Annotated in this window: 105 protein-coding genes and 1 pseudogene (1 of these 106 running past the window's edge); 57 read left to right on the top strand and 49 right to left on the bottom strand. The window is 63.6% G+C overall.

Going from position 1 to position 115,343, the window contains the following annotated elements:
• The 6 genes from CDV46_RS18920 to CDV46_RS18945 all read right to left on the bottom strand — a co-directional run.
• Positions 1-450 (bottom strand): electron transfer flavoprotein subunit beta/FixA family protein (locus CDV46_RS18920; protein WP_140413423.1); only part of this gene is annotated, 450 nt, incomplete at its 3' end.
• A gap of 75 nt (positions 451-525) precedes the next feature.
• Complete coding sequence (locus CDV46_RS18925) at positions 526-1,755, bottom strand: MFS transporter (RefSeq protein WP_058379683.1); 1,230 nt, start codon at positions 1,753-1,755, stop codon at positions 526-528.
• An 82-nt stretch (positions 1,756-1,837) separates the two neighbouring features.
• Positions 1,838-2,728: an amidohydrolase family protein gene (locus CDV46_RS18930; RefSeq protein ID WP_087724223.1), complete on the bottom strand. Its 891-nt coding sequence runs from the start codon at positions 2,726-2,728 to the stop codon at positions 1,838-1,840.
• A 145-nt stretch (positions 2,729-2,873) separates the two neighbouring features.
• Positions 2,874-4,295: an FAD-binding oxidoreductase gene (locus CDV46_RS18935; protein ID WP_087724225.1), complete on the bottom strand. Its 1,422-nt coding sequence runs from the start codon at positions 4,293-4,295 to the stop codon at positions 2,874-2,876.
• 80 nt (positions 4,296-4,375) lie between these two features.
• Positions 4,376-5,110 carry a FadR/GntR family transcriptional regulator gene (locus CDV46_RS18940; protein ID WP_087688464.1) on the bottom strand — a complete coding sequence of 245 codons (735 nt, stop codon included), beginning with the start codon at positions 5,108-5,110 and terminating at the stop codon, positions 4,376-4,378.
• A gap of 185 nt (positions 5,111-5,295) precedes the next feature.
• Entirely contained in the window at positions 5,296-5,595 is a 300-nt protein-coding gene (locus CDV46_RS18945) for an antibiotic biosynthesis monooxygenase family protein (RefSeq protein ID WP_058379687.1), read from the bottom strand.
• 419 nt (positions 5,596-6,014) lie between these two features.
• Between CDV46_RS18945 and CDV46_RS18950 the strand changes: the two genes are divergently transcribed.
• The gene (locus CDV46_RS18950) at positions 6,015-7,217 is read left to right on the top strand and encodes an ammonium transporter (protein ID WP_087688465.1); all 1,203 of its coding nucleotides are present in this window, start codon (positions 6,015-6,017) and stop codon (positions 7,215-7,217) included.
• Between the two features lie 110 nt (positions 7,218-7,327).
• Here the strand turns inward: CDV46_RS18950 and CDV46_RS18955 are convergent, their stop codons facing one another.
• The 4 genes from CDV46_RS18955 to CDV46_RS18970 all read right to left on the bottom strand — a co-directional run bounded on the left by CDV46_RS18955 (position 7,328) and on the right by CDV46_RS18970 (position 13,415).
• Positions 7,328-9,238: a GmrSD restriction endonuclease domain-containing protein gene (locus CDV46_RS18955; protein ID WP_087724228.1), complete on the bottom strand. Its 1,911-nt coding sequence runs from the start codon at positions 9,236-9,238 to the stop codon at positions 7,328-7,330.
• A 358-nt stretch (positions 9,239-9,596) separates the two neighbouring features.
• Positions 9,597-10,691: a M14 family metallopeptidase gene (locus CDV46_RS18960; protein ID WP_087724230.1), complete on the bottom strand. Its 1,095-nt coding sequence runs from the start codon at positions 10,689-10,691 to the stop codon at positions 9,597-9,599.
• A gap of 6 nt (positions 10,692-10,697) precedes the next feature.
• The gene (locus CDV46_RS18965; protein ID WP_058379691.1) at positions 10,698-11,888 is read right to left on the bottom strand and encodes a M20 aminoacylase family protein; all 1,191 of its coding nucleotides are present in this window, start codon (positions 11,886-11,888) and stop codon (positions 10,698-10,700) included.
• A gap of 183 nt (positions 11,889-12,071) precedes the next feature.
• Complete coding sequence (locus CDV46_RS18970; RefSeq protein ID WP_087688468.1) at positions 12,072-13,415, bottom strand: MFS transporter; 1,344 nt, start codon at positions 13,413-13,415, stop codon at positions 12,072-12,074.
• Positions 13,416-13,604: 189 nt separating this feature from the next.
• On the opposite strand from CDV46_RS18970, the gene CDV46_RS18975 reads away from it, so the two are divergent.
• On the top strand, positions 13,605-14,477 hold the full coding sequence (locus CDV46_RS18975) for a LysR family transcriptional regulator (protein WP_087688469.1): 873 nt from the start codon (positions 13,605-13,607) through the stop codon (positions 14,475-14,477).
• Between the two features lie 43 nt (positions 14,478-14,520).
• Here the strand turns inward: CDV46_RS18975 and CDV46_RS18980 are convergent, their stop codons facing one another.
• The 4 genes from CDV46_RS18980 to CDV46_RS18995 all read right to left on the bottom strand — a co-directional run bounded on the left by CDV46_RS18980 (position 14,521) and on the right by CDV46_RS18995 (position 16,913).
• Positions 14,521-14,883 carry a nuclear transport factor 2 family protein gene (locus tag CDV46_RS18980; RefSeq protein WP_087724232.1) on the bottom strand — a complete coding sequence of 121 codons (363 nt, stop codon included), beginning with the start codon at positions 14,881-14,883 and terminating at the stop codon, positions 14,521-14,523.
• Between the two features lie 79 nt (positions 14,884-14,962).
• Positions 14,963-15,562 carry an NAD(P)H:quinone oxidoreductase gene (wrbA, locus tag CDV46_RS18985; protein WP_087688470.1) on the bottom strand — a complete coding sequence of 200 codons (600 nt, stop codon included), beginning with the start codon at positions 15,560-15,562 and terminating at the stop codon, positions 14,963-14,965.
• Between the two features lie 69 nt (positions 15,563-15,631).
• On the bottom strand, positions 15,632-16,054 hold the full coding sequence (locus tag CDV46_RS18990; RefSeq protein ID WP_087688471.1) for a DoxX family protein: 423 nt from the start codon (positions 16,052-16,054) through the stop codon (positions 15,632-15,634).
• Positions 16,055-16,127: 73 nt separating this feature from the next.
• Positions 16,128-16,913 (bottom strand): pirin family protein, encoded by a 786-nt coding sequence (locus CDV46_RS18995; RefSeq protein WP_087724234.1) that lies wholly within the window; start codon positions 16,911-16,913, stop codon positions 16,128-16,130.
• A gap of 185 nt (positions 16,914-17,098) precedes the next feature.
• Between CDV46_RS18995 and CDV46_RS19000 the strand changes: the two genes are divergently transcribed.
• Positions 17,099-18,007, top strand: a complete 909-nt coding sequence (locus CDV46_RS19000; RefSeq protein ID WP_087724236.1) for a LysR substrate-binding domain-containing protein — start codon at positions 17,099-17,101, stop codon at positions 18,005-18,007.
• Positions 18,008-18,048: 41 nt separating this feature from the next.
• Here the strand turns inward: CDV46_RS19000 and CDV46_RS19005 are convergent, their stop codons facing one another.
• A complete protein-coding gene (locus CDV46_RS19005) occupies positions 18,049-19,704 on the bottom strand; it encodes a hypothetical protein (protein ID WP_140413424.1) in 1,656 nt (551 codons plus the stop codon).
• A 417-nt stretch (positions 19,705-20,121) separates the two neighbouring features.
• Here CDV46_RS19005 and CDV46_RS19010 point away from each other — a divergent pair, with 417 nt between their 5' ends.
• Positions 20,122-21,084, top strand: a complete 963-nt coding sequence (locus CDV46_RS19010) for a flagellar brake protein (RefSeq protein ID WP_176399120.1) — start codon at positions 20,122-20,124, stop codon at positions 21,082-21,084.
• On the top strand, positions 21,084-21,869 hold the full coding sequence (locus CDV46_RS19015) for an IclR family transcriptional regulator (RefSeq protein ID WP_087724242.1): 786 nt from the start codon (positions 21,084-21,086) through the stop codon (positions 21,867-21,869). Before CDV46_RS19010 ends, CDV46_RS19015 begins: the two co-directional genes overlap by 1 nt.
• Positions 21,870-21,994: 125 nt before the next feature.
• Here CDV46_RS19015 and dmpG read toward each other — a convergent pair whose 3' ends face one another.
• Complete coding sequence (dmpG, locus tag CDV46_RS19020; protein ID WP_058379699.1) at positions 21,995-23,014, bottom strand: 4-hydroxy-2-oxovalerate aldolase; 1,020 nt, start codon at positions 23,012-23,014, stop codon at positions 21,995-21,997.
• Positions 23,015-23,046: 32 nt separating this feature from the next.
• Positions 23,047-23,991: an acetaldehyde dehydrogenase (acetylating) gene (locus CDV46_RS19025; protein ID WP_058379700.1), complete on the bottom strand. Its 945-nt coding sequence runs from the start codon at positions 23,989-23,991 to the stop codon at positions 23,047-23,049.
• Positions 23,992-24,670: 679 nt separating this feature from the next.
• Between CDV46_RS19025 and pagP the strand changes: the two genes are divergently transcribed.
• Positions 24,671-25,369: a lipid IV(A) palmitoyltransferase PagP gene (gene pagP / locus CDV46_RS19030; protein ID WP_087688477.1), complete on the top strand. Its 699-nt coding sequence runs from the start codon at positions 24,671-24,673 to the stop codon at positions 25,367-25,369.
• Here the strand turns inward: pagP and CDV46_RS19035 are convergent.
• Positions 25,345-26,550: a sugar MFS transporter gene (locus tag CDV46_RS19035; protein ID WP_249277568.1), complete on the bottom strand. Its 1,206-nt coding sequence runs from the start codon at positions 26,548-26,550 to the stop codon at positions 25,345-25,347. The genes pagP and CDV46_RS19035 overlap by 25 nt on opposite strands.
• A 387-nt stretch (positions 26,551-26,937) precedes the next feature.
• On the opposite strand from CDV46_RS19035, the gene CDV46_RS19040 reads away from it, so the two are divergent.
• The 10 genes from CDV46_RS19040 (at position 26,938) to CDV46_RS19085 (ending at position 34,874) form a co-directional block, all read left to right on the top strand.
• Positions 26,938-28,023 carry a hypothetical protein gene (locus tag CDV46_RS19040; protein WP_087724244.1) on the top strand — a complete coding sequence of 362 codons (1,086 nt, stop codon included), beginning with the start codon at positions 26,938-26,940 and terminating at the stop codon, positions 28,021-28,023.
• A 303-nt stretch (positions 28,024-28,326) separates the two neighbouring features.
• Positions 28,327-28,791 carry an HU family DNA-binding protein gene (locus CDV46_RS19045; RefSeq protein WP_087688480.1) on the top strand — a complete coding sequence of 155 codons (465 nt, stop codon included), beginning with the start codon at positions 28,327-28,329 and terminating at the stop codon, positions 28,789-28,791.
• Between the two features lie 211 nt (positions 28,792-29,002).
• Positions 29,003-29,680 carry an amino acid ABC transporter permease gene (locus CDV46_RS19050; RefSeq protein ID WP_058379704.1) on the top strand — a complete coding sequence of 226 codons (678 nt, stop codon included), beginning with the start codon at positions 29,003-29,005 and terminating at the stop codon, positions 29,678-29,680.
• 21 nt (positions 29,681-29,701) lie between these two features.
• Complete coding sequence (locus tag CDV46_RS19055; protein ID WP_087688481.1) at positions 29,702-30,355, top strand: amino acid ABC transporter permease; 654 nt, start codon at positions 29,702-29,704, stop codon at positions 30,353-30,355.
• An 81-nt stretch (positions 30,356-30,436) separates the two neighbouring features.
• On the top strand, positions 30,437-31,363 hold the full coding sequence (locus tag CDV46_RS19060) for a transporter substrate-binding domain-containing protein (RefSeq protein WP_441339342.1): 927 nt from the start codon (positions 30,437-30,439) through the stop codon (positions 31,361-31,363).
• The gene (locus CDV46_RS19065) at positions 31,360-32,166 is read left to right on the top strand and encodes an amino acid ABC transporter ATP-binding protein (RefSeq protein WP_441339343.1); all 807 of its coding nucleotides are present in this window, start codon (positions 31,360-31,362) and stop codon (positions 32,164-32,166) included. Before CDV46_RS19060 ends, CDV46_RS19065 begins: the two co-directional genes overlap by 4 nt.
• 271 nt (positions 32,167-32,437) lie before the next feature.
• A complete protein-coding gene (locus CDV46_RS19070) occupies positions 32,438-33,073 on the top strand; it encodes a PadR family transcriptional regulator (protein ID WP_254916120.1) in 636 nt (211 codons plus the stop codon).
• Complete coding sequence (locus CDV46_RS19075; protein ID WP_087724248.1) at positions 33,073-33,912, top strand: siderophore-interacting protein; 840 nt, start codon at positions 33,073-33,075, stop codon at positions 33,910-33,912. Before CDV46_RS19070 ends, CDV46_RS19075 begins: the two co-directional genes overlap by 1 nt.
• Before the next feature lie 71 nt (positions 33,913-33,983).
• Positions 33,984-34,334: a cupin domain-containing protein gene (locus tag CDV46_RS19080; protein WP_087724250.1), complete on the top strand. Its 351-nt coding sequence runs from the start codon at positions 33,984-33,986 to the stop codon at positions 34,332-34,334.
• 192 nt (positions 34,335-34,526) lie between these two features.
• Positions 34,527-34,874 (top strand): hypothetical protein, encoded by a 348-nt coding sequence (locus tag CDV46_RS19085; protein ID WP_087688485.1) that lies wholly within the window; start codon positions 34,527-34,529, stop codon positions 34,872-34,874.
• A 130-nt stretch (positions 34,875-35,004) separates the two neighbouring features.
• Here CDV46_RS19085 and CDV46_RS19090 read toward each other — a convergent pair whose 3' ends face one another.
• A complete protein-coding gene (locus CDV46_RS19090; RefSeq protein WP_087688762.1) occupies positions 35,005-35,760 on the bottom strand; it encodes an SDR family oxidoreductase in 756 nt (251 codons plus the stop codon).
• A 31-nt stretch (positions 35,761-35,791) separates the two neighbouring features.
• On the opposite strand from CDV46_RS19090, the gene CDV46_RS26895 reads away from it, so the two are divergent.
• From CDV46_RS26895 to dxs, 9 genes and pseudogenes are all read left to right on the top strand, one after another.
• Positions 35,792-36,019 (top strand): hypothetical protein, encoded by a 228-nt coding sequence (locus CDV46_RS26895; RefSeq protein ID WP_140413425.1) that lies wholly within the window; start codon positions 35,792-35,794, stop codon positions 36,017-36,019.
• Between the two features lie 162 nt (positions 36,020-36,181).
• A pseudogene (locus tag CDV46_RS27720) lies at positions 36,182-36,883 on the top strand (CDP-alcohol phosphatidyltransferase family protein); the annotation flags it as partial.
• A 27-nt stretch (positions 36,884-36,910) separates the two neighbouring features.
• Positions 36,911-37,726, top strand: coding sequence for a HalD/BesD family halogenase (locus tag CDV46_RS19100; RefSeq protein WP_087724608.1), 816 nt, complete (start codon positions 36,911-36,913; stop codon positions 37,724-37,726).
• Entirely contained in the window at positions 37,727-38,749 is a 1,023-nt protein-coding gene (locus CDV46_RS19105; protein WP_087688486.1) for a flippase-like domain-containing protein, read from the top strand.
• 15 nt (positions 38,750-38,764) lie between these two features.
• Positions 38,765-39,529, top strand: coding sequence for a phosphocholine cytidylyltransferase family protein (locus tag CDV46_RS19110; protein WP_058379711.1), 765 nt, complete (start codon positions 38,765-38,767; stop codon positions 39,527-39,529).
• On the top strand, positions 39,526-41,223 hold the full coding sequence (gene aepX, locus CDV46_RS19115; protein WP_058379712.1) for a phosphoenolpyruvate mutase: 1,698 nt from the start codon (positions 39,526-39,528) through the stop codon (positions 41,221-41,223). Before CDV46_RS19110 ends, aepX begins: the two co-directional genes overlap by 4 nt.
• On the top strand, positions 41,216-42,394 hold the full coding sequence (gene aepY, locus CDV46_RS19120) for a phosphonopyruvate decarboxylase (protein ID WP_087724252.1): 1,179 nt from the start codon (positions 41,216-41,218) through the stop codon (positions 42,392-42,394). The genes aepX and aepY overlap by 8 nt, the downstream gene beginning before the upstream one ends.
• Positions 42,395-42,434: 40 nt before the next feature.
• Positions 42,435-43,508: a 2-aminoethylphosphonate aminotransferase gene (locus tag CDV46_RS19125; protein WP_058379714.1), complete on the top strand. Its 1,074-nt coding sequence runs from the start codon at positions 42,435-42,437 to the stop codon at positions 43,506-43,508.
• A gap of 22 nt (positions 43,509-43,530) precedes the next feature.
• Entirely contained in the window at positions 43,531-45,447 is a 1,917-nt protein-coding gene (dxs, locus tag CDV46_RS19130) for a 1-deoxy-D-xylulose-5-phosphate synthase (RefSeq protein WP_087724254.1), read from the top strand.
• Between the two features lie 91 nt (positions 45,448-45,538).
• Here the strand turns inward: dxs and CDV46_RS19135 are convergent, their stop codons facing one another.
• Complete coding sequence (locus tag CDV46_RS19135) at positions 45,539-48,166, bottom strand: MMPL family transporter (RefSeq protein WP_087724257.1); 2,628 nt, start codon at positions 48,164-48,166, stop codon at positions 45,539-45,541.
• Between the two features lie 281 nt (positions 48,167-48,447).
• Here CDV46_RS19135 and CDV46_RS19140 point away from each other — a divergent pair, with 281 nt between their 5' ends.
• The 5 genes from CDV46_RS19140 to CDV46_RS19160 all read left to right on the top strand — a co-directional run bounded on the left by CDV46_RS19140 (position 48,448) and on the right by CDV46_RS19160 (position 53,731).
• Positions 48,448-49,095, top strand: coding sequence for an MlaC/ttg2D family ABC transporter substrate-binding protein (locus CDV46_RS19140; RefSeq protein ID WP_087688490.1), 648 nt, complete (start codon positions 48,448-48,450; stop codon positions 49,093-49,095).
• Between the two features lie 336 nt (positions 49,096-49,431).
• Positions 49,432-50,391: a 4-hydroxy-3-methylbut-2-enyl diphosphate reductase gene (ispH, locus tag CDV46_RS19145; RefSeq protein ID WP_058379718.1), complete on the top strand. Its 960-nt coding sequence runs from the start codon at positions 49,432-49,434 to the stop codon at positions 50,389-50,391.
• Positions 50,392-50,414: 23 nt separating this feature from the next.
• Positions 50,415-51,536, top strand: a complete 1,122-nt coding sequence (gene hpnH, locus CDV46_RS19150) for an adenosyl-hopene transferase HpnH (RefSeq protein WP_087724259.1) — start codon at positions 50,415-50,417, stop codon at positions 51,534-51,536.
• Positions 51,537-52,532: a hopanoid-associated sugar epimerase gene (hpnA, locus tag CDV46_RS19155; RefSeq protein ID WP_087724261.1), complete on the top strand. Its 996-nt coding sequence runs from the start codon at positions 51,537-51,539 to the stop codon at positions 52,530-52,532.
• On the top strand, positions 52,529-53,731 hold the full coding sequence (locus CDV46_RS19160; RefSeq protein ID WP_087724263.1) for a glycosyltransferase: 1,203 nt from the start codon (positions 52,529-52,531) through the stop codon (positions 53,729-53,731). Before hpnA ends, CDV46_RS19160 begins: the two co-directional genes overlap by 4 nt.
• An 82-nt stretch (positions 53,732-53,813) precedes the next feature.
• On the opposite strand, the gene CDV46_RS19165 is transcribed toward CDV46_RS19160, so the two are convergent.
• The 4 genes from CDV46_RS19165 to hpnD form a co-directional block, all read right to left on the bottom strand.
• A complete protein-coding gene (locus tag CDV46_RS19165) occupies positions 53,814-54,506 on the bottom strand; it encodes a phosphorylase (protein ID WP_254916121.1) in 693 nt (230 codons plus the stop codon).
• Positions 54,507-54,624: 118 nt separating this feature from the next.
• Complete coding sequence (shc, locus tag CDV46_RS19170) at positions 54,625-56,607, bottom strand: squalene--hopene cyclase (RefSeq protein WP_087724610.1); 1,983 nt, start codon at positions 56,605-56,607, stop codon at positions 54,625-54,627.
• 136 nt (positions 56,608-56,743) lie between these two features.
• Positions 56,744-57,997, bottom strand: a complete 1,254-nt coding sequence (gene hpnE, locus CDV46_RS19175) for a hydroxysqualene dehydroxylase HpnE (protein WP_087724267.1) — start codon at positions 57,995-57,997, stop codon at positions 56,744-56,746.
• Positions 57,997-58,845, bottom strand: coding sequence for a presqualene diphosphate synthase HpnD (gene hpnD, locus CDV46_RS19180; RefSeq protein ID WP_087688496.1), 849 nt, complete (start codon positions 58,843-58,845; stop codon positions 57,997-57,999). The genes hpnE and hpnD overlap by 1 nt, the downstream gene beginning before the upstream one ends.
• 336 nt (positions 58,846-59,181) lie before the next feature.
• Here hpnD and hpnC point away from each other — a divergent pair, with 336 nt between their 5' ends.
• The 3 genes from hpnC (at position 59,182) to CDV46_RS19195 (ending at position 62,515) form a co-directional block, all read left to right on the top strand.
• Positions 59,182-60,048, top strand: a complete 867-nt coding sequence (gene hpnC / locus CDV46_RS19185) for a squalene synthase HpnC (RefSeq protein WP_087724269.1) — start codon at positions 59,182-59,184, stop codon at positions 60,046-60,048.
• Between the two features lie 163 nt (positions 60,049-60,211).
• Positions 60,212-61,240, top strand: a complete 1,029-nt coding sequence (locus CDV46_RS19190; protein ID WP_254916122.1) for a DMT family transporter — start codon at positions 60,212-60,214, stop codon at positions 61,238-61,240.
• A gap of 81 nt (positions 61,241-61,321) precedes the next feature.
• Positions 61,322-62,515, top strand: coding sequence for an NAD(P)H-dependent flavin oxidoreductase (locus CDV46_RS19195; RefSeq protein ID WP_087724273.1), 1,194 nt, complete (start codon positions 61,322-61,324; stop codon positions 62,513-62,515).
• On the opposite strand, the gene CDV46_RS19200 is transcribed toward CDV46_RS19195, so the two are convergent.
• The 8 genes from CDV46_RS19200 to CDV46_RS19235 all read right to left on the bottom strand — a co-directional run bounded on the left by CDV46_RS19200 (position 62,434) and on the right by CDV46_RS19235 (position 70,662).
• Entirely contained in the window at positions 62,434-63,132 is a 699-nt protein-coding gene (locus tag CDV46_RS19200) for a hypothetical protein (protein WP_140413426.1), read from the bottom strand. The genes CDV46_RS19195 and CDV46_RS19200 overlap by 82 nt on opposite strands.
• A gap of 121 nt (positions 63,133-63,253) precedes the next feature.
• On the bottom strand, positions 63,254-64,219 hold the full coding sequence (locus CDV46_RS19205) for a LysR substrate-binding domain-containing protein (RefSeq protein ID WP_087724278.1): 966 nt from the start codon (positions 64,217-64,219) through the stop codon (positions 63,254-63,256).
• Between the two features lie 2 nt (positions 64,220-64,221).
• Positions 64,222-64,602, bottom strand: a complete 381-nt coding sequence (gene cyoD / locus CDV46_RS19210) for a cytochrome o ubiquinol oxidase subunit IV (protein ID WP_087724281.1) — start codon at positions 64,600-64,602, stop codon at positions 64,222-64,224.
• On the bottom strand, positions 64,599-65,240 hold the full coding sequence (cyoC, locus tag CDV46_RS19215; protein ID WP_058379730.1) for a cytochrome o ubiquinol oxidase subunit III: 642 nt from the start codon (positions 65,238-65,240) through the stop codon (positions 64,599-64,601). Before cyoC ends, cyoD begins: the two co-directional genes overlap by 4 nt.
• A complete protein-coding gene (gene cyoB, locus CDV46_RS19220) occupies positions 65,240-67,246 on the bottom strand; it encodes a cytochrome o ubiquinol oxidase subunit I (protein ID WP_087688501.1) in 2,007 nt (668 codons plus the stop codon). The genes cyoC and cyoB overlap by 1 nt, the downstream gene beginning before the upstream one ends.
• 3 nt (positions 67,247-67,249) lie before the next feature.
• Entirely contained in the window at positions 67,250-68,179 is a 930-nt protein-coding gene (gene cyoA, locus CDV46_RS19225) for a ubiquinol oxidase subunit II (RefSeq protein ID WP_249277569.1), read from the bottom strand.
• A gap of 269 nt (positions 68,180-68,448) precedes the next feature.
• Positions 68,449-69,015: a hypothetical protein gene (locus CDV46_RS19230; RefSeq protein WP_254916123.1), complete on the bottom strand. Its 567-nt coding sequence runs from the start codon at positions 69,013-69,015 to the stop codon at positions 68,449-68,451.
• A gap of 1,014 nt (positions 69,016-70,029) precedes the next feature.
• Complete coding sequence (locus tag CDV46_RS19235) at positions 70,030-70,662, bottom strand: hypothetical protein (RefSeq protein ID WP_087724287.1); 633 nt, start codon at positions 70,660-70,662, stop codon at positions 70,030-70,032.
• A gap of 365 nt (positions 70,663-71,027) precedes the next feature.
• Between CDV46_RS19235 and CDV46_RS19240 the strand changes: the two genes are divergently transcribed.
• Together CDV46_RS19240 and CDV46_RS19245 are read left to right on the top strand one after the other, a co-directional pair.
• Complete coding sequence (locus CDV46_RS19240; RefSeq protein ID WP_087688504.1) at positions 71,028-71,630, top strand: response regulator transcription factor; 603 nt, start codon at positions 71,028-71,030, stop codon at positions 71,628-71,630.
• 57 nt (positions 71,631-71,687) lie between these two features.
• Positions 71,688-73,274 carry a sensor histidine kinase gene (locus tag CDV46_RS19245; RefSeq protein ID WP_087724290.1) on the top strand — a complete coding sequence of 529 codons (1,587 nt, stop codon included), beginning with the start codon at positions 71,688-71,690 and terminating at the stop codon, positions 73,272-73,274.
• Positions 73,275-73,302: 28 nt separating this feature from the next.
• On the opposite strand, the gene CDV46_RS19250 is transcribed toward CDV46_RS19245, so the two are convergent.
• The 3 genes from CDV46_RS19250 to macA are packed head-to-tail and all read right to left on the bottom strand — an operon-like array spanning position 73,303 to position 78,097.
• The gene (locus CDV46_RS19250) at positions 73,303-74,745 is read right to left on the bottom strand and encodes an efflux transporter outer membrane subunit (RefSeq protein WP_087724292.1); all 1,443 of its coding nucleotides are present in this window, start codon (positions 74,743-74,745) and stop codon (positions 73,303-73,305) included.
• Between the two features lie 38 nt (positions 74,746-74,783).
• Positions 74,784-76,835 carry a MacB family efflux pump subunit gene (locus tag CDV46_RS19255; RefSeq protein ID WP_087724294.1) on the bottom strand — a complete coding sequence of 684 codons (2,052 nt, stop codon included), beginning with the start codon at positions 76,833-76,835 and terminating at the stop codon, positions 74,784-74,786.
• Positions 76,836-76,894: 59 nt separating this feature from the next.
• Complete coding sequence (gene macA, locus CDV46_RS19260) at positions 76,895-78,097, bottom strand: macrolide transporter subunit MacA (RefSeq protein ID WP_087724297.1); 1,203 nt, start codon at positions 78,095-78,097, stop codon at positions 76,895-76,897.
• Between the two features lie 406 nt (positions 78,098-78,503).
• Here macA and CDV46_RS19265 point away from each other — a divergent pair, with 406 nt between their 5' ends.
• Entirely contained in the window at positions 78,504-79,139 is a 636-nt protein-coding gene (locus tag CDV46_RS19265; protein ID WP_087688508.1) for a trimeric intracellular cation channel family protein, read from the top strand.
• A 105-nt stretch (positions 79,140-79,244) separates the two neighbouring features.
• Here CDV46_RS19265 and CDV46_RS19270 read toward each other — a convergent pair whose 3' ends face one another.
• Positions 79,245-80,570, bottom strand: coding sequence for a citrate synthase (locus tag CDV46_RS19270; RefSeq protein ID WP_254916124.1), 1,326 nt, complete (start codon positions 80,568-80,570; stop codon positions 79,245-79,247).
• Positions 80,571-80,796: 226 nt separating this feature from the next.
• Here CDV46_RS19270 and CDV46_RS19275 point away from each other — a divergent pair, with 226 nt between their 5' ends.
• The 3 genes from CDV46_RS19275 (at position 80,797) to CDV46_RS19285 (ending at position 84,036) form a co-directional block, all read left to right on the top strand.
• A complete protein-coding gene (locus tag CDV46_RS19275) occupies positions 80,797-82,161 on the top strand; it encodes an MFS transporter (protein WP_087724299.1) in 1,365 nt (454 codons plus the stop codon).
• 71 nt (positions 82,162-82,232) lie between these two features.
• Positions 82,233-83,222 carry a 4,5-dihydroxyphthalate decarboxylase gene (locus CDV46_RS19280; RefSeq protein WP_087724301.1) on the top strand — a complete coding sequence of 330 codons (990 nt, stop codon included), beginning with the start codon at positions 82,233-82,235 and terminating at the stop codon, positions 83,220-83,222.
• A 49-nt stretch (positions 83,223-83,271) separates the two neighbouring features.
• Positions 83,272-84,036, top strand: a complete 765-nt coding sequence (locus tag CDV46_RS19285) for a class II aldolase/adducin family protein (protein ID WP_369597117.1) — start codon at positions 83,272-83,274, stop codon at positions 84,034-84,036.
• A gap of 22 nt (positions 84,037-84,058) precedes the next feature.
• Here the strand turns inward: CDV46_RS19285 and CDV46_RS19290 are convergent, their stop codons facing one another.
• The 3 genes from CDV46_RS19290 to CDV46_RS19300 form a co-directional block, all read right to left on the bottom strand.
• Positions 84,059-84,616 carry a TetR/AcrR family transcriptional regulator gene (locus tag CDV46_RS19290; protein ID WP_087724303.1) on the bottom strand — a complete coding sequence of 186 codons (558 nt, stop codon included), beginning with the start codon at positions 84,614-84,616 and terminating at the stop codon, positions 84,059-84,061.
• Positions 84,617-84,685: 69 nt separating this feature from the next.
• Positions 84,686-85,363 carry an HAD family hydrolase gene (locus CDV46_RS19295; protein WP_087724305.1) on the bottom strand — a complete coding sequence of 226 codons (678 nt, stop codon included), beginning with the start codon at positions 85,361-85,363 and terminating at the stop codon, positions 84,686-84,688.
• Between the two features lie 59 nt (positions 85,364-85,422).
• Positions 85,423-85,725, bottom strand: a complete 303-nt coding sequence (locus tag CDV46_RS19300; RefSeq protein ID WP_254916125.1) for a winged helix-turn-helix transcriptional regulator — start codon at positions 85,723-85,725, stop codon at positions 85,423-85,425.
• Between the two features lie 117 nt (positions 85,726-85,842).
• Between CDV46_RS19300 and CDV46_RS19305 the strand changes: the two genes are divergently transcribed.
• Entirely contained in the window at positions 85,843-86,607 is a 765-nt protein-coding gene (locus CDV46_RS19305; protein ID WP_087724307.1) for a sulfite exporter TauE/SafE family protein, read from the top strand.
• Between the two features lie 52 nt (positions 86,608-86,659).
• Here CDV46_RS19305 and CDV46_RS19310 read toward each other — a convergent pair whose 3' ends face one another.
• On the bottom strand, positions 86,660-87,823 hold the full coding sequence (locus CDV46_RS19310) for an enolase C-terminal domain-like protein (RefSeq protein ID WP_087724309.1): 1,164 nt from the start codon (positions 87,821-87,823) through the stop codon (positions 86,660-86,662).
• Here CDV46_RS19310 and CDV46_RS19315 point away from each other — a divergent pair.
• The 6 genes from CDV46_RS19315 to CDV46_RS19340 are packed head-to-tail and all read left to right on the top strand — an operon-like array spanning position 87,822 to position 92,693.
• The gene (locus CDV46_RS19315) at positions 87,822-88,820 is read left to right on the top strand and encodes a helix-turn-helix domain-containing protein (RefSeq protein ID WP_176399122.1); all 999 of its coding nucleotides are present in this window, start codon (positions 87,822-87,824) and stop codon (positions 88,818-88,820) included. The genes CDV46_RS19310 and CDV46_RS19315 overlap by 2 nt on opposite strands.
• A complete protein-coding gene (locus CDV46_RS19320) occupies positions 88,817-89,281 on the top strand; it encodes a Dabb family protein (RefSeq protein ID WP_087724313.1) in 465 nt (154 codons plus the stop codon). Before CDV46_RS19315 ends, CDV46_RS19320 begins: the two co-directional genes overlap by 4 nt.
• Before the next feature lie 30 nt (positions 89,282-89,311).
• A complete protein-coding gene (locus tag CDV46_RS19325; RefSeq protein WP_254916126.1) occupies positions 89,312-90,298 on the top strand; it encodes an ABC transporter substrate-binding protein in 987 nt (328 codons plus the stop codon).
• Positions 90,295-91,182 (top strand): ABC transporter ATP-binding protein, encoded by an 888-nt coding sequence (locus CDV46_RS19330; protein ID WP_369597118.1) that lies wholly within the window; start codon positions 90,295-90,297, stop codon positions 91,180-91,182. Before CDV46_RS19325 ends, CDV46_RS19330 begins: the two co-directional genes overlap by 4 nt.
• On the top strand, positions 91,179-91,931 hold the full coding sequence (locus CDV46_RS19335; RefSeq protein ID WP_087724319.1) for an ABC transporter permease: 753 nt from the start codon (positions 91,179-91,181) through the stop codon (positions 91,929-91,931). The genes CDV46_RS19330 and CDV46_RS19335 overlap by 4 nt, the downstream gene beginning before the upstream one ends.
• Positions 91,932-91,946: 15 nt before the next feature.
• Positions 91,947-92,693, top strand: coding sequence for an ABC transporter permease (locus CDV46_RS19340; protein ID WP_087724321.1), 747 nt, complete (start codon positions 91,947-91,949; stop codon positions 92,691-92,693).
• Between the two features lie 10 nt (positions 92,694-92,703).
• On the opposite strand, the gene CDV46_RS19345 is transcribed toward CDV46_RS19340, so the two are convergent.
• The 7 genes from CDV46_RS19345 to CDV46_RS19375 all read right to left on the bottom strand — a co-directional run bounded on the left by CDV46_RS19345 (position 92,704) and on the right by CDV46_RS19375 (position 100,289).
• Positions 92,704-93,648 carry an NAD(P)H-dependent flavin oxidoreductase gene (locus tag CDV46_RS19345; protein WP_087724323.1) on the bottom strand — a complete coding sequence of 315 codons (945 nt, stop codon included), beginning with the start codon at positions 93,646-93,648 and terminating at the stop codon, positions 92,704-92,706.
• A 104-nt stretch (positions 93,649-93,752) separates the two neighbouring features.
• Complete coding sequence (locus CDV46_RS19350) at positions 93,753-94,307, bottom strand: MarR family winged helix-turn-helix transcriptional regulator (RefSeq protein WP_087724325.1); 555 nt, start codon at positions 94,305-94,307, stop codon at positions 93,753-93,755.
• Between the two features lie 78 nt (positions 94,308-94,385).
• Entirely contained in the window at positions 94,386-95,777 is a 1,392-nt protein-coding gene (locus tag CDV46_RS19355) for an MFS transporter (RefSeq protein ID WP_087724327.1), read from the bottom strand.
• Positions 95,778-95,825: 48 nt separating this feature from the next.
• Complete coding sequence (locus CDV46_RS19360) at positions 95,826-97,505, bottom strand: AMP-binding protein (protein ID WP_087724329.1); 1,680 nt, start codon at positions 97,503-97,505, stop codon at positions 95,826-95,828.
• On the bottom strand, positions 97,498-98,283 hold the full coding sequence (locus tag CDV46_RS19365) for an enoyl-CoA hydratase/isomerase family protein (RefSeq protein WP_087724331.1): 786 nt from the start codon (positions 98,281-98,283) through the stop codon (positions 97,498-97,500). The genes CDV46_RS19360 and CDV46_RS19365 overlap by 8 nt, the downstream gene beginning before the upstream one ends.
• A gap of 51 nt (positions 98,284-98,334) precedes the next feature.
• Positions 98,335-99,528 carry a CaiB/BaiF CoA transferase family protein gene (locus tag CDV46_RS19370; protein WP_249277543.1) on the bottom strand — a complete coding sequence of 398 codons (1,194 nt, stop codon included), beginning with the start codon at positions 99,526-99,528 and terminating at the stop codon, positions 98,335-98,337.
• Positions 99,525-100,289 (bottom strand): enoyl-CoA hydratase/isomerase family protein, encoded by a 765-nt coding sequence (locus tag CDV46_RS19375; protein ID WP_087724333.1) that lies wholly within the window; start codon positions 100,287-100,289, stop codon positions 99,525-99,527. The genes CDV46_RS19370 and CDV46_RS19375 overlap by 4 nt, the downstream gene beginning before the upstream one ends.
• A gap of 248 nt (positions 100,290-100,537) precedes the next feature.
• Between CDV46_RS19375 and CDV46_RS19380 the strand changes: the two genes are divergently transcribed.
• From CDV46_RS19380 to CDV46_RS19390, 3 genes are all read left to right on the top strand, one after another.
• Positions 100,538-101,476, top strand: a complete 939-nt coding sequence (locus CDV46_RS19380; protein WP_087724335.1) for a hydroxymethylglutaryl-CoA lyase — start codon at positions 100,538-100,540, stop codon at positions 101,474-101,476.
• Positions 101,473-101,880 carry a PaaI family thioesterase gene (locus CDV46_RS19385; RefSeq protein WP_087724337.1) on the top strand — a complete coding sequence of 136 codons (408 nt, stop codon included), beginning with the start codon at positions 101,473-101,475 and terminating at the stop codon, positions 101,878-101,880. The genes CDV46_RS19380 and CDV46_RS19385 overlap by 4 nt, the downstream gene beginning before the upstream one ends.
• 62 nt (positions 101,881-101,942) lie before the next feature.
• Positions 101,943-102,995, top strand: coding sequence for a porin (locus CDV46_RS19390; RefSeq protein ID WP_087688526.1), 1,053 nt, complete (start codon positions 101,943-101,945; stop codon positions 102,993-102,995).
• Between the two features lie 25 nt (positions 102,996-103,020).
• Here CDV46_RS19390 and CDV46_RS19395 read toward each other — a convergent pair whose 3' ends face one another.
• Entirely contained in the window at positions 103,021-104,304 is a 1,284-nt protein-coding gene (locus CDV46_RS19395; protein WP_254916127.1) for a Zn-dependent hydrolase, read from the bottom strand.
• A 20-nt stretch (positions 104,305-104,324) separates the two neighbouring features.
• Entirely contained in the window at positions 104,325-105,680 is a 1,356-nt protein-coding gene (locus tag CDV46_RS19400; RefSeq protein WP_087724339.1) for a dihydroorotase, read from the bottom strand.
• Positions 105,681-105,792: 112 nt separating this feature from the next.
• Between CDV46_RS19400 and CDV46_RS19405 the strand changes: the two genes are divergently transcribed.
• From CDV46_RS19405 to CDV46_RS19440, 8 genes are all read left to right on the top strand, one after another.
• The gene (locus CDV46_RS19405) at positions 105,793-106,737 is read left to right on the top strand and encodes a LysR family transcriptional regulator (RefSeq protein WP_087724341.1); all 945 of its coding nucleotides are present in this window, start codon (positions 105,793-105,795) and stop codon (positions 106,735-106,737) included.
• A gap of 133 nt (positions 106,738-106,870) precedes the next feature.
• Positions 106,871-107,962, top strand: a complete 1,092-nt coding sequence (locus tag CDV46_RS19410; RefSeq protein WP_087724343.1) for a DUF917 domain-containing protein — start codon at positions 106,871-106,873, stop codon at positions 107,960-107,962.
• 10 nt (positions 107,963-107,972) lie between these two features.
• Positions 107,973-109,631 carry a urocanate hydratase gene (locus CDV46_RS19415; RefSeq protein WP_087724345.1) on the top strand — a complete coding sequence of 553 codons (1,659 nt, stop codon included), beginning with the start codon at positions 107,973-107,975 and terminating at the stop codon, positions 109,629-109,631.
• Between the two features lie 122 nt (positions 109,632-109,753).
• Complete coding sequence (locus CDV46_RS19420; RefSeq protein WP_087724347.1) at positions 109,754-110,797, top strand: porin; 1,044 nt, start codon at positions 109,754-109,756, stop codon at positions 110,795-110,797.
• 1 nt (position 110,798) lies between these two features.
• Positions 110,799-112,247, top strand: a complete 1,449-nt coding sequence (locus CDV46_RS19425; protein WP_087724349.1) for a UbiD family decarboxylase — start codon at positions 110,799-110,801, stop codon at positions 112,245-112,247.
• A 132-nt stretch (positions 112,248-112,379) separates the two neighbouring features.
• Positions 112,380-113,708, top strand: a complete 1,329-nt coding sequence (locus tag CDV46_RS19430; protein WP_087688533.1) for an MFS transporter — start codon at positions 112,380-112,382, stop codon at positions 113,706-113,708.
• Positions 113,709-113,828: 120 nt separating this feature from the next.
• Entirely contained in the window at positions 113,829-115,001 is a 1,173-nt protein-coding gene (locus tag CDV46_RS19435) for a CaiB/BaiF CoA transferase family protein (RefSeq protein WP_254916128.1), read from the top strand.
• Between the two features lie 46 nt (positions 115,002-115,047).
• A protein-coding gene (locus CDV46_RS19440; RefSeq protein WP_087724352.1) for an acyl-CoA dehydrogenase family protein crosses the window boundary here: on the top strand, positions 115,048-115,343 show its beginning. It continues 910 nt past the right edge of the window; the window shows 296 of its 1,206 coding nt (coding positions 1-296); it begins with the start codon at positions 115,048-115,050; its stop codon lies beyond the right edge, outside the window.

A 115,343-nucleotide genomic window follows, 5' to 3' on the forward strand; every position in this document is an offset into this window, starting at 1 on the left:
ATCCGCGACCGTCACCTTCGAAGCGAACGTCGCCTGCGGCAGCTTCGCGAGTGCTGCGAGCATCTGACCGGTTTGGTTCGAGTCGTCGTCGATGGCCTGCTTGCCCAGGATCACCAGTTGCGGCTGCTCCTTGTCGAGCACGGCCTTAAGCAACTTGGCCACGGCCAGCGGTTGCAGCTCTTCATCCGATTCGATCAGGATCGCACGATCCGCACCGATGGCCAGCGCCGTGCGCAGCGTCTCTTGCGATTGCGCCACACCCGCGGACACCGCAATCACTTCCGTCGCCACGCCCGCTTCCTTCAGACGCACCGCCTCTTCCACCGCGATTTCGTCGAACGGATTCATCGACATCTTCACGTTCGCAATGTCGACGCCACTGCCGTCGCTCTTCACGCGAACCTTTACGTTGTAATCCACTACCCGTTTGACCGGAACCAGAACCTTCATGCGGACTCCCTTGATTCAGAAAAACCGGGCGGCAGGCTGCTCATGCAGCCCCTGCCGCCCGCTAAAAATACGAACTTACTCGATCTCGCGCCCTTTCGTCTCGGGCAGCAAGAACGCCGTGACCAACACGACGAAATAAGCACCGCCGGCAAACATGCCGATGGCCGTGCCCAGACCGCTCGTCTTGGCCAGATAGCCGACCAGACTCGGGAACAGCGCACCGATGCCGCGCCCGAAGTTATACGCAAAGCCTTGCCCATTCGCACGCACTGCCGACGGGAACAACTCCGTCAGATACGCGCCCATGCCGCTGAAAATACCCGAGGCGGCGAACCCCAGCGGGAAGCCCAGAATCAGCATCTGATCGTTGCTCAACTGGAATTGCGTGTAGGCATAAATGCTCGCCCCAGAGAGTACCGCGAAGATCAGCAGGTTTGCACGGCGGCCCAGCTTGTCGGTCAGATACGCGCCGGTGATGTAGCCGATGAACGAGCCCAGAATGATCACCAGCAGATAGCCGCCCGTGCCGATCACCGACAGGTGACGCTCGGTCTTCAGGAACGTCGGCAGCCACGTCGTCACGGCGTAGTAACCGCCCTGCACGCCCGTGCACAGCAATGCCGAGAGCAACGTCGTCTTGATCAGTGCCGGCGAGAAGATCGCCCATGCCGACGTGCGGTTGGCCGAGGCGGCCTCACGCTTGCGGGTGCGCTCGAACAGTTCCGGCTCGGGCACGTTCTTGCGGATAAACAGCACGAACAGTGCCGGAATCACACCGATCCAGAACAGCGCACGCCACGCGTATTCTTCCGGCAGGTACGAGAACGACAACGTGTAGCACAGCGCCGCCACGGCCCAACCGATGGCCCAGCCGCTTTGCACCGTACCGACGGCGCGGCCGCGATACTCGGTGCGCACGATTTCGCCCATCAGCACCGAGCCCACGGCCCACTCGCCGCCGAAGCCCAGGCCTTGCAGCGCGCGCAGCACGAAAATCTGTTCAAAGTTCTGGGCGAACCCGATCAGCACCGTACACACGGAGAACCACAGAATCGTGGCCTGCAAGATGCGCACACGGCCATAGCGGTCGGCGAGCACGCCGGCCAGCCAGCCGCCGATCGCCGAGAACAACAGCGTCACGGTCGCCAGCATGCCGGCCTGTCCCTTGTCGATGCCGAACACGGTAATCAACGTGGTGATCACAAACGTGAACACCATGAAGTCGAGCGCATCGAGCGCCCAACCGCCGAAGGCGGCGATAAACGTGCGCCGCTCGGTCTTGTTCATCTGACGATACCAATCCATCCCTGTCTCCCCATTCATCCTTGGTGATGCAAGGGCGCCCAATGCGCCCGGATACTACTTCCGCTACGATCTGTTGTTGAATTCAGCCCTTCGCCGGAAAGCCGTACAGGCGCGCCGGGTTGTCGACGAGAATGCGGCGGCGCGTGTCGGCGTCGGGTGCCCACTGCGGCAGCAGGTTGCGCAGCGTGCCGGTGTTCGGCATACGCGTGAGCGACACGTGCGGCCAGTCGCTGCCCCACACCATGCGATCGGGCGCGTCGGCAATGAGCGTCTGCGCGAACGGCGTCACGTCGTCGAACGACGGGAAACGCTCGCTGATCCGGTACGCGCCGGACAACTTCACCCAATAGCCGTGATCGCGCACCAGCGAGCGCAACGCCGTGAAGCCCGGCGAGTCGAGCCCTTGTGCCACCGGCGTGTGGCCCATGTGATCGACGATGCCCGGCACGGGCAGCTTCGTCATGCGCGGCATGAGTTCGGGCAAGGTCTTTACGTCCATCAGGAACTGCATGTGCCAGCCCAGATCCTTGATGCGATGTGCGAGCGTTTCCATCGCCGTGAAACCGATGCCGCCGCCAAACAGCACGTTGATCCGCAGACCGCGCACGCCGGCCGCGTGCATCGCTTCGAGTTCCGCATCGGTCACCTCGGGTGCCACCACGGCGATGCCGCGCAGGCGGTCGGGGTGACGCTTCAACGTTTCGAGCATGTAGCGATTGTCGGTGCCGTAGACGCTGATCTGCACCAGCACGCCGTAGGTCATGCCAGTGGCGTCGAGCATCGCCAGATACTTGTCTTCAGGCGCGGGCGGCGGCGTGTAGCTGCGCTCGGCCACCATCGGATAGGCGTCGCCGGCGGCAACCACGTGAGCATGCGTATCGACGGCACCGAACGGCACGTCGAACGTCGGCGGATCGATCTCCGGCAGCGGGCCAAGGCACAACGGTGCCCCGGCAGCGGAAGTTACAGTCATGACGACTCCTCAAAGGGCGCGAGGCGTCAGGCTGGACGTCGGGCTCACGCCGGGAAAAATTCGGATGAAACACTGATGAACTACAGGCGAATCACGGTTGAAGCACATCAGGCACCGGCACCGCCGATGCCTGTGAACAGCCGCCTCACTGCACCTTGAGCAACTTGCCCGGGTTCATGATGCCGGCCGGGTCGAACACGGCCTTGATCTCGCGCATGAGGCGCAGTTCGAGCGGCGACTTGTACTTCGCGAAGTAGTCGCGCTTGAGCTGGCCGATGCCGTGCTCCGCGCTGATGCTGCCGCCGTAGCGCGCCACTTCGTCGAGCACTTCGGCGGTGATCGCCTCGCCGTGCTTCGCCATGAAGTCGGCCGCCTCACCCGCCGGGCGCGAGAGGTTGTAGTGCAGGTTGCCGTCGCCAAAGTGCCCGAAGATGAACGGACGCACCTGCGGGCACACGCGGCGCACGCGCGCCTCGGCGCTCGCCATGAATTCGGGAATGGCCTCGATGGGCAGCGATACGTCGTGCTTCAAGTGCGGGCCGTCGGCGCGTTGCGCTTCGGAAATTTCTTCGCGCAGCTTCCACATCTCTTCGACCTGACCGAGCGTGGACGACACCACCGCGTCGGCACACAGATCGCGCTCGATGGCGGTCTCGATCACGCGTTCAAGCAGCGCGGCGAGCGCCTGCTCGTCGGCCGTGTCGGCCAGTTCTACCAGCACGTAGCCCGGGTGGCGCTCTCCGAACGGGGCGCGCACGCCCGGCACGTGGGCCATGACGAGGTCGACGCATTCACCGGTGAAAAATTCGAACGCCTGCATACGCGAGCCGCACTCGGTGAACAGCAGTTCATAGAGTTCGAGCGCCTGACGTGGCGACGTGACGGCAGCGATCACCACCTGACGCACGGGCGTCGGCGCAAACAGCCGCAACGCGGCGGCCGTGATGATGCCGAGCGTGCCTTCCGAGCCGATCAGCAATTGCTTGAGGTCGTAACCGGTGTTGTCTTTGCGCAAGGTGCGCAAGCCGTGCAGGATCTCGCCATTGGGCAGCACGGCTTCGATGCCGAGTACCAGCTCGCGCGTCATGCCGTAGCGCACCACGTTCACGCCACCGGCGTTGGTGGCGAGATTGCCGCCAAGCTGACACGAGCCTTCTGCCGCGAGACTCAGCGGAAACAGACGATTGACGTCGCTCGCCACGCGTTGCAGGTCCTGAAGAATGCAACCAGCTTCGGCCACCATCGTGTTGGCAATGGTGTCGAGGCTGCGCACGGTGTTCATGCGATCGAGGCTCAGCACCACGTTCTGCGCCGCGCTGTCGGGCGTCGCGCCACCACATAAACCCGTGTTGCCCCCGCGCGGCACGACCGGCGTTGCCGTCTGCTGGCACAGGGCGAGCACTTTCGAGACGTCCTGCGTCGAGCGCGGACGCACCACGGCCTGCGCGCTGCCACGGTACATGCCGCGCCAGTCGGCCAGCCATGGGGCGATGTCGTCGGGAGCGGTGAGCACGCTGTCGGCACCGATAGCGTCGATGAGGCGTTGGGCGAAGGCAGTGATTGTCATGGGATCACGCGTCGGAAGTTAGGGGGCGAGAAGTTGGGGTATTCGATGTCGGGCGACGATTGCGAGGCGGGGCACCGGCCCTACGACAGAACCGAGGGCGCAATAGCCCCGGTGATGATGTCGCGTCCGGGCAGGGTCAGACCAAGGCGCGCCGACGCGCGCAACAAGTGCGAGAGCGATGCGGCGCGCGCCAGCAGCGGGTCACGTGCCTTGATGGCGTTGAACACGGCGACGTGCTCCTGATGCACCTGCGCCGCCAGCCCTTCGTGGCGCAGCGTATTCGTACGCGCGGCCTGCACCACTTGCCGGATCTGGAGATTCAGATACTGCAAAAGGTCGGCGTAGTAGCGGTTATGCGTAGCGCGCGCGATGGCAGCGTGAAACGCGGTGTCGTACTCGACGCCGTTTTCCGCGTGATAGAGATTGGTTTCGAGCTTTCCGAGAATCTCGCCCAGCAGGCGGATGTCCTCTTCGGTATGACGCACCGCTGCAAGCGCTGCTGCCGTGCTTTCGAGATCGAGGCGCAGTTCATACACGCTCGCGAGGTCGGCCGCGTCTTGCCCGACCGGTACCTGAAAGCCACTGGACGGCGTGCGCGCGCGTACGGTGACGCCCGCGCCCTGACGACTGTCGATCAGCCCTTGTGCGCGCAAACGTTCCGTGACTTCGCGGATCACCGCCTGACTCACACCATAGGTTTCGGAGAGCTGCTTGCCGGTCGGCAACTTGGTGCCGACGGGATAGATCCCCTGCCGGATCGCGTCATGCAGTTGCTGCGAGACCTGTTCGGTCAGGGTTTTGGGCTTGGTTGTCATCCTCTCACGTCATCTCATGCTTTTCTGGTTTGCATGTTATATGAAAACTTTTGAGGGATTACACCGCGTTAACCCTTGGTTTTGTCTTGGTGGTCCCTGCTATCTCACACCATGAAAAAACTTGGGCGGTGCCGGTCGTGTTGACCGGGCACCGCCCTTTGTTCTGCCGTCTGCCTGAAGCCGGCTTAGAAGCCGATCAGCGCTTCCGTCACGTGGCTAACGTTCGGCGGCGCGGCGAAGCAATCGCTCACGAGGGCACGCCACTGGGCGAAGGCTTCCGAGTTACGGAAGTCGACGGTGTGGTTTTCCAGCGTTTCCCAAGTGACGACGAGGCTGTAATGCGTCGGCTGCTCGATCTGCTTGAGCAGGCGCATGCCGTGGCAGCCTTTCGACCCCTTGAACAGCGGCGCGGCTTTGGCGACGCCTTGCTCGAATGCCGCTTCCGTGCCGGGTTTGACTTCGATCTGGGCGATTTCAAAGATCATGGGTTTTCCTCAGTGGTTGGCTCGTGTGTGACTGGATGTTTTGATGTGGTCACGCGGTTGCAGCGCACGCGGAACGATACGCGATAGACGGCACGTCCCGCTGCGAGAACGCTCGATTCTATACCGCGCCCTGCGGCCACGCATCGCGCGAGCCATCGCGTATCGCTTACAGAGTTTTATCGACGGCATTTCCGGCGCCGCTCATGACGCCACCGACGCCGCCGCCGATGCCGTCGTTCACCCCCTCGATGCACCGGCGTCGCTCACGATCGCCATCGCCGCACCACGAACGTGCCGAGATTTGCCCCTCAGGCATTTCCATCCAGCAAAACATTCATACAAATCAGTGACCTGAAAATTCTGGCATCGGTCTTGCTCATCCTCTTTCTTCTTCCCGTCTGCACCAAAAGAGCACATTCATGCCCAATACCAATACACCCGGCGACGTGCTGTTCCTGTTACTCGGCGCGATCCTGGTGCTTGCCATGCACGCCGGCTTTGCCTTTCTCGAGCTCGGCACGGTTCGCAAGAAGAATCAGGTCAATGCGCTGGTCAAGATCCTGACCGACTTTGCCGTCTCGGGGCTGGCCTACTTCTTCATCGGTTACCCGCTCGCTTATGGCGTGGACTTCTGGTCGAGCGCCACCGTGCTGTCCGAGCACAACGGCTATGCGCTCATCCGGTTCTTCTTCCTGCTGACGTTTGCCGCGGCGATTCCGGCCATCGTGTCGGGCGGGATCGCCGAGCGGGCGAAGTTTCATCCGCAGTCGGTGGCGACGTTCTTCCTCGTGGGTTTGATCTATCCGTTCTTCGAGGGCATCGCGTGGAACGGCCATTTCGGCATTCAGGACTGGCTGACGCGCACGGTCGGCGCACCGTTCCACGACTTTGCGGGGTCGGTGGTCGTGCACGCGGTAGGGGGCTGGATCGGACTGGCGGCCGTGCTGCATCTGGGCGCGCGCCGAGGACGCTACAACGGGCAGGGTCAGGTCGCGGCGCACCCGCCGTCATCGATTCCGTTTCTGGCGCTCGGCGCGTGGATTCTCATCGTCGGCTGGTTCGGCTTCAACGTGATGAGCGCGCAGCGTGTGGGCGGCATCTCGGGGCTAGTGGCCGTGAATTCGCTGATGGCGATGGTCGGTGGCACGCTGATCGCGATGTGGGTCGGCAAGGACGACCCGGGCTTTATTCACAACGGCCCGTTGGCGGGTCTCGTTGCGGTTTGTGCAGGCTCGGACGTGATGCATCCGCTGGGCGCGCTGGTGGTAGGTGCTGTCGCCGGTGGGCTGTTTGTGTGGCTGTTCACGGTGACGCAGAACCGCCTGCGTATCGACGACGTGCTTGGCGTGTGGCCGTTGCACGGCGTCTGCGGAATCTGGGGCGGACTGGCAGCCGGCATCTTTGGCCAGACGGCACTCGGCGGGCTGGGTGGCGTGAGCTTTATCGCGCAGGTCGCGGGGACGGTATCGGGCGTAGTGATCGCCTTCGTCGGCGGCTATGTCGTCTATGGCGTGCTGAAACGCACTGTGGGGCTACGACTCGACGATGAGCAGGAATACTACGGTGCGGACTTGTCGATCCACAAGATTACGGCGACGCCGGAGCGGGAGACGAACTGGTAGGAGTGCATACGAGACTCAATGGCGCCGTTGACCTCACGAATCAACCACTCGCCGGAGACAATCGAAAGCGGGTGCCTTCCGGCAACCCGCATCCACGTCGACTCTAGACTTCAGGCAACCGCGATAGTCAAATCGGCTTCGTCACTTGCATTTTCCGATTCGTAGTCCTCGCCTTCCTCGTAAGCGTCTCCCATGTAAGCCCCTTTGCCCATAGCTTCCTCAATCAGAGCCAGTAACTGTGTTTGCCGGTCGGACATGAACGCTTCGAACGAGTCACTGCGCAGGAATTCCGGATTAATAAGGTGGGAGCGCAGATGTTCGTCCAGTCGTGCTTGGGAAATTGATGGACTAGTCGTGTTTCCAGCCTCAAGTTTGGCAAGATACTGGGATGGGGCGACTCCACCAATGATGCGATTCGTGCGATACGACAACGGCGTCTTGTTAATAATCGAATCGAAAACGGCCGGTTTGATACCTTGGGACTTGCACCAATCCTGAGGAAAGATGTGGTGAATGTCGACATTTTCCCCGAAGAACACGATGTGGTCGAACTGTTGACCAGAACGGAAGTCCTGCGCCCCCTTCTTCATCAACAATGCGTTGACCCCCTTGTATGCGGCGGACAATCGCATGCGCATCGTCTTTAGCCGGTCCGCGCGAAATGTAGTCTCGCTGATCGTTGTCGGCTCTGGCCCGCCATCGAGCCAAGCCGGAACTTCCAAGAAGTCACGCGAGAAACGCGAGTCGACTGCTGAGCCATACAATTCACCGAACACACCGTTCCAGTACCACTGAACGAGCTTTGCTCGAATCGTGTCATGCTCCCAAGCACTTCCGATATCCGCCAAGATGGCCGCAAGCGGGACAATCTGCGATTGGTACGGAAGATCGAACAAGCGATAAATATGCAGCATGTGCAGAAACTTTGCTGCATGAACGAATCCGGTCTCAACTTGCGCTTCATACTTTTTGTATGCAGCGAGCGGCAGGCTCAAGAGTGCCTGACGATTCCCACTGACTGCCGGGAGGTCCTTTCCGGACTTCCCCGCCCGCTCAGCCTCTCTTCGCTTCTCGCGCGTGTGAAATAGCGAAATGGCTTGCAGAAAATCCGTGTTAGTCACGTTGGCGATGATGCCTGAGGTGGCCCCCGCAGGACGAAGAGTCTCAGCGAAGCGACTTTGCCTTCCCTTCTCCTTATCCTTGCCAAACCAATCTTTGCGCAGTTCATGTCCATCGGCCGCATACATGGCGGTGACAAGCTCAAACGCATCAAGTGGCTTACCTCCTGTATTCACTTTCTCAAAGACAACGCAAACGGCCTCCTTCGAGGTCGACCTGTCGAGCGCAATGACTGGGACGCGATATTGCTTAAAATTGTCCAGGATCGCCTGCTTGAATGCCCGGAACAGCGCCTTCTTGGCATCCGCGTTTGCGTCGTTCTTCCAATAGTCGTCGAAACCATCCTGCCATGTATCCCAGTCAAAAACTTTCGACACTGGATACATGAGAGTCTCGTATTCTCGATGCGGCGTCGCAAGATCTAGGACCTCGGAACGTCCAAAGTCTTTGCGAATCACCCGGTCTTCCGGAACACCGACGATGGCGTCCTCGCGATCGCATGACGGGTCCATCGCTTTAGCGATGTCAATGTAGAACCAACGCTTAACCTTCTTGTTCTTTGGCGTCACCGTTTCCACAACTTTATCGCGCAGTGTCACTTGATAGAGCGAAGTCATGCGCTGCTGGCCATCAAGCAACAAAGAGCGTGGTCGAGCCGCCTTTGCTTCATCGGGGGCGCCTTCAACCGGCCGTGGTTTGAACTCAATGTCGCCACCGGTTTCGAGCGTCATCAGCGCTCCGACAGGGAATGCACGCGAGATTGAGGCAATCAGACTCTTGATACGCTCTTCGTCCCAGACCCAACTCCTTTGAAAATCAGGAAGTTGTATGGCGCCGTCGTGGCAGTCGTCGAGAAGTTCTCGGAGGAATATCGGGTTAGTTTGAAATGCGGACCTGGCCATGGTCGATGTGTTTTCCGTTGTTATGAACACTTGCGGTTCACGGAGTGTACATAGCGACGAATACTTTGGACAACTGCAAATGTTGCTTACTAGACTTATATTTCAAAAACGTTTGTTACTTGGCCAATTGTATCGGACCATTTATTTTCCAACGCATTGAAAATTCACAAAAAATTCGACCTCATTAACAATAGAAATCAAGAACCGGAATTTCAATCGCTTGTATGCGTTTTTATCAGCGCTCAAAAAACACGAAATGTATCAAGAGCCGGATTGACTATTTTTGGCATAATTTCCTTCAACGAAACACTGCGCCGAACACAGACGAAATCGGTGTTGAGCCCAGCGCCTCGATATCTCAACCAGCCTCCCCCCGCCCCAACCCCAGCACCGCCTGAAGAATCGCAACCCGCGCCTGACCGAGAATCTGGCCTTGCCATCCGGCGTCGTCGAAGCAGAACGCCGCGCGCACCTGATCGCGGATCTTTGCCGCCTGTTCTGACGGTGTTTCCGGGTTTCGGCGCAGCCACGCGTCGGCGCGCAGCATATGCAGCATGTCGATGAGCGGCACCGTGCCGTACTCGATGGCCATCGCCGTGATTTGTGCATCCGGGCGAGCGAAGCGCAGCGTGTCGAGCAACGGGCCGCCGACGTTCGACGCCACCGTCGTGCCATCCACCGGACTCGCCACATCGGCGCCCCACCAACGGCGCGCCCGCTGCAACTCCGCCGCATCCAACCGCCCCACGCTGATCTTCTCGCCATGCCCCGGCGGACCGAGCCCGGTATGGAAGTCGATCCAGCCGATGGCATCGCAACCCTTCGCATGCGTGTCGATCAGCGTGCGCATCAGACGAGTGCTCCATACCGGTCCGCGCCCGCCGTAGAACAGCCCGTCGGCAAAGCTGTACTGCCCGATCGTCAGCGCGCGCTGATACGCCGGTTCGCCATGCGTCGCGATGTAGTCGGCAATCGCCGCCGCATTCAAATCCGACGGCGGCCAGATCGGTGGCACGAGCAACGCATGCAAGTCGGCGTAGGCATCGTTGACCGGCAGCGGTTGCGTGAAATCGATGCTGTTGCGGTTCAGATCGACGTTGTCTTCATTCGTGCGCGACAACCACGAAAAGCCATACGGATTGATCGCGTGCACCACGAGAATCGCCACATCGGCCGCTGCCAGACGCGCCTGCAATCCCGTATCGCCCAGCAGGGCAATCTGCGCCGCACTGCCGCAGAAACCTTCGACGCCATGCGTGCCGGACGTCAGGATCAACAAGCGCCGGGCATCCGATGAACCGAGCCGCACAACATCGGTGGCCAACGCTTCGCCTTCGCGCCCGATGATGCCCTGAATCACGTGGCTCTCGACATCGACACCCGCAGCGCGCGCAGCCGCGGCAAACCGCTTGCGCGCCTGCGAATAGCTCACGGAAAAAAGTCCGGTCGTCATGGCGCGTCAGGCCACCAAGAACGCTTCGGCCAGCCGCACCCAATAGGTAGAGCCCAGCGTCAGCACGTCGTCGTTGAAGTCATAGCTCGTGTTGTGCAACATGCACGGCCCGAGCCCGTGGCCATGCGCGCGGTGATCGCCCAGCCCGTTGCCGATGTACGCATAGCAGCCCGGGCGCTCCAGCAGGAAGAACGAAAAATCTTCCGCGCCCATGGTCGGGTCGATCGGGCTCACCACGTGATCGCGGCCGACGATCTCCTGCATCACATTCACGGCGAACTGCGTCTCGGCGGCCGTGTTGACCGTCGGCGGGTAGTTGCGGACGAACGAGAACTCGACCGTGCAGCCATACGCCGCCGCCGTCGCTTCGCAGAACTCGCGCATGCGCGTTTCCACCAGATCGAGCACTTCGAGCGAGAACGTGCGCACGGTGCCGGCCAACGTGGCCGTGTTCGGAATCACGTTGATCGCCTCGCCCGCCTGCATCTGCGTGATGGACAGCACGGCGGCATCGATCGGGCGCTTGTTGCGCGTCATGATGCTTTGCAGCCCCGTGCCGATCTGCATGGCCGTCAGCACCGGGTCGATACCGTCGTGTGGCATCGCGGCGTGCGCACCCGTGCCCTTCACAACAATTCGGAATTCGTTGCTCGACGCCTGCGTCGCCCCCACGCGCGCCCCAAAACTACCGGCGGCAAGCCCCGGCCAGTTGTGCAGCGCAAACACGGCATCGACCGGGAATTTCTCGAACAATCCATCCTTGAGCATGGCCTTGGCGCCGCCACCACCCTCTTCTGCCGGCTGGAAGATGAACACGATGGTGCCGTCGAACGTGCGGTGCGCCGCGAGATGCTGGGCCGCGCCCAACAACATGGCCGTGTGGCCGTCGTGACCGCAGGCGTGCATCTTGCCGGCGTATTGCGAGGCGTGCTCGAAGGTGTTCAGTTCCTGAATCGGCAACGCATCCATGTCGGCGCGCAGCCCGATGGTCTTCGTGCCGGTGCCGTTGCGCAGCACACCGACGACACCAGTCTTGCCCAGACCGCGCGTGACCTCGATGCCCCACGATTCGAGCAGGCGCGCGACGATGTCGGCCGTGCGTTCCTCTTCGTAGCGCAGTTCCGGATGTGCGTGGATATCGCGGCGAATCGCCTGAAGCTCTGCCGTACGTTCGGCAATTTCGGGAATGATGGACATGGGAGTGGACTCTGATTGGACGTTATCGGATGGCCCCAATGCAGCGGCGACTACCCCCGGCTCAGGGGCAGTAATGCCTGTTGTGCATTACGGGGTAATGGGGCCGGTTACGGGAATTCGTCAGGCAAGACACGCGCGGGAATCATGGAGGAGCCAGACGCCCGCGCGATGGTGAGTGAGGGGTTACGCCAGCGGCTGACGCGAGCGGTCTTTGAGCATCAGAATCGTGATGAGGCCCACTGCCGCGCCGAACAAGCCGTAGTACACGACGGCGAGCTTGTCGCCCGTCCAGCCGATCAGCAGCGTGGCGATCGCCCCGGCAAAACCGCCGAAGATCATCACCGCGAAGTTGTAGCCGATGGCCATCGACGTGGCACGCACGCGCGACGGGAACAACTCGCACACGAACGCGCAATACGACCCTTGGAACAAGCCGAGCGAGAGCATCAGGCAGCACTGCACGAAGATCAGCATCGGCAGCGTCGGCGTATGGCTCACCGCGAGGAACAGCGGATACGCGATGATCAGGCTGATGAGCGCCGAGGCCACCATCGGCTTCTTGCGACCGATCGAGTCCGAGATACGGCCCGAGGCGAAGGTGCCGATGATGTACGCCACGGCGGCACACAACGACGCGATGACGCTGCTCTTGAACGGAATGCCCAGCGACTTCGTGGCGTAGCTCGGCATGTAGTAATAGAAGATGTACGTGCCGATGGTGCCGTACACGGTGAGACCGAAACCGGCCAGCACCTGACGCCAGTGCTGCGTGATCGATTCGATAAACGGCGAGCGCTCCGGCGCCGCGCGCTTGGCCGCATCCTTGAACACCGGCGACTCGTCGAGGCGCGAGCGCACATACAAGCCGACCGGCACGATCAGCAGGCCGAGCACGAACGGGATACGCCAGCCGAACGAATCGATCTGCTCCGGCGTCAACGCCTGCGTAATACCCACCGAAACAATGGCGCCGAGCAGCATGCTGCATGCCTGCGCAATCATCTGGAAGCTGCCGTACACGCCGCGTCGCTCGACCGGGGCATGCTCGACCAAAAAGGCCGTGGCACTGCCCACTTCGCCGCCCGCCGAGAAGCCTTGCAGGAAGCGGCCGATCAACATCAGGATGGGCGCGGCCATGCCGATCTGCGCGTAGGTCGGCGCAAACGCGATGACGGCCACACCGAGTGCCATGACCGAAATGGTCAGCAACAAGGCGGCTTTACGGCCGTGCTTGTCGGCGTAGTTGCCGAGCACGATGCCGCCGAGCGGGCGCGTGAGAAAGCCCACGCCGAAGGTGGTCCATGCCGCGAGCAAGGCGGCGGTCGGGTTGTCGCTGGGGAAGAACTGGCGGGCGATGTTCGCCGCGAAGAAGGTGAAGACCGTGAAATCGAACCATTCGAGCGCGTTGCCGATGGTGGATACCGCGATGATGCGGGCATCAATACGTTTGCCCGATCGCTCAGGCACTGCCGGGTTGGCAGCGTTAGCCGAATTCGAGGCGCTGTCGCGCCCAACCGAAACTTCCATGGTGATGCTCCTGTCTCGAAGTTTTACCGTGGCAAGCCGACTGCACTCGCATCGACCCATTCTGCTTGTGCCAAAAAACCAATAAAAGCTAGAATTTGTGATCCGTCATCGCAACTTTTTTGTTGAATTGAAAGACGCCGACGGCCCCCACAACCCAGCAAAATCAGGCAGAACCTGCGAGGCACCCCCGTGAGCAACCTGCGATTCATGCGCACTTTTACGGCAGTTGCGCGCTACGGCTCGTTTGCATCAGCCGCCGAGCATCTGGCGATGACGCAATCGGCCGTGAGCATGCAGATGCGTGCGCTGGAAGAAGAATTCGATCACGCGCTGTTCGACCGGGTGGGCCGGTCGGTGGCGCTCAATGCCATGGGCCGCGCGTTGCTGCCGCACGCCAAGCAGCTGCTGGCGCAATACCAGACGATGCAGATGCTGGCGTCGGGGATTGAAACCCCGGCCGGGACAGTCAGCATCGGCACGGTCGAGTCAGCCGTCAGCGCGTTGGCCGCCGCCGTCTCGCAGATCAAGGATGCGCAACCGCATCTCGACGTTCTGATCCAGACGGCGCGATCGATCGAGTTGACCGCGCAGCTCGATGCGGGCGATATCGATTGCGCCGTGCTCGTCGAGCCCCCGGGGCGCCGGCCGGCAGGCGTGCGCTGGACACCGCTGTACAAGGAGTCGCTGGTGCTGCTGACACCAGCAGACATGAAGCCCGCACCGGCGGCACGGCTACTGTCGACGGAGCGCTTTCTGCGCTTCGACAAAACGCAACGCACCGGCGCACTGATCGATCGCGCGGTGCGACGTCAACGCGTCAAGGTCAATGAGTATCTGGAACTGAGTTCGATCGAAGGCATCGTCGCGCTGGTGCGCCAAGGGCTGGGCGTCGCCGTGGTGCCCATGCTGCGCAACGCCACGTGGGCCCATGAGGAAACGCTGCGCATCATCGCGTTGCCGGGCGTGACCGAGCAGCGCAGCATCGGCCTGCTGGAGCGCGTGCGTCACGACAAGATCGGCATTACGACCGCCATCGCGCAGCAGGTCATGGCGCAGGGGTGACGGTGTCTTCAACACTCCATCTGTTTCGTGTGTTGTCGCACCATCAAGGCAGCGGATCGAAGAAGAGATAGATGACGGCGATCCGGCCGTCCCGCGCCAGAACGACATCCGTCCCGGCGTATTCGGGGGCATAACCGGGGCGCCCGGAGACCCAGCGAATTCGCCCGCCGTCACCTGATACATCGGGCAACGCAATCGGCTGGTACTTGAATTCAGGATGCGTGGCCTTGATGGCACCGGCAATCCGGTCGAGTTGGTCACGCCCGCGATAGACGCCCATGTTCGGGTCGTAAAACACGCAATCGTCCGTGTAGAACGCGTCGATGAGCGCGCGCCGGCGCACCGGGTCGTTCTCGCCAAACATATCGAGATTGCGTTGCAGCAGCGTCGGAATATCGTGGGTCATGATCTTGCTCCCATAAATCTCGGTTCAAGCGGACGTGGCGCACGTCTTTGCTTCGTTCATGCGTGCGCCACGGCGCCGGTCAGTCGAACAACTTGCTCGCCGTCCGGGCAATCAACTCACCCTGATGTCGCGCACCGGCAAGTTCGATGGCGCTCGGCTGACGTTGCCCTTGTCCGCCGGCAATGGTCGTCGCACCGTACGGCGCGCCGCCCACGACTTCGTCCAACGTCATTTGCCCCTGATGGCTGTACGGCAAGCCGACGATGGTCATGCCGAAGTGCAGCAGATTGGTGATGATCGAGAACAATGTCGTCTCCTGACCACCATGCTGCGTCGCGCTGGAGGTGAAAGCGCCGCCGACCTTGCCATTCAAAGCACCGCGCATCCACAGACCACCCGCCTGATCGAGAAATGCCGCCATCTGCGAGGAAATGCGGCCGAAGCGGGTCGGCGTGCCGACCACGATGGCGTCGTAATCGGCGAGTTCGGCGACCGTCGCTACCGGCGCCTGCTGGTCGAGCTTGAAGTAAGCCGCCTTGGCGGCCTCTTCCGGCACGGTTTCCGGTACGCGCTTGATGTCGACCACGGCGCCCGTCGAGCGGGCACCTTCTGCGATCGCATCGGCGAGCGCCTCGATGTGCCCATACGACGAGTAATACAGAACGAGAACCTTAGCCATTTGAAACACTCCTGATTGAGTCGGGGGACTTGCTCAACTACGTGGTCGGATTTGGATCGGCGCGCAAACTCACGACGCGCTCGGCACCGAGCCACGCAACGCGGCGGCCTTGGCACGTGCATCGAGACTGTAGGCACCCGCACCGAAATAGGTGATCTGGAGCAAACCGCCGGCCATCATCACGTTCTTCAGGAAGTGGATCATCTGGTTCTGATCGCCGAAGTTGTGATGGAAAAACACCGCAGTCGCGAGCGAAAAGAGCGCCAGCACCAGCGACACCGGACGGGCACGGAAGCCCGTAATCAGCAGCAGGCCGCCGCCCGCTTCAACGAGCACCGCGACGAGATACGCAAGCGAAGGCGCCGGCAGACCGACCGCGCCGATGTATCCGACCGTGGCGGCGTGCGCGCCGAGCTTGCCCAGCCCGCTCATGAGAAACGGTGCGCCGAGCAGAATGCGGCCCAGCAAAGGAAGAAATTTGTAGTTGTTCATCGCAAAAAGTCCTGAGAAATCGAAAAGAGAGAAGAAAGAGAAAAACCAAGAGGTGGAGTGAAAAAGTCGAGGCTCAACCGGTCTCCACCATGACCAGTTCAGCGTCTTCGAAAGCGGTGATCTCGGCCGTTGAGACGTCCGTCATTGCCACGCCGTCCAGCGGCCCCATGGGCTCGCCGTTGATCGCGATGCGACCGGCTGCGACCACGAGATAGGCGCTGCGCGACGGCCCAAGCGTGTGCCGGACCGTTTCGCCTGCCGCGAGTGTTGTCCCAAGCAACCGCGCATCGGCGCGTATGGGCAGCGCGCCCTCGTCGCTCGCGTAGTAGCCGCTGGCAAGGACCGTGAAGCGCCCTTTGCCGTCAGCGCTCGATGGCGCGTCGGAACCGTCGGAACCGTCGGCGCCATTGGCACGATTGAAACCATTCGCACCGCTGGAAATCACCTTGGCTTTGGGGAACGCCCGCGTGTCCCAGTGCGGTTTGCCGCCGTCCGCACGTGGCTTCAACCAGATCTGGAAGAGCTTCAGCGGCACGTCACCCTTATTGAACTCGGCGTGACGAATGCCCGTGCCCGCGCTCATCACCTGAACGTCGCCCGCACGGATCGTGCCTTCCGAACCCAGCGTGTCGCGGTGTCCGAGCACTCCCTGCCGGACGTAAGTGATGATTTCCACGTCGCGGTGCCCGTGAAACGGAAAACCGCCGTCCACCGCAATTTCGTCGTCGTTCCAGACGATCAGCGGACCGAGCGCCTGGTGCGCCGGGTTGCCTGCCGGGCTGACCTGAAAGTGATACTTCGCCCGCAGCCAACCGTGGTCGACGCTGTCGAGCATTTCCGCACGCCGATGCGCAAGCATGGCTATCTCCTTGATTCACGCGCCTGAACCACTCCCGGATGTCTACGGGGGCTCTGGCAATGGAGAGAATGCTATTCGCGCAAAGATGACCTGCATATCTCCCATATTGAAAAGCATCGTTGCTTCCTGTAGAACGATACGGACGCAGGTAATCGCATGTGGACGCTAATGGAGCCTTCGCCCCAATGGACCCGATCTCTGATCTCAATGACCTCAGGCTCTTTGCCGAGGTGGTCGAGCACGGCAGCTTCACCGCCGCCGCCCGCCATCTCGGTCTGCAAACGTCGAAGCTGAGCCGGCGGGTGCGCGCGCTGGAAGAAGAGCTGGGTGTGCGCCTGCTCAATCGCACGAGCCGAAGTCTGTCGCTTACGGAAACCGGGCGTCAGTTTCATCAGCACTGCCTCGCGCTCGTCGCGGAGTCGCGCGCAGCCAAAGACCTGATCGATCAGACCCGCAGCCAGCCCCAAGGCACGGTGCGAATCAGTTGTCCGCTGGGCTTATTGCGTTCCGGCATCACCGGAATCATCTCGCGGTACGTGCAGGAGAATCCGCAGGTTCAGGTGCTGCTCGATGCCACCAACCGTCGCGTGGACGTCATTGAAGAGGGTCTGGATTTCGCCATTCGCGTCAGACTCCCGCCGCTGGACGACACCGACCTCGCGGTGCGTCAGTTGGGGCTGTCTGCTCTGGTGCTCGTCGCCAGCCCAGCGTTGGCAAAGCAATATGCCGCGCCCACCTCGCTCGACGCATTGAAGGATTGGCCAACGCTCTCGATGGCCAGCAAGAACGAGCGCCATACGTGGCAGTTGCTCGATGCCGAGGGTCAGGTCGCCGCCCTCATCCATCGGCCCCGGCTGGCGACGGACGATCTCGACAGCCTGCGCATGGCGGCCATGAACGGCGTCGGCGTGGCGCTGCTGCCTGCCGAGTTCGTGAAAGAAGACTTGCTCGCCGGGCACTTGCGCCGGCTGTTGCCGAATCTGTCGACGGCACCGGGGCTCGTGCATGCGATCTTTCCGACGCGACGTGGCATGGTGCCGGCGGTACGCCACCTGCTCGATGCGCTCGTGGCCGGATTTGAACCACCCGTGTGATCGTGTGATGACGCACACGACGCGGCGCCTGCCGAACGGGCTCACAGGCGCGTTTCGTGGGCAGCCATGTCGTCGATATCGATGCACACGGTTGCTACCGAACCCGGTGTCGATCGGCCACCAGGCGTGCGGGCGCCAGACGCCGGTGAGTTGCCGTCCTTCGCGCCTGGAGCACTTGCCATCAACCACTCAGGCAACATCGCGCCGTAGTGCTGATACGCCAGCAACACCCGATACGCGGCGCGCACTGACGTTGCGCCGCTCCATTGCCACCCGTCGTCGCGCCAGCGTTTGCCCCACGAACTCTCCGCCGGTTGCAGACTCAGGAACGACATGTTGCCCGTGATCGATGGGTGGCTCGGCACACCGAAGCGCTCGCAGGCCTGCGCGATCGCGTTCACCGTCAGAGGATCGGGATGATCCAGAAGAAAGCGGCACAAGCCCGTGTCCGAGGCGATTTTCGCAAGCAACGCCGTGTCGCAATGAATCGACAGCTTCATGACGCGCGCCACATGCCGCATCACCATCGCCAATTCGGCCTCCGGCACGCGCCGTACCGCGTCACCGAGCACCTGCCACCGATTGCCCAACTTGCGAGCGTCGTGGGCAAACGCCACCTTGCGTGCCCACGTGCCGGCGAGACTCGTCACCGCCCGGCAACTGTCGAGCACAAGCCCCGCCACGCGCAGCACGCCCCGGTCGCTATCGAGACCGCGCGCTTCAGGCCCCAGCCACGACGACACCCAAAGGATCAGCCGCGCCGGAGGCACCGCCGAATTCGCCAGCGTGAACAGGGTCGCCACGTCACGCAAGCGCGTGAGCGTGCCCAGCGCATCACGCCATGAGGAAGGCGGCGACGCTGCCGCGCCCGTCCTGCCCGGCACGTCCTCAGGCAGACACGCGGCGAGCAACCGGCAACCCGCATCCATGCGCTTGAGCACTTCATCGACCGCGTGGTGACGAATGAGCGTTGGCGAGCCCAGCGATTGCGTGATCAGTCCCTTCAGCCCCTCGAAGCTCAGTAGCGTCCAGTCGGCCCACGCGATATCAAACGGCGTGTTCGCCGCCGCAGCGCCCGGCCACAGGCCGTCGGTCTGCGTGGGCGAGACGTCTGCCTGCGCCGCGTCGCGATAGAACCGTTCGCCGATGATCGCGAGCAACGACACATTGCCAAGCAACGACAGCAGATCGCGCGCCACGCGAAAATGCCATCCCCTGTCGCCGGTCGTACTCATGGTTTGCAACCACCTGGCGATGTCACCGGCCGCTGCGTCGAGAGAGTCTTCAACCGGCGCGCACTCGGCCCCCGTCTCGGCGGACGTCGGACTGGTCAGCGTCGTCTCGATGTGTTCGAGTTGCGTCCCCAGTCGCACATCCCGCTCGTGGGCGAGATCGAACTCCTTACGATAGAAGTGCTGGCACGGGCCGGTCGTCACCCAAAGACCCGCCCACGCGCGCGTGAAGGCATCCGTCAGTTCGCGACGCATCGCACGGCGCGTCGACAGGACGTGGGGGCCGAGATCACGCATGCTGTTGGACGTGCGCATGAGGCGCTCGGCAATGTCGGCATGCCGCGAACTACGGTGCGCGACCTGTTCATGTGCGCGTGCAAAACTCGCCCCGCGTACCCCGTTCCATGAGCAGCCTCTGCGCGCGTCTCGTGCCGCTTCCGCCCGGATGGCGACCTGATATGGCATGAATTCCTCCTTGCCTGATGGTGTCCACCAGCATAAATCGATGGCCTCGATGGCCGCTGGCAAACCGTCGACCATAGGGGGACGATGGGGCCACTCGCGACAGCCGATCGAGCGGGCACGTGGAAGTCGCAGCGCCCGCCGCAAGCCCATGACGGGAAAACAGCAAATCACCGCGCAAATCGTCAAACGACGCATCCCCCAGCGAGCGCCCACTTACGCAAGCTGCACACACCGCAAAAGCATGATCGTCGTTGCCGTGCCGCGTCGCCTCTCGCCAAGTGCCAATGCGGCGCGGTAGACTTCGGACCACTGACGTCCGCCGTGTCTGCCCTGTCTTGCCACGGTTCGACGCCGCACGAATTCTGCTGCGCGCATGACGCGCGCCACGCTCACTCGCCTACTGCCACGTCTTCTGCCATGTCTTCAGCCACGTCATCGTCGTTGCCACTCGTAGCGCTCACGCCCGCCGACATCCCCCTCGGCGAACCCTTGCTCTGGGCCGTCGTCGACCGTAACGGCGACCCGCTGCTGGCAGAGGGCGATCTCGTCCCGACCCAAGCGGGTCTCGACTGGCTGTTCACGTCATTCGCGCCGCATCGCGTCGCGACACTCGGCGCCGACACCGAAGTGGGCACTGACGAAGGTGCGGCTGCCGACACCGAAGCAAGCACTGACACGCCTGCCGCAGGCGCAGTGGCGGCCACCACCGCCACCGATACCGCAGGCGGCGCACAAACGCAGTACGGACTCACCGACCTCAACCTGCGCCCCGGCGACTGGCTTCAGATTCAGTTGCCGCCCGGCGCCGGTTCGCAGCGCATTCGTACGCGCGTCATCGGCCATGCACCGAATCAGATGCTGTTCGTCACCGCACCGACCGGCCGCTCGGCGCCCCCCTCGTTGCAGGCCAGCGAGCGTCTCGAACTGTGGACGTTCTCGGGGGAAGACATCTATCACTTCGTCTGCACGGTCGAGCGCGTGGAGCGCATGCCGTTCGAGTACGTGGTGCTGTCCGCGCCCGCACAGATCCGCCGCAAGGTGCTGCGCCGCTCGCAACGCGTCTCTGCCCGTCTGGTTGCTTCGATCACGATGGGTGACGCCAAACATCTCGCCCTGTTGCAGGACGTGAGCGCTGAAGGCGTGTCGCTGCTGACCGACACCCCGCTCGGCGCGCCCGGCGACACGATGCAACTGGCTTTCCGTGTGCGAGTCGGCGATATCGATATGCCCGTGGAAGCCACCGGTACGATTCGCGGTATCCAGCAAAACGACGACGGTGCACATCTGCACGGCATCGAATTGCCGTCGCTCGAACCCGCCCATTACGTCGCCCTCAAGTGCTACGTGTACGAGCGCTTGCTTGCGCTCGGAGGCGCGTGATGGCAAAAGCTTCGGAAGGGGAACGTCCGCGCACGCTCGCGAGCCAGACGTTGTTTCGCGGCCTCGATATCGTCGAAGCCGTTGCCGCCGGTATCGACACTGTGCCCGCGCTGTCCGCCCATCTGGGCATCACGTCGTCGACCACGCATCGCATTGCGTCAGCGTTGGTGCATGCCGGTTATCTGCGCTTCGAGCCGCGTCGCGGCTACCGGCTCGGCAACAAGCTGATCGAACTCGGCTTTCTCGCTTACCGGCAGATCGACCTGCCGCGTGTGGCTCGCCCCACGCTCGAAGCCCTTGCCAGCGAGACGCAGGACACCGTGCATCTGGCCGTGGCCGATGGCTGGGAGGTGATGTATCTCGACAAGCTGCCCGGTCAACGGGCGGTGGAAATCAGCTCTCGTATCGGCGGTCGCAAGCCGATTTGCGTGACGGGTGTGGGCAAGGCGCTGCTGCTCGATCAGGACGAAGCCGAATGGCGGGCGCAGCTTGCGCACTATCAGACGCAAGTGCCCGCCCATCCGATCGACACGGCGCCATGGCTCACGCGCATGCGTGACTATGCCCGCCAAGGCTATGCGTTCGATCTGGAAGACGACACCCCGACGATTCGCTGCGTGGCCGCACCGATCTATGACGCCAGCCAGCGCATCGTGGCGGCGATCAGTGTGTCGAGCACCACCAAGTACATGAGCCGCGAGCGCATGCAGGAACTCGTGCCGCGCGTGAAGGACGCCGCCGCACGCATCAGCCAGCAACTCGGCTGGTCGGGCAACGCGCGCTGAGCGGCGTCACCCGCTCTCTCATTCGCGAATAAGCGCGAATAAGCGCAAATAAAAAACGCCGGCCCTTCGTGAGAATGGCCGGCGTGAAGACTTGCCGAGATGCTACAACTGCTTGGGTGAAATCGTCAGGCAGCGCGGCGCTTGAGCAGGTCGAGCGCAACGTCCACAATCATGTCTTCCTGTCCGCCGACCATGCGGCGCTGACCCAGTTCGACCAGAATGTCGACCGTCTTCAGGTCATAGCGCGCCGCTGCCGCTTCGGCGTGACGCAGGAAGCTCGAGTACACACCGGCATACCCCAGCGCCAGCGTCTCGCGATCCACGCGCACGGCGCGATCCTGCAACGGACGCACGATGTCGTCGGCAGCATCCATCAGGGTGTACAGGTCGCAGCCATGGTTCCAGCCCAGACGCGACGCCGCCGCAATAAACACTTCGAGCGGCGCATTGCCGGCGCCCGCGCCCATGCCCGCGAGGCTCGCGTCGATACGGTCGCAGCCCTCTTCCACGGCCACGATCGAGTTCGCCACCCCCAGACTCAGGTTGTGGTGCGCATGCATGCCGGTCAGGGTGTCGGCGTTGAGCACGTCCTTGAACGCGCGGAAACGATCGCGCACGTCGGTCATGCCCAGTGCGCCGCCCGAGTCCACCACGTAGATACACGTCGCGCCGTACGACTCCATCAGCTTGGCCTGCTCCGCCAGATGCTGCGGCGTGGTCATGTGGCTCATCATCAGAAAGCCGACGGTGTCCATCCCCAGTTCGCGGGCGTATTCAATGTGCTGACGCGAAACGTCGGCCTCAGTGCAGTGCGTGGCGATACGCACCACGCGGGCACCGGCGTCATAGGCTTCGCGCAGGTCGTGCACGGTGCCCACGCCCGGCAGCAACAGTGTCGCGACCTTGGCGTGCTGAACGGTTTCAGCAACAGCGGCAATCCATTCGAGATCGGTGTGCGCGCCAAACCCGTAGTTGAAGCTCGATCCCGACAAGCCGTCGCCATGGGCGACTTCGATCGAATCGACGCGGGCGGCATCGAGCGCCGCCGCAATCGCCTTCACATTGGCGATGCTGTACTGGTGACGAATGGCGTGGCTGCCGTCGCGCAGCGTCACGTCGGAGATATAGAGTTTTTTCTGCGTCATGGTGAGGTGTCTTCCCGAAGAGCGTGCGGCGTTCAGGCCGCGAGGGCCAGACGAGTGGCGGCGATACGATCGGCACACGCCAGCGCGGCGCTGGTCATGATGTCGAGGTTGCCTGCATAGGCCGGCAGGTAGTGCGCAGCCCCTTCCACTTCGAGGAATACCGACGTCTTCAGACCCGTCAGCTTGCCGAGACCCGGCACGTTGAGCGGACGCGACGCGTCGAACAGTTCAAATTGCACTTTCTGCTTGAGGCGATAGCCCGGCACATAGGCGTGCACCTTGTCGACCATCGTCTGGATGCTGGCTTCGATGGCGGCCTGATCGCCCGGCTCGGACAGCACGAACACGGTGTCGCGCATGATGAGCGGCGGCTCGGCCGGATTCAGCACGATGATCGCCTTGCCGCGCGATGCGCCGCCCAACACTTCAATCGCCTTCGACGTGGTTTCGGTGAACTCGTCGATGTTGGCGCGCGTGCCGGGGCCGGCCGACTTGCTCGAAATCGACGCGACGATTTCGGCGTAATGCACCTTCGCCACTTGCGAGATCGCCGCGACCATCGGAATCGTGGCCTGACCGCCGCACGTGACCATATTGATGTTGGTGGCGTCGAGATGCGCGTCGAGGTTGATCGACGGAATCACGTACGGCCCGATGGCCGCCGGCGTCAGATCGATCACCTGCACGCCGCGCGCTTGCAGCAGTTCGTTGTGATGCGCGTGCGCTTTGGCCGACGTGGCGTCGAACGCGATGCGAATGTCTTCAAAGCCGGGCATGGCCAGCAGGCCTTCGATACCGCCGGAAGTCACCGGCACACCGAGGCGCTGCGCGCGCGCCAGTCCGTCGGACGCCGGATCGATACCGACCATCGCGCCCATTTCCAGATGCTCGCTATTGCGCATCACCTTGATCATGAGGTCGGTGCCGATGTTGCCCGAACCAATGATCGCCACTTTCTGTTTGCGTCGTTCCGTCACTGTCGTCTCCTGAACGTATCCGTCCACCGCTTACCGGTATGAGGCGCATCGTAATTCCGCCGCTGCTTTAATGTCAATATGTAAACATTGATCTCATATATTGAGATATTTGAAATCGACGAATCTAGTGTCGGCTTATCCACACTTTTTGTTCACAAGCCCGTTGATAACTTGCGGAAAAGCATCGCAAGTGACTGATTCGACAGGGAAGAAATGCAGAGCGCGAAAGTTGTGCCAATCGCTGCAAATCGAGGCACGACGCGTGTTTCGGCGGGGTAACGTTATCCACAGAATTTGTTTGCAAGCCAGTGGACAACTTGCGGATAGCTATCTCAAGTGCTTGATGCGAAGAGGAAAAAGTGCGGCGCGCAATAGATGCGCCAATGTCGAGGCAGGTGATGGCCGCGGTGGCACGTTTGTCGACACGGCCGCCTCCGGATGGTGTGGCCCACGGTTATCCACAGAAAATGTTCACAACCCGGTGCATAACCCGCCCATATCTGGCGTATCTGCTTGATACGAAAGCACTTATGCGCGAAGCAGCAGGTTCGGTCACCGAACGCTTCTTGCGTGGGCATCTTCCCAATTAGCCAGAAGGACGAACTTTCGCGACGAGGGGCGAGTCTAGTTAGTCGGCTTATCACCACCGTCTTTTCACAGCTAACCCACGCCTTTCCTCATGACGTCTCCGAACCCCCAGAACAACGGGCGGCTCGCGCAATCGATTTGTGTCGTACCGCCCCCCTCACGCTTTCCGCTGTCTCGTCTTGCCAGTGTTCCTTCGCGTTCGTCTCTACGCGCCGTCCCCACACTTGCCGCACTGACGACGGCGCTGGCGCTTTCGTGGTCGATCGATGTCCGTGCCACCGAAGAGCCCCAGCGCAGTGGCATCGCCGCGTGGCCGGGCGCCATTGCGGACGAGTTCCGCGATATCGCAGTCGAAGGCGCGAGCGATCTCTACGTGCCGCTGCATACGCATCATTTGCGCTTCGCGTACACGCCCGAAAAAATCTCGCAGTTCAACGAAAACCCGTGGGGTATCGGCTACGGCCGCGTGCTCTCGGATGGCAACGACGGTTCGCGCATGTTGTATGCGATGGTCTTCAAGGACTCGCATAACGACTGGTCGCCGATGATCGGCTATGGGCGGATCTGGAATGTGGCGAAAGCCGGGCCCGTGCGTTTCGGGCTCGGCTATACCGCCTTTCTGATGTCGCGCACCGATACGCTCGGCGGCTTTCCGTTCCCTGCCGCGCTGCCCATTGCAGAAGTCGCCGTGGGCCGCGCGTCGGTGGCGACCACCTATATTCCCGGTGGCAAAGGCAACGGCAACGTGCTGTTCATCTTCGGCCGTTACACGTTCGGCAAAGCAGGCTGATTGCCAAGTTCCGGCGATGTGCGTGCGCACCACGCACCGAAGCCGGCGATATAGCAATAGGCGGCAGCCGGCACCAGAAACGACATGACCACGCCGATGCCGTCCGCGAGCGCGCCTTGCAGATACGGCAGCACGGCACCGCCGACGATGGCCATGCAGATGAGTCCTCCGCCTTCGCTCACACGGGCGCCGAGACCGCCCACCGAGAGCGAGAAGATCGTCGGGAACATGATCGCGTTGCCCAAACCGCACGCAAGCAGCAGCCACATGGCGAACGATGCCGGCAAGGCGAACGACGCGAGAATCAGCAGCAGGTTGTACAACGCGCACAGGCTCAACAACTTGCCGGGCGACACCTGCCGCAGCAGCCACGCGCCGATGAACCGTCCGACCATCGCCCCGCCCCAGTAAAACGCAAGGTAGCGGCTGGCGTGACCATGGTCGGTAATACCGGTATCGGTATGCGTCAGGTAGACGATGAGAAAGCTGCCGATGCTCACCTCTGCCCCGACATACAGAAAGAGCGCCACGATGCCGTAGCGCAGCGGGCGGTGCGCAAGCAGGCTGCGCACGTTGCCGATCAACCCCGGCGGCGTGGTGGCTTCGGCACGTTGCTCGGGTAGCGTCAGTCGCCACAGCACCACACCGCCCAACATCAGCACCGCGGCCAGAAGGCCGTACGGCAGGCGCACGCTGTCCACCGCGTGTCCCGTGGCCGTCGCCGCCTGCGGCGCGAGAATCCACAGCGCAGCGAGCGGCGGGCCGACCGTCGTACCCAACGAGTTGAATGCCTGCACCAACGTGAGGCGGCTTGCTGCCTCACCGCGCGAGCCCAGTGTTTCGACATACGCGTTGACGGCCACTTGCAGCAGCGTGATGCCGCTCGCGAGCACGAACAGCGCGGCGAGAAAGCACGGATACGACACCAGCGCCGCCGCCGGGAAGAACAGCGCGCAGCCCAAACCGGCCAGCCAGAGCGAACTCGCCAGCGCCCGCCGATAGCCCACTCGCGCCGTGTACTGCCCGGCCGGATACGACACCACGAAGTAAGCCGCGAAGAAACTCGACTGGATGAGCGCGGCGTCGCGATACGTCAAATCGAACGCGGCCTTGAAGTGCGGCACGAGAATGTCGTTGAGCGAGGTGATCAACCCCATCGCGAAGAACAGCGTCGCGAGCATCGCAAGCACGCGTTTTGCGGAGGGTGGAACGTTGGGAATCCCTGATAAATCCGTGCTTCTGGTGGCACGTTGCGAGGCGGCTTCTGACGGCGGGGGCACGTGGGACGGGCGATTGACGGTCATGCATGTCTCCAGTGGGCTGTGGCTCGCAAGGCCACGAATCGCCAGTGTAGACCGCTCGATCGGCGACGCACACGCGCTAAGCGTCACATCAGGATGACGCTGAAATGGCACGCGATCCATCGACGACTTGCGATTTCCGCCCTCTGTTCGTCGTTTATTTTCCCTTTGTTTACAGCGTTTTCCACCCGTTCGACACTTGTCAGCGGACGCCTTTTGATTGACTATCCGCTGCATAGGACACACCGCCACATTCGGGGAAACGTCATGCGGGGATTCAAGTCATGGAGTATCGCGGCAGGATGGCTCGTCGCGAGCATGCTCGGTACGCTTGCTACGGCCGGTCTTGCACAAGCGCAGGCCGGTGGCAGCGCACACGAGCCGGTCGCCGGATGCGACTGCGCGCGCATCATTGCCGATTGTTCGGCGTCCGTCGCGGTCATTCCGGTGTTCGCGAGCAACGGGGCCTACTCGGCCGACGTCACGCTGCAAACCAATGCGCCGTCGTGCGCCAAGGTCGATTACCGGCTGGACGACACCGCTTACGTCACCATCCTGCGTGACGGTTCGCAAGGCGGGCAGCGCATGTTCGGCACGCGCCCGCTCACGCGCAACAGCCTGTCGAGCCTGTCATGCCACGTCTGCGCTGCGGCCGCCACGCCGGTGCCGAACGACGGTTTGTCGCCGGACATGGCACGGTTGAGCGGCGCGCCGGGCACGTTCAGCGCTGCGCCGCTGGCACCCGCACCGGCAGCGCCGGCCAACAACGCCACCACTTACGTACCCGCGTCGTCGATACCATCCGCGCCCGCAAGTGCTGCGCCATCGTCCGCCGCGCCCACGCCAACGGCGACGCCCATGCCAAGTTCCATTGGCGACACGGCCGGCCTGAATGCTGTCAACGCGTCGACCTCGGGCTCGCCGGAAGTCGCACGCGACGTCGCCGCAATCAATGCCCCGGCACCTGCCGGCGCAACCATCGTCACCCCGCCGATCCCGCCATCGGCAGCCACGCCGGCCACCGCCGCCACACCGATGCGCGTGGTAAATCCGTCGGGCCGCTGGCGCGGTCTGTGCACGAATGCACCGCCGTGGTGGGGTTTCTGGGGCTCGCCGATGACACGTCTCATGGCGCTGGCGCTCAATGGCGCGCAGGTTACCGGCAACGTCGACGACGTCGAACCGAACATCCACACCACCGTGCAAGGCACGCTCGCGGGCGACCGTCTGCAACTTGCCGGCAGCTACGGCGCGAAGCACGACATCACTTTCGGGGCCGATGGCACGACGCTCACCGACGCCTGGTGCAACCGCGACGGACGCTGCGAAACCTGCCAGATGCAGCGTTTTTGAGCGCGCTGCGGGCAAGTTTCAGATCCGGTTCAGGACAAAGTAAGACAAAGAAAAACGACGGCGCGGAACCCGCGAGTGACACAACGCGACAAAGACGCTGTGTCACGTCGCGAACGAAACACTCGCAAAACACTTCGAAATACGGCTCGCGCGCTGAGAAACCTTATGCGGCAAGCGCGCAACATAATTTGCGCACTACTCGCAGAAAGCGATTTCTTAGGTAGAATCGTCGGCGCAGCAAGACGTATCATTCGGGTGGCCGTTCTACGACGGCACTTTCTTATTCTCATCGATTGGATCGATATGGCAACGGCAAAGAAAGCAGCAGCTAAGAAGGCCCCTGTGGCAAAAAAAGCTCCGGTAGCGAAAAAGGCTCCGGCCGCTAAAAAGGCTCCGGTGAAGAAGGCAGTCGCACCGAAGGCAGCACCGAAGGCAGCAGCGACCGACAAGGTCACGCCGCTCAAGGACTCGCTCAACAAGACGCAACTCGCCGCACACCTCGCAGAGCGTGCTGCTGTCGAAGTGAAGACCGTCAAGGCAGTGCTGGCCGCGCTCGAGAACACCATTCTCGGCGCACTGCACAAGAAGGGCGCTGGCGAATTCACGTTGCATGGCCTGTTCAAGGTCACGACGCAGAAGATCGCCGCCAAGCCGAAGCGCCGTGGCATCGACCCGTTCACGAAGCAAGAACGTGAGTTCGCCGCCAAGCCGGCTTCGACGCGCGTGAAGGTTCGCTCGCTGAAGAAGGTGAAGGACGCTGCACAGTAAGTCTTGCGCGATGCGCTGCCGCCCCACCGGCAGCAGCGAATATCGCAAAACTTGCCGATATGCAGTCAAACGGTGCCGAGATTCGGCACCGTTTTTTTTCGTCCACCGAATCACCACGCCGCCATTTCGCTCGGGTTTGTGCTGAGTGGACGCATGGTGCGTCGCCCGCTAACATCGCTCCGGGCACCGTCAGCGCTCGCGGGGGACTTCCTTGCATTACACGTTTGCGTTCGGCGACGTCTTTGCGGCGTGGCCACTGCTACTCAAGGGCACCTGGATCACCATCGAACTGTCGGCCACCGCCATGGTGCTCGGACTGGCGCTCGCCATCGTCTGCGCGTGGGGCAAAACCTCCGGCCCCGGACCCGTGCGATGGCTCGTGAACGCCTATATCGAGCTGATCCGCAACACCCCCTTCCTCGTTCAGTTGTTCTTCTTTTTCTTCGCGCTGCCCGCCGTCGGATTGCGCTGGAGTCCGCATACGGCAGCGCTCACGGCAATGGTCGTCAACCTCGGCGCCTACGCCACCGAGATCATTCGCGCCGGCATCGATGCCGTTCCGCGCGGGCAGATCGAAGCCGGACTTGCGCTCAACCTCAAGCCTTGGGAAATCTTTCGCTTCGTTATTCTCAAGCCTGCGCTCAAGGCGATTTACCCCGCGCTCACCAGTCAGTTCATCTTGCTGATGCTCAGCTCGGCGGTGGTCTCCGTCATCTCGGCGGACGACCTGACCTCGGTGGCCGCCAATCTGCAATCGCAGACGTTCCGCAGCTTCGAGATCTATATCGTGGTCGCCGCCATCTATCTGCTGCTCTCGCTGGCGTTTTCCGCGCTCTTTCGTGTGATCTACCGCCGCACGCTCGATTTTCCCGAGCGTCGCCAGACCTGAACCCGATACGGAGCACACGCGATGCGGACTTTCGGTTGGCCGGAGTTCTGGTTCATCGTCGAAGCGGCGCGCTGGACGCTTGCCCTGTCTGCCATTGCGTTTGCCGGCGGCGCGGTGCTCGGCCTGATCGTTGCCCTCGCCCGCACCTCAGGCATCGTCGGGTTGCGCAACGCCGCCCTCGCCTTCATCAAGCTGTTTCAGGGCACGCCGCTGCTGCTGCAACTGTTTCTGATTTTCTTTGGCGCGCCGGTGCTCGGGCTGGAAATCGATCCGTGGATTGCTGCGGGTATCGCGCTCATTCTGAATAGCGCCGCGTTTCTCGGGGAAATCTGGCGCGGGTGCATCGAAGCGGTGCCGCACGGTCAGGTTGAGGCCGCGCAGGCACTCTCGTTGTCGTGGTTTAACCGAATGCGCGATGTCGTCCTGCCGCAAGCGGCCCGCATCGCCATTGCGCCGACGGTGGGCTATCTGGTGCAGATCGTCAAAGGCACATCGCTCGCCGCCATCATCGGATTTACCGAAATTACCCGCGCCGGCCAGATCATCAATAACGCCACGTTTCAGCCGCTGATGGTCTTTTCAGTGGTCGGCGCGCTCTACTTCGCGCTGTGCTGGCCGCTGTCGCGTTTGGCGGCACGGCTCGAGCGCCGACAGGCCAGCGCATGGGCGAGGTAATTGAACGACACGGGAACGACCATTGAACGGGATAACGAACGACAGATCGCGACCTATCGATGTCGCACAAGGAGATTCAGCATGACGCGCAAAACCCCTCCCTCGACGACGCCGCCTTCGCAGCGCCGCGTGCACCCGGCCAACGAACCGCGCACGAAAGCGACCACGACCTCGCGCCGCCATTTCATCACCACCGTCGGCATCGCGGCGATGCCTGCTGGTTTTGCCGGTTCGCTGGGCGGCACGCTCGGCAGTCTGCTCACCGGCACGCTGTCGCTGTTCACGACGCCCGCGCACGCGCAAAGCGTGGCCGACATCAAGAAGAAGGGCGCCATCAACGTCGGCATGCTGGTCGACTTTCCGCCGTACGGCACCACGAATGCGCAGAATCAGCCCGACGGCTACGACGCCGACGTGGCCAAACTGCTCGCGAAAGACCTTGGCGTGAAGGTCAATATCGTGCCGGTCACCGGGCCGAATCGCATCCCGTTCCTGCTGACGGGCAAGGTCGATGTGCTCGTCGCGTCGCTGGCCATCACGCCGGAGCGCGCCAAACAGGTGCAATTCTCGAAGCCTTACGCCGCCGCAACGATCGTGCTGCTCGGCAAAGTCGGTGCGCCCATCAAGGCCGCCGCCGATCTGAAAGGCCTGCGTATCGGCGTGGCGCGCGCGAGCACGCAGGATGTGGCGGTCACCAAGACCGCGCCCGAGGGCACGGAAATCCGCCGCTTCGACGACGACGCCTCCGCCATGCAGGCACTGCTCTCCGGTCAGGTCGATGCCATCGGCTGCTCGGTGACAGTGGCCGGCGCGATTCGCCAGCGTGCGCCGGGACAGTACGAACCCAAGTTCAATCTGTTGCAGCAGTCCATGGGCATCGCGCTGCGCCAGAACCAGCCCGAGCTTCTCGCCGCCGTGAACGACTTCGTGACGCGCAACACGGCGAACGGCGAGTTGAACAAGCTCTACCGCAAGTGGCTCGATACCGATCTGCCGAAACTGCAATGAGCGACGTGAATGCAAGCCAGATGAGCGATCCTGCACGCGGCCCGGGCGACGCATCGCCCGGACCGATCATCGAACTCGATGGCGTGAGCAAGTGGTTCGGGCAGTTTCAGGTGCTCACTGAGATCGATCTGCGTGTTGCAGCGGGCGAGCGCATCGTCATTTGCGGGCCGTCGGGCTCCGGCAAATCGACGCTCATTCGCTGCATCAACCGGCTGGAGCCGGTGCAGCGCGGACGTATCGTGGTCGACGGCATCGACCTCACGGCCGGCGGCGCCAATGTGGCCTCCGTCCGGCAGGAAGTCGGCATGGTGTTCCAGCAATTCAATCTCTTCCCGCATCTGACGATTTTGCAGAACTGCACGCTGGCACCGATGCGCTCGCGCAAGCTTTCGCGCGCCGATGCGGAGGCGCTCGCCATGCAATACCTCACGCGCGTGCGCATCCCGGAACAGGCGCACAAGTACCCGAGTCAGTTGTCAGGCGGCCAACAACAGCGCGTCGCCATTGCACGCGCGCTGTGCATGACGCCACGCATCATGCTGTTCGACGAACCGACGTCCGCACTCGATCCCGAAATGGTCAAGGAAGTGCTCGACACAATGATCGGTCTGGCCGAAGACGGCATGACGATGCTGTGCGTCACCCACGAGATGGGTTTCGCGCGCCGTGTGGCCGATCGCGTCATCTTCATGGCCGACGGCAAGATCGTGGAGCAAGCGCCGCCCGCCCAGTTCTTCGATGCGCCGCAACACGAGAAGACTCGCAACTTCCTCGGACAGTTGTTGAGTCATCCGGCGCAGTAACCATCGCTACGGGGCTGTCGTTTCGACGGCCCGCATCCGCGTACTCGCCCGCTGACTCACCTACGCCCCTCCCCGCTCCCTCGCTCAATCCCGCATTGACGCCGGGGCATTCACGCGCCCCGGCTTCAGCGCCGCCCCTCCGCCGAATTCCCCTACTTTTCTTATGGTCATTCGACAAAGAACTTGGTTTAGATGCAATTTAGATATATCGTAAACACGTCTTAACTACATCTGAAGGGGTCGCATCATGCGTGGATCACGAGGCGATTTCATGGGCCGAGGCCCGCTGGGCTTGGATAGCATGGATTTTGACGAGCGCCGCGGCGAGCGTCATGGCCGTCGCGCAAGCGGCGAAGGAATGGGCGACGGTTTCGGCGAAGGCCGCCGGAGCCGGGGTGATGGCGAGGGCCGCGGCGAGCGCGGTGGCCGGGGCGGACGCGGCGGTGGCCGGCTCTTCAGCCACGGCGGGTTGCGCATGGTGCTGCTGCACCTGATCGCGCAGCAACCGCGTCACGGCTACGAACTCATCAAGGCCATCGAAGAAAGCGTGAACGGGACGTACAGCCCGAGCGCCGGCGTGGTGTATCCGACGCTCACACTGCTCGACGAGATGGGCTACATCCGCGTGCAGGAAGGCACCGGCGAAAGTCAGCGCAAATCGTACGAAATCACCGACGCCGGGCGTGAATACCTGGCCGAGAACGAAGCGGCCGTCACCGAGCTGCTCGCGCGGCTGGCCACGCGCCGCGAGCGTTCGGAAGACATGCCGCCGCAAGTCATGCGCGCGCTGCACAACTTCAAATATGCGGTTCACTTGCGTCTGGGCGGCGAGCCGCTCTCGACCGAGCAAGCCAACGCGTTCGCCGCGATTCTCGACGCGGCCGCACAACAACTGGAGCGACTTTGATGCAAGACAACGCTGCACTGAACGCCACACTCGATCGCACGCCGCGCCGCGTGCGCCACGAACTGCGCATGCGCCTGCTGGAAGTGCGCAGCGTGGAATCGGTCACGCCGCATATGCTGCGCGTGACGCTCGGCGGTAATGATCTAGAAGGGTTCACCAGCCCGGGCTTCGACGACCACGTCAAACTGTTCTTCCCGAACCCCGAGACCGGTGAATTGTCGATGCCGCAGGTCGGCCCGGAAGGGGTCGGCAAGCCCGCGCCCGGCGACGCGCCGCGCCTCATGCGCGACTACACGCCGCGCCGCTTCGATGCCGAAACCAAAACGCTGGTCATCGATTTCGCCATGCATGAATCCGGTCCCGCCACGCAGTGGGCACGCTCCGCCAAGCCGGGCGACCGTCTTGGTGTCGGCGGCCCGCGCGGCTCGTTCGTCATTCCGATGAACTTCGACGGCTACGTGCTGATCGGTGACGACACGGCACTGCCGGCCATTTCACGCCGTCTCGCCGAGTTGCCGGCGGGCGCGCTCGTCTTCGTTTTTGCGGAAGTCGACAGCCCGGCAGACCGGCTGCGTTTCACGAGCGAAGCCGACGTCGTGGTGGAGTGGATCTACCGCGAAGGCACGCCCGCAGGCGAAAGCACTGCGCTGATCGACGCACTGAAGGTCGCCACCCTGCCTGCCGGTGATCTGCACGCGTGGGTCGCGGCTGAATCCGGTGTCGCGAAAGCCGTGCGTCAGCATCTGGTCGGCGAGCGCGAACTCAATCCGAAGTGGGTCAAGGCAGCCTCCTACTGGCGTCGCGGGGACGCCGCCGTGCACGAGAACCTCGACGACTGACGTTCGCCGTGTACGCTTTCTACCCTCGTCCGATGAATGAACGCGTGGAACGCACGGAACCTATTGAAACTATGGCATCGCCACTACTGCCCGACACCTGTCTTTTCGCCGGTCTGCCCGCCCGCCCCGATCCGGCGGCGGCGGAGCAGTTCGATACGCTGATCGCGCGCCCGGGCATGCGCGTCGAGCGCATTGTCTCCACCGGTCAGGCATCGCCGCCGGGCTTTTGGTACGACCAGCCGCAACATGAGTGGGTAGTGGTGCTCAGCGGCTCGGCCGGACTGGCCTTCGCCGATGCCCCCGATCAGACGCTGACACTGCGTGCGGGCGACGCCGTGACCATTGCCGCGCACCGCCGTCACCGCGTCGAATGGACGGCACAGGGCGAAGCCACGGTCTGGCTGGCGATTCACTACGACTGAGACCGGCACGCTGAGGTGGCCGACAGCGTGCCGAGGGAAGGCGCCAGTCGAAGTTCTTTGGAGAAATTCCCTGCCGCTTTTCGGAATTGCCTGATGGAAATACCGGGAACAACTTCCGACTATGAAAAAACGCCCGGGGGTGTCGGTTCTCGACACTCAGAAGGCGTTTCATCATAAAGGGGGATTACAACAATGGAGCCACACAAACGGCATGACGGGTTCGAGCGTTGGGCCGCTGGCGCGACGGGGCGTCAATCGGGGCGGGACGACGCCCGCTGGCGTGTGTTTCGGGCCCCGGAGCAGGCCGATTTTCACGGCTTCGTCGTCTGGTGTTACACCCAAGGCGTGTTTCTCGGGCAGGAATTCGACCGCCGTACCGACACCATCACGCACTGCTACGTGCGAAATGGCGCTTGGGCGGTGCAATTCGACTCTTATAACGAAGCCTGCGAACGCGCCTTCGACATCCACGCACCCACGCTCATCCTGTTTGCGCCGGAGCGCAACGGGGGTGTCTTCATCACCAGCACGGAACAGTAACGCCGACGTCGGTGCGGAAGTCTCGTACCCAAACGAAAAGGCACCGGTCCGGCAAATGCCGGCCGGTGCCTTTCGACTTTCTGCACCCGGGTGAGCGATCCGCCGCCCGGGCATTAGCGTCTTGGCTGTTTTAGCTGTAGTTGCGGATGTCGTCGATCTCGGTCTGACCGAAGTCGTCTCGCTCGGTATAGGCAAGAATGCGGCGCGCCACGTCGTCCGGCGTCGACAGCTTGCCAGCGGCCTTCATTTCCTGAAAACGTGCCAACGCCGGGAAGCTCTCGACGCTGCTGCTGCGAATCGTTTCCTGCATGCCGGTATCGACCACGCCCGGCGCCATCGACACGGCTTGCACGCCCTGCTCGCGATGTTCCGCGTTGACCACACGCGTATACATATCCAGTGCAGCCTTCGTCGCGCAGTACACGCCCCAACCGGCATTCGGATTGCGACCGGCGCCGGAGGAGATGTTCACGATCTGGCGGCGGGCGCTCAGGCCTTGTGTGGCGGCGAGAAAGCGAGCGGTCAGCACCATCACGGCCGTCACGTTGAGTGTGAAAGCGGCGCCAATGGCCGCAACGTCCGTCAGGGCCGCCGTATTCGCCACCGGGTTGACCGTCCCTGCGTTGTTGATCAGCAGATAACGCGACGCGTCACGCGGAAGCGACGCGAAAATGCGCTCGGCAACACTCGCAGCGGCGTCGGCATCCGACAGGTCGACCGGCACCTGTTCAAGGGTGACGCCCTGCTCGCGGGCGAGAGCGGCAAGGTCGTCGTCCGTGCGACGTGCCAGCGTGACGAGATGCGTGCCGGGAGCGAGCAGACCACGGGCGAGCGACGCGCCGAGGCCACGCGAGGCACCGGTAAGAATGGCAATCGTTTGGGACATGTGGGGAATGCGGTCGGATAACACCGCGAAAATGACCAACGGGATCGCCATTATCCGCGTAACCGCGGCGCGCCGCTATCCCGAACTCAAGTCGTTTTATCCCGCGAAAAATAACGAATTGCGGCGTTTTTTGCCATTCTGCGTCGGATTGCGGCGGCATTCTCCCACGCAGTGCGTCAAAACGACGCGCAGACTGTGTGCCAAAGCGAAACAGACTATTGCGGAATATAATCGCGAATTCGCCGCGCTTATAACCTAAGGTATTAAGCACGGCCTTCGGCACCAATCGCATGCGTCAATACGTCTCAATTCACGCGCGTCAATGCCCGTGAGCGCCAACGTTGTCGCGCGTTGTCACAGTTAATACAGGCGTTTCAGGTGCACTGCACATGACCGCCTTATGGGTATATATTCCCCCCTCATGGAAACGATACCGAAACTCATTTCGGCGCCTTCTGCTGCGCCCGCCACAAGCAAAACTGCACGCCCGGTACCGCCGCGTCCGCGTCAATACGACGCCCGGCTCGCCCGCTGGATGGTCACGCCGCTCATCAATACGCGCGTCAGTCCGAACCATCTGACCACCCTGCGTCTGATCGTCGGGCTGGCCTGTGCGTGGGCGTTCGCAAAGGGCGGCTATGCGATGGCCAACCTGGGCGCAGTACTGCTCGTGCTGTCGAACTTCATCGATCACACCGATGGCGAACTCGCACGCGTGAGCGGCAAGACGAGCCGTTTCGGCCATCTGTATGACCTCGGGTCGGATGCGTTCGTGACCGTGCTGCTCTTCGGCGGCATCGGCATGGGTGTCGAAGCGATGGCGCCGGGCAGCCTGCCGGTATCCGCATCGGTGCTCGGCTGGATGGCCGGTGTAGCCGTCGCGTTGATCTTCTTCCTGCGCATGCGCATCGAAGACCGCGTGGGCAAGGCCGGCACGAAGCAAGCCTCGGTCGGTGGCTTCGAGACGGAAGACGTGCTTTATCTGATGCCGCTCGTCACGCTGTTCGACGGCACGCGCGGTTTCCTGATCGCTGCCGCCATCGGCGCACCGCTGTTCGCCTTGCTGGTCGTCGCCGATTACGTGCGCGTGATGCGCCGTCCGTTGCCCGCGCAGCCCCAGACAAACAACCACACGAACACCACGACCGACATGACCGACACGACGGCCACGAGCGCTGCTGCCCTTGCCCCTGCACAGGCGGCCCCATCGGCCCCATCGGCCCCGGCCGCCTTTGCTGCCGACGCTGAAATCGAGCGTGCAATGGACGCCATCGACTTCGACTCGGTCACGTCCGAGTTCAAGTCGCAAGACGCGTTCATCTATCTCGAAAAATTCTTGCCGCGCACGGTCACCGATCAGTTGATCGCCGCTGCGCGCGCGGTCACGCCGAACGTGAACCGCAACTATCTGCCCGGCCACAAACAGGGTGGCAGCGTCAGCCGTCACACGCTCGACGAGCTTGCCCCGTTCGTGGCCGAGTTGTATCGCTCGCCTGCCCTGATGCGTTTTCTCGAGCGTCTGGCCGGCGAAAAACTGCTGCCGTCGCCGAAAGAAGACCCGCACGCGTACGCGCTGTATTACTACACGCGTCCGGGCGATCACATCGGCTGGCACTATGACACCTCCTACTACAAGGGCCGCCGTTATACGCTGCTGCTTGGCGTGGTGGACCAATCGAGCTGCAAGCTCGAGTACCGACTTCACACGCGCAATTCGGGCGCGCCGCAAGTCGATGGCGCCGTGGCGTATCCGCCGGGCGCGCTGGTGTTCTTCGACGGGGACAAACTGCATCACCGGATCACGCCGCTCGGCGACAACGAGGAGCGCATCTCGCTCACGTTCGAGTATGTGACCGACCCGCGCATGGGCACTTGGCAGCGCTTCATATCGAATATGAAGGACGCCATCGCTTACTTCGGTTTCCGGCAAGTGTTTCGTCAGGTATTGCAACGGACGAAGCGCTAAATGAACCGGACTGCCATCGTATCTCTGACCCTCGGTATCGCCCTGTTCGTCGCCCTGCTCATCTGGCAGGGCACGGGCTCGGTGATGTCTACGCTGGCCATGGCCGGCTGGGGGTTGCTGCCCATCGCCGCCTTCCACATCGTGCCGCTGGTGCTCGACGCCGCCGCCATTCAGGTGCTGGTCGCGAAATCGTGCTCGCTGCGCCGCGCGGTTCTCACGCGCTGGGTCGGCGAGTCGGTCAACAGCCTGCTGCCGGCTGGTCAGATCGGTGGTCCGATTGCGATGGTGCGTCAGATGAAGCAAAGCGGGATGGCCGGGCGCGAAGCCGCCGCCGCCATTACCGTGAGCACCACCTTGCAGGCCGTCGCGCAGATCGTCTTCGCGCTGCTCGGTCTGGCCGTCTTCGGCATCAGTGCCACGCATGACAGCAACGGCGGCCTGTGGGTGCCGATGTTGCTCGCCACGGCACTGATCTCCGCCCTGCTCTACGCGTTCTACATCGCGCAACGTCGCGGCCTCTTCGGCTGGGCGTTTCGCATGCTCTCGAAAATGTCGTCCAAGCGCGACTGGTCGTCCCTGCTCGACCGGGCCGACGCCGTCGACGAAATCGTGCAGCGCATGTACGGCCAGCGCCGTCAGGTGCTGGCGAGCTTCGCACTCAGTCTGGTGGGCTGGATCGTGGGCACGGCCGAAGTCTGGCTGATCCTGCAATTCATCGGCCACCCGGTGAGCTGGGTCGACGCCATGTTGCTCGAAAGTCTCGGGCAGGCGATTCGTGGTGCCGCGTTCTTCGTGCCGGGCTCGCTCGGCGTCCAGGAAGGCGGCTATCTGCTGCTCGCTCCGCTCGTGGGTCTGCCGGCCGATGCCGCGCTGGCCCTGTCTCTGGCCAAACGTACGCGCGAGTTGTTGCTCGGCGTACCGGGCCTCGTCTATCTGCATTTCTCCGAACGTGGCTGGCGCCGCCGGCGCGCCTCGCAACAAGGCGTGTCGCTGCCCACGGCCACGGATACTGCACCGCTCTAAAGAAGGATACCGACCATGCGGGCCATCATTCTCGCAGCAGGCATGGGCCTGCGTTTGCTCCAGCCCGAAGACAAGCAGTCGCCCAAGTGCCTGCTCAAGTTCGACGGCATGTCGCTGCTCGAGCGCCATCTGCGCATGCTCGCAGCGGTCGGCATCACCGACGTGGTGCTGGCGCTCGGCTTTCACCATGAACAGGTGAGCGAAGAGCTCGATCGCCTGAACTGGACCCCGCGTCCGCAGATTTGCCTGAACCCCGACTATCAGCTCGGCAGCGTGCTCACGCTGCACACGGCCGCCGCTGCGATGACCGCCGGTGGCGACGTGCTCGTGATGGACGCCGACGTGCTCTACGATCAACGCATCTTCAATGCGCTGGTGGCGGGCAAGACGGCCAACCGTCTGCTCATCGACCGCGACTTCGAAGTGGGCGACGAGCCGGTCAAGCTGTGCCTGCGCGACGGCGTGCCGGTCGAACTGCGCAAGCAGGTCATGGTCGGCCTCGAATACGACACCGTAGGCGAGTCGGTCGGCTTCTTCCGTTTCAACGAAGCTACGGCCACGCGACTGGCAGAAATCACGCGCGATTACGTCGAATCGGGCCGCGCCAAGATGCCGCACGAAGAAGCCGTGCGCGATCTGCTGCTCGAACGTGGCGCGCAGTTCGAAACCGCCGATGTCACGGGTTTCCCGTGGATCGAGATTGACTACCCTGAAGATGTGAAGCGCGCCGCCGACCAGGTGCTGCCGCAACTCGAACCGCTCACGATGGTGTCCGAATGAACGCTCCCGACGCATTCACCTTGCCTCCGACCGCCACGCGCGCGGCGCAACTGCGCGCCATGCTGCGCAGCAATCAACTCGAATTCCTGATGGAAGCCCACAACGGCCTGTCGGCGCGCATCGTGCGCGAGGCTGGCTTCAAGGGCATCTGGGCCTCGGGTCTCGCGATCTCCGCCCAGTTCGGCGTGCGCGACAACAACGAAGCCAGTTGGACGCAGGTCGTCGATAACCTCGAATTCATGGCCGATGCCAGCGATCTGCCGATCCTGCTCGACGGCGACACCGGCTACGGCAACTTCAACAACATGCGCCGTCTCGTGCGCAAGCTCGAACAACGCGGCGTGGCCGGCGTGTGTATTGAAGACAAGGTCTTCCCGAAGACCAACAGCTTCATCGGCGGCGAGCGCCAGCCGCTCGCCGACATGGACGAGTTCTGCGGCAAGATCAAGGCCGGCAAGGACTCGCAGGCCGACGACGATTTCTCGATCGTGGCACGTGTCGAAGCACTGATCGCCGGCTGGGGCATGGAAGAAGCCCTGCGCCGCGCCGAGGCCTATCGTCTGGCCGGTGCCGACGCCATTCTGATTCACAGCAAGCTCAAGCGTGCCGACGAGATCGTGCAATTCGCCCGCGAGTGGGATAACCGCTGCCCGCTGGTGATCGTGCCGACCAAGTACTACAGCACGCCGACCGACGTGTTCCGCGAAGCCGGCATCAGCGTCGTGATCTGGGCGAACCATCTGATTCGCTCGGCCACGTCGGCCATGCAGGCCGTGGCTGCCGAGATTCATCGCAACGAGACGCTCATCAACGTCGAAGACCGCATCGCGACCGTCGACGAGATCTTCCGTTTGCAAGACGCCGACGAGTACACCGAAGCCGAAGACCGCTATCTGTCCGCTGCCAACGCCCCGCGCTCGGCCATCGTGCTCGCCGCGAGCCGTGGCAAGAACCTCGAGAGCGTGACGACGGACCGTCCGAAGGTCATGCTGCCGGTCGCCGGCAAGCCGCTGCTGCGCTGGCTGGTCGACGGCTTCAAGAAGCAGAACGTGAACGACATCACGGTCGTCGGCGGCTACCGTGCCGACGCGATCGACACGGCCGGCATCACGCTGGCGATCAACGAGCGCTTTGCCGAGACCGGCGAACTGGCCTCGCTCGCCCGCGTGGGCGATGCCTTCGCACACGACACCGTCATCTCGTATGGCGACCTGCTGTTCCGCAGCTACATCGTGCGCGATCTGGTCGAGAGCGATGCCGACATCACGGTGGTGGTCGACTCCACCGCCGCCACGACGGCCAACGCTAGCGTGCGCGACTTCGCGTACTGCTCGTCCGGCGACGATCGCGGTCTGTTCGGCCAGCAAGTGCTGCTCGAGAAGATCAGCGGCGACGCTACCGACGCCGGGCGCACGCCGAACGGCCGCTGGATCGGTCTGCTGGGCGTGCGTGGCGAAGGCCGCGCGCAAGTGCAACGCGTGTTCACGACGCTTCAGGCCCGCGCCGATTTCGACCAGCTCGGCGTGCCCGACCTGATCAACGCGTTGGTTGCCGACGGCGCAAAGATCGACGTGCAGTACGTGCACGGCCACTGGCGCGGTGTGAACGACATGGAAGAATTCCGCCGTGCGGCAGACTTCGCCCATGGTCAGACGCCGTTCAGCGGTGCCGATACGGAGACGCAAGGTGATTGAAGCGGGTCAGTTCGTCGAAGCCGCGCGCAAGCACGGCTTCACGTGGTACACCGGCGTGCCGTGTTCGTTTCTCACGCCGTTCATCAACTACGTGCTGCAAGACCCGACGCTGCATTACCTGTCGGCGGCCAACGAGGGCGACGCGGTCGCCATCGCGGCGGGCGCCACCCTTGGTGAAGGCCGTGGTGCGCGCGCCGTGACGATGATGCAGAACTCGGGCCTCGGCAACGCCGTGAGCCCGCTCACGTCGCTCACGTGGACGTTCCGTCTGCCGCAGTTGCTGATCGTGACGTGGCGTGGCCAGCCCGGTATCACCGATGAGCCGCAGCATGCGCTCATGGGCCCGATCACGCCGGCCATGCTCGACTTGATGGAAGTGCCGTGGGAGCTGTTCCCGACCGAGCCGGAAGCGATTGTCCCGGCGCTGGAGCGGGCCGTGCGTCACATGGACGAAACAGGCCGCCCCTACGCCCTCGTGATGCAAAAGGGCAGCGTGGCATCGTTCCCGCTGCAACCCACCGAACGCCCGACGCGCCCGGCACAGCCGGCGCCGGCATCGCTCGTGCGCGGTGTCGCACCGGCGGACCTGCCGACGCGCCGAGATGCGCTGGAGCGCGTCATCGCCCATACGCCGCTCGACGGCACGGTGGTGCTCGCCTCGACCGGTTTTTGCGGACGCGAACTCTATGCGCTCGACGACCGGGCCAACCAGTTGTACATGGTCGGATCGATGGGCTGCGTCACCACGCTCGCCCTCGGGCTGGCGCTCGCACGCCCCGACCTGCGTGTGGTCGCGGTCGATGGCGACGGGGCCGCATTGATGCGCATGGGTGCGTTCGCTACGCTGGGCGCTTATGGCCCGTCGAATCTGGTGCATCTGCTGCTCGATAACGCGTCGCACGACTCGACCGGCACGCAGGCCACGGTCTCGCCGACGGTGTCGTTCGCCGGTGTGGCGGCGGCCAGCGGCTATGCACTCGCACTGGAAGGCGATACGCTCGACGTCATCGAACAATTGTTCGACGGTCGTTCGGCGAGCCTGAGCGACGGCCCGCGCTTCGCCTGCCTGACCACGCGCCCCGGCACGCCCGATGGCCTGCCGCGTCCGAAAGTCACGCCGGAAGCCGTCAAGTCGCGTCTGATGGACCACATCGCTCAAGCCCGCGCCTGAGCGTTCTCCTTATAACAATATCCGCCGAGGAAGCTTCGCCATGCTGTTACTGAACCCGGGCCCCGTTACCCTGACCGAGCGTGTCCGCAAGAGCCTGCTGCAACCCGATCTGTGCCACCGCGAGCCCGAGTTCTTCGACTTGCAGGACGAAGCCCGCGCGCGCCTGACGGCCGTCTACGGTCTGGACCCGGCGGTGTGGACGCCGGTGCTGATGACCGGTTCGGGCACGGCAGCGGTCGAAAGCATGACGGCGGGTCTCGTGCCCGAAGGCGGCCGCCTGTTGATCGTGGAGAACGGCGTGTACGGCGAGCGCATCTCGCAGATCGCCAAGCAGTACCGCATCGATCACGACGTCATCCATTTCGAATGGATGCAGGCTCCGGATCTGGCACAGATCGTCAACAAGCTGGACACTGCCGGTGACCGTCCGTACACCAACGTGGCGATCATCCACCACGAGACGACCACGGGCCGCCTGAACGATCTGGGCGGCATCGCGCGCGCCTGCCGCGAGCGCGGCATCGACCTGCTGGTCGACGGCGTGAGCAGCTTTGCCGCCGAAGCCATCGATTTCAACGACTCCGGCATCGTGGCCGTTGCGGCGACTGCGAACAAGTGCGTGCACGGCGTGCCGGGCGTGTCGTTCGTGATGGTGCGCAAGGATGCGCTCGCCAAGGCATTCAGCCGCACGTATTACCTCGACATCGCACGGCTGGCCAAGCTGCAAGCCGAGCGCAACACGCCGTTCACGCCGTCCGTGCACGCTTACTACGCGCTGGTCGAAGCACTGCGCGAACTCGACGAGGCCGGCGGCTGGCAGAAGCGCCACGCCCACTACGGTGCCCTCGCCGAGCAAGCCCGTGCCGGACTGGCCGCGCTGGGCATGGATGCCGTGCTGCCGCCGAATGAATCGTCGGTCGTGCTGCGCGCCTACAAGCTGCCGGCGGGCGTGGATTATCCCCGTCTGCACGACTGGCTCAAGGCCGATGGCTTTGTGATCTATGCAGGCCAAGGCGGCCTGTCGAAAGAACTGTTCCGTATCTCGACGATGGGCAACCTCACGTCGGCCGACATCGATCGCCTGCTGGCGTCGTTCGCCCGGTTGGTGAAGTAAGCGCGGGGACGGACGTTCATCCATGGCCGATCTGCTAGCCACTCTCCGCTCCCCCGCCGACATGCGCGCGCTCTCGCGCGCCGATCTGCGCCGTCTGGCCGATGAACTGCGCGCCTGCGTGCTCGACAGCGTGTCGCGCACCGGCGGGCATCTGTCGTCGAACCTCGGCACGGTCGAACTGACGATTGCGCTGCATTACGTGTTCGACACGCCCAACGATCGCATTGTTTGGGACGTGGGTCACCAGACGTATCCGCACAAGATCCTCACCGGACGCCGCGAGGCGATGCCCACGCTGCGTCAGTGGCAGGGCTTGTCGGGCTTTCCGAAGCGCGACGAATCGCCGTACGACACCTTCGGCACGGCCCACTCGAGCACGTCGATTTCTGCCGCGCTCGGCATGGCGCTTGCCAGCAAGGTCAAGGGCGAGAAGCGTCACGCGATTGCCGTGATCGGCGACGGTGCCATGACCGCAGGTGAAGCATTCGAGGCCCTGAACAACGCCGGTGTGTACGACGACCTGCCCTTTCTCGTCGTGCTTAATGACAACGACATGTCGATCTCGCCGCCGGTGGGCGCGCTCAACCAGTACCTCACGCGACTGATGTCGGGCCAGTTCTACTCGGCCGGCAAGGAAAGCGTGCGCAACCTGCTGCGCAATGCCCCGGCGCCGATGCGCGAGTTCGCACACAAGCTCGAAGAACACGCCAAGGCGATCGTGTCGCCGACCGGCACGATGTTCGAAGAGTTCGGCTTCAACTATCTGGGCCCGATCGACGGCCACGATCTCGATGCGCTGATTCCCGCGCTCGAGAACATCAAGGCGCTCAAGGGGCCGCAATTCCTGCACGTGGTCACACGCAAGGGTCGCGGCTACAAGCTCGCCGAGGCCGATCCGGTGCTGTATCACGGTCCGGGCAAGTTCAATCCGAGCGAAGGCATTCGCCCGGCAGCCCCCGGCACGGCCGCGCCGAAGACCTACACGCAGGTGTTCGGCGAATGGCTTTGCGACGCCGCAGCGGCCGATTCACGCGTTGTCGGCATCACGCCGGCCATGCGCGAGGGGTCGGGGCTGGTGGAATTCGAGAAGCGCTTTCCGGAGCGCTACTACGACGTGGGTATCGCCGAGCAACACGCGGTGACGTTTGCGGGCGGGCTCGCCACTGAAGGGCTCAAGCCCGTCGTCGCGATCTATTCGACGTTCCTGCAACGCGGCTACGATCAAGTGATTCACGACGTGGCGCTGCAAAACCTGCCGGTCGTGTTTGCGATCGATCGCGGCGGGCTGGTCGGTGCCGACGGCGCCACGCACGCGGGGGCCTACGACATCGCGTTCCTGCGCTGCATCCCGAACATGGTCGTGATGACCCCGGCCGATGAGAACGAGTGCCGCCAGTTGTTGCAGACGGCACTCGGCATCGACGGCCCTAGCGCGGTGCGCTATCCGCGCGGCACGGGGCCCGGTGTTACGCCGGAAACCGGTCTGTCGACGCTGCCCGTGGGGCGTGCCCAAGTGCGCCGTCAAAGCGCCGCCCCGGCGGGTCGCCGCGTGGCGTTGCTGGCGTTCGGTCCGATGGTCGCGCTGGCCGAGCAGGTGGCCGGCGAGTTCGACGCGAGCGTGGTGAACATGCGCTTCGTGAAGCCGCTTGATACCGCCACCGTGCTGGAGATGGCCCGCACGCACGATCTCGTCGTCACGTTGGAGGAAGGGGCCGTCATGGGCGGCGCCGGTTCCGCCTGCATCGAAGCACTCAATGCGAACGGCGTGCAGGTGCCGGTGCTGCAACTGGGACTGCCGGACAAGTACATCGATCAGGGCACCCCGGCGCAGCAACTGGCGTCGGTCGGCCTCGACGCTGCGGGTATCGCGGCATCGATTCGCCGTGCCCTCACCGAACGTCTTGGCGGCAAAGTCGAAGCGGTGCCTTCGCCGCAATAAATCTGCGGAAAGTCTCCCGGTATTTAAGGGAAAGCAAAACGGCACCTTTCGGTGCCGTTTTGCTTTGTTCCATCAGGTCTGCGGTGTCGCGTTACACCTTGCCCGGCGTCTTCGCCGCCGCCTTCTCGCGCGGCTTGCCCATCAACACCGGCTGGAAGAACACCGCGCCGATCAGCGTACACACGAGCGAGAGCGCCAACAGCTTGCCCATGCTCGACGTGCCCGGATGATGCGACAGCCAGAGGCTGCCGAACGCAATACCCGTGGTCGCTGCGGACAGCACGACGGCCTGCGTCAGACTCGACGCGAGCAGACGCGTCTGCCCGTGACGCCAAGCGATCACGTAGTAGATCTTGAACGCCACGCCCACGCCCAACAGCAGCGGCAGCGCGATGATGTTCGCGAAGTTCAGCGGCAACCCGATCAGCACGGTAATTTCGAGCGTCACGGCCGCCGACACCAGCAGCGGCACGAGCGTGCGCAGCACGTCGCCGAAGTTGCGCAGCGCGAGCCACAGCAGCACCGTGATCGACAACAGCGCCCAGATACCCGCTTCGATGAACGAGCGAATGATCGTGTCCGCCGAGCGCAGGATCGAAATCGGACCGCCCACGGCGTCCGGCGTCGTTGCCAGCACGGCGGCACTGAACTTGCGCAGCATCGCGTCGTCGCTCGGGTCGGCGCCCTTCGCCACGCGCGGCGAAATGTTCACGAGTGCGCGTCCGTCGGCGGCGACCCACTGGGCCACGATGTCCTTCGGCAGCGATTCGCGCGTGACCGTCTGCGGTTGCAGCGCTTCACGCAACTGGCCGAGGGCGAGCTTGAGCGGCCCGGCAATCGCACGGTCGGCACGGTCGCGCAGCGCCGCGTCGCCCGCGGCGAGCTTGCGCAGTGCGGCGGCGAGTCGTTGCGCTTCCTTCGCGCCCTCACCCGGGTGATCGAGCGCAGCATCTTCCAACTGCCCAGCGGCCGTCTTGAGCGACGACACGCGTGCGGCGTCCGCCACCGGCGGCAGCGGTGTTTGCGAGAGCGTGGGCAGCAGCGACGTCGCGGCCGCACCGATCAACGCGAGCTTCTGCGGCTGCTCGGCCGGCATGAAGGTCGTAAGCGTGACCACCCGGCCGATTTCCGGCACCGCACGCAGCTTGGCGGCCTCGGCATCGGCGGCGTCAAGATTGGCGGCGAGCAACTGCACGTCGTTCACCCCGGCCTCCGGCGAATTGGCGAGATCGAGCAGCGTCGCCATCGACTCCGTATGCGGGTCTTTCAGGTGCAGCGGGTTGAAGTCGAAATGCAGATGCGCGAGCAGCGGCAAACCGGCGATCACCAGTGCCAGCGTGCCGTAGAGCAGCGGGTTACGGTATTTGTCGGTGAAATCATCGACCCGGCCCAGACTGCGAAAGCCCGGCGGGCTCGCTTCACCACTCGGCTTGAACACGCTGATCAGCGCGGGCAGCAGCGTAATCGCCGACGGGAAGGCCACGCACAGAATGCCCACGCCCGCGATCAGGCCCAGTTCCGACACCCCGCGATAGTCCGTGGGCAGGAACGAGAAGAAGCTCGCGGCGGTGGCCGCTGCGGCCAGCGACAACGGCATGGCGATGGCCTTGCCGGCACCGGCGAGCGCACCTTGCAGCGCGCCTTCGTCGTTGCCCAGACGATGCCGTTCCTCGCGATAGCGCACACCGAACTGAATCCCGAAGTCCACGCCGATGCCGACGAACAGCACCGCAAACGCGACCGAAATCATGTTGAGCGCGCCCACCATCATCAGGCCAAGCGCGAACGTGATGGCCAGACCGGCGAGCAACGTGATGAACACCGCGACGATCATCTTGCCCGAGCGCACCGCGAGCCACAGCACCACCAGCACGGCCAGCAGCGTGATCACGGCATTGGGGCCGGCGTCCTGACGCACCGACGCAAACTCTTCATCGGAGAGCGGACGCGGGCCCGTCAGGCGCACCGTCGCGCCATAGCGTTCTTCGAGCTTCAGATCGGCTGCCGCTGCGCGAATGCGCGACGCCGCATTGGCACCGGCTTCGAGCGCTGCGTAGTCGAGCACCGGCTGCACTTCGACGTAGCTGCGTGCCACGGTATCGGGGGCGACCAGCGCGCGCCACGACATCGCAGCGGGCTTGTCGGCCAGCACCGCTTCGGTCGTATCGGCCGCATTACCGAGCAGACGCGCCATCTCCGGCAGCTTGACCTGCCCTGTGAGCAACGGCGTTTGCAGCGTCACGGAGAGCAGATTCGACAGCCCGGTCAGACTCGGGTCTTGGGCGAGCCGGTTGAGCAGCGGCTTGGCATCGCCCAGCTTGCTGGTCAGGCTCTTCACATCGTCGACGGATGCGAACAGCAGCGCATTGCGGGCAAAGAACTCGCCGGCACCCGGGCGGCTCACCGCACGGAAAACGTCCTTTTCGGTGGCAAGTTTGTCCGCCAGTTCAGCGGCGGCGCGGTCGGCGAATTCGATGGCGGGCGCCTGCACGACGGCCAGCGTGACGTCAGCCTTCTGCGGGAAAGCGCGATCGATCTCGCGGCCACGCTCGGCGGCGGGCGTGTTGGAGTCGATCAGGCTGGAGACATCGGTGTTGATCGCGAAGTGCTTGGCGACGTACACGCAACTGGCCACTGTCAGCAGCAGCGAGGCGAAGATGACTGGGTACGCGTGCTTCGCCGAAAAACGGACGATGCGCACGACGAGCGAAGTCAGCATGTAGCGGTTCCGGAAGAGAAATGCAAAACGAATGGAAAGGCAACCGCGCCGGCCATCCCTTCATCCCCCGCCTGCGTCCCCCGTATCACGCCATTTGGGCGTAAGCGATTGAGACATCAGGTAAATTCTGCGGGACCTGTCGGGAACCAATCGGCGATAAAAACCGTCGATCTGGCCATTGAAACGGTGAATTTACAAAATCGAAGCAGTATACAGGGCCTCGTGCACTACACTACGGCCTACCCGATTTAAACCAACGAAGAGAAGCTGGGTTCCTACGTATGAAGAAATTTCTGGTGACGGCAATGGCCGCGGCCACCATGGCCCTTTCAACCGTTTCATCGGGCGTCTGGGCACAGACGAACAGCGCCAACCCCAACGACGCGGTGAAGACAGCTGTCGAGACGGTCGTCAAGGCCGCCAAGGCGGACCCGGCCGCACGCGATGGCGATGTCGTCGCGACGGCCAAAGTGGTCGAGCGCGACTTCCTGCCCTACACCGACTTCCGCCGTACCACGCGATTCGCCGTCGGCACGAAGGCCTTCGACGCCGCCACGCCGGCCCAACAGCAGCAGGTCTTCGAGTTGTTCCAGCAATTGCTGGTGAACACCTACGCCCTGCAACTCTCGCAAGTGCGCGGCTCACAGCTCACATTCAAGTACGATCCGGCCAAGGTCTCGGCAAGCAGCACCGACGCCGTCGTGGGCGCTACGGTCAACGGCACCGGCGATACGCTCGCGGTGGCCTATCGTCTGGGCAAGACCGACAAGGGCTGGAAGATCTACGACATCAACATGATGGGCGAGAACGTGGCCGACGCGTGGCTCATCCAGCTGTACCAGACGCAGTTCAAGGCCCGCCTTGCCAATGGCGGCATGGACAGCCTGATCGCGTATCTGCGCGAAAAGAACGCGCATTTCGGCAAGTAAAAACAAGGGCCCGGCACGGGATGCCTGGCCCGCCACTCTCCTCGCAGGGACTTTGTACCGATTGGCCACCCGATCGGCGCAAATTCGGCCCAGATCGGCGCCGATTCGTCAATCTTTATGTAACAAGTGCTGGCGGTTCTCCACAGGGGGTCGCCAGCAATAATTGGCGGCGGCGGTTACAATCGTCGCTTGTCAAACGACCGGACGGCGGTCCCCCCGCGGGCATGCTCGACGAGCCATCGAAAGTGGCGCGGAGAGTCCCATGAGGCCAATGTAATAACGACATGGACTCCCCGATTAAACCGCCATCCCGGCCGACCTGAGCCGGAGAGCTGAATGCAAGTCATCCTTGCCCAACCCCGCGGGTTTTGTGCGGGTGTCATACGTGCCATCGAGATCGTCGAACGTGCCCTTGAAAAATACGGCGCGCCGGTCTACGTGCGCCATGAGATTGTCCACAACAAGCATGTGGTCGATTCTCTCAAGGCCAAAGGCGCGCGCTTTATCGCCGAGCTTTCCGAAGCCCCGGCGGGTGCAGTCACTATTTTCAGTGCCCATGGCGTTGCCCGCGTTGTCGAGCAGGAAGCGCAGATTCGTGGCTTGAAAGTGTTGAACGCCACCTGCCCGCTCGTCACTAAAGTGCATATCCAGGGCAAGAACTACGTTTCCGCCGGACGCGAAGTCATCCTGATCGGTCACGCCGGTCACCCGGAAGTCGAAGGCACGATGGGCCAGATCGACGGCCCGGTGCACTTGGTGCAAACCGAAGCCGACGTGGATCTGCTGCCGTTGCCGGTGAACACGCCGGTGTCCTACGTGACGCAGACCACCCTGTCGGTCGATGAGACTCGCGGTATCATTGCTGCACTGCAACGACGCTTCACCAATATCGTCGGGCCGAATACCAAAGATATTTGCTACGCCACACAAAACCGCCAGACCGCCGTGCGCGAGCTGTGCGAGCGCGTGGACGTGCTGCTGGTGGTCGGTGCGACGAACAGCTCGAACTCGAACCGCCTGCGCGAAATCGGCTCGGAAATGGGGTTGCCCAGCTACCTCGTGGCCGACGGCTCGGAAGTGAACCCTGAATGGGTTCGCGGCCAGGCCCGCATCGGTATTACTGCCGGGGCGTCCGCGCCCGAGCGCATGGTCGAAGACGTGATCGACGCGCTGCGCCGCATCGACACCGTCGAAGTGACTCTCATGGACGGCATCGAGGAAACCATCCAATTCCGCTTGCCGTCGGAATTGACCAAAGACGAGCCGGTCGCCGCGCAACACGCGGTCGCCGGCTAACGCAACACGAACAGGAGCCGAACTTGGCCATCCCCTTCCTGCAACAGGCGTATGTTGGCGCCTACCTCATGAAGCAACGCTTCAAGGGCAACAGGCGTTACCCGCTGGTGCTCATGCTTGAACCGCTTTTCCGCTGCAATCTGGCCTGCTCGGGCTGCGGCAAGATCGACTACCCGGATCCCATTCTGAATCAGCGCGTCTCGCTCAAGGACGCCCTCGATGCCGTGGACGAATGCGGCGCACCGGTGGTCTCGATCGCCGGCGGCGAACCGCTGCTGCACAAAGAAATGCCGCAGATCGTCAAGGGCATCATCGAGCGCAAGAAGTTCGTGTATCTCTGCACGAACGCCCTGCTGCTGGAAAAGAAGATCGACGACTACGAGCCGAGCCCGTTCTTCGTCTGGTCGATCCACCTCGACGGCGACCGTGAAATGCACGACGCGTCGGTGTGCCAGGACGGCGTGTACGACCGTTGCGTCGCCGCCATCAAGTTGGCGAAGTCGCGCGGCTTCCGCGTGAACATCAACTGCACGCTGTTCAACAACGCCGATCCGGAGAAGGTTGCCAAGTTCTTCGACACGACGAAGGAAATGGGTCTGGACGGCATCACCGTGTCGCCGGGCTACGCCTACGAACGTGCCCCGGACCAGCAGCACTTCCTGAACCGTTCGAAGACCAAGCAACTGTTCCGCGACATTCTCAAGCGCGGCAACGGCGGCAAGGACTGGACGTTCAGCCAGTCGAGCCTGTTCCTCGACTTCCTGGCCGGCAACCGCACGTATCACTGCACGCCGTGGGGCAACCCGACGCGTACCGTGTTCGGCTGGCAACGTCCGTGCTACCTGCTCGGCGAAGGCTATGCCAAGACGTACACCGAGTTGATGGAAACCACCGACTGGGACAAGTACGGCGTGGGCAACTACGAAAAGTGCGCAGACTGCATGGTCCACAGCGGCTTCGAAGCGACCGCCGTGAACGACACGCTGTCGCGTCCGCTGCGTGCCCTCGGCGTTGCCCTCAAGGGTGTGCGTACCGAAGGCCCGATGGCTGACGACGTCTCGTTCGCCAAGCAACGTCCGGCCGAGTATGTGTTCTCGAAGCACGTCGAGATCAAGCTCGACGAACTGAAGCGAGCCAAGGCGTAAATGCCGTCGCGTGTGCTGGTCACCGGCGCCTCCGGGTTCGTCGGTTCTGCGGTAGCACGCACGGCGCTCGCGCGCGGTCACGAGGTTCGCCTGCTGGTGCGTGGCACCAGCCCGCGCGCGAACCTCGCCGACCTGCCCGTTGAAGTCGTCGAAGGCGACATGCGCGATGCGGCCTCGATGCGGCGCGCACTCGCCGGCGTGGACGCCCTGCTCCACGTTGCGGCCGACTACCGCCTCTGGGCGAAAGATCCCAACGACATCATGCGAGCCAACATCGATGGCACGCGCACGGTGATGGAAGCCGCGCTGCGTGCAGGTGTCGGGCGCGTGGTGTACACGAGCAGCGTTGCCACGTTGCGCGTGCAAGGCGCGACCGGCCCGGTCGATGAAACCTCCCCGAACGACGAAGCGACGACTATCGGCGTGTACAAGCGCAGCAAGGTCGCGGCCGAGCGTCTGGTCGAGCGCATGATCGCCAACGACGGCCTGCCTGCCGTGATCGTCAATCCGTCCACGCCCATCGGGCCACGCGACATCAAGCCCACGCCGACCGGGCGCATCATCGTCGAAGCGGCACAGGGCAAGATTCCGGCGTTCGTCGATACCGGGCTCAACCTCGTGCACGTCGACGACTGCGCCGAGGGCCACCTGCTGGCGCTGGAGCGTGGCCGCATCGGCGAGCGCTACATTCTGGGCGGCGACGACGTGTTGCTGCGCGAAATGCTTGCCGCGATTGCCGGTCTCGTGGGCCGAAAGGCACCCACCGTGGCACTGCCGCGCTGGCCGCTCTACCCGCTCGCGATGGCCGCACAGGGCGTGGCGCGCTTCACCGGCAAAGAACCGTTCGTCACGGTCGACGGCCTGAAGATGTCGCGCTATCACATGTTCTTCTCGTCGGAGAAGGCCAAGCGCGAACTGGGCTACACCGCCCGTCCCTACCTTGATGGCCTGCGCGACGCGCTCGCCTGGTTTCGCACCGCCGGATATTTGTCATGACTGTTTTGGGCTGGATCGCCGCGCTCTCGCTGGCCATCTGGATCTATCTGCTGATTTCGCAGGGCGGCTTCTGGCGCGCGCGCGAACGCGATGATCTCGACGAAGATCAACTGCCGGTGCCTGATGTCTGGCCCACGGTGGCGGTGATCATCCCGGCGCGCAACGAGGCCGAGTCGATCGGTCAGGTAGTCGAATCGCTCTGCCGCCAAGACTATGCGGGGCGTCTGCGCATTGTCGTCGTCGACGATCAGAGCAACGACGGCACCGCCGATCTGGCGCGCCAAGCAGCGGCCCGTGCGGCGGCCGACGGCCTCACGCGACGCGTCGACGTCCTGAGCGGTCAGCCACTGCCCGGCGGCTGGACCGGCAAGATGTGGGCCGTGCGTCAGGGCGTAGCGTTCGCCAGCGATCCGGCGACCAACGACGACGGCATTGCGCCCGAGTACCTGCTGCACACCGACGCCGACATCGCTCACTCGCCCGACAACGTGCGTCACCTCGTGACCCGCGCCACGGGCGACAATCGCGTGCTCGTTTCGCTCATGGCGAAGCTGCGCTGCACGGCGTGGTTCGAGCGCACGCTGATTCCCGCCTTCGTACTGTTCTTCCAGATGCTCTACCCGTTCGCTTGGGTCAACGATCCGAAGAAGCGCATGGCGGCAGCGGCCGGGGGATGCATGCTGATCCATCGCCGGTCGCTCGAAGCAGGTGGCGGTATTGAGGCCATTCGCGACGAGATCATCGACGACTGCGCGATGGGGCGCCTGCTCAAGAAGCAGGGTTCGATCTGGCTGGGACTCACCGAGCGCGCGATGAGCGTGCGTCCGTACGACAACCTCGGCGAGATTCGCAAGATGGTCTCGCGCACGGCCTACGCGCAGTTGCAGTATTCACCGGTGCTGCTGGCGGGCACGATCGTGTCGCTGCTGCTCACGTTCATCGTGCCGCCTGCCGTGACGATCTTCGGGTCCGGCATTGCGCAATGGCTGGGGTTGTTCGCGTGGGTGGCGATGACGATCTCGTATGTCCCGATGCTGCGCTTCTATCGCCAGCCGACGAGCTTCGGTCCGATGCTGCCGCTGGTGGCCGCGCTTTACACTGTCTTCACGTTCGACTCGGCGTTGCAACACTGGCGCGGTCGTGGCGGCATGTGGAAAGGACGCGCGCAAGCACGCGGGCAACAGTCTTCGGACGTATAACGCTGCGTCAAAGCGCATTGCCCATAGAAAAAGCCAGTTTGCCGACAACGCAAACTGGCTTTTTTGTTGAGACTCGACGCCTTCAGATCTTCGCGGCTTCCGCGCCGAATCCATCGCCGAGCCGCAGCGTGATGGCCTGACGGCCGTAGCGCATTGCATCCTTCGCCCGGCCCGCATCCTTCCCCACACGAATCAGCGCGGGCAGTTGCAGCGGATGCTTGGCCAGCGAGCACAACACGCCGAGAAGGTTGACCGACCCATCGGCCCGCATCCCGGCGAGCGCCGCCGGTGGCAGCGAGCGTTCTGCCGGATCGATGACCACGCGTGCCACCACGAACGGCAGCCCATGCGCCGCCGCCACCCGCGCGACGATATGCGACTCCATATCGGCCGCCGCTGCCCCGCTCTCGCGACACAGCGCCGCCTTGTCATCGGCCGTCACCACCGGTGCCGTCACGCCTGCCAGATCGGCCCGTAGCGCCGCCGGCAAGGCCCGGCGCAGTGCGTCGGCCCACACAATCGACGACACGTATTCGCGCGCGTTGTCGGGCATATCGAGCACCTTGTGCGCGATGATCCACTGCCCCGCTTTCACCCCCGGCACCAGACCACCCGCCGTCCCGAAGCTCACCAGCCCGCGTGCGCCCTGCGCAATCGCGGCTTCGAGTTCGTCCGCCAGCGTGTTGTTCTGCGCACAAACCACGCGCACACCATTGCCGCGCGCAATGCGGGCTTCGAAGGGCATGCCGGTCACCACGATGATGGGCGAAGTCATTGGACTCGTCGTTGGACTCATTAGCCTGCCTTGAGAAAACCGAGGGAATTTCGAAGAAACCGCCCCGACGGCAAACCTCTGCCGCCGGGGCGTGCGATGCGCATTGCGCGCATCGATATTACATGCCGCAGGGTACCGGGCAATCGTTGCGCACGGTCAGATTGCGATAGCGTGCCAGCGCCCACAGCGGGAAGAACTTGCGATAGCCGTGATAACGCAGGTAGAACACGCGCGGGAAGCCCGTCGCCGTGTACAACTCTTCGTCCCACAGCCCTTCATCGTTCTGCGTGTTCAGCAGATAGTCGACGCCGCGCTTGGCCGCCGGGTCGTCCGCCTTGCCCGCCGCCATCAGGCCGAGCAGTGCCCAGGCCGTTTGCGACGACGTGCTCGGTGCCGCCTCATAGCCCTTGTATTCGAGCTTGTAGCTGTCGCCATCCTCGCCCCAGCCGCCGTCGGCGTTCTGGATCGAGAGCAGCCACTTCGCCGCGCGCGCCATCACCGGATGCTCCGGTTGCATGCCCGCCGCTTGCAGACCGCACATGGCCGACCACGTGCCGTACACGAAATTCATGCCCCAGCGGCCATACCAGCTACCGTCGGGTTCCTGATCGTCGAGGATGTACTTGAGCGCCAGATCGGCGGAAGCCTTGCGTTCCGGCGACGTCGGCAACTGCGCCAGCATCGACAGGCAACGCGCGGACACATCGACCGTCGGCGGGTCCAGCAACGCCCCGTGATCGGAGAACGGAATGTTGTTCAGATACAGATGGGTGTTCTCGGGCTCGAATGCGCCCCAGCCACCGTTGCTGCTCTGCATGCCGATGACCCACTCCGTGCCGCGATCGATTGCGTAACGCATCGCCTGCGACTTCGGGTCCGCTTGATCGACCTTGGCGCCATCGACCTTATCGAACTTGCCCGCCAGCTTCTCGTAGCGGTCCATCGCCATCGCCACCACGGCCGTGTCGTCCACGTCGGGGTAATGGGGATTGGCGAACTGGAACGCCCAGCCGCCAGGACGCACGTTCGGACGACGGGAAATCCAGTCGCCTCGCACGTCGAGAATCTGCAACGGGATCAGCCATTCAAGCCCCTTCCCCGCTTGCTCGATGGCGCGCTTGTCGCCCGTCTCCAGCAGCGCATGCGCCGAGAGCGCCGTATCCCACACCGGCGACAGACACGGCTGCACATACGTTTCGTCGTCGGCCGGCGTCACCAGCTTCTCGACCGACTTGCGGGCAATCGCGCGGCTCGGATGATCTTCCGGGTACCCGAGCACGTCATACATCATGACCGAGTTGGCCATTGCCGGATAAATCGCACCCAGGCCGTCTTCGCCGTTCAGGCGCTCTTCCACGAACTCGACCGCGCGCTTGATCGACTTCTTGCGCAGCGACTTCGGGAAGTACGGATCGAGCGCACGCAGCACATGATCGACACCTGAGAAGAACGTGAACCAGAAACGGCTCTGATGCGGCGCGCGCTTGGGCGGGCCCACATCCTTGGGGCTGCCGATGAAGAGCTCATCGATGCCCACACCCTTGGGGTTACGCGCGAGCGGGCGCTTGGCCTGCAACACGAGCAGCGGCACGATCACCGTGCGCGCCCAGTACGACACCTTCGAGAGATGGAACGGGAACCACTTCGGCAGCAGCATGATCTCGACCGGCATCATCGGCACTGCCTTCCATTCGAGCACGCCGTACAGCGCCAGCAGAATGCGCGTGAACACGTTCGAATTCTGCGCACCGCCGCGCGAGATGATGGCCTCACGCGCGCGCACCATGTGCGGCGCGTCGATCGGCTCACCGATCATCTTGAGCGCGAAGTACGCCTTCACGCTCGCGCTCATGTCGAACTTGCCCTGATGGAACAGCGGCCAGCCGCCATGCTCGCCCTGAATACGGCGCAGATAGACGGCGATCTTGGCTTCGAGTTCGGCGTCGACCTTCTCGCCCAGATGGTGGCGCAGCAGCACATACTCGGCCGGAATCGTCGAATCGGCTTCGAGTTCGAACAGCCAGTGACCGTTGTCCTGTTGCAGATCGAGCAGGGCCGTGATCGAGCGATCGATACCCGTCTCGAGCGTTTGCGTCGCCATTGCCGTGCTCACCTTCTGGGCAAGTTCGGTATGCAGTTTGAGGTCCACTGCGGTAGCAGTGGCCGTGCGTCGAGCTTCCTTCTCGGAAGCGTCGCGAATCGTATCCATGACAGTCTTGCCTTTTCAACCGGCCGTATCAGGCCGGGCTCAGTAAATCGGCGGCGCGGTTGCCGCTTCGCAACGCGCCCTCGATGGTCGCTGGCAGGCCGGTGGCCGTCCAGTCGCCGGCGAGCAAGAGATTGCGCCAGCGCGTCTTCGCCGCAGGGCGGCGTTTGTCCTGCGCCGGCGTTGCCGCAAACGTGGCGCGCTTCTCGCGCACCAGTTGCCACACCGGCATCGGCGTGGACGGCACCTGACACGCCTTCGCCACCTCTTCCCAGATGCGCAGCGCGAGCGATTCACGCGACTCATCGAGCAGATGGTCGGCGCCGCTGATCGTCACCGACAAGCGGTCTTCGAACGCGAAAATCCAGTCACTCACACCGTTCACCACACCGATCATCGGCGGGCAGCCCGGCGGGGGCGTCACCTGAAAATGCGCGTTGACGATGGCGCGGTACTCGTCCGGCGTCGTCAACTCAGGCACCAGCGAGGCCGCCACATTCGGCGGCACAGCCAGCACGACAGCATCGTCCGCGCCGAGCATTTCCGGGCCGTCGCCGAAATCGATCGATTCGACCCGGCTGCCGTCGCCCGAGTAGGCCAGCGCACGCACGCGGTGCTGCATCATGACTTGCGCGCCCTTCGCTTCCAGATACGCCAGCGCCGGGTTGACGAACGACACGTCGAGCCCGTCGCTCGCAATCAACGGATGGCAGGCTTTGCCGCCCGCCGCGAGCGTTTCGCGAATGACGGCAGCGGCCATCTGCGCCGAACCTTCTGCCGGATCGGCGTTGAGCACGGCCAGAAACAGCGGATGAATCAGCCGCTTGTACAGCGCCGGCGGGCAGTTCATCGCGTCGGTCATCGTCGCGTCGGGGCCGGCACGCAGCAGCGGCGCGAGCGACAGATAATCCGACCACTTCGTGCCCGGTACGCGCGCGCTCTTGTCGAAGATCCACCACGGCAGGCGGCCTTCGGAGAGCCGCACCGTCCAGCGCTCCTCGCTATCGAGATCGACAAAGGCGAATTCGGCGCGCCCGGGGCCGGTCAGCGTGTGCTCCGAGCCGATCGTGCGGGTGAACTCACGCATGGTCGTATTGCCCGAGAGCACCAGATGGTTGCCGTTATCGATCACGGCGTTCAGCGTGCGATCGAAGTACGACCGGCAACGTCCGCCCGCCTGCGGTGCGGCTTCGTGCAGCACGACCGGCACGCCGCGCGTGGCAAGTCTTACCGCGGCGGCCAGGCCTGCGAGGCCGGCGCCGATGACATGAACCTTGCCCGCCATCAGAAAACCATCTGCCGCAGCAGCATCAGAATCAAACGCCAGCGCGGCACACGCACGCGCTCACGCGGCGCGGCAAAGCCGCGCGCAATCAGTTTGTCGAGAATCGCGCCATAGGCCTTGGCCATCACCGCCGGGGCGATGACCACACGGCGCGGGTGACGCGCCATGATCGCGCGCGCCTTCGCGTAATGTTCATGCGCCTGCGCCACGAGCGGCGCACAAGCCCGGTCGAGCCGGGCGTCGGCCATCATCGCAGGCGTGGCGTTGACGATACCGGCTTCTGCCAGCGTCTCGCGCGGCAGGTAGACGCGGCCGATGGCGGCGTCTTCGTCGATATCGCGCAGGATATTCGTCAGTTGCAGGGCACGGCCTAGGTGGTACGACAGGTCGATCCCTTCCTGCTCGGGCATGCCAAATACCTTGACCGACAGACGGCCGACGGCACTCGCCACGCGATCGCAATAGAGATCGAGGGTCGGCAGATCAGGCGCAACGATGGGACCGCACGCGTCCATTTCCATGCCGTCGATGACAGCCAGAAAATCGTCGTGCTTCAGGTCGAATTGCTTGACCACGCGTGCCAGATTGGCGAGCGAGGGCGCGGGACGGCCTTCGTAAAGGTCGGCCAGATCGCGGCGCCAGACCGCCAGACGCGCCATGCGGCTCGCCGACGTGTCTTCGCCGTCGTCGGCAATGTCGTCTACGGCGCGGCAAAAGGCATAAATCTCGAACATGCCTTCGCGCTGTGCGGGCGGCAAAATACGCATCGCAGCATAGAAGCTGCTGCCGGACGCCACACGTGCGCTGCTTTGCTCAGGCGAAATTTCGATCGGTTCGGCGACGCTCACGAGGCTCCTCGTCGTGCAGGGGAACAGGGTGACACCACTGAAAAACCCAGGGGATTCTTGCAAACCCGGAAGTATACCGGGGATTGGCGTGACTTTCCCGCCAGGATTGGGAACGATAGCATAGAATCTCGGGGCGTTCGGGGGAGGCCCGATGGCTGAAAATCGCCCCACAGCCCTGATTTCCCGACGTTTTTTGACAATTGCGTCAGTTGGCGCGCCGCTGGCCGAACGGTGGCCGGCCCGGCACAATCGTTATCCCAGCATTCGCAACAATCGTGGCGGCGGTCTTCCTTTGGCAGACACCCCTCGATTTGCCACAATTGCCTCACCAGCCCGATGACTTCCGACGCCAAGATCGAGCATTACGAAAACTTCCCCGTCGCCAGTGTCCTGCTGCCGCGCGAAATGCGCGCGCCGGTCGGCGTGATCTACAACTTTGCCCGGACCGCCGACGACATCGCCGACGAGGGCGACGCGACCAACGCCGAGCGTCACGCCGGGCTGGCCGCCTATCAGGCTGAACTCGACAAGATCGCCGCCGGCGTGCCCACGTCGCCCGACCAGCCGCTGTTCGCCGCGCTCGCGCAGGTGATCGCCGAGCACAAGCTCTCGGTGCAGCCGTTCTCCGACCTGCTCTCGGCCTTCGATCAGGATATCGAGGTCAAGCGCTACGCCACCTTCGCCGACCTGCGCGACTACACGCGCCGCTCCGCCGACCCGGTCGGGCGCATCATGCTCGGTCTGTTCAAGCTCGACACGCCCGAGAACATTGCCTGCTCCGACGACATCTGCTCGGCGCTGCAACTGATCAACTTCTGGCAGGACGTCGAAGTCGACTGGCGCAAGGCGCGCGTCTATCTGCCGCAGGACGACATGGCACGCTTCGGTGTCACCGACGCCGATATCGACGCGAAGACGCTCGACGATCGCTGGCGCGCGCTGATGCGCTACGAAGTGGATTTTGCCCGTCGCATGATGCTGCGCGGCGCCCCCCTCGCCAACCGTGTGCCGGGGCGCTTCGGACTGGAGCTTTGCTGTGTGGTCCATGGCGGCCTGCGCATTCTCGACATGATCGAAGCGGCCGATTACGACGTCTTCCGCCACCGTCCGCAGTTGGGCAAGGGCGACGGCGTGCGCGTGTTCCTGCGCGGCCTGTGCATGAAGCTGAGCGGCCGCCCGCCCAAGGCACTCGCGACGGCCTGATCCCGTCCGGCACTGCCACGGTCTGTGGCAGTGGCACCATCGATCCGCGCTCCGTTGGCGCTTCTCCTGCGGCCACGCTTGCCCTAACGTGATGCATTGGCGCGTCTTGCCTGAGGGACGACGCGCCCGCCTCTCACGTTCTGGAGCTTCGGAGCCGCGCGCCGTGAATCTGCCTGCCGCCCTACAACGTCTTGCGTCGCCACGGCGCGATACCCGTGGCAGTCACGGCGCGCCCACGCGCACGAACGCCGGTCTGATCTTCGCGATCGTCATCGTCATGTGGGGCGTGAACTGGCCGGTCAGCAAAGCGCTGCTCGCGCATGTCTCGCCTTGGTGGAGCACGGCATTTCGCTCGACCGTCGGCATGCTCACCCTCTTCATCATCTGCGCAGCGACCCGGCGGCTGGTCTGGCCCAAACGCGGCGACCTGCCCGTGATCCTGAGCGTCGGCCTGCTGCACATGACGGTCTTCTCGCTGCTCGTTGCCATCAGCCTGCAATACGTGAGCGCCGGCCGCTCGGCGGTGCTCGCCTACACCACGCCGCTCTGGGTCATGCCGGCGGCCCGCCTCTGGCTAGGTGAAGCGCTGACGCCACGCCGACTGGTCGGCATCGCCTTCGGCCTGCTCGGCATCGCGGTCATGTTCAACCCGCTGGCGTTCGACTGGCACGACCGTAATGCCGTCTTCGGCAACGCGCTCGTGCTCGCCTCGGCACTCGTGTGGGCCATCGCCATCGTCCACATGCGCGCGCATCGCTGGGTCAACGGTCCGTTCGAACTGAGCCCATGGCAATTGCTGCTCGCGAGCGTGATTCTGAGCACGCTTGCCCTCCTCTTCGATGGCCCACCGCGCATCGCCGGCGTGACGGGATTTGCCGGACTGATGACGTATGGCGGCATCGTCGGTGGCGGTATTGCTTACTGGCTGGCAGGCGTGGTCACGCGGCAGTTGCCTGCGGGCGTCACCTCGCTCGGCCTGCTCGGCGTGCCCGTCGTCGGCACGCTCGCGTCCGCGTTCCTCCTGCGTGAATCGCTCGGGCTCGACGTCTGGCTGGCCCTCGCGCTCATCGTGGGCGGCATTGCACTGGGCACGGTATCGAAACCTCCGAGCGCAGCAAGCGCATCGAATGCACCGGGCACCTCCACCGATGAGCCCACTGCGACGCCATGCCGCACCGACCCCGCCACCTGATCCCGCTGCGCTTGACCCATCGCAAACGCCGTTCGTCGCAGGCATGACAGACTGCCCTCACGCATGACGAATGGAACTGACATGAACGAGCAATGGCTGACGCTGGCCGGCCGCCGGCTGCTGCCGGTGGTACAGGGCGGCATGGGAATCGGCATCTCCGCGCACCGGTTGGCGGGCACGGTCGCGCGCAACAACGGCATGGGCACGATTGCGAGCATCGACCTGCGGCACCACCACCCCGACCTGCTGGCTCAGGTCGAAGGCACCCGCGACAAGGCGGCCATCGAAGCGGTCAACCTGATCGCACTCGACCGCGAAGTCCGCGCTGCCAAAGCACTTGCCGACGGCCACGGACTCGTCGCCGTGAACGTCATGAAAGCCGTGAGTGCTCACGCATCGCTCGTGCGTCAGGCGTGCGAGAGCGGCGCTGACGCCATCGTCATGGGCGCCGGTCTGCCGCTCGATCTGCCGGAACTCACGGCCGCGCACCCAAACGTTGCGCTCATCCCGATTCTGTCGGATTCACGCGGCGTGAGTCTCGTGTTGCGCAAATGGATGAAGAAAGGCCGTTTGCCCGACGCCATCGTCATCGAACATCCCGCCCACGCCGGTGGCCATCTGGGTGCATCGCGCATCGAAGACCTCGGCGACGGGCGCTTCTCGTTCGACCGTGTGCTGACCGAGTGCCGCGAGATGTACGCATCGCTCGGCATCGAGTGGGCGCGCGTGCCGCTGATCGTTGCAGGCGGCATTCATCGGCATGAACAGGTGAAGCATTGGCTGGGGCAGGGCGCGGCGGGCGTGCAATTGGGAACGGCATTCGCCGTGACTGAGGAATCCGACGCCCATCCAGCCTTCAAGGAAGTGCTCGCTACCGCCCGCCCCGAAGACATCGCGGAATTCACCAGCGTGGCGGGTTTGCCGGCGCGCGCAGTCCTCACGCCGTGGCTCAAGCGCTATCTCTCTCGTGAGACGGCATTGCAGGCGAAGGCGAAAGTGCGTCAGTGTCTGGAAGGCTTCGACTGCCTTCAGGCGTGCGGCTTGCGTGATGGCGTGGCCCGTATCGGCCAGTTCTGCATCGATCTGAAACTGGCGCAGGCCGTGCGCGGCGACGTGGCGCGCGGGCTGTTCTTCCGGGGACGCGATCCGCTGCCGTTTGGCGAACGCATCCGGCCCGTGGCGGACCTGATGCGCTACTTGCTGACCGGCGAGTCGCCTGCGGATGGGCCGGATGCCGTCGATGCGGCCGATGCCACGCCAGTCGCCATCGCCTGACCGTTGCTGGTGCTGGTGCTGGTGCCGCCAGTGACGCTAGTGCTGCTGGCTCCGGCAGCGCCTGAAGTCCCGCTATTGCGCGCCGCAATTCGCTTGTCGAAGAAGGCGGCCAGCGCGGGATCGTTCACGCTCAGATCGAACTGCCGGTCATTGACCGCATTGAAATAGTTGTCGCAGAGATCCGCCTTGGCGCTCTCGGTCGTCTGATCGTCGATGCTTCGCGAGTAGACGGTGAACTGCCGCTCGACTAGCATCGGCAATTGCGTGCGCAGCAACTCGTCAAAACTTTGCCGCGCCTGCGGGTCGGTGTAGGTTGCCTGCAACTCGGCGCGCACGCGGCGGCCTTCGAGCAAGTATTCGCGATGACGCGATTCCCACGCGCGTAGTGCTGCGTTGCCATGCGCGCGCGTTGCCTCGCCATACAGGCCGCATTTCTGCACCAGTTGTCCGAGCACCTGCCCCACGCCCTCGGGAGAGGCAATGGCGGCGCCCATAAGTTCGGCGTCGCTCTTGTATTGCGGCGGCTGCGCCCACACCGTGGATGCCTGTGCGAACACCGCTGCACCGACGAGCACGCTTGCGCATGCCCGTCGCCATGACTTGCGTTGTCGAGTCATTACCGGGTCATCAGGACGGCGTGCTTGGGTGGCCACGCTCTGGGAGATATCGCTTCGGCCGCGATTGAATAACGGCATCTTAGCCGAAGTCGCGGGGCGCGTCCGGGAGGCCTCGCCAAGCCTATGCCGCACAGGCCTCCGGGCCGAGACGCGCCACCATATACCCGACGAAGTCTTCCAGTTTTGCCGACACGTAGCGCCCGGCCAGATGCACCAGATGCATCGGCTCGCTCACGGTTGCGTCGGCTTCCAGCACGCGAACCAACCGCCCTGCCGCCACTTCGGGGGCCAGCAGATACTCCGGCAACAACGCGATGCCCATGCCGCATACCGCCGCCTGCAACTGCGCAAACGGGTTGTCGGCAATCAATCGAACATCGTGCTGCAAAGGTTGCAACGGCGATGTGCCAGTGGCAGCACGCGGACCGTCCGCACGGAGCCACTTCCCATGCGCATCGTCATAGCGAAAGCCCAGACAGTCGTGCCCGGCCAAATCGGCGGGTTGGCGCGGCACACCGCGCCGTGCCAGATAGGCGGGCGACGCACAGGCCACCCGCGTCACGCCGCGCAGGGTATGCGCGACGAGCCCCGGCTCCGGCAATCCGCCTGCCTGAAATGCGGCGTGAATGCCCTCTTCCTCCAGATCGACGGCGCGGTCCTTGAGATCGAGATCGAGCGCCACGTCCGGGTGCGTGCGCAAATATTCGGCAAACAGCGGCATGAGCAGGTGCGCGCCCACAGTCGTCGGCGCGCTGACACGAAGCTGCCCGAGCGGGCGGCGCGCCGCCTGCATCGCCGACGACGCGGAGGTCACTGACGACATCGACGAAACACCCGCCACCCCGGCGTCCGCATTCTCCACGCGCGCCAGCACCTCGGCACACTCGGCGAAATAGCGCGCCCCCAGCGCCGTCGGCACCTGCCGCCGGCCACTGCGATGCAGCAGCGGTTGCCCGAGCCGCGCCTCCAGCGCCTGCACATGACGCGACGCGATCACCGCCGACATCGCACAGGCGGCGGCACCGGCGCTGAGACTCCCGGCGCGTACCACCTGAACGAACACCTCCATGCATTTGAGGCGGTCCATGATCAATCGCGCAGCTTGGCCCGTTCGATCGACATGTGCGTCGGCATCATGTTGGTGTTGGCGTTATGCATCACCCACAGCGAGCCCGCCACGATGATGGCAATCAGCCCGGCCGTGCACAGGAAGATGGCCGAGTTCTGCCGCTGATCGCGCTTCGCACCGATGTGCAGGAAGTACACCAGTTGTACGATCAACTGCGCGACGCAGAGCACCACGATGGTGGCGAGCCCCATACCGCGCGGCACCACGCCGAGCATGACCGCACCGAACGACGCGAAGGTCAGCACCAGCGACAGGAAGAAGCCGATCACATAGTCGCGCAGGCCGCCGTGCGACGCGCTCGCCGCTTGGGTTTGTGAATTTGGTGAATGAGCGCTCGTCATACGAACTCCCGCAGATAGACGAAGGTGAACACGCAGATCCAGACCAGATCCAGAAAGTGCCAGAACAGGCTCAGGCATTGCAGGCGGCGGCGCACTACGTCGTCGAAACCGAAGCGGCGAATCTGGTCGATCATCACCACGAGCCACAGCAAGCCGCACGTCACGTGCAGCCCGTGCGTGCCCACGAGCGTGAAGAAGGCCGACAGGAACGCGCTGCGCCCCGGCCCGGCCCCTTCGTGAATCAGCGCCGAGAATTCATACACTTCCATCGCGACGAAGGCCGCGCCCAGCGCGAAGGTCAGCCACAGCCAGCGCTTCACGTTGGCTTCGTTGCCCGGGCGAATCGACAGCGACGCCAGTCCGAACGTAAAGCTCGAGAGCAACAGCAGCATCGTTTCGCCGAGCACGAACGGCAGCTCGAACAACTCGCGCCCGACCGGGCCGCCTGCCGTGTTCTGCGCGAGCACACCGAAGGTGGCAAACAGCACGCAGAAGATGAGGCAGTCGCTCATCAGGTAGATCCAGAAGCCGAGCGTGGTGTTCACGCCCGCATCGTGGTGCCCGTGCGCAGTGTCGTGGAGGTGGGCCCCGGCGTGCGCGCCGTGCCCGTGAGTGGGGTTGAGGGTTGCGCCGGACATCAGGCTGCCTTTGGAATGGATTGAGACTGGGGCTGCGCGGCGCGCAGATCGTCATAGCGGGCCCGCTCGATGCGCGCGACTTCCGCCGCCGGGACGTAGTAGTCGACGTCGCGATCGTAGGTGCGCCACAGGAACGTGGCGATGGTCGCCACCAGACTCGCGCCGGCCAGCCACCAGATGTGCCAGATCAGGGCAAAGCACATCACCGCACTGAACACCGAGACCACGAAGCCCGCGCCGGTATTGCGCGGCATATGGATGTCTTCGTAGTGCTTCGGCTCACGCCAGGCGAGGCCGCGCACCTTGTCGTCCCAATGCTGTTCGAGCGAATCAATGTTCGGCACGTGCGCGAAGTTGTAGAACGGTGCCGGCGACGACGTCGCCCACTCCAGACTGCGCGCATCCCACGGGTCGCCCGTCAGGTCGCGATTGTCCTTGCGGTCACGCACGCTCACCACCAACTGCACGATGAACGCCAGAATACCCAGACCGATCACGGCGGCGCCCACGGCGGCCACGATCAGATACGGCTGCCAATCGGCCTGCACGTAGTGGTTCATGCGGCGCGTCATGCCCTTGAAGCCGAGCACATACAGCGGCATGAAGGCCAGATAGAAGCCCACCAGCCAGCAGAAGAACGAAATCTTGCCCCAGCGCTCGTTGAGCGTGAAACCGAACACCTTCGGGAACCAGAACGTAATCCCGGCCAGACACCCGAACACCACGCCGCCGATGATCACGTTGTGGAAGTGCGCCACGAGGAACAGCGAGTTGTGCAGCACGAAGTCCGCGCCCGGCACGGCCAGCAGCACACCGGTCATGCCGCCGATCGCAAACGTCACCATGAAGCCGATGGTCCAGAGCGTGGACGAGTGGTAACGAATGCGGCCCTGATACATCGTGAAGAGCCAGTTGAACAGCTTCACGCCGGTCGGAATCGAGATGATCGTCGTCATGATGCCGAAGAAGGCATTCACGTTCGCGCCCGAGCCCATCGTGAAGAAGTGGTGCAGCCACACGAAGAACGACAGAATGCCGATCGACGACGTCGCGTAGACCATCGACTTGTAGCCGAACAGCGGCTTGCGCGAGAACGTGGCGATGATCTCCGAGAACGCCCCGAACGCCGGCAGAATCAGGATGTACACCTCCGGGTGTCCCCAGATCCAGATCAGGTTCACGTACATCATGGCGTTGCCGCCGAGCTCGTTCGTGAAGAAGTGCATGCCCAGATAGCGGTCGGCGGTGAGCAGCGCGAGCGTGGCGGTCAGCACCGGAAACACGGCAACGATCAGGATATTGGTGATGAGCGCAGTCCACGTGAACACGGGCATCTTCATCAGGTTCATGCCCGGCGCACGCATGCGCAGAATCGTCACGATGAAGTTGATGCCGGTGAGCGTGGTGCCAAGCCCCGATATCTGTAGTGACCAGATGTAGTAATCCACCCCGACCGTTGGGCTATACCCCAGCTCGGACAGCGGCGGATAGGCCACCCAGCCCGTGGCCGCAAAATCGCCCACGAACATCGACATCATGACCAGCACGGCGCCCATGGCGGCGAGCCAGAACGAGAGCGAGTTCACGAACGGGAACGCCACGTCGCGCGCGCCGATTTGCAACGGCACGATCACGTTCATCAGGCCCAGCACCAGCGGCGTGGCCACGAAGAAGATCATGATCACGCCGTGCGCGGTGAAGATCTGGTCGTAGTGATGCGGCGGCAGATAGCCCGCTTCGCCACCGGCTGCAACGGCCTGCTGGGCGCGCATCATGATCGCGTCGGCAAAGCCGCGCAGCAGCATGATGAGCGCGAGCACGATATACATCACGCCGATGCGTTTGTGATCGACGGAGGTAATCCACTCCGTCCAGAGGTACTGCCACTTGCGGTAATACGTAATGGCACCGAGCAGCGCCGCGCCGCCCAGCAACACCACCGCCAGCGTGCCCATGATGATGGGCTCGTGCAGCGGGATGGCGTCGAGATCGAGTTTTCCGAACATGACTTACTCCGTGAGCGAATTCGGCGCGATGGCCGGCGACCTGACGCCAGCCAGTTGCTGCGTCTCTACGCGGCAATTGGCGGCGGCGATGATGTCGTCGAGTGCGCTGCGCGTGCCGTTAGCGGCCACGCTGCCGTCCATCGGCCCCATGTATTTGCCGACGATGGCGTCGAACAATCCCGGCATCACGTTCGCGTAAATCGGCACCGGCACGCCCGTGCCCGGTTGTTCAAGCTTCACGTAGGTGGGCGCGTCGAGCGTGTCGGGCGAGCCTTGCGCTTCGTGCACCCATTTCTCGAAGTCCGCACGCGAGGTCACGTGCGCCTTGAAATGCATATCGGAAAAGCCTGCGCCGCTGTACGCCGACGACATGCCGGCATAGGTGCCTGTCTGGTTGGCGATCAGGTGCAGCTTGGTCTGCATGCCTGACATCGCGTAGACCATGCTGCCGAGTTGCGGGATGAAGAAGGCGTTCATCAACGACTCGGCCGTGAGTTTGAACTCGACGGGCGTGTCGACTGGCAGCACCAGCCGGTTGACGGTGGCGACGTGGTAGTCGGGATAGATGAAGAGCCACTTCCAGTTGAGCGCGACGACTTCCACGCGCACGGGCGGTTTGTCGGACGCCACCGGCTCGATCGGCCGGTACGGGTCCAGCTTGTGCGTGGTCTCCCAGATCATCACGGCGAGTGCGACGACGATGATGACGGGGATCGTCCAGACGACGACTTCGATCTTGGTGGAGTGCGACCACTTGGGCGAATAGGTCGCGGCCGTGTTCGATTCGCGATAACGCCAGAAGAACACCAGCGTGAGCACGATCACGGGCACCACGACGAGCAGCATGACACCGAGCGCGATCAGGATCAGATGCTTCTCCTGTTCGCCGACACTGCCCTTCGGGTCGAGCAATTCGAGCGTGCAACCGCTCATGGGCACCGTCGCGAGCAGCGCGCCGGCCCGGGCGCACCACCGGGCGAACCCCGTTTGCCAGCGCGTGCCGCTTATTCTGTCCGCCCGCTCCCGCGAGAGGGGCCAGACGTTATGCATGGGCATTTCGAACCTCTATGTATGGATACACAATTTGCGTTTCGAATGCTACTCACACGCATAATCCATACATCGCGACATAATGACGCAGGGAGGAACCTGTTGGCCCGGCACATGGCGCGCCGGCGCCCGATTGACTTGCCTACATAGCGTCAGCGCTGCCCGGCGGCCCGGGGCGCGGCACAGCAGTTTTGGGTATCGATCTTGCGCCCCCGGCACGACGGCAATGCGGGGGACGACTTGCACATCAGCGCGTTGGCCGGCCATGTGTAGGTGAAATGCCGGTCGAGCATGCATAGCTCGGCGGCGGCCACCTCGTCCGCTTTCATCAGGTCGACGCCCGGCAGCGTGACGCTCGCGAAGCCGCAGGCGCGCATGGCCTGCTTCACGCCGTCGGCATCGGTATCCGCGCGCTGCCAGAATGTGTAGGGCGGTGGCAGCGCGGCGCGCGTGCCGTGCACGGCGGGATCGAAGTCCGGATCGGTGCCGAAGGTTCTGCCGCGCGGCACGTTGGCGCAGGCGGGTAATTCCGGTGAATCGGTGCAAAGGATGCGGCGGCCCTGATAGCGGAACCCGATTTCAAGCATGCACAGTTGCGCCTGCGCGGCGTCGTTGGTGGACATCTCGCGCGGGGTGATATTGGCAGGGTCCGGGAAGCCGCAATCGACCATGGCCCGTCGCACACCCAACTCGCTGACGCCCGGCTGCGTCCACAGCATGTATGCCGCAGGGGGTGGCTGAAACGGCCGCGTGGTGCAAGCGGCAGCGCCAAGACAAAGCAGGACGGCGCTAAGCGTCGTGCGGACTAAGGAGACGGTTAGGAACATTGGCATAACGATTTAAAAAGCGCCATTGAGTCGCGCCGATTATAGCGACGCCCCTTCCCCATCCTTTCGCGATTCCCAATGCCGGGGCACGTGCAACAGGGCACTGTGATTTATACGGGCCGACTATTCCGACTTTTTTCGAATCCCCGAAAATCCCCGCCAGATAAGGCATTCCGCTCATCGCTTGCGCCCCCGACTCATCGGCTTTTCACCGACTTGTATTAATCACAGTTTCGGCGCGGCAGGCCGATGACGATACTTCATTCAACGGCCAACGCAACACAGCAGCCGCGAAACACCGAAGCCAAATCGAACCCTGAACCGCAACTTGAATCGCTGAAAAAAGGAGCCACACCATGTTCCCGTTCGCCTACCTCTTCGACACCTACGCCGAACCCGCCGCCAACTATGTGATCACCGTCGGCCACTTCTTCGGCTACTGAGCCGAACCAGCCGAACCAACCGAAACACCCGCCTCACCCTTAAATCGCCACACCACTGACTCAGGAGAAACACCATGGCAGCTATCGCTTACTACATCGGCCGCGACGTCGTCCCCTTCATCGCCAGCCTGCCGATCTTCAACTGAAGCACTCGTTACACCCACAACTTCGCATCTGAACAAGGAGAAACAACACATGGCCATGACCTTCATGCTTCAAGCCGCTGCGCTCGCCGGAATGATGATGGACTGCAACTTCACCGATATCTTCTGATCGGTGGCGTCCCCCGGCGTCCCTACCCCACCGACACGGAAAAAGACCACTTCACGCGGGAATGCCGCGCAGTCAAGCAGGTCTGACGTTCAGCGCCTGAAGCGAACGTCCGCGAAATCCCGTAAAAAATGCCGCTTCGATCTGCGTCGAAGCGGCATTGCGACCTTCTGGAGACTCACCGCAACGCGGTTCAACTTCTTGCCGGAATCGATACCAGCATCCCTCGTCTTGCATAGAATCGCTCGGCTTCTTTGATAGGAAGACTGACATCCATCTGGTAGGGAGGCACGCCAGACGGGTTATGAAACCGAATGTGATCGAGGTCCGATCCGTGTATGAGAACGAGGTGCCCGCCCTTGCGAGAGTTTGGCGTCTTCGGATTTCTGATTTCCGGACTCACCGAAACCATTGCCATGCAGAACGGTGAAATTTCGTTCGCAACATAGGAGAGTGGCATGTCTTCGAATACGCTGATATCGAGATGAAAGCGCACCCGCACCCAATTGCAAAACGGTCGGTAAATCAGCCCCGTCACCGAGTTGTCGCCGTGTTTGATGTATGCGCCGACCGATAGCGCCTCACAGAACATTTCATAGCGAGTTCCGTGCGGGATTGACAGAAAATCGAGAATCGATTCGAGGCATGCAATGCCGCAGATCCGTCTAGCCCAAAAACGGTAATCAGCCTCCGAGGAGAAACCCGAAAGGGTCCACATGGGATCATCACAAGGATCGATCAAGCCCGCAATGATGCCCTCGTTGAGCTCGGGCGATGCCCACTGCGATCGATAAGGAACGCCTGTGTGATGAAATTTATTGTCCATTCGTGGAACCGACGCTGTTCGCTAAGTTGTAACCGATTGGGTGGCCCCACATAGCCCGCCTCCTCGAGTTTGAACGCGTTATAGAGCGTCTGGAGCGGGGGCCTGGGGAAGTATTTAATCAGAAAACATCGCGATTTTTATCGTTTGACCGTTGGGAATTGGCCGAGAAACTCTGGCAGTGATGAGGCGATAGGAGCGATGTACCAGGGGAATTCACTGTCGAAACGAATTTGGACGGGCAGCATTGCCCTCCACCAGGACCACTTCACGCGGTCCTTTTTCTTTTGGTGGACGGCACAGGAATTTCGTCATCCGGCGTTTCCTAGTACGATTTCGGCATTACACGAAAAACTAGGGCCAGCGGGATGACTTCTCCCACCAAAGTGTTCTGCATCGAAGACGATCACGATTCGGCAGACCTGATTCGCGAAGACCTGACTGATCGCGGTTATGTCGTCAAAGTCGCACACGACTTCACGGCAGCACTCGCCACACTGGCGTCATTCATGCCCGACATCATCGTGTGCGACGTGAATGTGCCGGGCATGACCGGCTTCGAGTTTCTGGAAAGCGCACGCAGCATCATTCAGGGCGAGCGCAAGATTCCGTTCATCTTTCTGACGGGCAACGCCGACAAGGCCTCGATCATGCGCGGGCACAGCACCGGCGCCGACGAATACATGCTCAAGCCGGTCGATTTCGACGTGCTCGATACGGTGATCCGGAAATACACGCACCATGACGAGCCGGACGACGGTGCTTCGCTGCCCTTCGGCATCACCAAACGCGAAGTCGAGATTCTGCAATGGTCGGCGCGCGGCAAGACCTCCGCCGAAATCGCGATCATTCTCGATCTGAGCAAGCGAACGGTCGACTTTCACATCGACAACGCCCGCGAAAAGCTCAACGTCGCCACCCGCACCGAAGCCGTCGTGCGCGCCGCGCTGCTCAATATCATTCAGCTTTGACGGCAGACGACTCCCGTCGCCCCGCCCGCCTACGCTCAGTCCGAACGGATCCACCGCATGCCTAAAGCGTCCAAACAGCCGAACACGAAGCTCCCCGTTCGGGGGCGAATGTATCTTCTGCTCGTCATCTGCCTCGTCGTCATGGTCGCCGTGGGCGTCGTGGTGCACCGCGAAGTCGACACCGCGCAACGCACCGCACTCGCCGCCGAGCGTGCGCAGATCGACAATCTGAGCGTGCTCGAAGAACTCAACGACTACATCTCCGACTTCCGCACCGTCGAATCCGAAGCGCTCGCGCCAATGTCGCCCAAGGCGCTCGCGGCCATCCGCAGCGCCGCCGACGAGTTCGACGACAAGATCAAAAACGCCTCCGATCGCTACCAAAAGCTGCTGGTGCACGACGAATACCGTCTGGCCTTCTCGAAATTCCAGACGCAATGGGCACAGTACCGCCGCATCTCGAATCAGGTCTTTCAGCTCGCACAGAACGGTAAGCTGGGCGACGCCGTCAAGCTCTACCGGGGCGAATCGAATAACAAGTACACGCTGGCCAACAGTACTTTCGGCGCCCTGGTGTTCCGCAGCACCGAAGGGCTGATCAAAAACGTCGAGACGAAAGGCAACGCCGCCCATACCCGGTTGCTGCAAATCGACGCGCTGATCGCCGCGATGATTCTCGTCACGCTGGGCTGCCTCGTGTATGTGGATGCGGCGATGCTGCGGCCGTTCACACGCCTGATCGCGCTGGCCGGCAACGCCATCTCCGGCAAGAACAAGGCGCGCCTGCCATGGCTCACACGGGGCGACGAGATCGGCACGCTCTCGCGCACGATTGCCAAGTTTCAGGAGAGCACATCGTCACTGGTGCGCAACCAGAAGCTCACGACGGCCAAGAACACCATTCTCCAGCGGGCGCTGGCCAATGAAGAGCGTCTCAACAACTTCCAGAAGACCTTCCGCTCGATGGCCTCACACGAGTTCCGCACACTGCTCAATGTGATCGACGGCCATGCGCAGCGATTGCTGAGCCCGCGTAACGAAGAAACCGATTCGCGCCCGCGCTACACCAAGATTCGCGAAGCCGTGGCAAAGCTCAACAATGTGATTCAAAACTGGCTGGAGGCCGCGCAAAGCGCCTCGCTCGACGATCCGAAGTTCGGCAAGCGCAGCGAGTTGTCGCTGGTGGCGTTGCTGGAAGACGTGCGCGATGTGGGCTCGGACATGTTCCCCAACGCGACCATTACGGTGACCCCGACGACGGATCTCGACAGCCGCATGATCGGCGACAGCAACGTGCTGTTCCACGCGTTCATCAATATCGTGAGCAACGCGACGAAGTACACGATGCTGCCGCCCGCCATCGATATCGGTGTGGCCGATGTGGGCGATGCCCTTCGCGTGGTACTGCGCGACAACGGCACCGGTATCCCGGAGGAAGAACTCAAGGAGATCTTCCAGATGTCGTTCCGTTCGCGCAGCAATGCCGTGCTCGAAGATGGCTCGGGGGTCGGGCTGGCCGTCGTGCACGCGGCCATCGAATTCCATCAAGGCACGATCGAGGTGACCAGTCAGGTCGGTGTGGGCACCACGTTCACCATCACGCTGCCGAAGGCGCCGGTCGTTCAGGAAGCTGCCGAGGCCTGAGCCTGCACCTTCGCCACGTCGGCTGGCGTCAGCCCGCCGACGGCACCACATCGCTGGCGCTGCCACCACCACCCAGCGTCTTGTACAGCGCCATGCGGTTGTTGAGCCGATTCAGGCGCACCAGCGCATCGGCGCTTTGTGCGTCCCGCACACGCTGCTGCTGATCCAGCCATAACTGCACGCCCGTGGCCCCTGCGAGAAAACGCGAGCGCGCCAGCGTCTCGGCGCGCTGCGCCTGCGCGAGCGACAGCGTACGCTGCTCGCCCTCGCGGGTCAGTTGCTCACGCGCCGACAATGCGTTCTCGACTTCACCCAGCGCCGTGTAGAGCGTCTTGCGGAACAAGATCACTGCCTCGTCGAACTGCGTTTGCGACACCTTGATCTGCAACTGCATGGTGTTCCACTGAATGAACGGCAGTGCCAGCCCCAGCCCCAGCGAGCCCACCGGATTCATCAGCGCACTCGACAGATTCGTGCTCGTCGTACCGGCCTGCCCCGTCAGTGTGAACGTCGGATAGAAGCTGGTGCGGGTGACATCGACATTCGCCAGAAACCCGCGCAGACGCCATTCCGCAGCACGCACATCCGGGCGGCGGCTCAGCAACTCGGCGGGCAAGCCCGCAGGCACCACCGGCAACGCGGCGGCCGGCAAGGCCGACGGCTCGGGTGCCGACTGCTCGGGCGGCCGGTCGAACAGAATGGCCAGCGCGTTACGGTTCTCCGTGCGCTGCTGCACGAGTTGCGTGATCGCGGCACGTTGCTGAGAGAGGTTCTGTTCGGTCTGCGCTACATCCAGCCCCGAGACGGCCCCTGCCGCATACTTCGAGCGCACCAGCGCCAGCGTGCGTTCCGCATAGGCAATGTTGGCTTCGGCGTAGGCAATCTGTTCATTCAGATAGCCGATCTGCCAATAGAAGCTCGCCGTCGAACTGATCAGCGACAGCCGGGTGGCCTCACGGTCGGCGTCGGTCGCATCGGCTTCCCAGCGGGCGGCGTCGCGTTGTGCGGCCAGCTTGCCCCACAGATCCAGCTCGTAGCTCACCTGCACCTGCAACTGACTGCCGCGCGACATCCGATGCGTGTCGAGCGTGCGGCTGACCTGCCCATTGCCCTGCACGGTCACGCCGGGCGTGAGATTCGTATCGGCAAGCCCGGCCTGCAACTGCGCGCGGTAGACGCGGATACCTGCCGCCGCCAGATCGTTGTTGGCGGCGAGTACGTCAGTCATCAAACGGTCGAGCACCGGGTCGCCGAAGGCGCGCCAGAAGTCCGGTGCCATGAGCGGCGCCGGGGCGGTTGCCGTGCCGGCTGCCGCTGCGGTTGACACCGGCGCCGCAGTGCCGCTCCATTGCGTCGGCACCGGCACCGCCGGCAGCGGTTCGTGACGCACACCGGCACAGCCGGAGAGCAACACGGTCGCGCTCGCCGCGAGGGCGAGCAGCGTGCGGGAAACCGTGGGAAACGTCGGCATCACAGAACTCGTGGAATTACGGATCATCAGTCGCTACCTCAATCGCGCGCGAGCGCTTCAACCGGATCGAGCCGGGCGGCATTGCGCGCCGGCATGAAACCGAAGACCACACCGATGAGCGTCGAACACAGGAATGCCGTGACGATCGAGCCCATCGAAAACACCATCTTCCACTTGGCGACGAACAGCGAGAACACGAAGCTCGCCCCGAACGACAGCGCAATACCGATCGCACCGCCCATCAGACAGACCATCACCGCCTCGACCAGAAACTGCTGCATGATGTCGCTCTGACGCGCGCCGACAGCCATTCGGATGCCGATCTCCCGCGTACGCTCGGTGACCGACACGATCATGATGTTCATCACGCCAATACCCCCCACCACCAGCGAAATCACGGCAATCAGCGAGAGCAGCAACGTGAGCGACTGGCTGGTCTTCTCGACCGTCTTCACGATGCTGTCCATGTTGTAGGTAAAGAAGTCCTTGCGCCCGTGGCGCTGCGTCATCAGCGTCTCAAGACTCTTCTCGGCAATCTTGCTCGGCTGACCGTCGCGCACCCGCACGGTGATGCTGTCGACGTTGCGTTGCCCGAACAGGCGGCCACTCGCCGTGGTGTATGGCACCCAGATGTTCAGGCTCTTCATGTCGCCAAAGGCGCTCTTCTTCTCTTCCGTCACACCGATCACCACGCACGGCAGGTTGTCGACGAAGATCACTTCGCCCAGCGGATTCGGGTTCGTCGGGAAGAGCTTGCGGCGCGTGTTCTGATCGATCACGGCGACCTGTGCCTGACGGCGCACCTCATCGGGACCGAAGGCGATACCCTGCGCGATCTTCATGCCGCGCACCTGGAAGAAGCTCTCCCCGACGCCGGTCACGGTCGCGTTGGCGTCCACGTTGCGGTAGCGCAGCAGCAGGTTGCGCGCGGTCTCGGGCGTCACGCTGTCGACATAGTTCTGTTCGGTCAGCGCGTACACGTCTTCCGGCACCAGCGTCTGAATCGTGCCCGCGCGGCTGTCGCCCCAGTCTTTGCCGGGATAAATGTTGATGGTGTTCGTCCCGATGCTGCCGATCTCGGCGAGCATGTAGCGCTTGGCGCCTTCGCCAATGGCAACGATCGACACCACCGACGTGATACCGATGATGATGCCGAGCATCGTCAGGAACGTGCGCAGACGGTGTGAGACCAGCGCAATCCACGCCATGCGGAACGCCTCGGCAAAGCGGCCGACGCCGCCGGTCCAGCGACGCTCGGGCATCGGCGACGTGCTGGCGAGGGCGTCGCCGGTGGCGGCCGCCGTGGCTGCGTTTGCGCCGACGTCCGCCTTCGCGGCGTTGGCGACTTCGTCACCGTCGTCGTCCGGCGCCCCGGGCGCTACCGCTTCGTCATCGGCTACCGGCGTGTTCTGCCGGTCGGCGACCACTTCGCCGTCGCGAATCTCGATGATGCGACGCGCGTGAGCGGCCACGTGCTCGTCGTGCGTAACGATGATGACCGTATGCCCGAGCGCGTTGAGTTCGCGCAGGATACGGATGACCTCCTTGCCGCTACGGGTATCGAGCGCCCCGGTCGGCTCGTCGGCCAGAATCACATCGCCGCCGTTCATCAGCGCACGCGCAATACTCACGCGCTGCTGCTGACCACCGGACAACTGGCTGGGCCGATGATGCGTACGATCCGCCAGACCCAAGCGGGAAAGCAGTTGCTCGGCCCGGGCGCGGCGAGCCGCGTGCGGTGCGCCGGTGTAGACCGCCGGCATCTCCACATTCCCCGCGGCCTCCAGATGGGGCAACAGGTGATAACGCTGGAAGATGAAGCCGAAGTGTTCGCGGCGCAGTTGAGCGAGCGCGTCGGCATCGAGATCACGGGTCTCGCGCCCGGCCACGCGGTAGCTGCCTTCGCTCGGGTGGTCGAGACAGCCGAGGATGTTCATCAGCGTCGACTTGCCGGAACCCGACGCGCCCATGATCGCAACGATCTCCCCCGCCTCGATGGTGAGGTTCACGTTGCGCAGCACGACGACGTCGCGATCGCCCGCCGGAAACCGCCGCGTGATACCGGTCAGTTCAAGCATGGGATGCGCCATCGGGTGCGGCGGGGCCGGGTGTGTCGCGGAGGGGGGCGTCATGGTTTCAGCCATTGCCATTACCCCGCGCTGACCGAATCACCGGACGCATCGTTGCGTGCGTCCTTGACGTCGCCGGTCTCGCCGATCACGACCTGATCGCCGGCAGCGAGCCCTTCCTTCACTTCGACCTTCACGTTGTTGTTCAGCCCCGTGCGGACCTGACGCGTGACCACCTTGCCGTCCGCACCGACCACCCGCACGTCATAGCGACCGTCCGCCTGCTTCTTGCCCAGCGCGGCCACAGGAATGCTCAGGGCCTGCTTGGCGGTGCTCAGCAGGACATTGACCTGTGCAGTCATCGAGATGCGCAGCTTGTGATCGGGGTTGGGCACTTCGAACAACGCGTTGTAGAACACCGCAGTATTGCTGCGCGACCCGCCCAGCCCGCCGAGCGAGCCCTGCGTGTCGAGGAAGTTCTGCGGTGCCGGTTCGATCGCGCGCAGCTTGCCGTAGTAACGCTTGTCCGGCTCGCCAAGAATCGTGAAGTACGTCGTCTGGCCCGGCGCGATACGGATCACGTCGGCCTCCGACACCTGCGCCTTGATGGTCATCGTGTCCAGATCGGCCAGCTTCAGAATCACCGGCGCCTGCTGCTGCGCAATCACGGTCTGGCCTTCCTGCGTGACGATGGCCACGACCTGACCGTCCATCGGCGCGACGATACGCGTGTAGCCGAGGTTGGCGCGGGCCGACTCGATCTGGATCGCTGCCGAACGGATCTTTGCTTCCAGCGCCGCCAGGTTCGCCCGTTGCGCATCGAGATCGGCTTGTGCCGCTTCGAAATCCTGACGCGAGGTCGCATCGTCGGGCAGCATCTGCCGCTGACGCCGGAACGCCAGATCGGCCTTCGCCAGCAACGCCTGCGTGGCGCGACGCTGCGCTTGCAGGTCCTGCTCATTGGCTTCGGCCTGACGCAGCGTGTTCTGCGAGAGCACCGGATCGATCTCGGCGAGCCACTGGCCCTTGGTCACCTTGTCGCCCAGCTTGACCTTGAGCGACTTCAACTGCCCCGACACCTGCGCGCCGACATCGACCTGCGTGAAGGCCACCAACGTGCCCGTGGCAAGCACGGCATTCTCGAGGTCGCTGCGCTCGACCTTGGCGGTCAGATACTGCGGCGGTTTCGGCGAGACGACACTGCGAATCCCGAGAATCAGGAGAACGGCGAGCACGACAAGACTGGCGACGAGATAACGCCGGCGTCGAATGAACTGGATCATGGAGCGATGTGAACGATCAAAGAAGGCGCGTCAAAGAAAGCGGGTTGCCCGGACCGGCGCCGCGCAGAGGCCATCTGAAGATCAGACGGGTGGGACGTGGCGCCAGCGCCGCTTGCCTGCCGGCCGACCGGCCAGCCAGACCACTGGCTAGTTCCACGCCTCCGCTCGGCAGCACCGTTCGGAGCACGAAAAGTAGAGAGTTTAAGGGCTTTGCTGCCTTTGAAAAAAGATCACCGCACCAAACGCATCAGAAACTCCCCTCGTTGGAAGCAGTGTCTCACTGGCCCATGACGCTGAAAACTTGTACAAATCACAGTTGGCCGGATGGCGCGAGTCCGGCAACGTGCCGGGCAGACCGTTGCCGCCGGACGCGGTGGTATATTCCCCCCGCACTTCAGGGAACCTTATGAAAACCGAAATCTTCTACGCTCTCTACCTGATCGCCATCGTGACCGAAGCGATGTCAGGCGCGATCATGGGGATGCAACGCGGCATGGACCGCTTCGGACTCGCCTTCGTCGGCATGGTCACCGCGCTCGGTGGCGGCACGATTCGCGACGTATTGTTCGGCCGCCATCCGCTGGTTTGGATCGCCCATCCGGAGTACCTCTTGCTCACGCTTGGGGCGGCCACGCTCGCGTCCATCGTCGCGCGCCACATTCACCGGCTGCGCATGACGTTCATCACCGTGGACGCCATCGGGCTTGCCGCCTTCACGATTCTCGGCTGCGACATCGGCATGACCGTGAGTACCAGCCCGGTGATCGTCGTGCTCGCGGGCGTGCTGACGGGTATCGGCGGCGGGATGCTGCGCGATCTGCTGTGCGGACAGGTGCCGATGGTACTGCGCCGCGAGATGTACGCGAGCGTGGCGTGCATCGCCGGCGCGCTCTACGTCGCCATGCTGCACTTCGGCGTCGAGAACGGCATCGCCACCGCCATCGGCTGCGTCGCGGGCTTCGTCATCCGCATGCTGGCCGTGTGGTTCGGCTGGCGCTTTCGCACCTTCGAGAACGACGCGCCGACGGAGCCGCTGCATTGATCTGTACAGGCATGGCATCAAAAGAAAGACGACGCCCGGCAAAGGCGCCGCCTTTTTTCATCGCTTGATCACGTCAGCGCGTCATCTCGTCATCTCGTCATCTCGTCATTGCGCCTTGGGCGTATCGACGGGCGACGCGACGGCTGGCTCGATCGGCCCCCCAAAGCCGTACTTCGCGCGCGGGCGCAGCATGAACGCCTGCGTGCGCTGTTCCATCACATGCGCCACCCAGCCAGCCGAGCGGCCGATCACCCAGATCGCCGTCGCGGTACCGTCCGGCAAGCCGAGGGCACGTGCCAGCACCACGATGCCCATGGCCAAACCCGGGTGCGCACTCAACTCCGAGCGCATGCGCGCCAGAAAATCGAGCGTCAGGCGAGTCCCCGCCGCGCGCTGAGTGTCGATACCCGCCGCCTCATCGCGCTGCGCCGCGAGTTCAGCCAGTTGCATCATCAGGTCCGCGCGCGCATCGCCGCCCGGATATAGCGGATGGTTGAAGGCGAACAGGCTCGCGCCATATTCGCGCACCCGGTCCTTGCGCGAATCGAGCGCGTCGAGCGGTTCGCATAGCAGCAGCGTCTCGATCTTCTCCGTGCTGGTACCCGTTGAAAAACCGATGTGCGAGCCGATAGCCGCGGCCACGCAACTGAACAGGTCGGCATTGGTCGACGCCGCCACCCGTGCCGCAAACGTCGCCGGCGCCAACTCGTTATCGGCGGTCAGCACCAGCGCCGCGTTCACTGCGCGCAGGTTCTCCGGCGTCACCTCGGCACCCGCTGCGCGCAAGATCTGCGCCGCTACGGTCTCGTCGGCGGTGCGTGCCACGTACGCGCGCTTTGGTCCGAGAAACCCCACGCATCCCGCCATGCAATGCAGCATCAGACGTGCGGCCTGCACCGCGCTACCATCGGCAATTTCGCGCGGCCCGCGCCCCTGCATCGCCAGCGCAAACGGCACCATGCCCAGCAAATTACCGATGTCTGCGCTGGCCACTTCGCCGTTGTAGGTCGAGAGAAAACGCAACACGTCCGGCGGCGTCTCCTGCGGCGACCACACAGCGAGGCTGTCCTGCCAGATGCCGGTCATCAGCAGGTGCACCACCGACTCGAACGATGCCCCGGCGCTCGCCAGATCCGTCGCCAGCCGGTTGCGATAACGCGGCCCGTGCGGCGTGATCTGGGTAATCGCCGAATGCAACACCGGGTCACCGAAGCGCATGGTCGATTCGGCCACCGAGCCCGTCGGTGCGCGCCCGCGCTTGCGGGTGCCCAGACGCTCCACATCGCGGCGCAGGTAGAGGCTCTTGCGGCCATCCTCGTGCGGTCGCGCCCGGATCAACCCCCGGCTCACATAGGCGTACAACGTGGCCGGTTTGATCTCCAGCAGCGCGAGCACTTCTTCACGCGTCATCAAGTCGTTTTGTTGCGTCATCGTATTCCCCGGGGAAACCCGTACCCTGCGCAACCCCTTGCCGGATAAGGATTCCCGTCATGCATTCGTCAAAGATCCGTCACATGATGCCACAGTGATATTGACTTTAATAATCAATATTGATAAACACAAAATCGGCCAGTAAAGTCAACTCCGAACACACAACAAAGGCACTGCGGGACCGGGTTCGTCCGGCGCTCAGCAGGCCGACCATCGGAGACAAGGCATGGCCCAGAACATCCCATCGGGGTACGCCGAACGCATCGACGTTCGCGACACCCTGCAAGCCGCCCCGCTAGGGGCCTATCACTTCAAGCTGGCGATTCTGCTGGCGCTCATCCTGCTGTTCGACGGCTACGACCTCTACAACGCCGCCTACATCGTTCATGACGTGGCCTCGCTCTGGCATATGTCGCCGAGCCAGATCGGCGTGCTGCTGTCGTGCGGACTGGCCGGTTTTGCGGCGGGCTCTGCCGCCTCGGGTCTGTTCAGCGACCGTATCGGACGCCGCCGCGTGCTGCTCACCGGTATCTGGCTCGCGGGGCTTTTCAGTCTCGCGATTGCGCTCTTCGCGCATGACCTGACCACGTTCATTGCGCTGCGTTTCGTGATGGGCATCTCGCTCGGCTTGCTCATGCCGGTGGCTGTGACCTACATCAACGAGATCGCGCCGAAGCGCAGTGCCAACGTCTTCACCATCGTGTTTTTCACCTGCGGCTGGATCGGCGGTGCCACTGCGTCGGGCTTCATCGCGGCGTGGCTGATTCCGCAGTACGGCTGGCAGAGCATGTATTTCGTCGGCGCGCTGTCGGTGGTGCTGGCGCTGGTGTTGCAGTTCGTATTGCCGGAATCGGTGTCGTTTCTCGCGAGTCGCGGCCATCAGGACGCCGTGCGGGCGCAACTCACCCGCCTGTGGCCTGCCCGCGCAGCGGAGTTTGCCAATGCCGTCTTCACGTCGCCCGACGCTGGCGTGAAAGCCGGTTCCGTCGCGGCACTGTTCTCCGGCGCGTTCCGCCGTCAGACGTTGTGTTTCTGGGCGATGGGTGCACTATCGCTGTTCTCGTCGTACGGGCTGTCGGGCTGGTTGCCGACCATCATGTTGAGGCGCGGCGAAAACCTCTCGACGAGTTTTGCCTACGGCTCGCTGCTGGTATTCGCATCGGCCTTCGGCAGCCTGATCTGTGGCGTGGTCGCCGACCGCATCGGCAACCGCCGTCTGGCCATGTCGCTGGCGTGGCTGGCGGGGGCGGCCGCCATCGGCGTGCTCGCCGTCGCGACCGGCGGCAAGGTGACGTTTCTCGGCATCGTCGTCGCGGGCATGTTCGTGATCGGCACGCAGACGGTGCTCAACAATCTCGTTGCCGTGAGCTACCCGACGGAGATTCGCAGCACCGCTGTCGGCCTGTATCTGGGTATCGCACGCGTCGGTGCCATGTGCGGCCCAGCCATCGCAGGCGTGCTGCAACAGGCCACCGGTGGCGCAGGCGCCATGTTCGTGGTGCTGGGCGCCGCGCTGGTGAGCGCCGCCGCGCTCGTGTTCCTCGTGGCCCGGCCCGAAAGCCTGCCGAAAGCCCCCGCCTTCGGTCACTGAATCGGCTTCATGCAGTTCGGCGCGGGCATCCGAGCGATGTCTGCGCCCCTCCCCCGACATTGGAACGCGTCATGTCCAAGCTCACGCTCTCGCTCGCCATCAACGACTATGACCATGTGCGCGATCTGCTCACCGGCCGTGTCGCCGCCGAAGGTATCGAACTGGTGCCGTCGGTGCTGCCGGTCGAGGAGATCTTTTATCGCACCACCCACTTTCAGGAATGGGACCTCTCGGAGATGTCGCTGGCGAAGTACGCGTCACTGCGCTCGCAGGGCGACGATCGTCTGATCGGCTTGCCGGTGTTTCCCTCCCGGGTGTTCCGGCTCTCGTCGCTGTATGTGCGCAGCGATGGCAGCGTGCGCTCGCCGGCTGACCTGCGCGGCAAACGCGTCGGCGTGCCCGAGTGGGCGCAGACCGCCGCCGTCTATTCGCGCGGGTGGCTGGCCCACGAGCAAGGTGTCGCGCTGGAAGACATCGAGTGGGTGCAAGGTGGCGTGAATCAGGCGGGGCGGCGCGAAAAGGTCGACGTGCAACTGCCCGCCGGTGTGCGTTACCGGCCGTCACCCGATCGCTCGCTAACCGCGCTGCTGCTCGACGGCGAGATCGACGCCATCCTCAGTGCGCGACCTCCCGCACCACCGCCCGGACGGGAAGGCGAAGTCGTGCGCCTGTTCAAGGACTTTGCGGGGGAAGAACGCGCCTATTTCGGCAAGACCGGCATCTTCCCGATCATGCATCTGATCGTGATGCGTCGTGAAGTGTTTGCCGCCAACCGCTGGATCGCGGGCAACCTGATGAAGGCCTTCACGCAGGCGAAAGACGCCAGCATTGCGCGGCTCGACGACATCACGTGTTCGCACTTCCCGTTGCCGTGGATGAGCGAGCACACGGCGTCAGCGCGCGCCATGTTCGGTGCCGACCCATGGCCCTACGGCATTGCGGCCAATCGCATCACCCTCGACGCCTTCCTGCGCTTTGCCTTCGAACAAGGCGTTTGCCATCGCTCGATGCAGGCCGACGACCTGTTTCCGCCCGAAATGCACGCGGCAGTCCGAGTCTGAGACACCCCCTTCCATCGCCATTTTTTGTCGCAATTTTTCGCTGAACACCATGATGCAAACCACCACGCCCTACACCCCCGCCGTCACCGAGCACGACGCACAATCCATCGCGCAACTGCTGGAAGACCTCGCTTCGGCCAATCACATCCTTGCGCATCACGAAGTGCTCGATGGCTTCGGTCACGTGAGCGCGCGCGATCCGCGCAACCCGCAGCATTTCCTGATCGCGCAGTCGATGGCGCCGGAGCTGGTCACGCCCGACGACATCCTCACCCTCGATTTCGATTGCCAGCCGGTCGACGGCGACACCCGCAAGCGCTATCTGGAGACGTGGATTCACAGCGAGATTTACCGCGCGCGGCCCGATGTTATGTCGATCGTGCACAGCCATGCGCCGTCGGTGATTCCGTTCGCGGCGTCGAGCGTGCGCCTGCGCCCGGTGTATCACATGGCGGGTTTTCTCGGCAGCGGCTCGCCGGTGTTCGACATCCGCCATTGCTTCGGTTGCACCGACATGCTCGTGCGCAACAGCGATCAGGGCAAGGCACTGGCCGACACACTGGGCGAGTTCGACGTTGCGCTCATGCGCGGCCACGGCTTCGTGACCACCGGCCCGTCACTGCCCGCGTCGGTGTATCGCGCGATCTACACCTCGCTGAACGCCGACATGCAGTACAAGGCCGTCACGCTCGGTGGCGACGTGACCTATCTCGATGAAGAGGAAGGCAAACGCTCGACGGCGACCAATCTTGGCGTGATGGAGCGGCCGTGGACGTTGTGGAAACGTCAGGTCGCGGCGCTCAGAAAAGATTAAGAAGTTCGGAATAGGACGCGAGTCAGCGCTTGCCGTGACCGAGTGCATCCATAGCAGTCTGCGTGATGATCGGCCGCCACTCGCGCTTCTGATCGGCGCGCACGGCCTGCAAGGCGGTTGCGCCCAGACCGGCGAATGCGCTGGTGACGCGCACGATGCGTTCGAGATCGAACTTCGTCAGATCGATGCCCAGCGCGTCGTACAGAATCATGCCGATTTCGATCAGCGCCGGATCGCCGTCCGGCGCGTTGTCGGAAATCCGGTTGGAAAACGCCGACACGCCCGGCCAGTCGTAGGTGAATTGCACGGCATCGTCGACCAATGCCCGGTCACGCTCGATGCCGACCGGAATCCCTTTCACCCGCTCGCGCAACTCGATCATGTGGTTGCGCACCACGTCGACCGCCGCTTCGTAGATCGCCAGTTTGCTCGGGAAGTGATGCAGCAGCCCGGCCTTGGAGTAATTGACGGCGTCCGCGATCTGCTGGAGCGACGTCTGCTCGAACCCGTGGCGGGCGAACAGACCGGCGGCGCGTTCAATGATATCGGCGTTGATTTCGGCTTTCGTCGGCTTGGGCATGCGGTGAGGGACTCGGAAGCAATGGCGTGGGATAGACGGATTTTATAACTTCGGCGCACGCCCCAGCCGTTAGCGATGTGCCGACGCCTTGCCCGCGAGGAGATCAGCCACTTCACCCACGTGACGCGTCACCGCCATTTTTCCGGCAGCGGACCACGCTTCAAACGAAGTGGTCCCGCTCACCATGCCGATAAACCCGGTGCCCGCCCCCTCGGCCGCTTGCGCATCGACCGCGTGATCGCCGACGTAGATCGCCTGCGCCGCCACAAGGCCCAGATGGCCCAGCGCCTGCGCGATCCCCTCAGGGTCCGGCTTGTGGCGCTGCACGTCGTCTCCGCCGACGATCACGTCGACCTGCGAGCGCAGTCCGGCCCGCGTGAGAATGGCATCGATCCGGTGGCGGAACTTGGTCGAAACGATCGCGACCGCGAGCCCCTGTTCGCGCAGCGCCGCCAGCAAGCCGGGGACTTCCGGATAGATGCGCGTCGATTGCACCATGATCTCGTCCGCGCGCGACACGAATAACCGCACGAACGCCTCCGCGCGGGCGGCATCTTCATCCCCGCTCAGCGTGTGAAACATGATCGGCAGCGGCAGCCCGATCACGCCGCGAATCTGCGCCGGTGTCGCCATCTCGCATTCGAGACGCGTCAGCGCGTATTGCGTGCATTCGACAATGGCCTCGGAGGAGTCGGCCAGCGTCAGATCGAAATCGAAAATCACAGCCCGGATAGCTTGCGTCGGCATACGTCGTGTCGTTGTCTTGAAGTGATGTGTCGTGAAGCGGCGTGATGGGGATCACGGCATCAGTCGGATTTTTCGTGGTCGGCTGCGTCGAACCCGGACGGGTCCCGCGTGGCCCATTGTTTCGCCCAGCCCAGCAGCGGCTGTAGCGCCGCCTCCAGCCGGCGGCCCTCGTCGGTCATGCGATACCCGCCTTCAGCGTGCTCGACCAGCCCGGTCGCTTTCAATTCCGTCAGCCGGGTATTGAGCAAACGCGCATTCGTCTCGCACGCCTCTTGCAGCGCCCGAAACGTCATCGGCGCACCGCGCAGCTCCCACAGGATTCGCAACGCAGTGCGCCGTCCCAGCAAATCGAGCACGACCATGATGGGTCGGCCCGACTTCGATCCGCGTACGGATTGTCCGATTTTTGGCGTCGTCATGCTTTACAAAGTAAAGCGTCATGCCTAAGCTGTCAATTGTTGCAAGCCATGGACATCTCCATGCAATCACTGGTTCTTATTCCCGGCGCGGGCTTGCTGGCCGGCGCCATGAACGCGCTGGCGGGCGGCGGTTCGTTCGTGAGCCTGCCCGCGCTGATCGCGGTCGGCGTGCCTCCTGTGCAGGCGAATGCTTCCAGCACCGTCGCGCTGTTCCCCAGCGGCGTCGCCAGCGCCTGGGTGTACCGCCATGACATCAGCCCGATTGGGCAGGTGTCGATGCGCGCCCTGCTGATTACCACCCTATTGGGCGGATTCGCGGGCGCCGGATTGCTGCTGCACACGTCGTCGCAGGCGTTCTCGTTTGCGCTGCCGTGGTTGCTGCTCCTTGCCAGCCTTGCACTGACCTTCGGCCGGCGAATCGGTGAAGCGTTGCGCGGACGTTGGACCATTCACGCGTATGCAGTGCTGGCTATCCAGTTCCTGCTGGGCATCTACGGCGGCTACTTCGGCGGCGCGGTGGGCATCATGATGGTGGCCGTCTGGGGGCTGCTCGACGGGCGCGACATCAAGGGCCTGAACGCGCTTCGCACGCTGCTCGTGACGGTCGCCAACGCGAGTGCGGTTTCTATCTTCATCGGCGCACACGCCGTGCAATGGCCCGAGACGATCACGATGCTGATTGCCGCGACCATCGGCGGCTATCTCGGCGCCCACGCCGGACGCCGCGCCCCATCGCATGTCATCCGCGCAGGCACCCTGCTGCTGACGTACTGCGTCACGCTCGTATTCTTCGTGCGGACTTACGGGCCTTCGTCATGGCATTGACGTCAAGCGCCCACGCGTTACGCGAAACCGATGACGATACGGTCAGGTCATCTCAATGCAGCGCCTGAAAAGCTCGACAGATCGCAGGATTCGTCTCGAACCCGATGCCGGGCGCTTGTGGCACGCCGGTATGCCCCTGCGTCACTTGCAAGCCCTCGGCCAATCCGCAGAACGGTGCGAAAGCAAACGGCGTGACCTCCGCGCCACCCAGCCCGAGTGCTGCGCAAAGGTGCAGCGAGAACAGATGGCCCCCATGCGGCCAGAATGCGCTGCGCGCCCAGCCGGCCGCCGTCATCGTCTCGAGAATCCGCAGATAGCCGGGCACGCCATAGCAATGCACGGGGTCGAACACGAGCACGTCGCGGGCCGGACTCAGCCCGCCGTGGCGTGCGAGCAGTCGTGCCTCAGCCTGCGAGAACAGCGCCTCGCCAGCCGCAATCGCGCCGCCGTACGTCGCCGCAATGTCGGTTTGCGTCGCGAAGTCGAGCGGGTCGCAAATGTCCTCGAACCAGTGGAGTCCGTACCCGGCGAGCGCTCTGGCGGCAGTCAGTCCGGCCTCAAGATCGAACCGGTTCATGGCGTCGATGGCCAGATGATTTGCGCCCGCCAGTTGACGTGCCGCCGCTTCGATACGGCGCAGATCCTGATCCAGCGGCGCGCTGGCGATCTTGATCTTCGCGTGCGTAAAGCCGAGATCCACACAGCGCTTTATCTCGTCGGACAAGCGCGCCAGATCATCATGCGGATACTGATAACCGCCACCCGCATAGACGGCCACGCGGGGCGCGTGCGGCACTTCCCGGCCCAGCTTGTCGGCGAGAAAGCGATAAAGCGGCAAGTCTGCGATCTTCGCCGCGGCATCCCAGATCGCCATGTCCAGCGTACCCACGGCGACGCATCGCTCGCCATGACCGCCGGGCTTCTCGCCGGCCATCATCACGTCCCATGCCCGCAACGGGTCCAAGTTGCCGCCGTTGTCGTCGGCAAGTTCACTGTCTCGGGCCGCCAACAGACGCGGGGCAAATCGTTCGCGAATCAATCCGCCCTGCCCGAAACGTCCGATGGACGCATAGCCGTAGCCGATCACCGGTTTGCCATCGCGTACTGCGTCAGTCGTGACGGCGACCAGACTCGTCGTCAAACCGCCCGAGGCAATGGCTGGGTCGGCGTACCGGGAAACGGGGATGGTGTGCTCGCGAATCGCCGTGATGCGCATGGACAACCTCGTAGTGTCGAAAAACGACGTGCCGGGCAATGGGGCTGCATGCACCTGCCCGTCTCAATTTGCCGTCAATACTAACGACGAACGCGAGAACATGCAGACCAACGCCACGCGCGCCTCCCTGCGCATCACGCATCAACGCCCCGCTGCGGCGCTACAGTCCACCATCGACCGCTACTGGGGATGGGACGCTTGCGGTACGCCCGGCACGCCTGCGGCACCTGCTGTGCAACTCATGCCGCTTATACCCGGGCCGGGCGGCATGGAGATCTTCTTCCACTTCGGCGAACCCTTCGCCGCACAATCGGGCGCTCGCCTGCCCCGCGCGCACATCACCTGCCTGCGAGGCGCGCCGGTCACGCTCGACGCACCGGTGGCCCTCGACTTCATCGCCGTGCGCGTGATATCTGGCGAAATTCCGTCGCTGACCGATGTCCCCGTCGGCGACTTTGCCGACACGTTCATCGACGCCGCAGACCTGTGGGGTACCGCCGTCAAGGAACTGCACGAGCGCATGGCCCGCGCCGCGACGTTCGACGCACGGGCCTCGCTGCTTGACGCCTTCTTTCTGAAACGGCAGCGGTCCCACCTACCGGGCCGCGACATCCGCCCGGCGATTGCGCAACTTCACGGCGGCCAGACGCGCATCGAAGACCTGTGCGCCGTGACGAACCTCGGCCGCCGACAACTGGAAATACGTTTCCGGCAAATGACCGGGGCATCGCCCGTGCGGTTTCGGCGTCTGGCGCGACTGCGCCGCTCCCTGCGCGAATTGTTGCTCGCCCCGCACTCTCACACGCTCACGCAGTTGCTCGATGCGGGCTATGTCGATCAGGCACAGCAAGTCCATGAATTCCGGGCGCTGACGTGTCAAACCCCGTCGCAATTGCGCCGCGCGGCGCTTGCCGGCGGTGCGCATTTCTACAATCCGTCTTGGCAGGCGAGCGCGATACTGGACGCCCACCCCCGCCCGAACGGACTCCTACGATGAATGCACCCGCAGAACACCCTGCCCTGCCAGCCGCCGAGCGCCTCGCACACCGTTGCGCACAAATCGGTACGAAAGCCTTTACCGCGCGCGACTACGGGCCGGGTTTGTTGCGGCATATTGTGTTGCTGCGCTTTGCGAACGACGTACCGGCAAGCGAGCGTGAAGGTATGATTGAGCGCTTTCTGCGCTTGCAGGACGATTGCCAGCGCGACGCGCGGCCCTATATTCGCAGCATCGAATACGGCCGGCAGGCGAGCGGAGAAGGCAATGCGCTCGGATTCGAACATGCGTTTGTCATGACATTCGATTCCGAAGGCGATCGCAACTTCTATGTCGGGGAGCCGATCGTGCTTGACACGGCCTGTTACGACCCCGTCCATCACGCCTTCAAGGCGGCCATTGGCCCGATGCTTGCGCCACAAGGCGCACTCGTCTTTGACTTTTTTCCCGGCGCGCGGTGATGCGCCGGCTGGTTTGACCCGGAGTAGATGATGAAAAGGCTGTTCCAACTCGCTCACCTGTTTGCATTGGCGGGCGCCCTCCTTCTGCCGGCTTCGCGTGCCGCCCACGCCGAAGAGATTTCCGTCACCCAATGGGGCAGCAGCCTGTACGGCCTGCCCTACGCGGTGGCCATGGACGGCGGTCTGTTCAAGAAGGCCGGGGTCGACATCACCGGCATTCTCAGCTCGGGCGGCGGCGGCACCACGGTGCGCAACATCCTCGCGAGCAAGACCCCTTACGGTGAAGTTGCCGTGTCGGCCGCACTCGCCGCAGCGCGCCAGGGGCTCGACATCGTGATCGTGAACGTCGGCACGCGCAGCGTGGCCGAGGCGTCGATGGTCACAATGCCGGACAGCGCCATCCACTCGCTGAACGACCTCGTCGGCAAGAAGGTGGCCATCACTTCGCCGAAAAGCGTGTCTGAAATGCTCTTCCTCATGGTGTTGCGCGAAAAAGGCATCGACGCCTCGAAGATCACACGCGTGGCCTCTGGTGGCTACGTCAATGGCATGACCATGCTCGAACAGGGCGCAGTGGCGGGTGCCGTCGCGATCGAACCGCTGTCGATCCTGCGCAAATCGCAATATCGAACGCTCTACCGTGCGGGCGACGTGCTCAAGCCGATGACGACCTCCGTGGGCATCACCACGCGCGCGTTTGCTCAATCGCACCCGGAAACGCTGCGCGCGATCATCGCTGGCCGCCGTGCCGGGGTGGATGCCACGTATGCCAATCCGTCCGCCGCGGCAAAACTGCTTGCGGCGCAATTCAAACTCTCGCCGGACGTTGCGAAAGAGGCCGTCGACAACATGGTGCGCTCGCACATGTGGAGTCAGGGTCAATTCGACCGCGCCGAGCTCGATCGTGTCGCCAGCGGGCTCAAGCTCATCGGCGAAATCAAAGACGATGTCGACTGGCCGAAGCTGATCGATTCGCGCTTCCTGCCGGTCGATATTCACGCGAAGGGCCAGCTATGACTTCGCCGCACCCGGGCCCGCATCTGCATCTGGTGGACGGCGTCGCGACACCGCATGCGAGCCATGAACCGCACGCCGTGCTGGCAGGCGTGACGAAGGACTTCGACACGCCCGACCAAAAAACGGCCAGAAAGACGCGGATGCAGGCGCTCGGCCCCGTCGATCTGACGCTGCGCAAAGGCGAGTTCTTTTCGGTCGTGGGGCCTTCCGGCTGCGGCAAATCGACGTTGCTCGAACTGATTGCCGGGCTGGCGAAGCCGACATCCGGCACCGTGCATTTCGAAGGGCAGCCGGTGAATGGCGTGCCCGACGGCGTCGGCGTGGTGTTTCAGGAAGATGCGTCGTTTCCGTGGCTGACCGTGCGCGAGAACATCGGCTTCGGCCTGCGCATGGCAGGCATCGACGGTGCCGAGGTGGCACGCCGCGTCGGCTATGCGCTCGGTTTCATGGGATTGCGCGACTTTGCGAATGCGTATCCCGCTCAGCTTTCGGGCGGCATGCGTCAACGCATGTGCATCGCGCGCACGCTCGTCATTGCCCCGCGCCTGATTCTGCTCGACGAGCCGTTTGGCGCGCTCGATCAACAGACCCGCATGCTCATGGGCGACGAATTGCTTCGACTGTGGCGGGAAACGTCTGCCACCGTGCTGTTGATTACGCACGCGCTCGATGAGGCAGCCGTGCTGTCGGATCGCGTCGGCGTCATGTCCGCTCGCCCCGGGCGCTTTATCGACGTCATCGACACCGGCTGGGCGCCGCAACGCGACAGCCGGGTTGTCACCACGCCGCGCTTCGGCGAAATCACAGCGCGCCTGTGGGAGACGCTGCGCGCCGAGTCGCTCAAAGCGATGCAGGACGGAGAGCGCCCGAATACATTCTCATGATTCGCACTGAACGTCTCATCCGCACCGGCATCGTCGCCGGGCTAGTACTGCTTGTCGAAGCCCTGTGCCGTCTCGGCACGATCCCGGCATCGGTCATGATCGCCCCGAGCGCAATGGCGGCGCACGCCATCGACGTGCTGCGTGAGGGGCGCTTTACGCACGACATCCTCACGAGCTTCGCCAGCATCGCCGTCGCCTCGGTTTGCGCCGTGGGGTTTGGCTTTGCCGCCGGACTCGTCATTCACACGTTGCCGGGCGTACGCCGCGCACTGGAGCCCCTGATCGCCAGCTATTACGCGGTGCCGACGTTCGCGTTCTATCCCGTGTTCATCGTGCTGTTCGGCGTCGGCGCGCTGCCGATCATCGCCATCGCCACCTTGCTGGCCGTGGTCTCGATGATTACGGCAACCATGACCGGACTCGATCGCATCCCTCGCTCGTTTTCAAAAACGGCCCGCGTGATGCGACTCTCGCGCTGGCAGGCCGTCTGGCACGTGAAATTTCCAGCGGCCCTGCCCCATCTGTTTAGCGGCGTGCGCCTCGCGGTATCACACGCCTTCATTGGTGTGATCGCGTCCGAGTTCATCCTGTCGGGCTCGGGCATCGGTTACGCCATCAGCTACGCGTATAACAATTTCGAGAATGCCGACATGTACGCCCTGATGCTCACGGTACTGATCACGGTGACGTTGGTCAACGGCGTACTCAACCACGTCGATGCGCGCTTTCAGGCGCGCAGCCGCCGCTGATCGGCACCGATTCGCATGGAAACGAAAAAACCCAACCCGCTCGGCACACTGGCCGTCCTGCTCGTTTTGATTGGCGTGTGGCAAGGGGTGCACTGGCTCAACGGCGCAGCACTCAGTTCCCCCTCGGCCACGGTGCAAGGGCTCTGGCAGATGATGGGCACGGCGTCGTTCTGGGACGATGCGGCGGAGACTGGCCTCGCGCTGATCTACGCACTGGTGATCGCCGTCGCGGGCGGCATCGCCTTAGGACTGGGGCTGGGGGCGAATCGCCTCGCCGCCAACGTGGCCGAGCCGATTCTTATCAACCTGTATTCGCTGCCGAAGGTGACGCTGTATCCGCTGGTGCTGCTGATCTTCGGTCTGGGGCTCGCGGCCAAGGTGGCCTTCGGGGTGATGCACGGCTTGATCCCGATCCTCATCTTCACGATGAACGGCATCCGGCAGATCAAGCCTGTGTATTTTCGCGCGGCCCACGCGATGCATCTGTCGCGCCGCCAGATTGCACTGCGTGTCGTGCTGCCCGCCGTACTGCCCGAAGTGTTGTCGGGCGTGCGGCTGGGATTCTCGCTGTCGCTGCTCGGCGTGTTGATCGGCGAGATGTTCGCCTCGCAAAAGGGGCTCGGTCATCAGCTATCGAATGCGATGAATCTGGGCAATATCGATACGATCATGGCCGTCGCACTGTTTCTGATGCTGTTCGCGCTGGCGGGCAATGCGCTGCTCTCGGCATTGAGCCGGCGCTACCGCGCCCTCGGCGCCTGAGCCGCGTCGTTCAACCGGCAATCCGACGCGCGGCCGCTTCGTATTCTTCCACCAGCCGGGCCATGACGTCGGCCGCACCTGGCAGATCGTCGATGAGTCCGGCCGACTGCCCGAGTTCCACCTTCCCCCAGTCGATGTCGCCATCGAGCGCCGCCTGCTTGAGCGAGCTGGATTTGAACAGAGCGTCGTAGGCGTCGGCATCCGGTTCGTCACGGTCGGCTTGCAGCACGCGCTCGGCAAAACGATTGCGCGTCATGCGCACCGGCAAGCCACGCACGCCGACGAGCGCGGTGGCATCAATCTCGGTTTCGAGCACTGCACGCTTGTAGTTCTCGTGGACACCGGCCTCGCGGGTTGCCAGAAAGCGCGTCCCCAACTGCACGGCATCGGCACCGAGCGCCAGCAGCGCCGCCACACCATAACCATCGGCGACACCCCCACCCGCCACGATCGGCAGGTCGAATTCCTGCACCGCGCGACGCACGGCCACCAACGTGCTGACGCCGTTAGCGGGGGGGTGCCCACCCGCTTCCGCGCCGACAACAACAAGCGCATCGACGCCGGCATCCGCTGCCTTGCGGGCGTGCGCCATCGTCGAAACCACGTGAATCCATCGCACGCCACGCGCGTGAAAACGCGCCAGATGTGCTTTCGGTCCCCCTTGCGAGGCGATGACCACCGGCACGCCCTCTTCTTCGATCACGCCGAGAAATAGCTCGGCTTGCGGACGATAAAGCGGAATGTTGACGGCGAACGCACCGTTGGTCGCGGCTTTGACTTCGCGCACGGTCGCGCGAAACGCATCAAGGTACATCGGCCCGGCGGCAATCACCCCGAGGCCACCGGCCTTCGACACCGCAGCGGGCAGCGCGGCATTTGACGAGGCCCAGCTCATCCCGGCCTGAATGATGGGATAGCGAATGTTCAGCAGGCGGGTGAGTCGGGTCTGAAGCATGAAGAGTCCCTGGAATTGCCGCGCGAGCGCGCATTGACGATGCACGTCAATCTAAGGGACATAGGAGACAAAGTCAAATAAATTACAGCAATGATTTCGACGGATTATTCGCCATCTCCCGCCTCTTCCCGCTCTTGATCCAGCATGATTCTCGCCTGATAGGTGAGTTTATCAAGTATTTTAGGCAAAGCATCACGCTCGGCGCGCGTGAGCACCGACAGCAGCCGCTCATTGAGCTCTTCGGCGACGGGAAAGACTTGTTTGACGAGATCGCGGCCATGCGGCGTGAGCGAGATCACCACACCGCGCGCATCCGAACTGTCGGTGCTGCGCTGGAGAATGCCACGGGATTCGAGCGTCGTGACGGTGCGGCTCATCAACCCTCGGTCGAATTGGGCTTGCTCGGCGAGCCGATTGAGCGACATGCCGGAAATGCTGTGCAGCAGCGCGATGGAGCGCCACTCGTTAAGCGTCAGACCGAAGTTTCGCTCGTAGACGCTCGACGATCCCTTCGTGTAGATGTTCGTCAGTTGACGCAACTGAAACGACGTGAGCTGCCGCAAGTCGGAAGGTGCTGCGTTCACCGGTTCGGGTGAGCCCGAAGGCTTGGGGTTGGACTTGGGCATGTGACGGGAGCGCCGGGATTGGGATGGCGTCATGCTATCGCCTCGCCAATGCCCGGTCAAACGCGCACCGGTGCGAGCACGAATGCAGGCACGGGTGCGCTCGATTTCACGTTACGCGCGGCCTGCACCGCCCGCGCCAGTCTTAGGCAACAACCGCGCGGGAATCCCTATCAGCAGCAAAAAGCCACCGAAGAGCACGATGCAGCCCGCCACCTGCAACCCCAACGCCAGATTGCCCGTGACCGATTTGATATAGCCGATGACGCTGGGCCCCACCAACCCGCCCAGCGCGCCGATGCTGCTCACCACGGCGATCCCGGCAGCGGCACTCGCCGGGGCGAGATACGTCGACGGAATGGTCCAGAACACCGACAGGCTCGACAAATGCCCTGCCGTGGCAATCGCCAGCAACAGCACCGCCAGCACGAGGTTGTGCGACATATAAGGCATGACCATCAGGCTGACGGCCGCACACATCAACGGCAGCGCCGCGTGCCAGCGACGCTCGCGATGGCGGTCGGAATGACGGCTCACGATCAGCATCGCGACGATACCGACGACCGGCGGCAGCGCCGACAGCAGCCCGACGTGAAAGGTATCGCGCACGCCCGTGGCCTGAATCACCACCGGCGCAAAGAACGCAATGGTGCTGGCCAGCACATACGCGCAGAACGAGACGAGCCCCGCCACATAGACCCGCCAGTCGCCGAGTGCTGCCAGCGTGCCGCCTTTCCCGTGGCCGTGCGCGGCCTTCCCTGCTTTCTGTGCACGCTCAACGCTCAATGCCTGCGTGAGTCTCGCCTTCTCATCGGCCGTGAGCCATTTGGCCGATTCCGGGCGGTCTTCCAGACTGAAGAACACCACGATGCCCAGCGCAATGGCCGGCAACCCTTCGAGCAGAAACATCCACTGCCACCCAGCGAGACCGTGCACTTCGTGAAACTGGCGCATGATCCAGCCCGAGGTCGGCGCACCGATCATCGTGGCAATCGGAATGGCGACGAACGACAAGGCCGTTACGCGCGCCCGGCGTTCCGCCGGAAACCAATAGCTCAGATACAGGATCAGGCCGGGAAAGAAACCCGCCTCGGCCGCACCAAGCAGCATGCGCGCGACGTAGAACTCCATGGGCGTGCGCACGAACATCATCGCGCACGAGACCGCGCCCCACAGCGTCATGATGCGCAACAGCGTCTTGCGGGCACCCATACGGGCGAGCATCAGATTGCTCGGCACCTCGAAGAGCAGGAAGCCGACAAAAAACAGCCCGGCGCCGATGCCGTAGACCAGATCGCTGAAATGCAGATCCGCCTTGAACTGAATCTGCGCGATGCCGATATTGGCGCGATCGATGTAGTTGATGATGTAGCAAACGAACAGCAACGGCAGAATGCGCCACGCGATCTTGCGATACGTCGCCTCCTCCACACCCTGTATGCCCGGCACGGCGGCGTGCGCCGCGGCGGCGAACGGCTGTGAAGCCGTCGTCGTAGATGAAGTCATGTCTCCTCCAATATTGTTTTGATGAGCCGGCTCAGATGCTCTCTGGCATCAGGACAAACCGAACTCCCGTATGGCGTACTCGCGCAGCTTGTTCTTCTGCACTTTCGAGCTTCCCGTCATGCCGATGCCGTCGAACGAGTCGACGAAGCACAGGTAACGGGGCACCTTGAAATTGGCGGCGCGCGACTTGCACCAGTCGATCAGCGCCTCGCTCGTGACCTCTGCGCCCGGGCGCAGCACAACGAACGCCGCGGGCACTTCGCCGAGCCGCGCGTCGGGCACGCCGACCACTTGGGCGAGTTGCACGGCGGGATGCGTGAACAGCGTCTCTTCCACTTCGGCCGGTGCGACGTTCTCACCCCCGACACGGAAGACATCCTTGAGCCGCCCGATCATGCGCAGCCGCCCTTCGTCGTCGATGACGCCGAGATCGCCCGTGCGCAACCAGCCGTCGTCGCCCAGCGCTTGCGCGGTCTCCTTCGGCTTGTTGTAGTAGCCCTTCATCACGCCCCAACCGCGCACCTGAATCTCGCCCGGCGCGTTGGCAGCGGTGACCTCGCCGGTTTCCGCCGACACCGTGCGGATCTCGACACCCGGATGCGGGCTCGCCCAGCCACCGACGCGCAGCGCCAGCGGGTCGCGCCAGTCGTTGAGCACCACGTTGGGCGAGGCTTCCGACTGCCCGTAGGCGCCGACCATGTACGGCACACCCATCACGTCGTGAATCTTCTGCATGATCTCGGGGCCTGCTGCCGCCCAGCCGCCGCGCAGATGAATGCGCTCGCGCCGGAATTCGGGGTGCCCCATCATCATCAGGAAAATCGTGTCGTTGCCTGACGTGAGCGTGCAGCGCTCCTCATCGAGAATGGTCAGCACGCGCGCTACGTCGAACGACGGCACCGACAGCAGACAAGCCCCGGTCACGAGCGAGACCAGCAGTGACATCGTGGTGCCCGCCACATGGAAGAACGGGCGAACGCTGAAATACCGGTCGTCAGACTGCACGCCGATCCGCAAGGCCGACGCGGCGGCGTTCATCAACATGTTGCGATGGCGCAGCAGCACGCCCTTCGGGAACGACGTGGTGCCCGAGGTGTACTGAATCAGCAAGACATCGTCGGGATCTACCGCTGCGGCACGACGCGCAGCCTCGGCACGCAGCACCGGTGTATCGGGCAGCGCGTCGAAATGCTCGACACCGGCGGGCAGCTCGCGCGCACTGTTCTTACCGTCGCCCACCATCACGGCACGTCGCAGCAACGGCAGCACAGTGCCCGGCAACTGGCTGTCAAAGCCGGGTTCTACGCCGCGCAGCAGTTGCGTGTAATCGATATTCAGGAACGTGTCGACGTAGAACAGCACGCGCACGTCGCCTTGATTCAGGCAGTAATTCAGCTCATCGGATTTGAAACGCGTATTGACGGGCACCGCGACCGCGCCAATCGACGCCGCCGCGTAGAACAGCACCACCCAATCCACCGAGTTGCCCATCAGAATGCCCACGTGTTCGCCGTGGCCGATGCCCAGCCCGACCATGCGGGCAGCCGCCTGCTCCACGCGTTGCGCGAGCGTGCGGTAATCGATGCGCTCGCCATCGATGACCAACGCCTCAGCCGCAGGCGTCAGGCGCGCCCGGTCGGCAAGCACATTCGGCAACGTGACCGGTCCCTCCAGTCCAAACTGGCGCGCGTAAACCTCGTGCCCTGCGCCGCTTTGAGGCTCATGCATGGCGGCCTCCCGTCTTTTCACCATTGCCAGCGACACTGCCGAAGCTCGCAATCTTCTTGCCCCAGTCCGGGCTTTGCAGCAGCGTGTCGATTGCGAGCAGTTCGATCGCCAGCGCGCCGGCCGCGTCCGTCTCGACGCCCCGGTCGATGCAATCCTTGGTCAGATGCATGGCCAACGGCGGGGCCCCGGCAATCGCTTGCGCCATGCCGCGCACGCACTCAAGCGCCTCGTCCGCCGGGACAACGCGAGCCACGAGACCGGCCTCGCGAGCCTCTTGCGCGCCGAGCGCGCGCCCGGTGAATGCCATGTCCTTCGCGAGACGCTTGCCCACGGCACGGGGCATGCGCTGCGTCGCGCCTACCGTGCCCCACAGCGCTTCAGGGGTGCGGAATGCCGCAGCCTCGGTGGCGACGATGAAGTCGCAAGCCATGGCGATCTCGCCGCCCGATCCGATGGCCGGACCTTCCACTAGTGCGATGCACGGCTTGCCGATCTGCTCGATCGCGTCATAGGCTGCGAACGCCTTGACGCGGCGCGCGCGCACCTCGTCCGGCCCCATCCCCTGACGCTCTTTCAAATCGGCGCCCGCACAGAACACCGGTCCGTTGGCACGCACGATCACGCAGTGCACCGTGGCATCGTCGCGCAGCGCCTGCACGCACTCGCGCAACTCGTCGCACATGACGGCATTGAGCGCGTTGCGCTGCTGCGGCCGGTTAAGCACGATCTCGACAACCGCGTCGCTGCGCTCGACCTGCAATGTCTCCCAAACTTTCATACGTGTTGCTTCCCTGTTCGCGCGTGGCGATAGTCAAACGAAATGGCGAATTCAGATCGCGCCGTCACGGCGCAGCCCCGCGATTTTCTCGGGTGTGTAGCCAAGTCCGGCAAGCACCGGCTCGGTGTGCTCCCCCAGCAGCGGCGGGCGGCCGACTTCCGGATCGGCGAATCCATCGAATTTGAAGGGCACCGGCAGCGCACCGAATTTGCCCACGGTCGGGTGATCGAACTCGCCCACCATGCCGCGCGCCAGCACGTGCGGGTCGGCCAGCACCTCGTCGACATGCTGAATCGGGCCAGCGGGCACACCGGCGGCGTCGCAGGCATCGCACAGTTCGCGGCGCGCTCGCCCGGCGATAGCCTCACTCAGCGCCGCCATGACGCGTTCGCGATGCTCGACGCGGCCCGCATTGGTTGCCAGCGTCGAATCGGCACCCAGTTCGTCCAGCCCGAGCAGCTCACACAATGGCAGCCAGTGCTGATCGCTACAGGTGATATGCACGTAAGCCCCGTCGCTGCACGCGAACGTTGCCGACGGCACACGCCCCGGGTGCTCGGTCCCCAGACGCGGCGGCACTTCGCCCAATGCGAAGTAGCGGCCGGCAGCCAGCGTGAGCAGACTGACCTGACCGTCGAGCATCGAGAAGTCGACGTGACAGCCTGTGCCCGTCTGCGTGCGGCCTTGCAACGCGCTCAGAATCGCAATCGCGATCCACAATCCCGACGACAGATCGGCAATTGGCAGCCCCGGCTTGACCGGGCCGCCGCCACGCTCGCCCGTCAGACTCATCAGCCCGCCCATCGCCTGAAAGACGGTGTCGTAGCCCTTGCGTTTCGCATACGGGCCGGTCTGCCCGAAGCCGGTACACGAGACGTAAATCAGTTTGGGATGCGCGGCGCGCAGCGTTGCCTGATCGAGGCCGTAGCGCGCCAGCGTGCCCACGGGAAAGTTCTCGAGCACGATGTCGGCACGCGCAGCGAGATCGCGGATGATCTGGCGTCCCGCCTCGGTCTTCATGTTGGCCGTGACCGATTGCTTGCTGCGATTGCACGCGAAGTAGTACGCCGACTCGTCGCCGACTTTCGGCTCGAAGGTTCGCGTCTCGTCGCCGCTGCCCGGCTGTTCGATCTTGATGACCGTGGCCCCGAGCTCCGCCAGGATCATGTCCGCGAACGGGCAGGCCAGCACGCGCGCCAGTTCGAGAATGGTGACGCCCGCGAGCGGTTTCATCGGGCCGCTCATGACTGCTTCGGCGCCGGCTTGCGGAAGCTGCGCATCATCATGTTCGTGTCGAGCGAGACGTCAAACGCCTGCGCAAGCGGCAAGTCGACCACGCGATGGAACAAGCGCTTGGTGGCAGTCATGGCCACTGGATCGTAATCCGCAAGTCGCGCCGCGAGCGCCACCGCGTCGTCCACCAGCGTGGCATCGGGGCTGACTCGATTGGCAATGCCGAGCGCCATCGCCCGCGACGCGTCGACGGTGTCGCCCGTCGAGACCAGCTCGAAGGCCGTCTTGCGCCCAACTTGCCGCACCAGATTGGCCATCACGATGGCCGCCACGATGCCGTGCTTGAGCTCCGGGTAACCGAGCTTGAGGCTCTCGCCAACGACCAACAGGTCGCACGCCAGCGCCAGCCCCGCGCCGCCACCCATGGCATAGCCCTGCGCTGCGCCGACGACCGGCGTGCCGATCTCGGTGAACGCGCGGTGCAACGAGGTCGTCAGGTGCGCGCGTTTGAGCGCCGACTGCGCGGCGTCAGCATCGGTACCGCCCGCCACAAAGCCACCGAATTCCTTGACGTCGGCCCCCGCGCAGAAGCTCTGCCCGGCACCGGCCAGCACGATCGCGCCCACTGCGGGGTTCTGGTCGGCGTCTCGCAACGCATCGAGCAAACCCTGCGTGAGTTCGTTATTGAGCGCGTTGCGCTTGTCGGGACGGTTCATGGTGATCACGCGCACGGCGCCGCGATCTTCTACTAGCAACGATTCGGGAAGGGTCATGGATCGGGACATCGGGTTCATCGACAGAAGGTCATTCAGGTATGGCGCCCAGCCTAATCCACTAAACGTGACTTCGTCAAACAAAATAATCAACCATCGATCTTGAATTGCCAAACAACGCCATAAAACAAAACGAACAAACAACTATGTACCGTCCATCGATTTATAAATTATTTGACATTGCATCACATTAGGTGATTTCATGCGTGCCATCAGAACCCGATTTGGCGCGTTGCGCCGACGAGAACATGTCCGACATCACCCTGTGCGAATGCTTTGCCCGAGACGGCCTGCAACATGAGAGCGAATTCGTTGCGACTGAAACGAAGCGTGCGTTGATCGATCAGTTTGCGAAGGCCGGCTTTCGTCGCGTGGAAGCCACGTCCTACTCCAACCCGGCGGTCGTCCCGCAGTTCGCCGATGCCAGCGCGCTGCTCGCACAGTTGCCGCGTGTGGACGGCGTGCATTACAAGGCGACGTGTGCGAACACGCGCGCCGTCGAGCGCGCGTTGACCGATCTCGACGCCGGTTTCGGCGTGAACGAAATCAGCCTGCTCGTCTCGGCCAGCGACGCGCATTCCGAGCGCAATCTGAAACAGTCACGCGCCGATCAGTGGCAGCGCGTCGCCGAGATGGCCGCCGCAGCGCGAGGCCAGTTCCGGATGGTGGGCACGATCTCGGTCGCCTTCGGCTGCCCGTTCGAAGGGGCCATCGATCCGGCTCGCGTAATGGAAGACGTCGAGCGCTTCGCGGCACTCGGGGTGAAGTACGTCACGCTGGGCGACACCATCGGTGTCGCGACACAGGCGTCGACGAAAGCGCTGTTCGCGCAGATGCTTGCGGCCTTCCCTGACGTGCACGCGATTGCCCACTTCCACGACACGCGCGGCACCGGCATCGTCAATTACCTCGCGGCGCTTGACGCAGGGGTGACACATTTCGACGTAGCCTTCGGCGGCGTGGGCGGCCACCCCGCAAAGGTGCAATACGGCGGCGGCGTCACCGGCAACGTCTGCACCGAAGACTTCGTCAACGTGCTGGAAACCATGGGCGTAGTCACGGGTATCGATCTGAGCGCGATGATGGCCGCCTCGCAAGCCTGCGAGACAGCGCTTGGCCGGCAACTCGCCAGCCGCGTGGCGCGCACCGGCCTCAACCCGCTGCTGAGCGTCGCCGCTGCGCAATGACACTGCCCGCCGCTCCGCTGCGCATCGAGTCGCAGTTCTGCCTCGATCAAGGCTTTACGTTGGTCGAAGCGGGTGACGGCCGCGTCGTTCTGACTTGCGACGTCCTCCCGCGACACACCAACCGCCATGGCAACGCCCACGGCGGTCTGATCGCCACGCTGCTCGACACCGCGATGGGCATGGCCACCCGGGCAAGCGGTGCAGTCGACAACCTCGGCACCGCCAACCTGACGATCAACTACCTTCGCCCCGCACGCAGGCGCATCACGGCGCACGCGCAGGTGCGGCGCAGTGGACGCACGCTCGCGTTCTGCGAGGCGCAGGTGCTGGACGACGACGGTCAGTGGCTTGCCACGGCCAGCGCCGTTTTTGCCATTGCGGTTCGTACCGCACCACCCAAGTAGCCCCCCCGTCTGACCCGCATCGCAACACGCCACACAACTAAAACATTCCGGAGACACCCTTCATGCCTTTCGCAACACGACGCCGCCTCGCGTACGCCGCGGCCTGCCTGTCACCCCTGATGCTCGCCCCTGTCAGCGCGCACGCCGATGTCACGCTTTACGGCCTGATCGACAATGCCGTTCGCTACGAAACCAATGCCAACGCCAGCGCCTCACGCCAGTTCGGCGTCGCGCAGGGGTCGTTCACCGGGTCTCGTTTCGGCATCAAGGGCACTGAGCAGATCGCCCCGGATCTCGAATCGTTCTTCGTACTGGAGAGCGGCTTCAACCTCGGCGACGGCACGTCGTTGCAAGGCACCAAAGCCGCCGGCTTCGGGCAAGACTCGTCGAACGGTGTCGGCCGGATGTTCGGGCGGCAGGCATTCGTCGGTTTGCGCGGCAGCTATGGTGCGTTGTCGATCGGACGGCAATACAGCGTGGGCTATCAGGCCATGGGCGCTGCACAGATATTCAACAACCCGAATCTCGACACGTTGATCGTGGCGAGCAACTACGTCGGCAGCCGGCTCGACAACACGGTGAAGTACACACTGGATGCGGGTGGTTTTTCGCTGGGCACGGCTTACACGTTCGGCAACGCGGCCGGCAACGGGCATGCGAATTCCGGCGTGGGCGTGACGGCCGGCTATACCGCTGGCAGCGTCAACGGCACGCTGCTCTACCAGCGCCTGACCTCGGCCGACGGCACGCAGTCACGCAACACGTACGGCTTCTCGACCGGTGCGGCGTTCGGCCAGTGGCGAGCCACGGCGGGCTATTTGCACAGCCTGTTGAGTGAAGTGGAAACGCGCAACGACGTGATGCTGCTCGGCCTGAGCTACAACCCGATCCCCGCACTCACCCTCGGCGTGGGCGGCTTCGTCGACTGGCAGGCGCAGCCGGGCGGCAAACGCACTGCCGTCTACGGCATGGCGGACTATCAGCTGAGCAAACGCACCGACGTGTATCTGGAAGTCGACCGCAACAACATCAGCGGCCGGTACACACTCATCGCCTCGCAAGGCACCTACGGCAGCAAGGTAGGTGTCTCGCTCGGCATTCGTCATACGTTCTGACGGAGATTGGAGGAAGGCGGGACCGCTAGGCGGCGAGTGTTTCGTCCAGTTCGCGAATCGTCTGGAACAGCACGCGTGTCCCGTCGAGCAACTGCTCGGGTTCGATCCATTCCTCCGGGCAGTGACTGCGACCATTCAGGCAGGGAATGAAGATCATGCCGATCGGGCCGGTCGGCGCCACATAGACGGCGTCATGACCGGCACCGCTCGGCAAGCGCATCGACGGGTAGCCCAGACGCTGCGAGGCGCGCTCCACCGCGTCCATGACCACCGGCATGCAGTCGGTCGGCTTCGAGCGGCTCAACGGCGTGCTGGTGCACTTCACACGCAGCGCGACGAGATCCGCCGCCACGGCTTCGAGTACCTGCTCGGGGAATCCGGCCAGTACGTCGTCGTTGTCGCTGCGCACCTCGAGCACCAGATCGACACTCCCCGGCACCGCGTTGGGCACGTTCGGCGTCATGGCGATACGGCCCACGGTGGCCACCACATAGTGCGGATTGCCGCTGAGTTCGCTCGCCAGTCGATGGGCAGCGTCGATGATGCGTGCGGCGCCGACGAGCGCATCGCAGCGAATGTCCATCGGCGTCGTGCCTGCGTGATCGGGTCGGCCATGCACGACGAGTTGCACGCGGCGAATGCCGACGATGTTCGTCACCACACCGATCGGCAGCCCACGCGACTCCAGCACGGGCCCCTGTTCGATATGCAGCTCCACGAACGCGGCCGTCTCGCCCGCACGGCGCAGCGGCTGCGATAACCGTTCAGGGTCGCCGCCGACACGGCGCATGCCGTCGGCCAGCGTCTCGCCCTCGGCATTGCGCGCGGCGAGCATCTCGGCGGACAGCACGCCCGAGAGCGCACGGCTGCCCACGCAGGAGATCCCGTAATCGCTCGGCTCTTCCGAAAGGAAGTCGATCACTTCGAACGGGTGGGCGAGCGTGATGCCTTGCTCCTTGAGCGTATGGGCAACTTCAATCCCCGCCAGCACACCGATGATGCCGTCGAAGCGCCCGCCGCCCACCACCGTATCGCAATGCGAGCCGGTCACCAACGGCGCCTTCGAGGCATCGCGACCGGGCATGCGCCCGATCAGATTGCCCCCTTCGTCCTGATGCACGTGAAGACCGGCCGCTTCCATCTCGTCACGCAGCCACGCGCGCGCTTCGAGAAACAGCGGCGAAAATGCGCGGCGCGTCCATGGCACGTCCGGGCGCGTGAACTTGGCGAGCGTTTCCACGCGGTCCCAAAGCCGCTTGGCATTGAGCGGCGGCATAGGGACGATGGCGTCCTGATTCATTGTCGACATAGTTTCGTTTTCCCCACCGTTCAACGCAGACGCGGACGCAGGAACTGCCCGTCGCCCTGCTGATTGACAATGCCTTTCCCGTCGAACACCTGCTGCCCACGGCACCACGTCCCCGTTACACGCACGGTGAACTCGCGGTCTTCGAACGAACTCCAGCGCACGGCCGACAGGCTCGTCGACGGGTCGTAGGCGTAGCGTTCCGGACGAAGGATCACGATATCGGCGTCGGCCCCCACGTTGAGCGTGCCTTTGCGGTCATCGAGCAGGAAGTGTTGCGCCGGGTTGCGGCACAGCTGCTTGACGACCATCGTCGGCGAAATGCCGTGTTCTTCGCAGCCGGTCCAGAACGCGGGCAACAACGTCTCCAGCCCCGGGCCGCCCGACGAATTGCGAAACACGTTGGGATTCTCCTTGCGCTCCAGCCCCCAACTCACGTGATCGGACGACACGAACGTGCATTCGCCCGCAGCGATATGCGTCCAGAGCAGGTCGACTTCGGCCTTCGGGCGAATGGGCGGATAGTGTTTGGTCTTCGCGCCGAAGCGGCGCGTGTGTTCTTCGTGATTGAGCATCAGGTACTGCACGCACGTCTCGATGCTCGCCTGATGACCGGCACGGCGATACATGTTGCAGATCTCAAAGCCTCGCGAGGTCGACACGTGCACCGCGTGCGCACGTGCTCCCGTCTCGGCGCCGATCTCGTAGATCAATGCCGTCGCGAGGTTCTCGATCAGCGGTGGGTGGGCGCGCAGGAAGGCATCCCAACCGGTATCGCCCGCCTCGATCAGGCGCGCAACGTTCTTGCGCGTGAGGTCCTGCATCTGGTTGTGCACGCCGCACACGATGCCCGACGGCGCGATGCGACGAAAGGCTTCATACAGCATGTCTTCCTCGACACGCGGAAAACGCCCCGGCGTCGCTTCGAACGTCGAGAACTTGAACGCGCACACGCCGCCTTCGATCAGCCCGGCCGCCGCATCGAGTCCATGCGTGTCGTTGAGCGTGCCGAACAGTGCCACATCCACATGGCAGTCGCGCTCCACTTCCGCAATCTTGGCGTCGAGTTGCGCGCGCGAGGCCACCGGTTCCGGATCGTCGTAGGGCATGTCGACCATCACCGTCACGCCGCCGGCCGCCGCTGCGCGTGAGGCCACACCGAGCCCTTCCTGATCGCGCTGACTGCCCGAATGCACTTGGCCATCGACCACGCCCGGCATCACCCACTGCCCGCGCGCATCGATCACTTCTTTTGCCGACGGTGCCGTGCCTTGGCCGCGTGCGGCGATCTTGCCATCGCGCACTGCAAGCCAGCCATCCACCACGATTGCGTCGGCATCGACCAGATTGCCGCGCATCACCCAATCAAAATCGCTCATCGTTTGTCCGCGTTATTCCAGCGTGTTGAAAAGTTATGCGCCAGTGTAATGAGTGGTCCGGCCAAACGTCTTATGCTTAAATATGCGCACCAATTAACAAAAAGTTAAGGGTATGAAACTCAACCTGCGGCAGATCGAGGTCTTCCGGGCCATCATGCTGAGCGGATCGATCAGCGGGGCATCGAAGCTTTTGTTCGTGTCCCAACCGGCCGTCAGCCGCCTGATTTCCTATACCGAGCAACGGCTCGGCTTCACGCTTTTCGAGCGCATCAAGGGGCGGCTTTACCCGACGCCGGAGGCGCGCCGCCTCTTTACCGAGGTCACCACGCTCTATCAAAGCGTGCAGCGCGTGAACGAGGTGGCCGAGAATCTGGCGGAGAACCGCGACGGGCAACTGCGCCTGTCGTGCAGCCCCAGCCTCGGGCAGTCACTGCTGCCGCGCGCCATCGCCGCGTTTCGCCGCCGCTATCCGGAAGTGCGCGTCGTGCTGCAAACGCTGATCCCGAGCGTGATGCTGCAATCGCTGCTGAGTCAGCAGGTCGAGCTGGGCGTGGCGTATATGCCGGTCGATCACCCGAGCCTCGCGACCATCCCGCTGTACGAAAACAAGATCGTCGCGGCCCTGCCCTCCGACCATCCGCTCAGCACCCGCGAGAGCGTGACGATGGCCGAACTCGCCAAGGAACCGCTCATCGGCTACAGCCCCGACATTCCGTTCGGGATGCTGACGCGCAACATGTTCGGCGGGCCCGACCAGCAGCCAGAACCCGTGGTGGAAGTGCAACAGGCGCACGTGGCCTGTGCGCTGGTGCAAGCCTCCGCCGGGGTGGCGCTGGTCGACGAAATGACCGTGAAAGGTCCGGTCTGGACCGACGTCGTGACGGTGCCGATCGTCGACACCGTCAATGTGCCGGTCAACGTGTTCCATCTTCAACTGGAGCCGATGTCGCGGCTCGCGCAGGAGTTCGTGCGTGTGCTGCGTGCCCTCGACGCCGGCTGGCGGCCGCGCCATACCGGCAATTCAAAGAAAAACGGCGAGGAAGAACCGACCGATTGACGTCCCGCGCACCCTTAACATGAAGTTATATGGTGCGTATAAATGACGCGACGACATTATCCGGGTGCTTTCTCATAATCTCCTCGACGCAACGCGCTTTGGGCGTTGCCAATGAACGAGGAGAGCAATTCGGATGGGACGCGTATTGACGTTGAAGGATGTCGAAGCCGCCGTGTTGGGCGGTTCGGTGTTTGCGTGCGGTGGCGGCGGCTGGGCAGAACATGGCCGCCAGCTCGGCACGCTGGCCGTCACCCTTGGCCGCCCGGAACTGGTGACGATGGATGAAGTGCCGGACGACGCGTGGATCGCCACGGCCGCCGCCATCGGCGCCCCCGGCGGGCTCACCGACTGGGAGATGCTCGGCATCGACTATGTGAAGGCCGCGCAGCGCGTGCAGGACGCACTGGGTGAATCGCTATACGGCCTCATCATCGGGCAGAACGGTATGTCGAGCACGCTCAACGCGTGGCTGCCCTCGGCCGTGCTCGGCACCAAAGTCATCGACGCCGTTGGCGACGTGCGTGCGCATCCTACCGGCGACATGGGATCACTGGGGCTGGCCAATTCGCCCGCCCCGATGATCCAGAGCGCCGTCGGCGGCAACCGCGCCAACAACGCCTATATCGAACTGACGGTGCACGGGGCCACGGCCAAAGTCTCGCCCGTGCTACGCAAAGCCGCCGACATGGCGGGCGGCTTCATCGCCAGTTGCCGCAACCCGATTCGTGCCGAATACGTGCGCCGCCATGCGGCACTCGGTGGCATCAGCATGGCGCTCTCGCTGGGCGAAGCGATCCTCGCCGCGCAGGCCAAGGGCGGCGCCGCCGTGATCGACGCGATCTGCAAAGCGACGCGCGGCAGCCTTATCGGCACCGGAAAAGTCGCGCGCAACACGCTGGCCTACACGCAGGAAGCCTTCGACATCGGCACCGTCGAGATCGGCGAAGGCCCGAACCGGCGCGTCATTCATGTGATGAACGAGCACATGGCCGTCACCGACGTGCACGGCGAGCGCATTGCCTGCTACCCCGACGTCATCACCACGCTCGACACCGACGGCAACCCCGTGTCCGCCGGCAAGCTGCGCGAGGGCATGGAGGTCGTGATTCTGCACGTGCACAAAGGGGAGATTCCGCTCTCGTCGAGCGTGCGCGACCCGTCGGTCTACCCCGTGGTCGAGAAAGCACTCGGCATGAACTTCACCGATTACGCACTGGCGAGCTGAGGGCACCCGCATGAAACGAGAATTCCCGATTCCGCACGGCACCACCCTGCGCTGCAAGGGCTGGCGTCAGGAAGCGCTGCTGCGCCTGCTGGAAAACGTGCTTGCCGTGGGCGAAGATCCCGACAACCTGATCGTGTATGCGGCGATGGGCCGTGCCGCGCGCGACTGGCCGTCGCATGACGCCATGGTGCGGGCGCTGCTCACGCTCGAAGACGATCAGACGCTGATCGTGCAGTCGGGCAAGCCCATCGGCGTGCTGCAAACGCATGACCGTGCGCCGATCGTCATCATGGCCAACTGCAATATGGTCGGCCAATGGGCGCGTGCCGAGAACTTCTACCGCTGGGAGAAAGAGAACCTGATTTGCTGGGGCGGCCTGACCGCCGGTGACTGGCAATACATTGGTTCGCAAGGCGTGATTCAGGGCACTTACGAAATCTTCTCGCGCATCGCCGAGCGGCATTTCGACGGCGACCTGCGTGGCCGCTTCATTCTCACTGCCGGTATGGGCGGCATGGGCGGTGCGCAACCGCTCGCGGGACGCTTGGCCAACGCGGCCATCCTGACCGTCGAGATCAACCCCGAGCGCATCGAGAAGCGTATGAAAGCCGGCTACCTCGAATGCCGCGCCGACAATCTCGATCACGCCCTCGCGCTGATTCGCGACGCACAGGCACGACGCGCCCCGATCTCGGTCGGCTTGCTCGGCAACGCGGCCGACGTGTTCTCCGAAATTCTGGCGCGCGGCATCGTGCCCGATATCGTCACCGACCAGACCTCGGCACACGACCTCGTCTACGGCTACGTGCCGTCCGGCTACACGCTCGCGCAGGTGGCCGAACTGAGGAAGACCGACCCCGACACGCTCATGCGCGAGAGCCGGGCGTCCATCGTGCGCCACGTCACTGCCATGCTGGGTTTTCAGGACAAGGGTGCCGTGGTGTTCGACAACGGCAATCTGATCCGCACGCATGCCAAGGAAGGCGGCGTGGCCCGGGCGTTCGACATCCCGGTGTTCACTGAAGCGTTCCTGCGCCCGCTGTTCGCCCGTGGCATCGGGCCGTTCCGCTGGATTGCGCTGTCGGGCGACCCGGACGATATCCGCAAGATCGACGACTTCCTGCTCCGGCGTTTCGCCGACAACCAGATCGTCGCGAACTGGATTCGCCTCGCCCGCGAGTACGTGCCGTTCGAAGGCCTGCCCGCCCGCATCGGCTGGCTGGGGCACGGCGAGCGCACCGAGCTGGCGCTGGAGGTCAACCGGATGGTGCGTGACGGGGAACTGAGCGCACCGATCGCCTTCACGCGCGATCACCTCGATGCGGGCGCCATGGCGCATCCGAACATCATGACGGAGAACATGCGCGACGGCTCCGATGCCATTGCCGACTGGCCCCTGCTCAACGCCATGCTCAACTGCGCGTCGAGCGCCGATCTGGTCGCGATTCACTCGGGCGGCGGCGGCTACAGCGGCTACATGACCAGTGCGGGTGTCACGGTCGTCGCCGATGGCACGCCGCAGGCCGACGACCGCCTGCGCCTGTCGATGACCAACGATACGGCTAGCGGGGTGCTGCGCTATGCCGATGCCGGTTACGAAGAAGCGCTCGATGAAGTCGGATTGAAAGGCATTGGCCGCATCGACACCGCGTCAACTTCGCAGCCATGACCACAACGGCGGACTGACGCGAACTCGCTAGCGGTCAGCACCCGCCCCGGCGCCCCGCGAGGGGCGCGATAACCATCGTCCATCCCTACGAGTATTTAATTAATAGTACTAATCATAAACTCATGAAAAAAATCAAACATTGGTGGATCGGGGCGGGCGTGGCGCTTGCCACAGCGGGAGCGAGCCAGATCGCTGCTGCGCAGTCTAACGTGTCGTTGTACGGGGTAGTCGACGTCTACGTCGCCGCCCAGAAAGCCCTTGGCAAAGAGCGCGCGTGGAACGTGAGCCCGGGCGGCATGGCGACCAGCTTCTGGGGCATCGGCGGGCGTGAGGATCTGGGCAACGGCTACGCGGCCGTCTTCGCTCTCGAAGCGTTCTTCCAACCGAACAACGGCGGCACGGGCCGGTTTGCCGGCGACACCTTCTTCGGACGCAATGCTTATGTCGGCCTGTCGACGCCGGCAGGCGCGTTCCTGCTCGGGCGCAACACCACGCCGTACTACGTCTCGGCGTTGCGCTTCAATCCGTTCTCGACCTCGTTCGCCTTCTCGCCGGTGCTCAACCACATGTACAAGGGCGTTTCGGGTCAGGGGCTGGCTGGCGACAACGGCTGGAACAACTCGTTGCTCTACACGACGCCGGGCGGCAGCGACTGGCAGGCGAGCCTGATTTACGGCACGGGCAACAAGGCCGGCGCACAGGGGCAGAACCAGTGGGGCGGCAACGCCATTTACGCGCATGGCCCGTTCTCGGCGACGGTGGCGTATCAGCAAGTGCGCTACGACAAGACACCGGGCGACCTGAACGCGCAAATCGCCGGGTTCAGCTTGCAGTCGGCGGTCATGGCCGCGGTGGGATACGACTTTTCGGTGGTCAAGATCACCGCACTCTATCAATACCTGCACGACGGCATCGACAGCGGCGACCTGAATACCCACAGCGGGCAAATTGGCGCGTCCGTGCCGATCGGCAACGGCGCCCTGCTCGCCTCGTGGATGTACGCCAAGAGCCACGGCCGGGGCGACCCGATCCGCTCGACGTGGTCGGTAGGCTACGACTACCGCCTCTCTAAACGCACGGACCTTTACGCCGCCTATATGCAAGATCGCGCGACCGGTTACTCCAGTGGCAACACGGCCGGTGTCGGCATGCGGATGGCCTTCTGACATGTCCCCACTTCATGCCCCGGCAGCAGCGACCGGCTCGACCGATCGCCCCCCCGATGACGCGCAGTCGATGCGCCCGTTTATTGCGGCACTCGCACAACGCGGTGAATTGTTGCGCGTCGGCGAACCCGTTGATCCGCAGTTCGAAATCTCCGCATGGCTCGCGCAGTTGGCCGAAGGGCCTGCTGTGCAGTTCGACAACGTGACCGGTCACGCGCAGCCGGCCATCGGCAATCTGCTGAACTCGGTAGAGCGCATTGCGCTGGGCCTCGGTATCTCGCGCACCGACATGCAACAGCGCATCGTCTCGGCCATCGAGCACGGCATTGCGCCGCAACGGGTGGCACACGGCGCCTGTCAGGAAACCGTGATCCACACGCCGGACCTGCGGCGTGAGGTCCCCGCGCCGCTGTTCTTCCCGGGTGAAACCGGGCCGTACATCACGGCCGGCGTCATCTTCACGCGCGACAGCCGCACCGGCAAAGGCAATGTGTCGTTTGCGCGCGTGAAGCTGCTCGACGGCAACCGGGGCATGGTCGGCATCGCGCCCAATCATCACCTTGCAGTCATGGCGCGCGAGGCCAAGGCACGCGGGGAGACCTTGCCGATTGCAGTAACGGTCGGCAACCACCCTGCCGTGCTGATCGCCGCCGCGCTGTATCTGCGTCTGGGCGACGACGAACTCGACTGCGCCGGTGCGCTGCTGGGTGAACCGGTTCGCACGGTTGCCTGCAAGACCATCCCGCTGGATGTGCCCGCTGCCTGCGAGTGGGTGCTGGAAGGCACGCTCGATATCGACGAGCAGCACGACGAAAAGCTCGTCTCGGAATTTCACGGCATGTACGAGCCGTATGGCAGCGGCCCGGTGGCGACGTTTCATTGCCTGACCCGCCGCCACGACGCGCTTTTCCAGATCATCGAGCCGGGCTATTACCCGGAGCACACGTTGATCGGTGGCATCGCCATCGCTGCGGGGCTCGCTCGCACGCTGCGCGCCGTCGCGATTCCCGTGCGCGAGGTGGCCGTCGGCCACGGCGGTTGCGGTCGCCTGAACGCCGTCGTGAGCCTGAGCACCCATCGGGCAGGTGATGCCCAGAAAGCGATGTTCGCGCTGTGGGGCAGCGTCAACCTGATCAAGAACATCACGGTCGTCGACGACGACGTCGATCCGTGGAACGCCTCGCAAGTCGAATGGGCCGTTGCAACGCGCATGCGGCCCGACCGCGACATGCTGGTGATTCCCGGCGGACGCACCGACCGGTCCGAGCCGATCAAGCAGGACGGTGTGGCCACCAAACTCGGGCTGAACGCGACACGCAGGGCATGCGACCGCCCCGACTGGACGCGTGCGGTGCCGCCGCCCGATGTGATGGAGACGGTTGCGCAACGGATTGCCGCGCACCTCGACGCAGACCGCCTTGGCGCCGGTCAGCCCACAGCCAACCGGTAGCCAACCCTTAACGTGGTGTTATGTCTTTCGAATATTAAGTCGCACGACGTCATCCCCGAACTTCCCTAGCATCCTGATTATCCCGGCGGCGCAAGCGCTTTGCCGGAACGACATCCGCCTGGAGACCCTTACATGAAAGACGTGCTTATCGACCCGGCTGCCGAGCCCGTGCCGCGCGCCCACCCCAAACAGGGGAATGCCGGCCGCCGCGCCATCATCGCCGCGTCGGCCGGTAACGCGCTGGAGTGGTATGACTTCACGATCTACGCACTCTTTGCCGTCTATATCGGGCAGAACTTCTTTCACGACAGCAACCCGACTGTGCAACTGATGGGGTCGTTTCTCGCCTTCGGTCTCGGGTATGTCGCCCGCCCGCTGGGCGCGCTGCTGATCGGCTCATATGGCGACCGCAAGGGCCGCAAGGCCGCGCTCACGCTCACGATCATGCTGATGGCGTTCGGCACACTGCTCATCGCCATTGCGCCGCCCTACACGGCCATCGGCGTGGGTGCGCCACTGCTCATCGTGTGCGGCCGCGTGCTTCAGGGCTTCTCCGCCGGTGGTGAGGTCGGCAGCGCGACCGCGTTTCTTGCCGAACACGCCCCGGCCGACAAGAAAGGCCAGTATGCGTCGTGGCTGCAAGCCAGCATGGGCATCTGCAACATCTTCGGCGCGCTGGTGGCAACGCTTGTCACGACGGTGTTCACGCAGGATCAGATCACTGAATGGGCCTGGCGCATTCCGTTCATCATCGGTCTGGCGATTGCGCCGGTTGGCCTGTGGATGCGCAAGGCGCTCGACGAAACGCCGCACTTCAAGCTCGAAGCCCAACGCATGAAGCAACAGGGCGAGGTCAAGAAGACCCCGTTGCTTCAGGTACTGCGCGAGCATCCGGCGCAACTGCTGATCGGTTTCGGTCTCTCGGTGCTGTGGGCTGCCGGACCGTACGCACTGATCATCTTTATGCCGATCTACGTGCAGAAGTCGATGGGCTTCACCAGCTCGCAAGCGTTTCTCGCGGCATTCATCGGCAACTTCTTCCTGACGGCAGGCTGCGTGTTGTCGGGCACGCTCTCCGACAAGTTCGGCCGCCGCACGATGCTGCGTCTCGGCGCGGTCGCACTGCTCGTCGGTGTGTACCCGCTGATGATGTGGCTCGGTGCATCGCACACGACGCTCACGCTGGTCATCGTGCAGTCGGCTTTCTGCGCCATGATCTCGCTGTTCGTCGGTGTGGCGCCCGCCGCACTCTCAGAGATCTTCCCGACGGCAGTGCGCTCCTCGGGCATGTCGCTGTCATATAACGCGGCCGTCACGCTGCTCGGCGGCTTTGCCCCGGCCATTCTTACGTGGATTACCTACACCACGGGTGTGGCATTCGCACCGGCCTTGTACGTGATGGGCGCAGCGGTCGTGACGCTCGTCGCCGTAGCCTTCATGCCGTCGCGGCGTGCCGACTAAGCGCTGATCTGGCGCTGATCGGGCGCTGACCACAATCGACGCGTCAGACGCGTCAGGCGCATCCCCGGTGACCACACGGGCGATGCGCCGCTTCACTTCTCACAAAACAGGGAGTCCGACATGCAGGCTGGCATGCTGCAAGGCGTTCGCATTCTCGATTTCACGCGGGTACTGGCCGGACCGTATTGCACCGCCATGCTGGCCGATCTCGGTGCGGAGGTCATCAAGGTAGAGCCTCCGGCGGGTGACGACCAGCGCTACATGGGGCGGATGGTTCAGGGCGAGAGCGCCAATTTTGTGCTGAACAATCGCGGCAAGCAGAGCCTTCGGCTCGATCTCAAGCATCCCGACGGGCAGCAACTCGCCCAGCGGCTCGCGCAAGTCTGCGACGTCGTCGTCGAGAACTTCAAACCGGGTGTGGCCGCGCGTCTCGGCATCGGTTACGCGCAACTTGCCGCGCTCAACCCAAAGCTCGTTTATTGCAGCATTTCGGGTTTCGGTCAGCAGGGGAGCAACGCCGGACGCCCGTCCTACGACGTCGTCGCGCAAGCCATGAGCGGCATCATGAGCGTGACCGGCGAACCCGACGGCGCCCCCACGATGGTGGGCGAATCGATCGGCGACATCTGCGCCGGGCTGTACGCCTCGTGGGCCATCATGGCCGCGATGTTTGCGCGCGAACGCACCGGCAGCGGACGGTATATCGATGTCGCGATGCTCGACTCGCTGATTGCCATTCAACCCACGGCACTCTCGCAATTCCTGTTCGGCGGCAAGGTGCCTGCACGGGTTGGCAACCGACACCCCATGAGTTCCCCGTTCGGGGCCTACGAGGCTCGCGACGGCCATCTCGTCATCGCCGCCGCCAACGACAAGCTCTTCCACGCCGTGGCCCTGCTGATCGGTGCACCCGAGCTGTGCACCGATCCACGCTTCGTCACCGACACGTCGCGCAGCCAGCACGATCACGAACTGCGGGTGCACATCGAACGGTGGTCGAAGACTCAGCGCGTGGCGGATGCCGTCGATGCGCTGACGCGCGCCGGTGTGCCCGCCGCCCCCATTCAGGACATTGCGCAGGCGATCGAGGGCAGCCACGTCGTCGCCGATGTCACCCACCCGGTGCTCGGTGCGAGTCAGGTGATGCGCCAGCCCGTGCAGTTCTCGGGTGAGCCTCAAGCCGACGCGTCGCCAGCGCCGATGCTCGGCCAGCACACCGACGACGTGCTCGCGCGCGTGCTGGGCCTGTCGGCCGACGCCATCGCACAACTGCACCGGGACAACGTCGTCTAGCGCGACGCGGTGCCGCCGTACCCGATAACACCAAGGAGACCCCATCGTGGACATGCGTTTCAGTCCCGAGGAAGAACAGTTTCGTCTCGACGTCCGGGACTTCCTCACCCGTCATCTGCCGCAAGACATCCGCCTGAAGGTCGAGCACGGCAAGCGCCTGCACAAACAGGACTACGTGCGCTGGCAGGACATTCTGCGCACCAAGGGCTGGTATGCCGTGAACTGGCCCGAGGCCTTCGGCGGCCCGGGCTGGAGCCCAGCGCAGAAGTATCTCTTCGCGCAGGAGTACGGGGCGTTGCCCTGCCCGCCGCTCGTGCAGTTCGGCGTCAACATGGTCGGCCC

The organism is Pandoraea sp. PE-S2T-3 (assembly GCF_002179965.1).
Taxonomy (GTDB): domain Bacteria; phylum Pseudomonadota; class Gammaproteobacteria; order Burkholderiales; family Burkholderiaceae; genus Pandoraea.

Coding starts and splice junctions, on each gene's coding strand:
- CDV46_RS18925 (WP_058379683.1), bottom strand. CDS start 1,755: ATGGATTGGTATCGTCAGATGAACAAGACCGAGCGGCGCACGTTTATC.
- CDV46_RS18930 (WP_087724223.1), bottom strand. CDS start 2,728: ATGACTGTAACTTCCGCTGCCGGGGCACCGTTGTGCCTTGGCCCGCTG.
- CDV46_RS18935 (WP_087724225.1), bottom strand. CDS start 4,295: ATGACAATCACTGCCTTCGCCCAACGCCTCATCGACGCTATCGGTGCC.
- CDV46_RS18940 (WP_087688464.1), bottom strand. CDS start 5,110: ATGACAACCAAGCCCAAAACCCTGACCGAACAGGTCTCGCAGCAACTG.
- CDV46_RS18945 (WP_058379687.1), bottom strand. CDS start 5,595: ATGATCTTTGAAATCGCCCAGATCGAAGTCAAACCCGGCACGGAAGCG.
- CDV46_RS18950 (WP_087688465.1), top strand. CDS start 6,015: ATGCCCAATACCAATACACCCGGCGACGTGCTGTTCCTGTTACTCGGC.
- CDV46_RS18955 (WP_087724228.1), bottom strand. CDS start 9,238: ATGGCCAGGTCCGCATTTCAAACTAACCCGATATTCCTCCGAGAACTT.
- CDV46_RS18960 (WP_087724230.1), bottom strand. CDS start 10,691: ATGACGACCGGACTTTTTTCCGTGAGCTATTCGCAGGCGCGCAAGCGG.
- CDV46_RS18965 (WP_058379691.1), bottom strand. CDS start 11,888: ATGTCCATCATTCCCGAAATTGCCGAACGTACGGCAGAGCTTCAGGCG.
- CDV46_RS18970 (WP_087688468.1), bottom strand. CDS start 13,415: ATGGAAGTTTCGGTTGGGCGCGACAGCGCCTCGAATTCGGCTAACGCT.
- CDV46_RS18980 (WP_087724232.1), bottom strand. CDS start 14,883: ATGACCCACGATATTCCGACGCTGCTGCAACGCAATCTCGATATGTTT.
- wrbA (WP_087688470.1), bottom strand. CDS start 15,562: ATGGCTAAGGTTCTCGTTCTGTATTACTCGTCGTATGGGCACATCGAG.
- CDV46_RS18990 (WP_087688471.1), bottom strand. CDS start 16,054: ATGAACAACTACAAATTTCTTCCTTTGCTGGGCCGCATTCTGCTCGGC.
- CDV46_RS18995 (WP_087724234.1), bottom strand. CDS start 16,913: ATGCTTGCGCATCGGCGTGCGGAAATGCTCGACAGCGTCGACCACGGT.
- CDV46_RS19000 (WP_087724236.1), top strand. CDS start 17,099: ATGGACCCGATCTCTGATCTCAATGACCTCAGGCTCTTTGCCGAGGTG.
- CDV46_RS19005 (WP_140413424.1), bottom strand. CDS start 19,704: ATGCCATATCAGGTCGCCATCCGGGCGGAAGCGGCACGAGACGCGCGC.
- CDV46_RS19010 (WP_176399120.1), top strand. CDS start 20,122: ATGTCTTCAGCCACGTCATCGTCGTTGCCACTCGTAGCGCTCACGCCC.
- CDV46_RS19015 (WP_087724242.1), top strand. CDS start 21,084: ATGGCAAAAGCTTCGGAAGGGGAACGTCCGCGCACGCTCGCGAGCCAG.
- dmpG (WP_058379699.1), bottom strand. CDS start 23,014: ATGACGCAGAAAAAACTCTATATCTCCGACGTGACGCTGCGCGACGGC.
- pagP (WP_087688477.1), top strand. CDS start 24,671: ATGACGTCTCCGAACCCCCAGAACAACGGGCGGCTCGCGCAATCGATT.
- CDV46_RS19035 (WP_249277568.1), bottom strand. CDS start 26,550: ATGCTCGCGACGCTGTTCTTCGCGATGGGGTTGATCACCTCGCTCAAC.
- CDV46_RS19040 (WP_087724244.1), top strand. CDS start 26,938: ATGCGGGGATTCAAGTCATGGAGTATCGCGGCAGGATGGCTCGTCGCG.
- CDV46_RS19045 (WP_087688480.1), top strand. CDS start 28,327: ATGGCAACGGCAAAGAAAGCAGCAGCTAAGAAGGCCCCTGTGGCAAAA.
- CDV46_RS19055 (WP_087688481.1), top strand. CDS start 29,702: ATGCGGACTTTCGGTTGGCCGGAGTTCTGGTTCATCGTCGAAGCGGCG.
- CDV46_RS19060 (WP_441339342.1), top strand. CDS start 30,437: ATGACGCGCAAAACCCCTCCCTCGACGACGCCGCCTTCGCAGCGCCGC.
- CDV46_RS19065 (WP_441339343.1), top strand. CDS start 31,360: ATGAGCGACGTGAATGCAAGCCAGATGAGCGATCCTGCACGCGGCCCG.
- CDV46_RS19070 (WP_254916120.1), top strand. CDS start 32,438: ATGGGCCGAGGCCCGCTGGGCTTGGATAGCATGGATTTTGACGAGCGC.
- CDV46_RS19075 (WP_087724248.1), top strand. CDS start 33,073: ATGCAAGACAACGCTGCACTGAACGCCACACTCGATCGCACGCCGCGC.
- CDV46_RS19080 (WP_087724250.1), top strand. CDS start 33,984: ATGGCATCGCCACTACTGCCCGACACCTGTCTTTTCGCCGGTCTGCCC.
- CDV46_RS19085 (WP_087688485.1), top strand. CDS start 34,527: ATGGAGCCACACAAACGGCATGACGGGTTCGAGCGTTGGGCCGCTGGC.
- CDV46_RS19090 (WP_087688762.1), bottom strand. CDS start 35,760: ATGTCCCAAACGATTGCCATTCTTACCGGTGCCTCGCGTGGCCTCGGC.
- CDV46_RS26895 (WP_140413425.1), top strand. CDS start 35,792: ATGACCAACGGGATCGCCATTATCCGCGTAACCGCGGCGCGCCGCTAT.
- CDV46_RS19100 (WP_087724608.1), top strand. CDS start 36,911: ATGACCGACACGACGGCCACGAGCGCTGCTGCCCTTGCCCCTGCACAG.
- CDV46_RS19105 (WP_087688486.1), top strand. CDS start 37,727: ATGAACCGGACTGCCATCGTATCTCTGACCCTCGGTATCGCCCTGTTC.
- CDV46_RS19110 (WP_058379711.1), top strand. CDS start 38,765: ATGCGGGCCATCATTCTCGCAGCAGGCATGGGCCTGCGTTTGCTCCAG.
- aepX (WP_058379712.1), top strand. CDS start 39,526: ATGAACGCTCCCGACGCATTCACCTTGCCTCCGACCGCCACGCGCGCG.
- CDV46_RS19125 (WP_058379714.1), top strand. CDS start 42,435: ATGCTGTTACTGAACCCGGGCCCCGTTACCCTGACCGAGCGTGTCCGC.
- dxs (WP_087724254.1), top strand. CDS start 43,531: ATGGCCGATCTGCTAGCCACTCTCCGCTCCCCCGCCGACATGCGCGCG.
- CDV46_RS19135 (WP_087724257.1), bottom strand. CDS start 48,166: ATGCTGACTTCGCTCGTCGTGCGCATCGTCCGTTTTTCGGCGAAGCAC.
- CDV46_RS19140 (WP_087688490.1), top strand. CDS start 48,448: ATGAAGAAATTTCTGGTGACGGCAATGGCCGCGGCCACCATGGCCCTT.
- ispH (WP_058379718.1), top strand. CDS start 49,432: ATGCAAGTCATCCTTGCCCAACCCCGCGGGTTTTGTGCGGGTGTCATA.
- hpnA (WP_087724261.1), top strand. CDS start 51,537: ATGCCGTCGCGTGTGCTGGTCACCGGCGCCTCCGGGTTCGTCGGTTCT.
- CDV46_RS19160 (WP_087724263.1), top strand. CDS start 52,529: ATGACTGTTTTGGGCTGGATCGCCGCGCTCTCGCTGGCCATCTGGATC.
- CDV46_RS19165 (WP_254916121.1), bottom strand. CDS start 54,506: ATGACTTCGCCCATCATCGTGGTGACCGGCATGCCCTTCGAAGCCCGC.
- shc (WP_087724610.1), bottom strand. CDS start 56,607: ATGGCGACGCAAACGCTCGAGACGGGTATCGATCGCTCGATCACGGCC.
- hpnE (WP_087724267.1), bottom strand. CDS start 57,997: ATGGCGGGCAAGGTTCATGTCATCGGCGCCGGCCTCGCAGGCCTGGCC.
- hpnC (WP_087724269.1), top strand. CDS start 59,182: ATGACTTCCGACGCCAAGATCGAGCATTACGAAAACTTCCCCGTCGCC.
- CDV46_RS19195 (WP_087724273.1), top strand. CDS start 61,322: ATGAACGAGCAATGGCTGACGCTGGCCGGCCGCCGGCTGCTGCCGGTG.
- CDV46_RS19200 (WP_140413426.1), bottom strand. CDS start 63,132: ATGACTCGACAACGCAAGTCATGGCGACGGGCATGCGCAAGCGTGCTC.
- CDV46_RS19205 (WP_087724278.1), bottom strand. CDS start 64,219: ATGGACCGCCTCAAATGCATGGAGGTGTTCGTTCAGGTGGTACGCGCC.
- cyoD (WP_087724281.1), bottom strand. CDS start 64,602: ATGACGAGCGCTCATTCACCAAATTCACAAACCCAAGCGGCGAGCGCG.
- cyoC (WP_058379730.1), bottom strand. CDS start 65,240: ATGTCCGGCGCAACCCTCAACCCCACTCACGGGCACGGCGCGCACGCC.
- cyoB (WP_087688501.1), bottom strand. CDS start 67,246: ATGTTCGGAAAACTCGATCTCGACGCCATCCCGCTGCACGAGCCCATC.
- cyoA (WP_249277569.1), bottom strand. CDS start 68,179: ATGAGCGGTTGCACGCTCGAATTGCTCGACCCGAAGGGCAGTGTCGGC.
- CDV46_RS19230 (WP_254916123.1), bottom strand. CDS start 69,015: ATGCTGTGGACGCAGCCGGGCGTCAGCGAGTTGGGTGTGCGACGGGCC.
- CDV46_RS19235 (WP_087724287.1), bottom strand. CDS start 70,662: ATGGACAATAAATTTCATCACACAGGCGTTCCTTATCGATCGCAGTGG.
- CDV46_RS19240 (WP_087688504.1), top strand. CDS start 71,028: ATGACTTCTCCCACCAAAGTGTTCTGCATCGAAGACGATCACGATTCG.
- CDV46_RS19245 (WP_087724290.1), top strand. CDS start 71,688: ATGCCTAAAGCGTCCAAACAGCCGAACACGAAGCTCCCCGTTCGGGGG.
- CDV46_RS19250 (WP_087724292.1), bottom strand. CDS start 74,745: ATGCCGACGTTTCCCACGGTTTCCCGCACGCTGCTCGCCCTCGCGGCG.
- CDV46_RS19255 (WP_087724294.1), bottom strand. CDS start 76,835: ATGGCGCATCCCATGCTTGAACTGACCGGTATCACGCGGCGGTTTCCG.
- macA (WP_087724297.1), bottom strand. CDS start 78,097: ATGATCCAGTTCATTCGACGCCGGCGTTATCTCGTCGCCAGTCTTGTC.
- CDV46_RS19265 (WP_087688508.1), top strand. CDS start 78,504: ATGAAAACCGAAATCTTCTACGCTCTCTACCTGATCGCCATCGTGACC.
- CDV46_RS19270 (WP_254916124.1), bottom strand. CDS start 80,570: ATGACGCAACAAAACGACTTGATGACGCGTGAAGAAGTGCTCGCGCTG.
- CDV46_RS19275 (WP_087724299.1), top strand. CDS start 80,797: ATGGCCCAGAACATCCCATCGGGGTACGCCGAACGCATCGACGTTCGC.
- CDV46_RS19280 (WP_087724301.1), top strand. CDS start 82,233: ATGTCCAAGCTCACGCTCTCGCTCGCCATCAACGACTATGACCATGTG.
- CDV46_RS19285 (WP_369597117.1), top strand. CDS start 83,272: ATGATGCAAACCACCACGCCCTACACCCCCGCCGTCACCGAGCACGAC.
- CDV46_RS19290 (WP_087724303.1), bottom strand. CDS start 84,616: ATGCCCAAGCCGACGAAAGCCGAAATCAACGCCGATATCATTGAACGC.
- CDV46_RS19295 (WP_087724305.1), bottom strand. CDS start 85,363: ATGCCGACGCAAGCTATCCGGGCTGTGATTTTCGATTTCGATCTGACG.
- CDV46_RS19300 (WP_254916125.1), bottom strand. CDS start 85,725: ATGGTCGTGCTCGATTTGCTGGGACGGCGCACTGCGTTGCGAATCCTG.
- CDV46_RS19305 (WP_087724307.1), top strand. CDS start 85,843: ATGCAATCACTGGTTCTTATTCCCGGCGCGGGCTTGCTGGCCGGCGCC.
- CDV46_RS19315 (WP_176399122.1), top strand. CDS start 87,822: ATGGACAACCTCGTAGTGTCGAAAAACGACGTGCCGGGCAATGGGGCT.
- CDV46_RS19310 (WP_087724309.1), bottom strand. CDS start 87,823: ATGCGCATCACGGCGATTCGCGAGCACACCATCCCCGTTTCCCGGTAC.
- CDV46_RS19320 (WP_087724313.1), top strand. CDS start 88,817: ATGAATGCACCCGCAGAACACCCTGCCCTGCCAGCCGCCGAGCGCCTC.
- CDV46_RS19325 (WP_254916126.1), top strand. CDS start 89,312: ATGAAAAGGCTGTTCCAACTCGCTCACCTGTTTGCATTGGCGGGCGCC.
- CDV46_RS19330 (WP_369597118.1), top strand. CDS start 90,295: ATGACTTCGCCGCACCCGGGCCCGCATCTGCATCTGGTGGACGGCGTC.
- CDV46_RS19335 (WP_087724319.1), top strand. CDS start 91,179: ATGATTCGCACTGAACGTCTCATCCGCACCGGCATCGTCGCCGGGCTA.
- CDV46_RS19340 (WP_087724321.1), top strand. CDS start 91,947: ATGGAAACGAAAAAACCCAACCCGCTCGGCACACTGGCCGTCCTGCTC.
- CDV46_RS19345 (WP_087724323.1), bottom strand. CDS start 93,648: ATGCTTCAGACCCGACTCACCCGCCTGCTGAACATTCGCTATCCCATC.
- CDV46_RS19350 (WP_087724325.1), bottom strand. CDS start 94,307: ATGACGCCATCCCAATCCCGGCGCTCCCGTCACATGCCCAAGTCCAAC.
- CDV46_RS19355 (WP_087724327.1), bottom strand. CDS start 95,777: ATGACTTCATCTACGACGACGGCTTCACAGCCGTTCGCCGCCGCGGCG.
- CDV46_RS19360 (WP_087724329.1), bottom strand. CDS start 97,505: ATGCATGAGCCTCAAAGCGGCGCAGGGCACGAGGTTTACGCGCGCCAG.
- CDV46_RS19365 (WP_087724331.1), bottom strand. CDS start 98,283: ATGAAAGTTTGGGAGACATTGCAGGTCGAGCGCAGCGACGCGGTTGTC.
- CDV46_RS19370 (WP_249277543.1), bottom strand. CDS start 99,528: ATGAGCGGCCCGATGAAACCGCTCGCGGGCGTCACCATTCTCGAACTG.
- CDV46_RS19375 (WP_087724333.1), bottom strand. CDS start 100,289: ATGACCCTTCCCGAATCGTTGCTAGTAGAAGATCGCGGCGCCGTGCGC.
- CDV46_RS19380 (WP_087724335.1), top strand. CDS start 100,538: ATGTCCGACATCACCCTGTGCGAATGCTTTGCCCGAGACGGCCTGCAA.
- CDV46_RS19385 (WP_087724337.1), top strand. CDS start 101,473: ATGACACTGCCCGCCGCTCCGCTGCGCATCGAGTCGCAGTTCTGCCTC.
- CDV46_RS19390 (WP_087688526.1), top strand. CDS start 101,943: ATGCCTTTCGCAACACGACGCCGCCTCGCGTACGCCGCGGCCTGCCTG.
- CDV46_RS19395 (WP_254916127.1), bottom strand. CDS start 104,304: ATGTCGACAATGAATCAGGACGCCATCGTCCCTATGCCGCCGCTCAAT.
- CDV46_RS19400 (WP_087724339.1), bottom strand. CDS start 105,680: ATGAGCGATTTTGATTGGGTGATGCGCGGCAATCTGGTCGATGCCGAC.
- CDV46_RS19405 (WP_087724341.1), top strand. CDS start 105,793: ATGAAACTCAACCTGCGGCAGATCGAGGTCTTCCGGGCCATCATGCTG.
- CDV46_RS19410 (WP_087724343.1), top strand. CDS start 106,871: ATGGGACGCGTATTGACGTTGAAGGATGTCGAAGCCGCCGTGTTGGGC.
- CDV46_RS19415 (WP_087724345.1), top strand. CDS start 107,973: ATGAAACGAGAATTCCCGATTCCGCACGGCACCACCCTGCGCTGCAAG.
- CDV46_RS19420 (WP_087724347.1), top strand. CDS start 109,754: ATGAAAAAAATCAAACATTGGTGGATCGGGGCGGGCGTGGCGCTTGCC.
- CDV46_RS19425 (WP_087724349.1), top strand. CDS start 110,799: ATGTCCCCACTTCATGCCCCGGCAGCAGCGACCGGCTCGACCGATCGC.
- CDV46_RS19430 (WP_087688533.1), top strand. CDS start 112,380: ATGAAAGACGTGCTTATCGACCCGGCTGCCGAGCCCGTGCCGCGCGCC.
- CDV46_RS19435 (WP_254916128.1), top strand. CDS start 113,829: ATGCAGGCTGGCATGCTGCAAGGCGTTCGCATTCTCGATTTCACGCGG.